The organism is Maricaulis sp. W15 (genome assembly GCF_001924955.1).
GTDB lineage: Bacteria > Pseudomonadota > Alphaproteobacteria > Caulobacterales > Maricaulaceae > Maricaulis > Maricaulis maris.
On record NZ_LQXG01000003.1, the window covers coordinates 1 to 89,492 of the forward strand.

Sequence of the window (89,492 nt, forward strand, 5' to 3'; positions counted from 1 at the left end):
GTCACTTGTGCCCGGAAACGAGCGGAGCCTGTCCGCGTGTCGGGGATGACATCCCGATGCTCCGGCAGGGCGTGCGATCAGGTCCAGGGGCACTAAACGACCGACCCTCAGTACCTGACGCATTGGAATCGGTCGCGAGAGCGTCCGGGAAATCTCCGCGAACGGGATGTCGGCGATGTCACGTTTTCAAATCAAACCGGTTATCGGCATTGGCCGACATCCCGTTCCCTCCCATCCCTCCGGCGCGAAAGCGTGCGGAGCGAGAGCTGCGCCAAGAAAAAACCCCGGAGCGTTCGCCCCGGGGTTTTCATTGGTCTCGGCGGAAAGCCTATTCCGCGTCGAGCGGGTCATCATCGTCCATCAGCTTTTGCATCAGGAAAGTGTAGAGCAGCGCCTCGCTGCGGGCCCGTTCTTCGAGGTTAGCCGCGGCGGCATGACCGCCGGCGGTGTTCTCGTAATAAAGATAGTCATGGCCCAGCTCTTCCAGCAGGTGCGCCATCTTGCGGGCATGGCCCGGATGGACGCGATCATCCTTGGTCGAGGTGTAGAGATAGATTTCCGGGTAATCACCGTTCGCATCGACATTGTGATAGGGCGAAATCGAGCGCAGGAAACCGCCCTCATCCGGGTCTTCCGGATTGCCGTATTCGCCCATCCAGGACGCTCCGGCGAGCAGGGTGTGATAGCGCAGCATGTCGAGGAGCGGCACGGCCGAGACGACGGCATTCCACAGATCCGGACGCTGGGTGTACATGACACCGGTCAACAGGCCGCCATTCGAGCCGCCATAGACACCGAGATGACGCGGGCTGGTGATGCCACGGGCTGACAAGTCCTCGGCCACCGCGATCAGGTCGTCATAGATGCGCTGGCGATCCATCTTCAGGCCGGCCTGGTGCCAGGCCGGGCCGAACTCGCCACCACCGCGGATATTGGCGACCACATAGGCGCCGCCATTTTCCAGCCACAGCTGGCCGCGCGAGCCGGAATAGCTGGGCCGGATGGAGACCTGGAAGCCACCATAGGCATAGAGCAGGGTCGGCGTCGTGCCATCCATCACCGTGTCTTCGTGGCGGACCACGAAATAGGGGATCATCGTGCCGTCGGTCGAGGCGACTTCCAGCTGTTCAACGACCAGGCCCTCGGCATCGAACTGGGCCGGGATCGACTTGATCTCCTCAACCGTCAACTCGGCCGCATCGACCCTGTAATAGCTGTCCGGCGTCAGAAAGCCTTCGGCATTCATGAAGGCAATGTCGTGATGCGAATTGGTGCCGCCCAGGCTGATCGTCATGTTGGCTGGCACAGGCACCGTCTCGGAGGTCCAATTACCGTCAGCATAGTGGAAGGCTTCGAGGCCACCGACGACGTTTTCGTCAATCGCAACCAGGAAGGCCGAAGCCGTTGACCCCATGCCGCCCAGCGATTGGCGCGGACCGGGCACGAAGACCGTCTTCACCGCCGGCAACTCACCGCTGGCCGCAAAGTCAGCCATGGTGAAAGACAGGAGCGCGCCTTGCGGGAAGGTCTCGCCGCCCTCGACCGGTGTCCATTCTTCCTCGATCGTGAAGACCAGCTCGCCCTGGAACAGGTCCTGGATCGAGGATTTGGTCGGCAGCGGTAGCTGCATCGGCGCCGCGTCGGCCGGCAGGTACCACCAGGTCGTATCGTAGAAAGTGTCGGCTTCCGAGGCCATCATATAGACGGTGCCGTCATGGTCCTCGGCGCGGAAGGCAAACAGGCCGACATCATCCTGGTCACCGCGAACCACTTCGGTGGCATCGGCGAGATCGGTGCCGCGCTCCCAGCGATAGGCCACAGAAGGATAGCCCGAACTGGTCGTGTCTTCCGGCGAGGTGGCCAAACCGACCATCAACGTGTCCGCGTCGATCCAGCTGACACCGCCCTTGGCTTCCGGGGTTTCAAACCCGTCTTCGACAAAGGCACGATCCGGGATCGAGAATTCGCGGCGTACGGCAGCATCGGAACCGCCATCCGACAGCGTGATCATGCAGCGCTCATAGGCCGGCGCCAGGCAGTTCGAGCCGCGCCAGACCCAGTTCATGTCCTCGGCTTCGGACAGGGCATCAAGATCAAGCACGACATCCCATTCCGGTGCGTCGGTCAGATAGCTGTCGAGCGTCGTGCGGCGCCACAGGCCGTGCGTGTGCTCGGAATCCTGCCAGAAATTCCAGACATAGCCGCCGGAATAGGAGCCATAGGGGATGCGGTCATTCGACTGGGCGATCGCCAGCGCCTGATCATAAAGCCCCTGATAGCGCTCATCGCCCTGCAATCGGGCAAAGGTGCGATCATTCTGGCCTTCGACCCATTCCAGCGCCTGTTCGCCCTCAACCTCTTCAAGCCAGACCCGCGGATCATTGTTCGGGTCGATCTCGACAATCTGGCGCTGCGTCGAGGCGTCGGGTGTTTCGGTGGCCACGGCGTCACTTTCCTGGCTGGCGGGCTGGCTGCAGGCCGCAAGGATGGCGGCGCTGGCGCTGACCGCCCATATGCTGCGAATTGCTCTCATCAGTCTCTTCCCCTCTGATGCTTGCGCGGCAATAAACACCGGAGCGGGTGTGGACGTAAAGAGAGCGGAGCGCTATCGGAGCGGATATGGACACACGTTTGATGAATGGGGCCGGCAACAAGTTCATCCTCGCCGATGTGCGGGGGCGCGCCGGCGTGTTCAACCTGTCGCGCACCACGGTTCGCGAGCTCGCGCACACGCATCATTTCGATCAACTTCTGGTGCTCGAAGACAGCGACAGCGCCGACGCCTTCATGCGCATCTGGAATGCCGATGGCGACGAGGTCGGTGCCTGTGGCAACGGGACCCGAGCCGCCGCTTGGGCGATGATGCAGGAGACCGGCGCCCGGGCCGTCAGCCTGGGCACCGTCGGCGGCCTGCTCCACGCCAGCGATGCCGGACCGTTGACGGTGAGTGTCGACATGGGTCCGCCGCGCCTGGACTGGCAGGACATCCCGCTGGCCCGGCCGATGGACACCGTGAAGCTGGATTATGCCGCCGAAATCGACGGCATCCGCATCGAGGCTCCCGGCGCCGTGTCGATGGGCAATCCGCACGCCGTCTTCTTCATTCGTGACGTCGAGGCCTTCCCGGCTGCCAGGTTGGGCCGGGAAGTCGAACTCGATCCGCTCTTTCCGGAGCGCGTCAATGTCGGCTTCGCCCAGATCCATGATGCCAACCATATCAGGCTGCGGGTTTGGGAACGTGGCGCCGGCATCACGGCCGCCTGCGGCACCGGCGCCTGTGCCGCCCTGGTGGCGGCACACCGGCGTGGTCTCGCAGAACGACGCGCCTCGATCATGACCAATGGCGGCGAGCTCTTCGTGGACTGGCGGGAGGATGACCATGTCATTCTGACCGGCCCCGTCGAGGATGAAGGCCCGATAACGGTGAATTTCTGAGCAAAAGCTGCTGCATGACCGCCATGCCGCGCACGCGGCTGTGACTTTCGCTATTGGTAAAACCTCATAATATCCGCGAACGGGTCCCATTGGGGCCGCGTTTCTGGGGGATACGCATCACATGACATTCAAAGCCAGCGCACTCGCAGCATCACTCGCCTGTCTCTTGACCCTGCCGACGTTCGCCCAGGATGAATCGCCGGCAGCCCCGACGCCCCAGAGCATCGCCCTGGAAATGTTCAGTGAGGCCGGTCGGGCGCTGCGTGCCGGCGACACGGAGAGCGCGCGCCGGCTGATGCAGGCAGCCCTCGACCTTAAACCGGCGCATCCGGCCGTATTGCGCGCGCTGGTGACGATCGCGACCCGTGCCGGGCGTGCCGACGACGGGTTTGAGGCGCTCGACAACATTGTCGCCGCCGGCCTCACATTTGAACCTGCCGCCGAGACCATCACCTTGCTGGAAGCCGCCGACAATGACCGTCTGACCGCGGTCCGGGCGGCCCTGACTGCCAATGCGGCACCGACGGGCAGTGGTGAAATCATTGCCCGCATTGACCGCCCGGACGCGCTGATCGAGGGCGTCGCGGTCGATATCGAGACCGACCGGATATTCGCCTCCTCGGTGGCCCAACGCGAAATCCTGATGCTGGAACCCTTCGCCCGGGACGAGCCGATCGTGTTTGCCGACCGCGAGGACGGATTGTGGTCGGTGTTTGGCCTGTTCGTCGATGACCGCACCCGCATGTTGTGGGCCGCCTCGGGAACAGTCGACCAGACGCCGCTGGACGAAGGAGAGGCGGGGGGAACAGCGCTGTTTGCCTTCGACCTGATGACCGGCGAGCTGTATCGCCGCTACACGATCGACGGCGCTGTGCAAATGGCCGATTTCGTGGTTCGCGACGGCACTGCCTATGTCTCCGACAGCCAGGCACCGCGGGTCTATCGACTCGACAGTGTATCCGGTGACCTCGAAGTCCTGTCCGAAGATCCTCGGTTTGTCAGCCTGCAGGGCGTGGCGCTGGCCCGCGGCGCCCTCTATGTGGCGGACTATTCGATGGGGATCTGGCGGATTGACCTGACGGATGGCAGCGCCACCTTGGTGCGCGCATCGGAGATCAGCCTGATCGGTATTGACGGTCTGCGGCAAACCCGTGACGGGCGCTTGGTGGCGGTTCGCAATGGCGCCCGGCCGCACCAGGTCATGGCGATCGACCTCGATCCGACGGGCGTGGAAGTCGCAAATGTCGAGGTCCTGCTGCGCGGCCACCCGGCAATGAGCGGGGAGACCGAACCGACCCTGGTCGATCTCGCCGATGGTCGTGCGTGGTTGGTCGCCAACGCCGCCTGGCCGCTCTTTCCTGCCGACGGCTCCGAACCCGCTGAGACACGGCCGTCGACCGCGATTGTGGAAATAGACCTGCGCTGACCAGTGGCCGGCTTTGATTCCCTTGCACCGTCAAAACCCGTCTCCAGCGGGGGTTTCGGGCCCATCTACCGGACGGAGGAGGCCATGCGAACGGTCGATCCGGGTTTCCTCGCCCGGCTGGGCCGATCGCGGCTGACAACAGCCGAACAGCTCTACGAAATGCCTGACAATCCGACCCTGCGGCCGAGTTTTCTCTGCCAGACCCGGGATTTGGCGCAGTGAGATCGACGCGTTGATCGATTCCGTCCGGATCGCCCATCGCGGCTTGGTCCACCAGCCGGGTGGCCGCAATAGACCACCGACGCGACCTGGCTAAGTCCCCTCACCCAGCCGGAGGCCGACGCCGCACGCCTGCCGGATGACGACATCGGCCACTTCGGCGCGCTGACGCAGTGCTTGCAGCTGTTCCGAGGTCAGCGGGGGTTCGGACGAGAGCAGTCCTCCGACTTGCGGATCGTCCGTGATCCGCTCGAGCCGCGGCATTGCAGCGCCCACCAATTCAAGCTGACCATGAGAGAAGCGCGAATTGGCTTCCCGAACGATGCAGGCACAGACGGCCTCGGCCTGACCTGAAGCGAGGCACGCATTCTGAATCGCGGTTTCGCTGGTATGATCCGCTACGGCGTCGGCCGCAGGCCACAGGACCAGACTTACCAATGCGGCCAGCAGGGCCGCCTCCGCTTTCATGCGCTTCATCACGCTATCCGGCCCCCAGCCAGCCCCTTTGCGCCTCGATCAGACGTTTGACGCCGGAACAGACAGCCCTATGCTTGTCGCTATGTCGAGTCCGCGCCTTTGAACGGCCAAGGACGAGTCATATTTAATGAGGCGAGGGACCGCCAAGCGTTACAAGGAGCCCCAAAATGAGGTGCGTTCTGATCACTTTGGCCAGCCTGGCTGTGCTGGGCGGCTGCGCAACCCCGACGCCCTATCAGGCGGCGGACGGGTCTCGTCGTGGTTTCACCGAAACCCGCATCGAGACCAATCGTTACCGGATATCCTTCGAGGGCAACTCGCTCACCGACCGCGAGACGGTCGAAACCTACCTGCTCTACCGGGCTTCCGAGCTCACGGTCGAAAACGGGTTTGACTATTTCACCGTCGTTGATCGCGCGACCGATGAGGAGACACGGGTCATGGCGTCCGGAATCGGACGATCTCCTTATTCCGGTTTCAACGTTCACTACGCCTATTTCCACCCGCGCTGGGGTTGGCGCGGCTGGCACGACCCGTTCTGGGATGATGTCAATTATCGCGAAAGCACGCGCTATGAGGCCAGCGCCGAAATCTATCTCGGCCGCGGTACCAAGCCCGACGACCCCAGTGCTTTCGATGCGCGCGACGTGATGTCCAATCTCGGCGACCAGATCGTGCGTCCGGAAGGCGGCTGAACCGCCTTCCATCGGAGCCATATCCGGGACTGCAAAAGGGTTGGCGCGTGGCGCCGGCCCTTTTTTGCAGCGTCTGCCTCACGCCACCTGATGCAAATTCAACACGCTGGACAAACCGTGTGCAGCACGATCGCCCGCGTTCACCCCCTACGCTTGACACGCATTCTCACACTGAATACTCGGACTTTGATTTTCATTTGCAAGTTCGAGTCTCATCATGATCAAAAAAAGCGCCCTGCTGGCCACAACCCTTCTCACGGCCGGCCTCGGCTTCGGCACGGCCCACGCCCAGCAAAACGAGGATGTCGTCGAGGTCAATGGACGCTATCTGTCGCTGGACCAGCTCAACTCGGTGAAAACACCGACGCCGGTCATCGACGTGCCGCAGAGCCTGTCCATCGTCACTGACGTCCAGATCGCCGATCAGGGCTTTGCCAATCTCGGGGACATCCTGCGCTACACGCCTGGCCTGTCGATCAGCCAGGGCGAAGGCCATCGTGACGCGATCAATATCCGCGGCAACCAGTCGACCGCCGACTTCTTCCTCAATGGCGTCCGCGATGACGTCCAGTATTACCGCCCGCTCTACAATCTCGAACAGGTCGAGATCCTGCGTGGCTCGAACGCGCTGTTGTTCGGACGCGGCGGTGGCGGCGGTGTCATCAATCGCGTGACCAAGTCACCAATTGTGGGCGACACTTTCTCCGGCGTCAGCGCCGGCATCGACACATTCGGCGCCTGGCAGCTTACCGGCGACACGAATGTTGCCACTGGCGACCGCTCGGCCCTGCGCCTGAATGCCTTTGTCGAGGACATGGCCAATCACCGCGACGCCTTTGACGGTACACGTTACGGCATCAACCCGACCTTCCGGACGGAGTTGGGAACCGACACGACGGCGACCTTCTTCTATGAGTATCTCAATGACGACCGGGTCGTGGATCGCGGCGTCCCCTCGGTCAATGTCGCCGGGGCGCCGAACCGACCGCTGGAAGGGCATGACGAGACATTCTTTGGTTCGCCTGACGCCAACAATACAACGCTGGAAGCTCATACATTCCGGGTCCGCCTCGATCATGAATTCGGTGACCGGCTGCGCGGCAATGTCACGGTCCAGCACGCCGATTATGACAAGGCCTATCAGAACCTCTACGCCGCCAGCTTCGACGCCGTCGCGACGCCGAACCGGGTCACGCTGGACGGCTATCGCGACATCACCGCCCGCACCAACACTGTCATACAGGCCAATCTGGTCGGCGAGTTCAACACCGGCGCGATCAGCCACACCGTGCTGGCCGGCGGCGAATATGGTGACCAGGCGACCGACAATGCCCGCTTCGACAATCTGTTCGCGGCCAGCAATGACGACCAGATCACGATCGATTTCAGCGACCCGCTCGTGATCCCCGACTTCGCCTTTTCAACACCTGTGCGTGACCGCAGCTCCGAGGTTCGATTCACCTCGCTCTACCTGCAGGACCAGATCGACCTTACCGATACGCTGAAACTCGTTGTCGGGGCCCGTTTCGACCGCTTTGACGTCGAGGTCCTCGACCTGTTTGCCGTCACGGCGACGGATAATGGCCGCCGCGGCCGCGTCGACGAGGAAGTGTCGCCGCGCTTTGGCCTGATCTACAAGCCGGCTGACAACATGTCCTTTTATGCCAGCTATACCGAGACCTTCCTGCCGAGCGCCGGCGACCAGTTCCTGACACTCAGTTCGACGACCGAGGACATTCAGCCGCAAGTCTTCGAGAACCGTGAGATCGGCGCCAAATGGGACATCACCGACACACTCAGCTTCACCGCCGCCCTGTTCCGCCTCGAGCGCGGCCAGTTCACCACGGTCGACCCGGATGATCCGTCCATTGTCACCACGGTGACCGGCAGCACGACGGAAGGTTTTGAGCTTCAGCTGGTGGGCGAGGTCACTGACCGGTGGACCGTCAATGCCGGCTACAGCCATCTGGACGGAACCGTCGACGGTGGCGGTTTTGACGGCAATGCGACCCGCCAGACACCGGCGCACATGCTGTCGGTGTGGAACCGCTACCAGGTCAGCAACCAGCTCGGCTTGGCCATCGGCGCAACCTATCAGGACGCCAATTTCGTGCATGAGGACAATTCGGTCGAGATCCCAGCCTATACCCGGTTCGATGCGGCCGTTTATTACGATCTCGACGACGCCACCCGGATCCAGCTGAATGTCGAAAACCTGTTCGACGAAAACTATTTCCCGGACGCGCACAGCAATACCAATATCTCGACCGGCGAGCCGCTGAACGCCCGCCTGACGGTGCGCCGCGACTTCTGATCCGGGCGATAGCTGCCATGAAAAAGGCCGGAGGTTCGCCTCCGGCCTTTTGTCTGTCTGGCGTTGGGCAAGGCGCCTATTTCGGCGGCATGCGGGCACCGGCATCGAGGCGGACACATTCAGCGTTGATATAGTCGGAATTGACCATAAAGGCGACGAGGTCCGCATACTCTTCCGGCGTGCCGAAACGCTGCGGGAATTGCAGGTGCGAGGCGAGCGAGACTTTCACCTCCGGCGGCATCTGCTGGTAAATCGGGGTCTCGAAAAAGCCCGGCAGGATGGTGTTGACGCGGATGCCTTCCTTGGCGAGATCGCGCGCCATCGGCAGGGTCATGCCGTAGATGCCACCCTTTGAAGCGGCATAGGCAACCTGGCCGATCTGACCGTCCTGGGCCGCAACCGACGCCGTGTTGACGATGACGCCACGGCCGGAACCGCCCAGCGGATCCAGCGACATCATGCCGGCGGCCGATTTGGACGCACACAGGAAGGAGCCGATCAGGTTGACCCCGATCACGGTCTGGAAGCCCTTGGCCGAGTGGGCCGAAACTTCACCGGTCGAGGAGGAACGGCGTGCCGTCTTCTCGGCCCAGCCGATCCCGGCGCAATTGACGAAAACGCGTTCCTGGCCATGCGCTTCCCGGGCCTTGGCCAGGCCGGCGTCGACGCTGGCTTCATCGGAGACATTGACCTGACAGAACACGCCGCCGATCTCCTTGGCGACCATCTCGCCGCGCTCGGCATTCATGTCGAAAATGGCGACCTTGGCGCCGTCTGCGGCGAGACGGCGGGCTGTGCCTTCGCCGAGACCGGATGCGCCGCCGGTGACAATAGCGGCAATGGATGAGTCGAGTTTCATGAGGCACTCCCCTTTATCGATGCCAGCGACATAGCGTGATGCCTGCCAAAAGAAAATCCGGAGCAACGGCTCGCCGGCGGTGGAAAACCGACTTGGGCGGGATGCGCGAGCGGTGCTAGAGCAATCGGCACACACTCAAACGAGACGGGATGGACAGTATGAGCGGACGTTACGCCCTTTTGCTGCACGGTGGCGCCGGCACCCTGGCTGATCGCGATTATGCCAAGGAAATCGATCATATGCGCGGTCTTGCCGAAGCCGCCAAGGCGCGCCTCGCCATCGGCGCCAACGCGCTCGATATCGTGCAGGACATCGTGCGCGAGCTGGAAGCCTCCGGTCTCTATGTCGCCGGCAAGGGCGCCTCGCCGAACAAGGCCGGCCGCTATGAATTGGACGCCGCGATCATGGACGGGCCAACCCAGCGGGCCGGGTCGGTCGCAGCATTGACCGGCTTCACCAGCCCGATCTCGGCGGCCCGGGCGGTGATGGACACGACACCCCACGTCATGCTCGCCGGTCGCGGTGCCGAGCGCTTTTGCAGCGAAGCGGAGCTGGAACGGGTTGAGAGCGTCAACGACTATTACACGCCCGCTGCCGCGCCGGATGATCGTGCCATCGCCACCGGCACGGTCGGCTGTGTCGCCCTCGATATGGAAGGCCGGCTGGCTGCCGCCACCTCAACCGGTGGCACGCTGAACAAAATGGAGGGCCGGGTCGGCGACAGTCCCATCATCGGGTCCGGCTGCTGGGCCGATGGCCATGTCGCGATCTCCTGCACCGGCCAGGGCGAGTTTTTCCTGCGCACCGCGACCGCCAAGGATGTCTCCGCCCGCATGGCCTATGGCGGTCAATCGCTTGCGGACGCTGTCGCCGGCGCGCTGGCCGATGTCGGCGCACTGGGAGGTGAGGGCGGCATCATCGCCGTTGATCGCCACGGCAATCTGGCCGCGCCGTTCAACTCGCCCGGCATGAAGCAGGCCATGGTCCACCCCGATGGACGTGTGACAGCCGGGGTACGCTGATGATCACGATGAAGCGGGGCTATTTCGGCGTCGGCGCCGAAGGCATTTCCAAGCCGATGAATATGGGCGCGATCCTGCGTACAGCGCACGCCTTTGGCGCCAGCTTTGCCTTCACGGTCGATGCCAATCACCAGGTCCGCGACGTCTACCGCGCCGATACTGCCAAATCCGTCGACCATGTCCCCTACTATGAATGGGATGCCACCGACGAAATTGCCTTGCCGTCGAACTGCCAGCTGGTCGGTATCGAACTCACGGACGACGCCGTCGACCTGCCCAGCTTTCGCCACCCGCTGTGCGCCGCCTATGTCTTTGGCCGCGAGCGTGGATCACTGTCGGAAGAGATGCAGGCACGGTGCAGCCATATCGTGAAAATCCCGACCAAATTCTGCGTCAATGTCTCGGTGGCCTGCGCCATCACCCTGTATGATCGTCAGATCAATTTCGGCGGCTTTCCCGAACGGCCACTGATGCCCGGCGGGCCGGATCTTGAAAGCCTGGCCGAGGCGACAAAGAAGGCCGGTATCCACCGCTGATCCGGCGATCAATTGGCGCTGTTAGCGCGGGATTAACTCCGCCATCATACCGCCATAGGGATGCCCTAGACGGCGTCGAATGTGCTTCGCGACGAGGATGATCACAGTGCGTATCCGACATGCCTGCCTGGCGTTTGCTCTGCTGACCGGACTGAACGCCCCCGCTTTCGCCCAGGACGATCCGCAGTTTCGCGGCGAGTACAGCGATTGGCGGGTCTTCACCCGCAATACCGATGCGGGCTTTTCCTGTTACGCGTTGAGCCGCCCGACCGACAGCGCACCGCGCGCCCATGAACACGGCAATGTCTATTTCCTGGTAGCCAGCTGGCAGTCCGGTGCGGTCGAGGAACAACCCTCGCTGCTGGTCGGCTATGACCTGCGCCCGACCAGCCCGCCGCAAGTCCGGGTCGGCTCGGACCGGTTTGACATGTTCGCCGACAACCAGGAGGGTTTTCTCGACGATCTCGACGAGGAAGCCGATCTGATCCGCTCGATGCGCCGCGGCTCGGTCATGCGGGTCACCGCCACGACGCTCGAGGGGGCCGCGACGTCCTACGAATTCTCGCTGTCCGGCGTGACCGCGGCCCTGCAGCGTGTCGAGGCGCTCTGCAACTGATCCCGCGCACCGGTCCGATTCGGCATTGCCGCGCTTTTGTGATAGAGCGCGCGGCTTCGTTTTGTTTGAGATAGTCTGGCGGCCATGAACCACGCCCTGAACATTGATGCCCGCAACGCCAATGCCAGCCGCATTGACGAAACCACGCCGCGCCCCCTGCCCACGCTGGCCGGGATGACGCGCGAGGAATTGCGCGAGGTGGCGATCGCCTGCGGGGTCGACGAGAAGAAGGCGAAGATGCGCGCCGAACAATTGTGGCGCTGGATCTATCACTACGGCGTCACGTCCTTCGACGAGATGACCAATATCTCGAAAGACCTGCGCGCCGTCATTGCCGACAAATATGCCCTGCACCGCCCCAAGCTGATCGACCGCCAGGTCTCGGTCGACGGCACCCGCAAATACCTGATCGAGCTGGCGCCCGGCGTCGAGTGCGAGACGGTGTTCATCCCGGACGTCGCCCGCTCCGGTGCCCTGTGCGTCTCCAGCCAGGTCGGTTGCACGCTGAACTGCACCTTCTGCCATACCGGCACCCAGGCGCTGGTACGCAATCTCACCGCCGCCGAAATCGTCGCCCAGGTGATGATTGCGCGCGACGATCTGGAGGAATGGCCGACCTCGAACGAGAACCGCAAGATCACCAATATCGTCTTCATGGGCATGGGTGAGCCGCTCTACAATCTCGACCATGTCGCGACGTCGATCGACATCATCTCGGACGGTGAGGGCATTGCCATCTCGCGCCGCCGCACCACGGTCTCGACCTCCGGCGTGGTGCCGAAGATCAAGGAGCTGGGCGAGCTGACCGGCACCATGTTGGCGATCTCACTGCATGCCACCAATGACGGCTTGCGTGACGAGCTGGTGCCGCTGAACAAGAAATACCCGCTTGTCGAGCTGATGAATGCCATCCGCGCCTATCCCGGCCTGGGCAATTCCAAGCGCGTGACCTTCGAATATGTGATGCTGAAGGGCGTCAATGACAGCCTGGCCGAGGCCAAGGCGCTGGTGAAACTGCTCAAGGGCATTCCGGCCAAGATCAATCTGATCCCCTTCAATCCGTGGCCGAACAGCCCTTATGAATGCTCGGACTGGGACCAGATCGAAGCCTTTGCCGATGTGGTCAACAAGGCCGGCTACGCCTCCCCCATCCGCACGCCGCGCGGCCGCGACATCTTCGCCGCCTGCGGCCAGCTGCGCTCGGAAAGCCAGAAGGTAAAGGCGAGCGTGCTGCGCAAACAGCGCCTGGCCGCGGGTGAAGGCGCTGCCAACGCCGCGTCGTGACCGCCGCCGTCCTCTATCGCTGGAAGTTGAAGCCCCGCCGCGAGGCCGAGTTCGAAACCGCTTGGGCCGAGGGGACGCGACGCATCCACCAGGCGTGCGGCTCCTATGGCGCGGTTCTGCATCGCGACGAGAACGGGCTGTACTGGTCCTATGCGGCCTGGCCGGACGAAGCGGTTCGCAAGGCCTGTTTCGCCGAGCATGACTGGTTTTCCCAGGACTGCTTCAAGACCATGCAGGCCTGCATCGCCGAACGTTTCGACGAAATCACGCTGACAGTCACCCACGATGAGCTGAAAGCCCGCACGCCGTCTTGCGACGTCCCGGTGCTGACGACCAACCGCCTCCTGCTGCGCCGGATTCATCAGGATGATGCGCTCGCGCTCCTCCCTGCGCTGCAAGACCCCGGCACAATGAAATACTGGTCTCGCGCACCCGTCGAAAACCTCGCCGAAGCGCGAGACTATCTCGCTGGCTCGACACGATCGGCCACCGTTCGATGCTGGGCCATGACGCGGCCGGCGGCACCGGATGACGCCCTCGGCTGGGTCGTCCTGATCGATCGCAAGCCCGGGGTCGCGGAGATCGGCTATATCATCCGTCCGGACGCACAACGCCGCGGCCATGTCAGCGAAGCGGTCGCCCGGGTGCTGGATCATGGCTTCGACGCGCTCGGCCTGCGCCGGATCTACGCCGATACCGATCCGGACAATGCCGGCTCGATCGCCGTGCTCACCAAGCTGGGCTTCACGCTCGAGGGCCGGTTGCGCGACCAGTGGGAGACCCATTTGGGCGTTCGGGACAGCCTGATTTTCGGGCTTCTGAATTCAGAATGGGCAACGACCCGCGCACATTGAATCCGGTAGCGTGTGGAAACGGTAAACACTGATTAACTGTCATACGTTTAGAACAGGCAGCCATTTGCAGGCCTGTATATAGACAATGATAAAATTCATTCCGACTATACTTGTGATTGCAATCGTTGGCGTGACGCCCCTTTTGGCGGTCGCAGAACCGGCGACTGATGATCGCTACGCCGCTGTCTTCCCGCCGGGATGGCAGGCCCGGGATGTTATCATTGCTGGTGCCGCCGCCGGTCAGTCAGCACTGATGATCGGGCGCACCGCCAATATCGGCGTATTCGTCTTGCCGGCCGCAGATGATCGCCAAGCCCTACGTGACGCCGGCGCCTGGCTCATCATCCCGGCCAACACGTTGCACGGCTGCCTGATCAACCAGACCCCGACAGCCCAGTCCATCCGATCCTCAGCAGAGACCCCATCGACATGACCAGCCTCAACCACATCCGCCAGCGCGCCCAAACCGTGACCCTGCTGATCATGGTCGGCCTGTGTATCAGCTTGATTGTGACCGCAGGCATTTTTGCCAGCAACCGTCTTGTCCCGGCAGGACTGGTCGGCTTTGTCCTGCTCGCCATAGCGGTCGCCAGCTGGCGGCTGGACCCGAACAGTGCGGTCTCGCGGGCCACAGTCGGCACGGCGCTCATCGGTTATCCGGCGCTGTTTGTCTATTTGTTAAGTGGTTCACCGTGGCAGATCGACATGCACATGATGTTTTTCGCCGCCCTTTCGATCTCGGCGGTGATGCTTGATTGGCGCGTGATCGTCGCCGCGTCGGCAGCGACGGCCGTCCACCACCTTTCGCTGAACTTCTTTCTGCCCTGGGCGGTGTTTCCGGATGGCGCCGACTTCTTCCGTGTCGTCTTCCACGCCGTAATCGTCATCGGACAATCCGGCGCGCTGGTATGGATGACCTACCATGCGTCACAAGCCCTCAATGGCGCTGATCACAAGGCCGACGAAGCCGCCGCAGCGCAATCAGCCGCTGCCCAAAGCGCCGACGCCCAGGTCGCAACCAAGGACAATGCGGATCGCCAGCGCCTCGCCATCGCAGCCCTGGCCCGGGAATTCGAGGAAGCCTTGCGGGTCGTATCCGGAGGGATTTCCGGCGCGGCCGGTCAGGTCAGCAGCTTGGCCGGCGATCTCAGCGGCGATGCCGAAGCAACGCGCGAGGGGGCGTCTGAGGCGTCCTCCAGAGCCTCGACGACCAACAGCAATGTCCAGTCTGTGGCCGCCGCTGCGCAAGAATTGTCCGCCTCGATCGGCGAGGTCGCGCGCATCCTCCAGAACAGTGATGATGTGTCCGACCGGGCGGCCGCCGAAGCCGAAGGCGCGGGTCGGTCGATCGACGCGCTGGAAACCGCGGCCAAGGAAATCGAAGACATCATGCGCCTGGTCGCCGGCGTTGCCGAGCAGACCAACCTGCTGGCACTGAACGCCACGATCGAGGCAGCGCGCGCCGGTGAGGCCGGCAAGGGTTTCGCGGTGGTGGCGTCCGAGGTGAAGGCACTGGCCGAGCAGACCACGCGAGCGTCCAGCGATATCGGTCAGAAGATCGAAGCGATGCGCGGCGCGTCAGGTGGCGCTGCCGAGGCTCTCGGGCGCATTGCGGAAATCATCTCCGAACTGCGCCAATCCACCGAAAGCGTGCAGGGCGCCTTCTCGGAGCAAAACCAGGCGACCCAGGAAATCGCCTCACTCGCCGAACGCGCGGCGGTCGAGACGATCGAGGTGAATAATTCCATGCACTCGGTCACCGAAGCCGCCGAGCGGACCAATGCCGCCGCCGAGGCCTTCACACGCGCATCCGGCGAACTGGGAGAAGCGGCGAGCCGCCTCGACGAGGAGCTCAACCGCTTCCGGTCCGAGTTGGATGCCGCCTGATTACTCCGGCTTGCGAAAGCGCAGGACGAAGCGGTCGGTCTGACGGCGGATGGATGGGTCGAACGGGCTGATCTCACGACTGTCTTCCGGATTGGCCAACATGTCGCTCGACCCGTCCAGTTCGAAACCGGCGGCGGTGATTTCCTCGACCACCGCTGCCTCCTCGATCCGGTGCAGGCTTTCAACCACCGTCAAACCTGCGCCCTCCACGGCCCGGTGATCGACGACCACGTAGACGCCGCCGGGACGCAAGGCGTCAAAAACCGCGGCATTCATGGCGGTCCGGTCGGTGCCGTCCCATGCCGTGTCATGGTAGAAAAGCACCATGAATACAGCGTCCAACTCACCGTCAACATTGTCGCCGAAGGCCTCGATGGCGGAGCTGGAATGGGTCATGTTGGCCCGCTCACCCGCAAAGGCCGCAAGGCCGGCATCGGTCTCGGCAAACCGTTCGGCAACCCAGGTCGGGTTCATGGTGTAGACATGACCCTCGGCACCAACTGCGGTCGAGAGCACGCGGGAATAATATCCGCTGCCGGCGGCGAGATCAGCAATGCGCCAACCCGGCTCGACACCTGCAAACAAAAGAACTTCAGCGGGATGGCGATTGGCGTCCAGCTGGCGATCCGCCTCCGGGCGGCTCGCATCGGCGACAGCATTCTCGATGCTGGTCGGCATCGGGTCGTCCTGGGCCATGACGGGTCCGGCCACCAGAGCGGCCAGGGCAACAGAAGCAATGAAAAGTCGACGCATGATTTCCCCTCACACAACAAGATGTTTGAGGCTCTCATACAACGCCGCGAGGCAACAGGCTCCTGACACATCGCTCACGAAGCTGTGACGATGCCGGTTGAATCGCGATTCTTTTACGGTTGATAAGGACTTAGGCGATAGACATGGGCACAAGCGGCGACACGCCGCAATGGAGGGGTCCATGCATTTCATTCTGGCTTTTGCCGCTGTCGCATCCGCCCTGGCGGCCTGGCTCTATCGCCGCGAGAGCCGTCGCCTCTAGACGACCTCGCGCCGCATCCAGCCCTTGCGCCCGGTCGCCGTCGCGGCTTAGCTCCCCGGACAAGCGCTATCCCGGAGAGGGCTGTCATGCTGCTGCACCACGCGTCCTGGCCTGAAGTCGAGGCCTATCTCAACACCTGCAAGGGGATCATCATCCCCATCGGATCGACCGAACAACACGGCCCGAACGGGCTGGTCGGGACCGATGCGATCTGCCCGGAAGTGATCGCCGCCGAAGCCGGCGCCGAAGCCGGCCTCCTGGTCGGGCCGACTTTCAATGTCGGCATCGCCCAGCACCATCTCGGTTTTGCCGGCTCGATGACACTGCGCCCCTCGACCATGATTGCGGTCATCAATGACTGGATTGAAAGCCTGACCCGTCACGGTTTCGACCGCATCTATTTCCTCAATGGCCATGGCGGCAATATCACCACGATCAACGCGGCTTTCGCCGAGTATTACGCCAATTTCTCACTCGATGGCGCCGCCTGCCCGGTCCAGTTGATGCAGCGCAATTGGTGGGAACTGCCCGGCGTCATGGACACCTGCCGCAAGCTCTTCCCGGTCGGCGAGGGCATGCATGCCACGGCGTCGGAGGTCTCGGTGACCTATTACGCCCATCCGCACGCCATCAAACATGTTGAGATGAGCCCGAAGATCGCCCCGGTGGGCGGGTTCAGTGACGCGGCGGACTATCGCCGGAAATTCCCGGACGGTCGGATTGGTTCCGACCCGTCGCAGGCCACACCGGAAAAAGGCGCCGAGATCGTCAGTTTTGCCAAGCAGGCGCTGATCGCCGAGTGCGCCAAATTCTTCGACGTTAAGCCGGCCCTGCAACCGGCGTAGAAAATCATGGTTGAGGCTTGGACACCGCCCATCTCGGATGCTGCCGTCAAGGCAGCCACCGGTCGGACCTGGCCGGAATGGCGCGCCGAGCTCGATGGCTGGGCAGGCGAGATGGATCACCAAGCCCTGGCCCGGACACTGCGCGCCAAGCACGGCCTGTCATTCTGGTGGGCGCAAATGGTGTCCGGCACCTGGGAAATACTGACCGGTCGCCGCGATCCGCATGCGCGGGCCGCTGGCGACGGCAAGTATCAAGCCTCCGCCTCCAAGACGATCGCGGCGGGTCCGGCCGCCGTCGAAATGGCGTTCGATCTGCCCGATTTCGCCGAATGGGGCCCTGATGGCGTTTTCAGTCGCACATCCGGCACGCCGGGCAAATCCATCAACGGGCAATGGTCCGAGGGCGGCCGCCTCTCGGTCTGGCTCGCCACCAAAGAGGCCGCGACCGGCCGGAAGACCCAGATCAGCCTCAACCATGAGAATATCGAGACCGCCGAGGCCTGCGAACACTGGAAAACGGAATGGCGGGCCGCGTTAGTGCGTTTGAAGGCGCGGCTCGAGGATTGAGGGTGCGCGCCGCCAGGCCATGTTGGCAAAGCGCGTGCTACATACCGCCTCTAACCCCGACACAAAACATTCATTTCACCGCGCCCTGCGCGCTCGCTATACGGCCCTCGTGTCGCGTCGATACGGAGTGCGCCGAAATGAAAATCTGGATCGCCCTGCCGGCCCTTGCCCTGCTGGCTGCCTGCTCGTCCGAGCAAGGCTCCAACATCAACACCGGCTTCAGCGAGGACAATCTCGCCAGCTCGGACGCCTGTTTTGCGGAAACGCCGTCGACCCTGCTCGAGCCGGGCCAGACCCTGCTGGAAACCGGACCGGCCGGCCTGACACGCGTATCCTGGTCGCTGGGTGGCGAGACCGGCGACGTCATCCTTGCGGTGTCAGATTTGGACCAGACCACCAAGACCGCGATGGATGCGGCCAATGCGGACTTCTACCGCGCCGCCGGCCAGCAACACTCCCACACAACAGATGCGGTGATTTATCACCGCTCGATGGACGGCAGTTTCTGTACCGTGATCAAGGACCAGCCGACCGGTCAAGCGCTGGTCGATGCGATCACCAATCTGCCGGCTGCCACTCAGCCGTCGGAATAGAAAACCGCCAGCCAGACCGTTTCGATGTCCGGGTCGGTTGCAGCCACCCGGTGACGACGATGGGCGGGGATCAGCACGTGGTCGCCCGGCGTCAACTCCAAGCATTGCTCCGGATCCTGCAACTCCAGCCTCGCCGACCCCGCGAGCAGGGCCACCCATTCATGTTCGCTCTGGTCATACCAGAACCCATCCGGCGATGACTGACCGCACGAGACAATCCGCTCAATGCGGACCTCATTGCCGCGCGCCAGAATTTCGGTGATCTCGTCACGGCTCGCATCGGGCAGGGTGTTGAAAAGATTGCCGGTCACAGGGCGCGCACCTCGGCGCCGACGATCTCGACCGGGATCGCTGTGAGGCGGTCGCCGGTAGCAGGACCGCCCGTGCACTCGCCGCTCGCAGCATCAAAGCTGGCGCCATGAACCGGGCAAACCAGCGTTTCGCCCTTGTGCAGGAGGCCGCGCCCGTCGGGAAGGCAAAGTGGCAAGCCGGCATGCGGGCAGAGATTGGTGAAGGCCGTCACGATGTCACCGCGGCGAATCAAAACGACAGCCCGGCCTTCCCAGGCCGATGCACGGGCGCCGGGATCCGGCAGATCATCCAGACGGCCAAGAACGGTACCGGGCGGCGGCTTCGACCGCATCAGCCAGCCTCGACCGGCGGATTGAAGACCCAGCGATAGGGCGCCACCTCGACCCGCTCGAACAGGCCGGCGGACTGGTAGGGATCGGTCGCCAGCCAGGCATCCAGCGCGGTGCGGTCGCTCGCCTCGATGATCAGCAGCGATCCGGCCATCTGCTCGGCATCGTCGAGCCAGGGGCCCGCCGCCTTCACGCTGGTGCCCGCCGCTTTCAGCCAGGCGATATGGGCGTCGCGATTGGCCATGCGGATGTCCAGCGCGCCAGGCCGGTCCCAGGTGTGAACCAGAAAGAGCATCAGGCGGTCTCCAGCGTGAAAGGACGCGCAAGCAGGGTCTCGATGGCGTCATCAACACTGGCCCGGCCGGCCAGGATCTCATTCACCGCTTCGCAGATCGGCATTTCAACGCCATGACGACGCGCCAGTTCGACCACGGCCGGGGCGCTGGCGACGCCCTCGGTCACCGCGCGGCGCGAGGCCATGATGTCGTCCAGCGAGACGCCACGGCCCAGCGCCAGTCCGCAGGACATGTTGCGCGATTGCGGCGAGGAGCAGGTCAGCACCAGATCGCCCAGACCGCACAGTCCGGCCAGGGTCTCGCGCTGGGCACCCAGCGCCATCGCCAGACGGGTCATCTCGGCGAAGCCGCGTGAGATCAGGGCGGCATGGGCCGATTTGCCCAGCCCCTTGCCCTCGGAGATCCCGCAGCCAATGGCGAGCACATTTTTCACCGCGCCACCTATCTCGGCCCCGATCAGATCGGTGGCGAGATAGGGCCGGAAACGATTGGTGCCGAGGGCTTCGATCAGCCGATTGCCGACCGCCTCATCGGCGCAGGCCAGGGTCACCGCGGTCGGCAAGCCCTGGGCGGTGTCGATCGCGAAGCTCGGGCCCGACAGGACCGCCGGCAGCGCCGCCGGAATGGTTTCCTTGAGCACCTGGGTCATCATCGACAGCGAAGACTGCTCGATCCCTTTGGCGCACAGCACGATGGGCAGGCCGGGCCGGGCAAAGGGCAGGAAGCTTTCCAGCACGCGGCGCAGATGCTGGGCCGGGGCGACCGCCAGTATGGCGTCACAGGCATCGAGATCCGAGATCGAGGTCGTCGCCTCGATGGCGTCGGACAATTTCACATCGGGCAGGTAGATCGTGTTCTCGTGCTTGCTGTTCACCACATCGGTAACATCCTGCTCGAAGGACCACAGGGTCACGTCGCGGCCCGCCTTGGCAGCGGTTTGCGCCAGGGCGGTGCCCCAGGCGCCGGCGCCGATCACGCCAATGCTCTGATATTCACTCATGCCTTGGGTCCCTTTCGTCCGGAGCCGATGGCCGGATCGGCCTTGGCCGAAGCCGCGTCCAATGGCCAGCGCGCCCGTGCCGGCGCATCCAGCCCGTCAATCTGGCCACGCGCCAGCTTTTCAATACCGACCAGCGCGATCATCGCCGCGTTGTCGGTACACCATTTCATCGGCGGCGCGATCAGGCGAAAACCGGCATCGCCCGCCTCGACTTCCAGCGCCGCGCGCACAGCCGTGTTGGCCGCTACACCACCCGCCACAACCAGCGACATCGGCCGCGGCGCATCGGGATAGCGCTCGACAAACATCGCCAATGCCCGCCGCGTGCGTCGGGACAGCGCCCGGGCAATGGCCGCCTGCACGCAGGCAGACAGATCGGCCTTGTCCTGATCGGAGGGCGCCTCCAGCCCGTCCCAGATCTGGCGGGCCGCGGTCTTCAGGCCGGCAAAGGAGAAGTCACAGCCCGGCTTGCCCTTGAGCGGTACCGGCAGTTCGAAGCGCGTGGCATCACCGCTCGCGGCGCAGCGCTCCAGCGCCGGCCCACCGGGAAAGCCCAGCCCCATCACCTTGGCGGTCTTGTCGAAAGCCTCGCCAGCGGCGTCGTCCAGGGTCGAACCAAGCCGGTGATAGACGCCGACATCTTCGGCGATCAACAATTGCGTATGCCCGCCGGAGACCAGCAGCAGCAGGTAAGGAAAGGCCAGCGGCTCGGAAATCCGTGGCGAGAGGGCATGACCTTCCAGATGATTGACTGCAATCAGCGGCTTGCCCGCGCCCAACGCCAACCCCTTGGCCGTCATCAGCGCCGCCATCACCCCGCCGATCAGGCCCGGCCCGGACGTCGCGGCGATCCCGTCGAGATCGGCGACCGACAGCCCGGCCTCTGCCAGTGCTTCCATCACAAGACCGTCCATGGCCTCGGCATGGGCCCGTGCCGCAATCTCCGGCACCACCCCGCCGAAGGGCGCATGCGCCTCGGTCTGGCCGAGTACCCGGTCGGCAAGAACCTCGACCTGGCCATCCGGCGCGCGGCGCAGGATAGCCGCCGCCGTCTCGTCGCAACTGGATTCGAGACCGAGCACGGTCAGTGCGCGCGCTTGCGCTTGGGGTGAGGGGGGCGCTAAGTCCATGACTGTCCACTAGCCCCAAGACCGGGATGATTGCAACGTGAAGCCGCCGTCCAGACCGCTCGCCATCGCCACCCGCCGCTCTCCGCTGGCCCTTGTCCAGGCACGCGATGTCCAGGCCAGGCTGGCCGCACAATGCGGGCTGTCCGGTGACGGCGTCGAGGCACATTTCCCGATCCTGGGCCTGGTCTCGACCGGCGACATGATCCAGGATCGGACCCTGATCGAAGCGGGCGGCAAGGGGTTGTTCACCAAGGAAATCGACGAGGCGCAGCTTGACGGCCGCGCCGCCTTCGCCGTGCACTCGATGAAGGATGTCCCGACCGTCTTGCCTGACGGGCTTGTCGTCGGCGCCCTGTTGGAACGCGAAGATCCGCACGACATGCTGATCGCCCGCAATGGCGAAACCCGCCTTGCCGATCTGCCCGCTGGCGTCACAGTCGGGACCGCGAGCCTGCGCCGCCAGGCGCAACTCCTGCACAAGCGGCCTGACCTCACGGTCGTCCCGCTGCGCGGCAATGTCGATACCCGCCTCGGCAAGCTGAGCGCCGGCGAAATCTACGCCACCTTCCTGGCCCGAGCCGGTCTCAATCGCCTCGGGCGCGAGGAGGCCCGACGTGACCCGTTGGACGCCGATGAAATGCTGCCTGCCGCGGCCCAGGGCGCAGTTGGCGTTGCCATTCGCGCTGGCGATGAGGAGGCAGCAAAACACCTCATTGGCTTGCATCACCGCGACACCGAATTGGCCGTCACCGCCGAGCGCGCCTTCCTCGCCGAACTCGATGGCTCTTGCCGAACGCCGATCGCGGCCCATGTGAATAAGGTATCCATGGACTTCATCGGCGAAGTTTTGACTCCTGATGGAAAGCAATGCTGGCGGAAGCAGATTCGATTCGACATGACCACTGCGACACCCGATAGCGCCCGCGAGGCCGGACACAGGCTCGGCCGCGCCGTGCGCGACGCCGCCGGCGATGGCCTTGCCGCAGCCCTGGTGGGCGCATGACCGTCTTGGTCACACGTGGTTGGCCCGGCGCTGAACGCACCGCATCCGGGCTGCGGCGGATGGGGATCGACCCCATCATATCGCCCGTGCTCGACATCAATTTCCGCGCCCGCATCGATGCCAGTCTCGAGGGTGTGCAGGCACTGGTTTTCACCTCGGCCAATGGTGTTCGTGCCTGGGGTCCGCGTCGCAGCGAGCGCGACCTGCCCGTCTTCGCCGTCGCCGATGCCACTGCGCAGGCGGCGCGCGATATCGGTTTCAGGAAAGTCCACTCCGCCGGCGGCGATGTGACCTCACTGGCGCAACTCATCCGCCGCAAACTCAACCCGGAGAAAGGTTCGCTGCTGCATGTCCGCGGCATCCATGTCTCCGGCGACCTGTCCGGCGCACTCAAGCCGGATGGTTACAAGGTGCGCGACGCAATCGGCTATGGCGCCGTCGCCGTCGATGCGCTGGGCGAGGAAGCGATTGCGGCCATCGTGTCCGGCGCGCCGGTCTCGGTCCTCATCCACTCGGCCCGCGGCGCCAAGACCTTCCTCGACCTGTTGCGGAAATTCGGTCTCCATCATTGGCTGGGATCGGTGACAGCGCTGGGAATTTCGGCCAACTCCCTCATCCCTCTGGAAGGGGCCGGGTTTCGCGCCCTGGTCGCGGCCGCATCGCCCAATGAAGACGCGCTCTTGGCGCTGCTTGATGATTCATCGGAACTGGCCTCGGCAGGCCACGCGTCCTAAGCTGGCGCAAGTTCGCACGAATCATGGGCCGTCATGGCTAATCCCGAAGACACACTCGATCCCGAACCCGTTGATGCCGAGTTCGAGCCGGCTGATGACAGCCGCGCTGCCGGTGCCACTGCGCCCAAGCGCGGCGGCGCGCTGGGCCATGTGCTCGTCTTTCTGCTGGCGACAGTCGCCGGCGGCGCCGTCGGCTTCGCCGCCTCGCGCTACGTCCCCGCCGCCGATATGCCGGACGCCGGCGCCGCCGCCGAACGCGCGGCCCTGACCAGCGAGATCACCGGTCTGGACACCCGCCTTGGTGCGCTTGAGGCCGAAGACCCAGCCGCTGCAATTGCCCTTGATATCCGGTCGCTGGAGCAACGCCTGGCGACACTGGAAGCCAATGGCGGGTCTGGATCAGGCGGACAGACCGTCGACCTTTCGGCCATCGAAACGCGGCTCGACAGGCTGGAAGTGAGTGCCAATGATGCGTCATCCGGCACCGCGGCTCAGTTTGACCCAAGCGAGCTGGAAGCACGTCTCGCTGCCCTCGAAACCGCCCTGTCCCTGACCGATGCCCGCGCCCAGCAAGCCCTGGACGCCAGCCAATCGGCGGGCGATGGCGCCGCCCTTGATCCGCAGGTCGTGCAAGCGTTGACTGATCGGATCATGGCGGTGGAAGCCTCGGTCGATGCACTCGCGGCGCCCGCCCGGTCCGATCCGGCGATTGCCGGGCTGCGTCAGGACCTGGTCGCGCTGCAGAGCGAACTCGATACGATCAGGGGGCTTGCCGAAACGGCGAGGGATCGTGCTGACAGCGCGGCCCGGACAGCGTCCAGCCAACCCGTCGATACCGGCCAAGCCTCGCGCCAGCTCGCCGCCCGCGCGCTGGCCCTGACGGCCTTGCGCGAAATTGCCCGCACCGGCGACGGTTTCGAGGCCGAGCGCGCTGCCCTGGCGCGGCTGTGGCGCGGCCAGGCAGACCTCGCAGCCATGGCCGATTATTCGCGCGCCGGCGTGCCAACCCTGTCAGAACTGACGGCCAGCTTTCCCGGCGATGCGATCCGCGAAGCCGCCGGGCCGGGCCGGGTCTTTTTCGGCCTGATCGAAGTGCGACGGACTGATGGCACGGACAGCGATAGCGGCCCCTTGGCGATGACCGCGCTGGCCGAGCGCCGACTGGCCGAGAACGACCTGGTGGGCGCCGTGACCATCGCCGAACGGCTCGACGGCGAAGCGCTTGAAACCGCCCGAGACTGGCTGATCCAGGCCCGGGCCCGGCTTGATCTCGACCGGCGCCTGCAAGCACTGCGCGACGCGCTGGCGGCTGAAGCGGCTGAACAGGGAAGCGACCCGACATGATCCGCCTCATCCTGGCCGTTGTCTTTGCGCTGCTGACCGCCGCCCTCGGCGCTTTCCTGGCACTCAACCCCGGCCATGCCTCCTTTGAATTCCTCGGTGTTCAGACCGAAATGCCGTTCGTCGTCGCTGCCGGCGGCGTGATCCTGTTTGCCTTCCTGATGCTGGTGATCTGGTGGGGCATCTACCTGTTGTGGACTTCGCCGGACAAGGTGAAGGGTTTCATGGGCCGCCGTCGTCGTGAGCAAGGCTATGACGCACTGGAAAAGGCCCTGATCGCGTCGGCTGCCGGGGACGGTGAAGCGGCTGTGCGCCAGGCCGCCCGTGCCGACGCCCTGCTCGACAGGCCGGCCCTGTCCCGCCTGCTCGCTGCCCGGGCCGCTGAGTCGGCTGGCAATCTGGATGGCGCCCAGACCCATTACGAAGCCCTGCTGGAAGATCAGCGAACGCGGGTGGTCGCCCGTCGCGGCCTCGCCCAGCTGTCCAGCGAACGCGGTGATCTTGGCGCCACGATCGACCACGCCGCCGACGCGTTCCAGCAAGCCAAGGGCGCGCGCTGGGCCTTTGATGCACTGTTCGATGCCCAGGTCGCCAAGGCGCGTTGGCAGGACGCCCTGACCACACTGACCGAGGGCGAGCGCCGCAAACATGTCGCACCGGATACCGGCCGTCGTCGCCGCAGCGTGCTGCTGACCGCAGCGGCGCTGGAAGCCGAGATTAATGATGCCGAGACCGCGCGCGAGCTGGCGGTATCAGCCCACCGCGCCGCGCCGGGCTTTGCTCCGGCGGCGGCCCTCGCTGCCCGCCTCCTCGCCGATGGCCGCCGTCACAAGCGCGCCGCCGAAGTTCTGGAATCAGCGTGGGCTGCCGCGCCGCATCCGGCTCTCGCCCGCGCCTTCCAGGACTTGCGGAAATCCGATACCAAGGCCAAACGGATGGAGCGCCTCAAGGCGCTGGCCGAGCTCAATCCGGACCATCGCGAAAGCCGCCTCATCCTGATCCAGACGGCGTTGGAGGAGGGTGATGCACCCGCCGCGCGCACCCTGCTGGACCCGCTGATGGAAAGCGGGCAGCCCTCCTCGCGCCTGTGTGCCCTGTCGGCCCGGCTGGCGCGCCTCGACGGCAAGGACGAGCTGGCCCGTCGCTGGATGACCCGCGCCTCGCATGCCGGCGCCGATGCCGACTGGTCCGATATTGATCCGGAAGGCCGTCTGTTCGCCTATACACCGGACGACTGGAAACGCATGGTCTATGTCTTCGGCGATGAAAACCGCCTGACCCATCCGCGTTATGAGCGTTATGAACGCGCCGCTGGTGCGGTGCCTGAAACCGCACTCCTCGACGCGCCCCGACCGGTCAAATCCGCCACATCGCGCACAGCCAGCTTCGCCGACACTCCGGCGCGCATGCCCGACGATCCGGGCGTGCCGGACGAGGGCGAGGGCAAACCCGGACGCAGCGCGTGAGCGGGCCCGACGTAGCCCTGATAGCGATTGTCGGTGGCTCCGCCTCCGGCAAGACCCGCCTCGCCTACGCCATCGCGGATGCGATCCCGGGCGCCCATGTCATCAAGGAAGATGATTATTATCTCGACGCGACCCTGCTCGATGATTTCGATCCGGCCAGCTTCAATTTCGACGAACCCGCCTCCAAGGAGCACGCACTCCTGATTGAACACCTGAAGGCGCTGAAGGGCGGCACCGCGGTCGACATCCCGCAATATGATTTCGCAACCCATTCGCGCAAGCGCGAAACCCGACGTGTGGAGCCGGCTCCGGCCATCATCATCGAGGGACTACACGCGGTCGCGACACCCGACCTGGCCGAGTTGTTCGACCTGGTCATCTATGTTTCCGCCACCCGCCCGGTGCGTTTCGAGCGCCGCCTCAAACGCGATGTGTCCGAACGCGGCCGGACACCGGACTCGGTCCGTCAGCAGTTCGACACCATCGTCGAACCTATGCACACCCTGCATGTCGAGCCGCAAAAACCCCTGGCCGACATCATCATCATCAATATGGGGCCGCCGGATTTCGACTGCCTTGCCGAACCGGTGCTGGATCGCCTTCGCGACACGGTCGTGAACCGCTGATTTTGCCATGATGAAGGGCTTGCCGACCGCCCTATTCGCGGTTAGTTTCCGCCGCCTCTCGACCGGTGACGGTCGGCAGGCCTGTGGTAAGCCGCTTTAGCTCAGCTGGTAGAGCAACGCATTCGTAATGCGTAGGTCAGGTGTTCGAGTCACCTAAGCGGCACCATTCTTTCTTTGCTTCCGTTGCGCTCGAACCCGTGCCCGGGCCCACCCTTGGTGTTGGGGTTCGTGCTCACATGAAGCGCGCTCAAGGCTGGGATGTTCGAGCCTGATCCATCAGCCTTGACCAGTTTTCTTTGCTTCCACGCCACTCGAACCGCTGCCCGGTCTGATCGATCAGGCGACACGCCTTGTGCCTCGCGTCGAGCGCCTTACATATCGGCGCAAGCAAACAGGGTGCCTTCATGACCGAGACCAGCCAATACGTGCCGCCGAAAGTATGGACCTGGGACAGCGAGAGCGGTGGCCGCTTCGCCAGTATCAACCGACCGATTGCCGGCTCGACCCATGACAAGGACCTGCCGGTCGGCAAGCATCCGCTGCAACTCTATTCGCTGGCCACGCCCAATGGTGTGAAGGTCACCATCCTGCTGGAGGAGCTGCTGGAGCTCGGTCACAGCGAGGCCGAATATGATGCCTGGCTGGTGCGGATTACCGAGGGCGACCAGTTCTCATCCGGCTTTGTCGCGGTCAATCCGAACTCCAAGATCCCGGCCCTGATGGACCACAGCACCGAAACACCGACCCGTGTCTTCGAATCCGGCGCGATCCTGCTCTATCTGGCGGAGAAGTTCGGCGCCTTCCTGCCAACCGATCATGCCAGCCGCACCGAGGCCCTGAACTGGCTCTTCTGGCAGATGGGTTCCGCGCCTTATCTGGGCGGCGGCTTTGGCCATTTCTACGCCTATGCGCCGGAAAAATGGGAGTATCCGATCAATCGTTTCGCCATGGAGGTGAAGCGCCAGATGGATGTGCTTGACCGGACGCTTGCCGAACGCCCCTATCTGGCCGGCGCTGAATACTCGATCGCCGACATGGCGGTCTGGGCCTGGTATGGCGCGCTCGCCCGCGGCGTTCTCTACGAGGCTGGCGAGTTCTTATCAGTCCAGGATTACACGCATGTGCAACGCTGGGCGGCCGAGATTGCCGATCGCCCGGCCGTCAAACGCGGTATCCGGGTCAATCGGGTCTGGGGCGAGGAAGCCAATCAGCTTCCCGAACGCCACAGCGCCGCCGATTTCGACACCAAGCGCTAGGACATCTGGCGCGACGAAAGCCGGGGCGGGTCGGATTCAAGCCGGCCCGCCCGGTTTCTTATTGGCCTAATTGACCCGCGACAGGATCCCGCCGAGCGTCGAAAGACGGTCAGCATCAGCCGAAGACAGGCCGGGCTGAGCCGCTGCCGCCGTCAGGGACGCGCCTGCCGCCGCCAGCGTTTCAGCATCAGCCTCTCCCGCCGACCAAGCTTCGACAGCCTCGCTGACAGCTGCCAGCGCGTCCCCGTCAAGCACATCGGTGCGACCGATCTGGTCGAGCAAGGCCAGGGCGACCACGGGCTGGTCCGGCCAGGTAACGTGCAATTGCGTCTGGGTGTTCGCCTCGTCAAACTGAATGAGCTCCGCTGCGGCGATCTCGTTGGCCGTCAGGAATTCGCTTGGCTGCAGGCGGAAAACATCCATGCCGCGAACCAACTCCGGCGCCCAGATGCGGCCATTATGCCAGTAGGCTGCCCAATACCCACCGACGCGCAGGGCGTCGGGGCCCAGCGGCCCCTGGTCAAAGAAGGCTATCTCGAACGGACTGTCACTGTTGGTGAAGTCGATGATCGACAACCCACCACTATACCAGCCCTGCACCATGATATCGCGCCCCGGTACCGGGATGATATTGCCGTTGTGGGCAACACAGTTCTCGATCGCCGATTGTTCACCCGGGATTTTGAAGAAGCCGCGCCGCTGCAGCTCACCATCGACGATATCGGCAATCAGGTCAGCACCCCATTCGGCCGGATCGTCGGCCTGACAACGGGCGCCCAAACCACCGCCCCACTCATCGGTGAACAGGACTTTGCTGGCATCGTTGGAAAAGGTCGCCGAGTGCCAATAGGCCATGTTCGGATCGGCGAGGTCGGAGATGCGGCGCGGATTCACCGGGTCGGAAATATCCAGAAGGATACCGTTTCCGCCGCAGGCCCCGCCAGCCAGCCCCATCTCCGGATAGACCGTGATGTCGTGGCAAGCCACGGTGGATGCGGCCGTCTGGGCACCCTCTTCCATTTCGCCGCCAGCCCACAGGCCGGCAATCTCGCCGGTCTCGTAATCGGTGAAGATGCGCGGCCGACTGACGATGGCGGCCTGTTCCGGCGCGTCGAGCGGGACCTCGATCACATCGATACTGTAGAGCGCTGTCTCGGGATTTTCGTCAGGCTCGCCACCGCTACAGCCGGCGAGTTCGCTGTCCGGACGGACGCTGCTGGTGCCCTGGACATAGATATAGGCGGTGCGGTCATCGCTCGGGTGCGGCACGAAAGTGTGGGTGTGCGAACCGCGGCAGGTCTGGACAGCGGCCACCTGGCGCGGCGCGGACAGGTCGCTGATATCGAAGATGCGTACACCGAGGAAGCGTTCCGGGCTGGACTCGTCATCAACGCCACCATTGCCGCAATCGAGGCGGCCACGGTTTTGTTCGGTCGAGAAGAAGACCAGATTCCCGTGCACCGAGACATCGCCCTGACCGCCGGGGCAGACCACGGACAGGATATGCTGCGGGTCGTCGGGATTGGCGGCGTCATAGACGTTAAAGCCATGAAACCCGCCGACAATGACCCGGTCGCCGGTGAAGGCGAGGTCGGAATTGGCGAAAGACAGGAGGCCCGGCCCGGTGTCCTCGTCTTCATCCGTGTCTTCATTGGCGTCTTCCTGGGTATCTTCGTCGGCGCCTTCATCGGCGCCGTCAGGGGCCTCGTCCTCGATCGCCGCACCGGCCTCGTCGGCGGGGATGCTGAGGGCGATCATCGCGGTGTCGCGATCAAAGAAACCATCCGGTGGCGGCACCGAGGCCGTCCGTTCGAGATTCCAGATCACCGAACCGGCGTCAAACAGGCCCGGCGCGAGATCGGCGCGCGAGGGCGGCCCGCTCGCAACCTCCTCGGCGGCCGGTGAACAGGCGGCGAGGGCGGCGCCAAGCGCGGCCAGAGAAACCATGGATCTGAAATTCGGTGTCATGATGTCCCCTCGGACGTCGAAAAGCTAAAGCCCGGCGAGCAGGCCACGCATGCGCGCGATCTCGGCGGATTGGTCGGCGATGACCGCAGACAGGAATTCCGACAATTGCGGATCCTCACCATCGCCGGCATCGGCAAGCAGACGATCGACCATGTCGATGGCGCCCTGGTGGTGGTGGATCATGCCGGTGAGATAGAGGCGGTCGAACGCATCACCCCTTGCGGCAGCCAGTTCGGCCATTTGCGCCGGCGACAGCATGCCAGCCATCAACGGCACGTCGGACGGTGCCCCATGCGCCCCTTGATGCCCGCCATGACCCGTTGCCATCGCGTGACCGGCCGGGGCGTGCGACATCGCGGTCGGCAATCCGCGGCGGACCAGCCAGGCGCGCATCATCTCCATTTCAGAAGCCTGTGAGCGGGCAATGCGATCTCCCATAAGGGCGATATCGCGATTGTCGGTCCGTTCGGCGATCAGATCACCCATGTCAACGGCCTGACCGTGATGCACGATCATATGCTGCATGAAGGCGACATCGTCAGCGGTATATCGGCTGCCGGCCAGGCTGATCGATTCGTCCGGCGTGACGGTGCGGGCGGCACTGCCCGGCGCGCCGGGCTGGAAGATCGGCGGGTCGGCCGCGTGCCCGGGGCCAACAAACAGGCAGCTTGCCAGCACGGCAGGAATGATGGCTCGGAACATGATCTCCCCGGCGTTGCCCCCGGCGCGGCAGGCCGGGCTGACAGGTCAACGTAACAGGAATGTAATCATGCTTGTGCGTTCAAGGAAATAGCACGGCCACCCAATGGCCGGCGCCTATCCCTCGCCAGGCGCCATCTGCGACTGCATGTAACGCGCCTCGCCGATCTTCTCGATCAGGCCCAGCTGGGTTTCGAGGAAGTCGATATGCTCTTCTTCGCTGTCGAGAATGTCGGTGAAAATCTTGCGCGAGACATAGTCGCCCGCTTCTTCACAATAGGCGATCGCTTCCTTGTAGTAAGGATGGGCGCGCTGCTCGACCTTGAGGTCGCACTCAAGGCATTCCTTCAGCGTTTCGCCGATATAGATGCGGGCGAGGTCCTGGACGGCGGGCAGGCCTTCGAGGAAAAGAATGCGTTCGATCAGCATGTCCGCATGCTTCATCTCGTCGATCGATTCCTCATACTCGACCTTGGCGATCTTCGCGAAACCCCAATCCTTGAACATGCGCGCATGCAGAAAGTACTGGTTCACGGCTGCCAGTTCGAGCTTGAGCGCTCCGTTCAGCAATTCAATGACCTTGGCATCGCCCTTCATGGCGGTTCTCCCGTGCGCAGCAATACATGCTACTCTACGGAAAGCCGAGCGCAGGCCAAAACGTTAAGTTTGCAAGTGAAAGTGGGTATCGGTCGCGATTATTCAGCGGCCGCGGCAAAACCGTCCGGGCTAAGCCGGTTGGCGGCGATCATGTCGGCGACGTCCGGCAGGCAGCGGCCACATTTCGGCTTGGCGTCACAAGCCCGGAACACGCAAGCCGCGCCCTTGACGGACGGGTCGGCGGCAGCAGCCTTGAGCTCGCGATCGCGCAGCGCGTTGCAGATGCAGACATACATGGACGGACACGGTTTCCTGAAAGCCTTTCGCAATCTTTCCCGTGAATGCGAATGACTGTCAACTGCATAATGTATGCGCCGGGCCGCCCATACCGCCCGGCGCACGAAAACCGGCCTGCCGTCAATTGCCACGCATGATTGACCCCAAGGGCCCCAGCACCGAGCCTTCGCCCTGACCGGACCCGGTCACCGGGACATTGGCCAGGATGCGGCCCGCCAGGCGCGAGAAGGGCATCGACTGGATCCAGACCTTGCCCGGTCCACGCAGGCGGGCAAAGAACACGCCTTCACCGCCAAAGATCATCGACTTGATATTGCCGGCCCGCTCGATCTCGAAATCAACGCCCGGCGTATAGGCGACGACACAGCCAGTATCGACATGAAGCTCCTCGCCGGGCTCAAGCTCGCGCTCGACCAGCGTGCCACCGGCATGCACGAAGACCCAGCCCGTACCCTCCAGGCGCTGCATGATGAAGCCCTCGCCGCCGAACAGGCCGGTCATGATGCGTTTTTGCAGGGCTATCCCCACCGAGACGCCTTTGGCTGCCGCCAGGAAACTGTCCTTCTGGCAGATCAGCTCGCCGCCGAGATCGGGCAGGTGGACCGGGATGATGGTGCCGGGATAGGGCGCTGCGAACGCCACCTTGGCCTTGCCCTGCCCACCATGGGTGAAGACAGTCATGAACAGGCTTTCGCCGGTGAGGAGCCGTTTGCCGGCGCCGGCGAGGGCGCCCCAGACGCCCTGGTTCTTCTGGGAACCGTCACCGAACACCGCTTCCATGCTGATGCTCGGCGCCTTGAACATCATCGCGCCCGCTTCGGACACCACGCTTTCGCCCGGGTCCAGTTCGATCTCGACATACTGGATGTCCTCGCCGCCGATCTCGTAATCGATCACGTCCGCCTGGCTCATTGCGCTCTCCCTGTCGCTGACTGAAGGCGCAAGGTTAGCGGCGGTCGGCACGGGAACAAGCGGTAAAACGCCCCATGCGCGTCCCCTGTCGGGCGCGGTCAGATGGTCTGGATATCGGCGGACTCAGCGGCTTCGCGGATCATGTGCGCGAGATGCAAGGGCATCTCCCCCTTGGGACTGCGAAAGCTGGAATTCTTGTCGACGCGGCCAACACCGCTGGGCAAATGCCCCTCATCGACGATGATCGAGCCGGACAGGATCAACATGGGCGTGTCACCGGCACAGGATTGCGCTGTTTCCAGTGTGTCCGTCGGATGGATCGAGTCCGGCAGGCGCAGATCGAGCAGAATGAGATCATATTGCGACCGGGCGAGGCAGCGCTTGGCGTCCTTGAGCGTGCGGGCCACCTCGAAAGAGATGTCCAGATCACCCGCTTCGCACACGGCATGCTGGACGAGCATCGCATCGGCGAAATCGTCTTCTACATGCAGAACGCGCAGTGCGTGATTGCTCATGGAATCCTCCCTGGCTCATATTCTATGCAGGTTGCGTTATTGAACCGTTTACAAAATCAGGCAAGTCCGATCAATAATCATCCGGCAGCGGAAGTTTCGCCCTAAGCGCCGCCGCTATTACGGTATTTCTCAAAAGCATTGCAATGGTCATCGGGCCAATTCCACCCGGAACGGGCGTAATCCAGCCGGCATGGCCAACGATTTCATCAAACGCGGCATCACCAACCAGACGCGATTTGCCGGCGCCGCGCTCGGGCGCGTCGATACGGTTGATGCCGACATCCAGCACGCAGGCGCCCGGCTTTACCCAGTCGCCACGCACCATTTCCGCTCGTCCGACCGCCGGCACCAGGATATCCGCCGTGCGGCACAGGGCCGGCAGGTCGGCGGTGCGCGAATGCGCAATCGTCACCGTGGCGTTCTTCTCGAGAAACAACAGCGCTGCCGGCTTGCCGACCAGGATGGACCGGCCGATCACAACGACCGACTTGCCGGACAGGTCACCCAGGGCGCGCTCCGCCAGAAAGACACAGCCCGCCGGCGTACACGGGCGCAGGCCGGCCTGGCCCAGGACCAGCCGCCCGGCACTGGTTTCTGTCAGCCCGTCGACATCCTTGTCCGGGTCGATATGGCTGATCACGCGATTGGCGTTGATATGATCCGGCAGCGGCATCTGCACGAGAATACCGTCGACACCCTCATCCTGATTGAGGCGCTCGACGATCGCGATCACATCAGCCTCGCTGACATCCGCCGGTTTGCGAATTTCGATCGAGGTGAGACCGGCCGCCTCGGTGCGCCGGACCTTGTTGCGAACATAGACATCGCTCGCAGGATCATCGCCGATCAACACCACGGCCAGACAGGGGGCCCGCCCCAGCGCGGCGGTCAGCCCGGCTCCGACTTCGCCGGCGCGGGCGTCGATCTCGGCGGCGACCGCCTTGCCGTCAATCAGGTTTGCGCTCATCCGCGAAGGCCTCCAGCTGGACGACGACCCGGTCCCGCTCCGCTCGGTCAGCGGCAATCCGGATCGTCTTCAGACGCGATGTCGCGCCGCGTATCACATCGATGTCACGCTTGGGAATAGCCAATTGCTTGGCCAACAGCGCGATCAGGGCCGTATTGGCGCGGCCCTTCTCCGGCACGGCACGGACCCGCGCCGCAAGATGGATTTGTCCGGCCGCGTCGCACCGCCAGGCCTCGATGCCGTCGCGGGATGCGCCCGGCGTCAGCCGGACGCGCAGGACAACGCTGTCCGGACCGACATCGAACACGCGTCAGAGGGCGACATAAATCTGCGGCAACAGCCAACCGCGGATGAACATCAAAATCAGGAGCAGGACCAGCGGCGAGAAATCCAGCCCTCCGATCGGCGGCAGGACCCGGCGGATCGGCCGCAACACCGGTTCGGTGATGGAATGGGTCATCCGCCAGATCATGTTCACCAGCTGGTTGTTGGTGTTCACGACGTTGAAATTGACGAGCCAGCTCAGGATGATTCCGACGATGATGATGATGTAGAAGAGGAACAGAATGGGATCGACGAAATATTGTATAAGGGCTTGCCCAAGGGACTGGTTCATTGCGCTCTCGCTTGCGTTTCGCGTTTGATCCTGTTTAGCGCGTGCGGTCCGGAAAGGTCCAGACGCGGATGCTTGACAGCGCAGCGACGTAAAAGTACCTCGGCGTCCTTGGTTCGGGGCCGTAGCTCAGTTGGGAGAGCGCGTCGTTCGCAATGACGAGGTCAGGGGTTCGATTCCCCTCGGCTCCACCATTTCCCTGATCTCACGGCAGTCCGCTTTGCGGACGCCTCCGATGGGGCGGCCTGGCCGGCCGGCGCGCCGTCGCGCTTGCGAACCCTGCGGGTTCGAGGCGGGTCCGCCAGCTTCACCATTTCCCTGATCTCACAGCTGTCCGCTTTGCGGACGCCTCCGATGGGGCGGCCTGGCCGGCCGGCGCGCCGTCGCGCTTGCGAACCCTGCGGGTTCGAGGCGGGTTCGTCCAGCTCGACCCCCCTTCGCCCTACGGGCACCCATCCCCGTTCAACTGACCAGTTGCGGCATCGCACCGGCGAGGCGGGCGAGGTCTTCGACGAGCTTGCGGAATTCGTGGAGGCGGGCCGGTTTTTCGACAGCGCCGACGACGCGGCCGAAAGCCCGGGCCGGACCGAGCATGTCGCCAGTCTCGCTCATCACCATCACCGGGATGTCGCGCAGGCCGGGCGTGTCATCGAGGCCGCGCAACAGCCAGATGCCATCGCCATGGCTCATGCACATGTCGAGCAGGATGCACACCGGCAGCTTCGGACTGTCACCGACCTGCCGGCAACGCAACAGGTCGAGGGCGGCTTCGCCCGACCGCGCCACCTCCAGACGGACGGCGCCGGAATAGCGCTCGAACGCGGTCCGGACCAGTTCAACATCTCCCTCGCAGTCTTCGACCAGCAACACGGTTTTCATGGCCAAGCTCTCTACTCGCCGGCGCCGGCCCCCGTCAGCAGGCTGCCCCGAACTCCCCAAACTCCCGTGTCCACGACCGCGTGGGCAAGGTTCCAACGGAAAGGCTGCCATGGATGAGCGTCGCCTGCGTGTGTTCCAGCTCACACCCGCTGGCATTTCGCCTTGCACGTCGGCGTGGCGGATATACACCTAATTTTAGTACTGGATTGGCCGGATGGGGACGGTTTTGGACTGGGGCAAGTCACTGCGCGCCTACCGGGCGCGGCTGGGCATCAATCAACAGCGCCTGGCCGACCAAATCGGGGTGAGCCAACCGCAGGTCTCGCGCATCGAAGCCGGCGCGGCGGCGCCGCGCGACGATGTGGCCAGTGCAATCCGGGCCTTATTAGAGCGCCCCGATAATCGCAGCCTGTTCGACGGCCTGATGACCGCCATCCAGTTTTGCCCGCATGTCGTCTGCCTGGTGCAGGCGGCGGACGACAATATGCGTTATGTCGCCCTGTCACGCGGCTTTCGCGAACATCCGCAATTCCGCACGATCGAGGTTGGCCAAACCGTCCGCAAAGAGGCCAGTCGCAATGGCGAAACGCTGGTGCTCGACATGATGGCGTCGGGCATATTTGACGGTGATGTCACCGCCATCGACGCGGTTTGGGAGGCGGAAATCGATCGTCATCGCTATCAGTGGCAAGGCATAATGACGCCAATCAGATCCGGTGAGGGCGGCTGGTATCTGCACTGCGCAATGAAGGCGCTCGACGCCGGCACCTTTGCCCGCCGCATGGCCGCACGCGACAGGCCGATGATCGTGCACACGCTGAACTGAGCCGCGCAACCGCCCGGCCATGCGCGAACCCTTCCTTTACCGCCGCGTGTTATCCACAAGGCATGAAAGCACCTGCCCTCCTCCTGCCGGGTCTGCTCGGCCTGTTGCTCACAACCGTCGTGCCGGCTTCCGCAGCCCTGGCAGCACCGCCGGCCGAGGAATCAACGGACGAGAACCGGCACCGCTCGATCACCTCGTCAGACACCTACATGCCGCTGCCGCCGCTGACTGCAACGGTTCAGTCCAATCGACGCGCCCAGGGCCTGATGCAGATCGAGGCCGGGCTGGAAATTTCCGACACCCGCCTGCGTCGCCGCGTCGAGATGTACATGCCGCGCCTGCGCAACGCCTATATCTCGGCCCTGTCGATCTATACCGGCATGCATTATCGCTATGGCGATGTGCCGGACGCCGACCGGATTTCGCAAATCCTGCAGGAAGCCACCGACATGACGCTGGGCCAGGAAGGCGCGGAAGTCCTGATCGGCATGATCATCATCCACGCCGACTGATACCGCCACTGGCTGCCTAGCTGGTGATCGCGTCCATGAAACCGGCCAGTTCGACATCAAGGCCGGTCACCCCGCCCGCATCATGCGTGGCCAGGGTGATGTCGACCTTGTTCCAGACATTGAACCATTCGGGATGATGATTCATCGCCTCGGCCTTGACCGCGACGCGGCTCATGAAGCCCCACGCCTGGTTGAAATCGGTGAACTCGAAGACTTTGCGAATGGCGTCTCGGCCATCGACGATTTGCCAGCCGGACAACTGCGCCAACGCCGCCTGCGCCCCGATCCTGTCCATCACCGTCTCCCTGTCTCTGTCTATTCCGCCGGAACCGAACCGGTCGCACCAAGGCTCATCGGCTCGATGCCCAGGGCCTTGAACAGGTCGAAATCCTCATTCCGTTCCGGATTGGGCGTGGTCAGCAATTCCTCGCCGACAAAGATCGAATTGGCCCCCGCCAGGAAACACAAAGCCTGCAATTCCCGGCTCATGCCCTCGCGCCCTGCCGACAGGCGGACCATGGAGCGCGGCATCAGGATGCGGGCCGTCGCGATCGTGCGGACGAAATCAATCCCGTCGAGCGGCTTGCTGTCGCCCAGCGGTGTATCGGGCACGGCGACCAGGTGGTTGATCGGCACGCTTTCCGGATGCGGGTCCATCGAGGCGAGCTCGGTGAGCAGGCCGATGCGGGCCGCCTCATCCTCGCCCATGCCGACAATCCCGCCGGTGCAGACATGGATGCCGGCGCCACGAACACGGGCCAGCGTGTCGAGCCGGTCTTGATAGGTCCGGGTCGAGATCACCCGGCCATAATCTTCCGGCGCCGTGTCCAGATTGTGGTTGTAATAGTCCAACCCGGCATCGCGCAGGCGTTCGGCCTGACCGTCGCCGAGCATGCCGAGCGTGACACAGGTTTCCATGCCGAGCGATTTGACGCCCTCGATCATGGCGCAGACCTTGTCCTCGTCCCGCGCCTTCAACTCGCGCCAGGCGGCGCCCATGCAGAAACGCGTCGCGCCGCCATCCTTGGCCTTTTTCGCCGCACTCATGACATCATCGAGCGGCATCAGCTTGGAGGCGGCCAGGCCGGTGTCAAAATGGGCCGACTGGTTGCAATAGCCGCAGTCCTCGGCACAGCCCCCGGTCTTGATCGACAGGAGCTGGCTGGTTTGCACCTGATTGGCCGGGTGGCACTTCCTGTGCACGGACTGCGCCGCAAAGATGAGATCGTTGAACGGTGCGCGGTAGATTTCGCCGGCGCTTTCGCGGGTCCAGTCCGTGCGGACCTGCGTCAGTTGGTCGATATCGTTGAGAAGGCTCATGGAAGATCAGTCCCGAAAAATGACACCGGAAACTAGGAAGACCGGCGCGCCGCGTCCAGACATGACACTGCGCTGGGCTGCCCGGATACTGTTTGTCGTCGCCATTGTGCTCATCACCGACCTCGCCCTGCAACCGGGAAGCGCGCTGCCACCACGCCTGTTCGGCTCGGACAAGCTGGAACATTTCGGTGCGTTCGCGGCGCTGGCCGTGCTCGCCCGTATTGCCTGGCCAAGCCTGCCGCGATGGTTCGGGCTACTGATTCTGGTTGGATATGGCGGCACGATCGAGTGGCTTCAGGCGCACGGCGATGCCGGTCGAACCGCGTCAATGGCAGACCTGGTGGCTGACATGATCGGCGCGGTCGCCGGCCTTGGTCTTGCCTGGCTGGCGGGCCGCAACCAGGCACACTGATCCGGACATAAAAAGGGCCCCGCCAAGGCAGGGCCCTTTCTCGTGCGCGTCAACCAAGTCAGGCCGACGGCGTCTCATCGCTGGTCTCGGCACCTTTTTCGAGCTTGTCGAAATAGGCCTTGGTCATCTTGAAGACCAAGGGCGAGAGCACCAGCAGTGCAATCAGGTTTGGCGCTGCCATGAGCCCGGTCAGCGTGTCCGTCGTGAGCCAGACCGTGTTCATCAGCTGGGTGACGTTGTCGCCGGCATAGAGCAGGAAGGTAGCGCCGAGGATCATGCCGATCCAGGCCAGGCGGAAGGGAATGATGACCTTTTCGCCGAGCAGGTATTCGGCACAACGCTCACCATAATAGGACCAGCCGAGGATGGTGGTGAAGGCGAACAGTGCCAGCGCCCAGGTCACAAAGTGATCGCCAAAGCCCGGCAATGCGTCGGCGAAGGCCGCCGTCGTGATGCGGGCACCCGTGTCGCAGACTTCCGGGACATTGCCGCCCAGGGCGATCAGACCGGCATCACACTCGGTCGGGATGACCCCGGAGGTGAGAATGGCCAGGCCGGTGATCGAACACACCATGATCGTATCGATGAACGTCCCGAGCATGGCGATGATGCCCTGATCAACCGGATCATTGTTCTGGGCTGCCGCATGCGCGATCGGGGCAGACCCCTGACCGGCCTCGTTGGAGAAGATGCCGCGCGCCACGCCACGCTGCATGGCCAACATCAACAGAGCACCGGAGAAGCCGCCTGCCGCCGCACCGAAACCGAATGCGTGCGAGAAGATGCTGGCGAAGGCCGCCGGGACCGCTTCGATATTCATCACAACCACGACCAGGCCGAGTGCGATATAAGTGATCGCCATCGCCGGCACGACTTTTTCTGCCACGCTGGCGATCCGCTTGATGCCGCCCAGGATGACCATCCCGGCCAGAACCGCGATCACGCCACCGGTGATGTAATAATCAACGCCATAGGTGTCGCCGACCGTGCGCACGACTTCCGCCGTCTGGATCGCATTGCCCGTGCCCAGACCGGCCATGACGCCGAAGAAGGCGAACAGTCCGCCGAGCCAGACCCACTTCTTGCCCATGCCGTTCTTGATATAATACATCGGCCCGCCGACGCGGCGGCCATCGGCGTCAACCTCGCGGAATTTCACCGCCAGCACGCCTTCGGAAAACTTGGTGGCCATGCCGACCAGGGCGGTCATCCACATCCAGAACAGGGCGCCGGGTCCACCGATCGCGATGGCCACCGCAACACCGGCGATATTGCCGGTACCGATGGTCGAAGACAGCGCGGTCATCAGGGCCTGGAACGGCGTGACATCGCCATCGCCCTCAGACTTGCGCCCCTTCAACAACTCGCCAAACGCGAAACCGATCTTGCGGAGGGGCATGAAGCCCAGCCCGATGGTCAGATACAGACCGGTGCCGAGCAGAAGCAGCAGCATTGGCGGCCCCCACACGAAGCCGTTGACCATATCGACATATCCAGAAATGACGTTCATGCCGTTCCCCATGTTTTTGCTGCGCGCACATTAGGAAGTTGTCGCGGGGTGTGGAAAGGGTTTTCTGCGCCTTGATGTCAGCATTGTGAGCGCGAATTAAGTTGAGCGATTGCTGTTTTCAGGAAAGTTTTCCGCCCAGCACGGGGAGCATTTCCATGATCAAGTCCATCACGACCAGCCTCGCATTCAGTCTTGCTCTGACCGCCATATCCATGCCTGTCGCGGCCCAAACGCCGCTGTCGGCCAGCGATCGCGAGCGAGCGATCGGCGAGCTGTCGCAGATCATCGAAGACGAATTCTTCGACGCCGAGCGCGCGACCGCAATCGCTGCAGACCTGCGCGCCGCGGAAGTGGCCGGCGCCTTTGACGCGATCACGGACGGGGAGGGGCTCGCCACAGCCCTGACGACCCGCCTGTCTGCCGAAGACCGTCATTTCGGTGTCAATCATGTCGGCCGTGACGCGGCCGCGGCTGCGATGGCGGGGCCGCGCCGCCGCGAAAGCGACCCGTCCGACGCGCGCCCTGCTGACCCTTGGGCGCCCCTGCGTCGCCAGAATTTCGGCTTCGCCCGAGTCGAGATCCTGGCCGGCAATATCGGCTATATCGACCTGCGCCAGTTTGCGCCGATCGCGCCGGCAGAACAGACCGCCCGCGCGGCCCTGGAATTCGTCGCCGGGACCGACGCCGTGATCTTCGACGTGCGCCAGAATGGCGGCGGCGCGCCGTCAATGGTGCAATATCTGATCAGCCATTTCCTGGAGCCGGGCGGCGACACGCTGATCAACACCTTCGTGTCGCGCGACTATGAATACCCCAACCAGCTGTGGTCCCTGCCATCGCATCCGGCCGGACACCGACCCGACGTGCCGCTCTATGTGCTGACCAGTGCCCGCACCGGCTCGGCCGGCGAGGCCTTTCCCTATCATCTCCAGGCTTTGGAACGGGCAACCCTGATCGGCGAGACCACCTATGGCGCCGGCAATCCGGGCGGCACTTATTTCACCGCGTCCGGCTTTGCCATCTTCGTGTCGACCGGCTCGGCCCGCAATCCGATCACCGGCACCAATTGGGAAAGCACCGGCGTAACCCCGCATATCGCAACCAGCGCCGATGCCGCCCTCGATACCGCCCTGTCACAGGCCTACGCAACGCTTCTGGAAGGCGAGCTGGATGACGGCGCCCGGCTGACACTGGAATGGGCGCTCGAAGGCCTGTCTGCCAGCGCTGACCCGGTCACGCTGACCACATCGGAGCTGGCCCGCTATGCCGGCGAGTACGGCATCCGGGCATTCAGTGTCGAGGACGGCCGACTGGCCTACAGCCGCGACGGCCGCCCCGCGGCCGCGCTCGAACCGCTCGGCAATCACCGTTTCCGGCTCGCGGGTGACGATGATGCCCGCTTTGTCTTTGTGGTCGAGGCATCCGGTGCGGCGTCACGGATGGACCTTCATCTTGCTGACGGACGCGTCTTGCGCAACACCCGCAACGACTAGACCGGCTTGGCGAGCATGGCTGTCTTTCAGCGCTAGAGATAGGTCCCGGCCAGCGTGGTCACGGCACCTCCGGTACCGATCTTGAAGCGGGCAATGCCCGCGCCGGATGTCGTGTTGACACCGCCCAGGTCAAGCTGGCGGACGCCTCTTTGCTGAAGCCTTTCGATGGCCTGCCACAGCAACAGATTATGGGCGCTGCTCTGGCGAAATTCCGGATCAAGCCAGCCCAGATGATAGGTCGCGGCGCAGCCATGGATGAGGAAGAGCATGGCCGCACGCTTTTGCTTGCCCTCGTCAATCCGCAATACGATAAGGCTTTCACGGTCCGATTTGGCGGCAATATAGTCCGGGATCAGCGCGGCCGGAGTCGCCCGGTAACCGCGCTCGGCACGCTGTGCTTCTTCCGTTTCGAGCAACCAGCGGTATTGCGCCAGCTTGGTGCCGTTGACGACAACCTTGGCCCCTGATTTTTCCGCCGACCGCAACCGGTTGCGCCACTTCCCGTCGGCCGCGGCCAGCAGCGTTTCTGCCGGCTGTGTCAGGTCGAGCATGACGGTGGAATATCCCGTCATCACCCGGCTCATCCGGTGGACACCCGCCGCCGCGACCTCGTCCGGCGTAAACATGACAATGCGCGGCCATGGCAGACCCAACCCGGCCTTCAAGGCCTTGTAGGCCTCGGCCTTTCCGGCCGGCGTCACCGCTTCCAGCCAGACCGGTCCGCGGGTGCACAAGGCCATGCCGACCAGACCGCCGACACGGCGCACCGTGAACTGGGCCAGTCCGACCAGCACGCCATCCTCGACCAGCCCGGCCCGGATCACCCGCCCGCCAAGGGCGGCCACGGCGTCGCCATAGCTCCAGTCCTGTTGCAGGGCGGCGGGCTTGGCCATCAGGGCCAGGTCCCAGGTCGGCTGATTGATCGAGAGGTCGATATGCATGACAGGAAGCGTTAGGGAAATCCGGTTAACGAGAGTTAAGCATAGAGCATCGGAGGCCATATGTTTGCCAAGCGTCCTGAAACCGTCATGGGTCACCGCATCGCCGAACCGCGCCCCACCCTGATGGCTGTGTGGCTCGCCTTTCTCTATATCGGTTTGCCGCTACTGGTCGTCACTGGCCTCCTGGATCTGGCGATGCAGGTTTTTTTCGGGATTTGCACCGGGCTTTGGTGTCTGAATTGACGTACGGACGCCAACAAATTGGCGACAGGGACGTCATGGCGTGATTGTGTGAACCAGATTTGTGGAGGGGATCCCAGCATGAGATTGATGATAGTCGCCGTCGCGGCCCTGGCCGTTTCTGCCTGTTTTCCAGGTGACCAGAGCGCCGACACGGGCGAAGAGTCTGCCGCCGTGGCGCAAGCCATCTATGACGCCTTCGCTATCGGCGATGTGCCCGCCTTCACGGCCTTGCTCGATCCGGAAATTGTCTGGAACGAGGCCGAGAATTTCCCCTATGACGGCGGCAATCCCTATATCGGGCCGGACGCCGTCCTGGGTGGTGTGATCGGACCGATCGCCAACGGTTGGGACGGCTTCGCGGCCACGCCGGAAAACATGATCGCACAAGGCAATCGGGTCGCCGTGATGGGGCGCTATACGGGCACCTTCAGCGCCACGGGAACGGCCATGGACGCCCAGTTCGTCCACGTCTGGACGATCGAGAATGGTCGCGCGGTCGCCTTCCAGCAATACGCCGACACCTGGCAGGCTCGCCAGGTCATGGGCCTGGACTGATTGGTCGCCTGACTGCTGGCTGACCAAGACAGGTCGGGCTTGCTGTATCGAGGCTTCCGCACAGCGGATTACCGAAAGGTCCGGAAGATCGCGCATCTGGTGGGGGACCAGCCACGTCCCCCACTGCCCTGAGCGCATTCCATGTGACCATCGACCCCGGCACCTAAGATGGCGTCAGGCTCAGGTCGAGCGGAGCGGGAACCAGGGAAAGAATGGCGCATCTCAGAAGCGCCAATTCGAACCCAACGGGTTCGCAAGCGCGACCGCGCGTCGGCCGGTCAGGCCGCCCCTTCGGAGACGTCCGCGCAGCGGACTGTCGCGAGATAAGAAAAATGGCGCACCTTGAGGGATCAGGTTCAAACCCCACAGCCCTGAGCGCGTTCCATGTGAGCATCGACCCCGGCACCGAAATTGGTATCAGGCTCGGGTCGAGCGGAGCGGGAACAAAAAAAGAAATGTTGGGCGTCACAAGTCGTTGGACGTTGCGCATGTACATTCAATATCTTAGCCGAGGCGTGCGTCCAATTTGGCTAGACCAAACGTCAAAACAGTTTGGACAAAATGTCTCATTCAGCAGAACAAGTTGGATCTTCCTTTCGTCAGGCAAAAAAGCGCCGCCCCTATGGGGGGCGGCGCTTAGACGATTTGGCTGTATCAATTAGAGGTAGCGGTGAAGTTCGTGCGCACGACCCACAATTCGGTCGACGAGATGAGCGGTTTCAGACTCCGGCGAAGCACCGAATCCAACACCATCAACGAGTACGAAGCCGCCACCAGGTTCCCGCCGCGCTTCGGCTCCAGGCCAGATCTTCTCAGGCTCAACAGCAGCATCGAGGATCTTCCGCAAACGGCCGCCCTCATTGACAGACCTAAACAATGCCACAAGATCATAGCGATCAAGTGTCGGCTTGCGGGTAACTTTGAATGACCAATTCCGCGATGTCGCCTCCACTACAATCGCAGGATCAGTAATCACGCGAGCTGTTCCAGGCACCGATGCCGATGCGAACTTCTCGGTAAGTTCATCGCGCAGTACCTCGAGGGCTTGGAAGCCGGTGCGACTCTCTAGCCTAATGCCCACAAGACTGTGAACCTGTTCCCGAGAGACGAAGCAAACTACACGTTTCCCATACTCGTTGATCGGCTCCACGCCCTTTTTTCTGAGCAACTTGAGCGCGCTCCGCGCAGAGCATCTCAACAACGGTGCATAATCAGCCGCCCTGGCGTAGGCGCCCTCGAATGCATCGAGAGACGCTTCGCAAATCCGTGATCGGCCAGATTCATCCTCGACAATCTTCAGGTAAGAAAGCTCAACCAGCTGGGCCAAACCGTCAGTTTCCGTTCCGAGACGTGCCTTTGCTTTCGCGAACGTGATTGCGTTCTTGATCTGGGCACCGGGCCGAAGGCGTGTCTTTTGGAAATAGGCGACCCTCGCACCATGGAAGAACGGCGCATCTTGATCATAATCGATCAGGCCAATGGTTTTATTCCGAATGAGCTGTGAATAGGCTGCGGGGAGCGAGATGCCGACTTTAGCGGCAAACGACACGAGAGGCATTCCCTTGGGGTCGAAGCCCTCGCGCCGCCCCTGGTGCGCCCGGGCGATAAAGGCTTTGATCGCGTCTTCCTGGAAATAGCGCTGCCCATCACACCGGAAGTCCATTTTGAGGGTCCCCCTGCTGACCAGCTCGTCGACCTCATCAATTGTGCAGCCCAGCTGCGCCGCGACGTGCTCCAAAGATAAAGCGGTAGCAATATAGCGCCTGACAGCATCGATGTTGTCACTACTGAGGCGATAAGCCCGTGTGTGAGCGCATCGCTGAGTCGGAACCGCCGCCGCCTCCAATATCTTGCGCAGATATTTGCTTTCGAGCTTCAAGTCAGTAGCGACTGATTCCAAGGTCCAGGCCCCGTCCGCGCCGTCATGTTGAGACAGCCTGCCGGAGGGAGTAGCAAGACCACTACGAACCCGAACTTCGCCAAAGCAATCGCTGACCAGCGTACGCAAGCCTTCCGTTGGAATGGTGCGAGTGAGCTGCGGGGCGTAGTGGCAGCGCGAGTGATAGCGAGTCTGATCGGAATCCGGCTGCAGCCACTTTGCCTCCGCGAGAAATTTCACGATTGCGTCTCGGCCCGCAAGCAGTGACGGAAAACTGAACTGCGCCAAATTTCGGAGCTCACATGGTGTGTGCGAAGGCGATTCTATCCCTCGGTGGAGCTTGGTCAGGACGACCGCAGCCTGGAGAACGGAATGCAAGGACTGTCCAGCAAAGTGAGAAGGCTCTGCCGTCTCCACCCCCGTTACCTTGTTGACGACGTGACGATCCAACGCGGTGGCGGGGTAGGGTATGGCGTGGTCTTGGCCAATCATTACACCCCGCTGGGTCCAGCCGGCCTCCGGGTACCGCCAATCAATCGGGTCGCCGTCGAGTCCCTCGATCAGCCTCACGTCATGGATGGGGCATGCGGCCACCGGCACGATGTCGAACCAAATCCGGATATAGCGCTCTTCCTCCAGGCAGAGCGGGCAGACCCTGCGTCGACCCTTCGAGAACGTCCGACTGGGGAGCAGATGACCGCAGATTTCATAGCCTTGAGTCGTGCGCCTGGGCGTGTTCCAGGCGAGTTCGTCGCTACCGTAGATGGGGAGTTGGTTCACAACCTCCAACTGCTCGTCGAAATCCCAGTCTAGTCCGTTCAGACCTAGCGATAGCAGAAAGGCCTCGGTACTGAACGCGTAGTTGGCGGTCGCTGCCCGCTGCAAAAATCCGTAAACGGGCTCGTGCGGATAGACCTCACCCGGCCAGTTCGACATGGGAAGCCTAGCGATATCCACTACGTCTTGATGGGCACTGACCATCTTATTTCCTTCCATTGCCGCGGTCATGAGAGCGACGGGTCGTTGCGGAATGGATTGAAAACCTCATTGGGGCGCTTGCGATCGTCGTATGCCTCCGCGAAATGGCAGAGTTCCAGCCTATCCGAACCGGCTGCGAGCGCGATTTCGCCCGCGGCGATCATGTAGACCTTGAGGATGCCGATACATCCTTTTGTCGCTTTGAAGAGTCGGCTCGAAAAATCCATTGAGGCAAAATCAGAGAGCTCGAACGGCATTTCCTCGTCGAACTTGTGACAAAGGACCCGAAAATGCTGGCAATCTACGGGGTCCGTCCAGTCGTAGGGACGCAGCCGCTTGTAAGGCAGACCGCCGCGCCCGATGAGCTGAGAATCCTCTGCGATGATCGAATAAGTCTCCGGCAGTCCGATGCAAAGGATGTTGAACTGATTGAGGTTGAGCATCTTGCGCAGCAGTTTGCGCGAAAAACTAAGCACCTTCCTGTTCTTCTCAGGGAAGAGCTCCTGAGCCTCATCAAAGATGACAAACTGAACTTCCGACCGTTGGAGTTCCCGCAGGATCGCCAGGATTAAGTTGGAGTTAGTCATCCGCAGCGAGACCTGCATGCCAAGTCCGCTGGCGATGCTATCCAGCACTGCGCGAGCTCCGCCCTCGATGGGAGAATCGACCAGCAAAACGCTGCGCTTAATCCCATTTGCTCCGATCTCCGGCTTGTATTCCGCCAGAACTTCAGATGCGCCGTAAGTCTTACCGGTCCGGCTTTCGCCGATCAGCGCACAGATATTGCCCCGACCCGGCACTCCACCTTCGACGGGTTTGAAGAATCGCCTAATGGCCTTCGTTGCTTGCTGATGGTTGGCATGGTCAACGAAGATGTTTGTCATCTGCCTCTGACGATCCGCCGGCAGCTGTTCCTTGAAGTCACGCATCACTTCTACTCCCTGAATTGACTTGCGCGGCGAGCATGAGGATCTCGTCCATGTCGTCGCTCCCGGCAGCCGAGTTGATTTCGATCTTGGAAATTTGGGTTTCGCCCGTAGAAGGCGATTTCAAACCGGTGGTCGGATCCGAGGTCACAAGCACAGGCTCTTCGTGGACTGCGGTCAGGGGTATGAGATCTGCTTCGCCTCCACACTGATCCTCGAATACGAGCTCGCTTACGCCCGGATGGGCACGGTTGCCGTAGAGATAGCGGGTGAGCTTGCGTTCGAGTTGCTTGCGGCGGCCCGACCGGAGGGCACCCATCCCTGCATTTATCAGGGCCGCCCTAGCCTTCCAGAGCGCTTCCGGGTCGCTGCGGTGTTCCTCCCGCATCAGCTCGTGCTCGCGGCAAAGCCGGTGCTGGAAAACAGAGAGCCCCTTGGTGTACTTCCGCCACTTGTCGACGACCGGAAGCTCGATGACCTCTTTGGCGTGATGGTTGTAGAGGTACACCTTAGAGACATCGTAGGGATCGCGGCGGACGTGGTACTTGGCTGAACAAGCCTTGGACGACTGACCTCTGTGATCGGGATGGGCGAGAATGCGATCCAGGTCAGGCGACCAGTACCTGATATGATCCCATTCAACGCCGTACTTCTGGACCGTACGCTCGGCGGTCTGCCCAGCGAGCGCGATGAAGAGCTCCTCGCTGGGAAGGCTCGGGCTGTCGAGAAGGTCCAGCTTGTCTCGCCACGCGTCGATCGGTGCCCTTGGAACCCCCGGCGCCCTGCCGAGCCCCCGGTTCGGCCGCCGATTGTAGTCCGTGACGATCCATTTGGTCGCGAGATCACGAAACTCTGACAGCGTCAAAACAGGCGCCTCCGGCTCCTCGTAATCGCGGTGCTGAACCGCGTTAGAGTGGGTCGTGCCGGGGAAGCGGTGGCTAAAGCGCGCCACTTCGCGCATGAAGCGTTCGACAAGGCCCTTGTGCCAGGGTTCACGCGGGGGAAGGCGAATGAGATTGAAGCCCAGGTCCGCAGCAGCGGCCAAGAGGTGACCGTTGGCAAACTCTCTTCCGTTGTCGATGTAGAGATTCTCAATCCGGCCCATACAAGGCCAGTCTTCGTCATTGAGGCCATCGATATGGTCAATGCGCTTCTGAAAGATTGCATTGCGCAGACCGTCTAGAACGGAAGCGTAGCCCGGTACGTCGAACGAGATCGAAAACCCGACAACCATGCGGGTGGCGCGGTCCAGAAACGCGATAAGGTAAGGACGTCCGAGAATGACGCGGTTGTCGTCGACGAGAATGAGATCCACAGGCGTAAAATCGACCTCAACCTCGCCGTAAGGGCGATCAGGCAACCCACGCGTCTGGTAGCTCTGGCAATTCTTACGCGCATAGTATGTGCCGATACGTCCCGCCTGTTTCACGAAAGGCGACACCTTCCTGCGAATCTCGCGCTCAAGCGTCGACAGGCTCGGCGGCGTCAGAAGTCCTTTCTCGTCGAGGTGTTTGAGCGGAGCGGACTCGCAATATTTCTTGCCTTCCGCCGAGCGGTTGACGTCAGAGATGTAGCTCAGTGCCTCGAGGTGAGCATCTTTTATCGAACCGCCTTGAAGGTACCGGTCGACAGCGCGATCGAGCGCGACCTTTTTCGCTTCGGGGAGCCTTGAGCCCCTTTTTCCCTTCAGGTCATGACGCGGTGAGTAAGCGGCGAGGCCGATTTCTTGGAAATGGGCGTCGTGCAAGCGCTTCCAGTTGAGCACCGAGTTAGGCGAGGGCGAGGTTTCATCACCGCGTTCAAGGGCTTTCTCGGCGATCCGATCCTTGAGCCACTTCTGGCTTGTTCGAAATCCGGTCGGATGCTGCATCACGTATTTCACGTAGTCATGTTTGAGCGCCGCGGCGGCTCGAGCGTGTGGGTCCTCCAGGTGCGGTGCCATCGGAGAAAGAGGTGGGCACATAGATGATCGGGATCGGTATTTAAGTTTCCCAGAGCCATAGAGGTCGACCAACCGCAGATCGGTTTCGATCAGCAATTCTTGTGTCTCGAGGTGAATAAGTATCCACTTGTCGCGTTGGCGCTTTTGGACAAAGTGCTCCTCACCGTTAATCCAAACACTATCGCCGACAACAAGTCTCAGCCGGGGATAGAGATTGCCATGTGGAACCTCGACTGATTTGAGGTGAGAACTGGTCATTCAGCGGCCTCATTGAACCGCACTTCAGTGTTGCGCCCATACTTTGCACCTGAAGCGAGTACGACCTCGCCGGCAAGGCCCAAGCGCATTACCGAGCCAAAGGCCTCGGCCATCTGACAACGCGCTTCGATTGATGCTTCTTCGCAGAGTTGGCCGATGCTTGAGACGCCGCCGTGTGCTTCAAGCGTACGTCGCACCGTGTATTCATTCGACGGATCCTGCGGTGCATACCGGTGGCGGTACATCGTCCGCGCGTTTGACAGCCTGGGCTCTGCGTAAAGGTCGCGCTCCGTCCAGACGAGCAATTCGACGCCGTGATCAAAACGATATGCTTGGCGAATAGCGGCTACTCGCGACACCCATTGGTCCGCTTCAGCGAAGTAGCTTGCCTTCGTGTCAATAGCAAAAAGGCGCTCATCTTTAGTCAAAGCGATGAAATCAGGTGTGTATTCATGTCTAACCCGCCCGCCATCATTGCTCTCCATCCAATAGAGGAGCGGATTCGGCTGGCAGACATAGTATTGAATGCGAGGATCTACCGAAAGAAGGAGGTGGCCTAAGCTTTCGAGGTGGCTTTCAAACGGCGCGTACGAATTCAGGCATTTGGGAGTTTTGGCGAAAATCCCGTCGCGTGCGACCCAAACCTTTCCGGGCTTCCAAGTCCTGGTGGGCTCCGCGCCTTGATAGAGTCCGAGCTGGCGAAATTTTGAAGCGCGGCTTCCCCGCGGCGCGAATGTGGCTTTATCGGTCATGATCACAATTTGCAATGACGAGTTAAAATAGTCAATGTCAATTTTAGGACGTTGACAAATTTTTTTGATCTATGGTTAATGCTCGCGGCTGGGCAAGGACAAGAGCTGCAATGAAGTTCGAAATTGAAGAGACATTACACGGACCTAAGCGAGTTGCGGAAATGACGAGCTTGGCAATGGACGGTCAACGGAACTGGCGACACCGAGGGCACCTAGGTCCGAGCGATGGCACGCGTGGAAAAATGAGGACAAGGTCCGTCGCGGCTCTCGCGGTCCGCGCTTGGGCTTCGTCACTTGGCTTTCCGCCGCGCGAAAGTGAGCAGCTGGGCCAAGCAACAGCGGCGAGCGTATTATACGCTGCTATTATCAACTCGCCTTCGACACTGAAAGTAGAGGGGACACGCTCAGCAGTGGCCGATTTTTTCGCGCAATATTCCGAGCACGACCATATCGCACGGGGCGTGAGCGGTCTCGGCGACACTCAGCAAGTTATCTCAATTACTTGGGCGGACAACGGCCCGCCGGAGCTCAATAAGAATGTGCCGGGAGCAAACGAGCTCGATGAAGTGATCGCGATGCGACAGTTAAATTTGATCGCACTCGGCGACTGGGTCGCTGATCAAGCTGATCATCCACTCTTTCTGATCAAAGCTCTCGACGCCTGATCTAATCCTATTGAGAGAGTCATCTACTAGTGCGTTTTGGAGGGCAGGCACCTCGCCTGACGGGAAGACCACTTGGCGTTCTAAAAACTCCAACGAAATGGCTCAGAAACCTTCGATAGACGCTCAACCCTGCAAATCAATAAGCCTTCTAGGGCGGCCACCAGCTCGATGCGCCACGAGCCTCGCGCACAGCTGGTAGATCGCGCCCGCCAAATTTTACCCAGATTGAACAGGTGTCGGCTTAGGTGGGGCCGACTACGTAAAGCCCGCCCCACTTCAGCCGGTGCCCGAGAGAGCTGAAACCCTGCTATGCTTAGGCTAGGCTATCCAAAGGATTCCCATGCCTCGCGAGCTGGCTTCACTTCAAAAGCCGACCTCGGTCGCTCCGCGGTATAGCTCGTATGCTTCACGCGTAGCGAACCAGTTGGGAGATCACGGATCAAGTCAGTGTGACCGTAGGTAGGACGAAACCACTCGGAAAGCTCGAATGGGCGCAGGATCAAGGGAAACCATGGCGTCGCTCGACCAATGTCCGCCGGCGACTGAACGATACAAGGCCAGAACACCGGATCAGCATCATAGCTCCTGGCGCGGTACACCTCACCAGCGAGAAATAAGATAGATCCCTCTGCACTAGTGACATCCAGGTGACCGTCAAAATTAAAACTACGACAATCGCCCTCAATCGCCGCGATGGCTAGGACTGCCCGCTCCGTCGATTGCATGTACGGCTCGGACTGAGTGATGCGAACACTCTCGGCATCGTCTGGAAAGCGCTCGCAGCGGACCATGCGGCGGGAGATACTGCCAGGTTGCCCGAAGAAGCACGGGAAATGCTGATCCAGGGCCTGCCGCTTTCCACCGACCCATTCCGGAATGCGTCTGGGCGAGCCCGCGTGGCCAACCCACTCACTGAGCGACGCAATAGCCGTTTCTTCCGACGGCAGGCGGAGACAAAAGAGCCGCAACGGCGACCTCCATATTTTCTGAATAAGAGTTGTGATGACCATACCACAGAATTCCAATAATGCAAGAAAAACAATAAGTTCCAATTGGCAACGGCGCGGTGACAACAGGAAAGTTGAGCGAACCGCCGCCCCATAGTTGTCGCCTGACAAGAAGACGCCGGCTGAAGCGCGGGCGCCGATTTGGCAACGCGATCTCCCTACTGTCGGGTCAATTCATGTAGACATGGATGTCATTGCCCGGGACACCTTGCGTTTCACACGTTCAACCAACAGCGCATCTTCCCCGGCGCTACGGGAAGAACCCGAGCATCCCGCAAATTCCAAACCAACTAGATGCGGACTATTTCAAAATGCACCTTAAACCCGCAGCTGCCAAATTGCCCATGTGATGCGGCGCGCTTCCTCATAGGCCGGTGACATCTTGTTTTGCTGGGCTTACGCTCGGGGTAAAGTCGGCGCTGGCCGACGTGCTGGCGGCTTGCTTGCGTGAGGGGTGACGCCAGTTTGCGCGTAATGCTGAAGTCCCTTCATCAACCCAGAAATGAGACCCCATGATCACACTTATTGCCGCGTCTGCCCTGATCTTCACGACAGTCGACCACCATGATCAGCCTGGCCACGATGGAAACCATCACGCGCAAACCGAGGCCAGCTCGACGGTCGCGGCGGAGGTGCGGACAGCCGACGCTGATGGGCGCACTGCTGTCGTCAGTCACGAAGCGCTTACCGAGCTGGGCATGTCGGCCATGACGATGCGCTTCTCCGTAGCTGAGACCGTGGATTTCGATCTTTTCCAGCCAGGCGCACACCTGATGATTACCGTCGTGAATACTGCGGACGGGTTCCAGATCGCTGACGCTGAATTGTCACACCACTGATCATGCCGGCCTCAGGGGGGTGACCGCATCCCCTTGAATACCCGCTCCAACCAGCGGCCCAATCCAGCCTTGCCCGCCAAGCTGGGCTTCTCGATCCAGGACCAGGACGCGGCGGAGATCAAAAGCGTAACGGGAATTGAATAAATGGCGACCTGAAGCGGGTCTGCCGCTGGATACCAGTACAGCACCACCTGCATGACCGGATAATGCCAGATATAAATACCATAGGACCAGTCGGGCAGGCGGGCGCCGGTCGGCCAGCGCCCCAGTCCTGCAAAGGCGACCGCAAACAATATGGAAGCCAGTGTGAGGTTGAGAAATACCTCTGCCAAGGGATGACTGCCCAACGCAATCCAGACCGGCAATACAATTAGGGTCGGCCAAGGAAGAACCGGAATCTTTTCACGCCAAACATGAACCAGCATGCCCAGAGTGAACGCCGACGCCAGACGCAGGCCGCTCTCGATCATGGCCGGCGCATCGGGCCAGAAGGACCGGACGACCAAATAAGCGGCGGTCACTCCGACAAAAAGGAAAAGTTTAGCGCCCCGCCCCCAAGGCAGCGGAGAGAAGAAAATCAGCGCAGCACCGGCATAGGCCAGCACCTCATAGCGCAAGGTCCAGAGAGTCGCCGAGAACTCGCCCGCCCAAGGATTATCCGAAAAGATGCCTGCGGGACCCTGGCTCGTATCAAGGAAGCCGAGCACTTGGACGGGAAAGCTCCACGTCTGCAATGAACCGAAATAGGATGGGGCGCTCAGGTCTGTCACAACGGGACCAATGGCCAGGACGGCCAGAAACGAAAGAGCCAGCAACGCTGGCCAGATCCGCAACATGCGCGCCGCGGTGAACTGGAATGGATTGGATCGCCGCTCGAGACTGTCGGCGATCAGAAAACCGCTCAGGACGAAAAAAGCGTTTACCGCCGCATAACTGAGCGACCAGCCATTGATGACCAATGGGGGCGGCAGCATGGGCCCCTGCGTAACGATAATAGCATGTTCAGCAAGCACGGCAGCCGCCAACACCAGACGGATCGGCGTGAGCCGATTGTCGCGACCCGCGAAAGCCGTCCCGATCGTGATCAATCCTGCGATGTCAGTCCCTCCATCGGCCCTTGCCAGAATACGCGGAGGACGCGCGCATCCCTCAAGCCGACGATCTGCTTATCGGCGCTTTGCCAATTCCATTCGGACCAAGCGCTGCAAGCGCAAGACGAGCAAAAGCAAGCCGGCGAGCACCGTAACCAATGCAAACACCGACGCTGTGATCAGCAGGGGATTGTTGAAGTTTTCCCGCTCCTCATAGTCCATGATGTGGAGCATCCAGAAGAAGTCGAAGACGCGCCAGGTATCATTCCTGCGCGCAGTCACCATCCCTGTCTCCGGAGACACATAGATGCGCGTGCCCTCGCCATCCGCGAAATCGATCCGCCAGGCCGACCCGGAGCGACGGTATTCCCAACTCGGTTCATCGAAGAATCGAACGGCAGCGATTTCCGGTCGATCAGCATGATCGGCGCTGGCTATCTCAATCGCCATTTCACGGGAAATCGGTGTGAGGCGTTCCCCTGTCTCGGCGTCCACGAGTACGCTCGCCCCGCTCAGTTCGGTGACACGGTAAACGACACGGCCCTGCCATACGCGCAGATCGATAGCTTCAAGCGCCCCTCCGATCGCGAGGTCAGAGAGTGCGGCCTGCACTGGCAGGACCCCTGACACATCGAGCGCCGGTGCCGGGAGGTCCGCGATGTTGTGTTCCCCGCGAACCCGGTCCAGCGGCAAGGCGCTCATCACGACGCCGCCGGCAATCCACAGTACGATCTGAATCCCGACCACCAGGGCGAGCCATTTGTGAATGCGAAGGGTCCAGCGAAGCAGCACGGTCATGGGGGCCTCCGGGGCGGTCTGCGAGCAATCCGAACGTCCCGTACGCAGCCCATCAGGTTATCCCTCAGGCGGAAAACTGTCCCGCAGCCGCTTGCGCGCACGGTAGACACGCACTTCCGCAGCCTTTTCAGACAAGCCCATGACCGATCCGATTTCAGCGTGGCTCATCCCGTCGATTACCGAAAGCAGGAGCGGGGTCCGCAAGCCCTCGGGCATGGCTCGGATGGCAGCATTCACGCGCGCCAGCTCATCCCGGTCAGCAACGATCCGTTCAGGTGTGGTCGGATCGACTGGCGCGGGCACCGATGGTTCTTCCAGGCCTATCCAGTTGCGCACCGCGCGGCGGCGATGATGGTCCTTCGCCTTGTTCCGGGCGATCACAAACATCCAGGTTACGAAGGCGCGGGTCTCGTCGAAGCGGTGAAGGTTTCGGTGGATGGCGATAAAAGTGTTCTGCGCAACATCGTCTGCATCGGACCGGCTGCCGAGCTGCCGTTCGAGGAAATTCACCAGCCGGGGCGCGTGGCGTTGCATCAGGCGATTGAAGGCCATTCGATCTCCCGCCCGCGCCCGGCCAGCCAATTGTTCGTCGCTGGGCGTCAGACCGGGGGCGTCAGCGTTCGGCATCAAGGGCCGCCGCCAGGCGCGCATCGAATATTTCGCGCTGCTCGACGTCCATCACGGCGCGCATGGCGAGGATGTGATTGAGCGTGGACAGCTGCAATTCGCCCATCACATCATGAAGGGCCTCTGCAGCTTCGACGACTTCCGGTGACATTTCCCGACTTTCCATCAAGGACGTGCCGATCGCGTGCCGGGCTTCCGCCAGCCGTTGGTCGAAGGCAGATTTTTCGCGAGCAAAATCCGCTTCCAAGGCCTCGATTTCCGCTTCCTGATCGCGGGTCAAATGGAGCTGGTCGTGAATCACGGCGTGAAGGCTGACCGTCACGGTATCGGGACGATTGCCAAGCTGCGCGCCCAGCCACACGCCTGCCAGACCGCCCAGAAGCCCCAAGATTGCCGCTGTAACGCCTGCGCGCCAGATCACAGCTCAGTCCCCTCGCCCATTAGGGTTGTCAAAGGCAATTCGGCACGGGCGCCAAATACAGCGAGCAAGTCGGGTTCGCCAGACGGAGCCAGGTCAACCCCGACGACGCTACCAACCAGTAGCGCCAGAACGGCAGGTGCGGCACGGATCGCCAGGCCAGTTGACAGCCCCGAAATGTCCGGCACACGACGAGCCGGCGCTTCAAGACCGTCCCAAACATTCTTCTGGAAGCGCTCGAGGTCCAGACTTGTATGATCGGCAGCGATCCGTTCCAGGACATCATTCATGTGTTCATCGGACATCAAAGCCCTCCGTCAGGATGTGTGTAGATGGGCAAGCTTCCACCCATCTCCGGTGCGGACCAGAATAGCGGTGCCGTGGGCATCCCGTTCACGGGCCTCGCCCCGGACTTCATACTCCATCCGGATGTCGAAGGTCGCAAATGCCATTTCCTGATCAACTTGGACAGAATACCCTGACCAGTCGTACACATGGAATGTCACGTGCTCGGCGGCAAATTCGGGCACGAGATGGTGGTCGCGATATACGGCCCAACCGATATCACTGCCACTTCCCTCGAAAATGGTGAAGTCTTCTCCGTCCGCCATCACCCAGCGTTCGGCCGCCACGACATCCTCGTCCGACAGGGCACCGGAATAGTTTTCCAGAACCTGTTCGATCTCGTCCACCTCGTTCGCGAGGGCGGCTGTCGAAAGGCTCGTAGCCAAAACCATCGTCAAAGCCAAAGTACGATGCATCATCAATCTCCTTTGCGGGTCTCGAATTCGTGTCAGCCACCGAACAGGTGGCGCAAGCCGCCATGGGCGAGCGCCCCGCCAAGAAAGCCGTTGAGCATGAGGGCTGCGGCAAGTGCGAACAGCGTCAGCGAGAAGAGAAGCGCCGGCGTCTGACTGCTAGTCTTGCGCGCCCATTCCCCCAGCAGTGCAAGCCCGGCCAAGCCGACCAAAAGGCCGGTGCCGATGACCCGGTGCGCTAACATCACCCCCGTCTCGCCGGCTGCCATTGGCCCCGAATGAGCCCAACCCAGCAGGGCAGCGAGCGCTCCTGCCGCCGCGCCTGTCCAAACGAGAAAGCGGACCGTTTCCGCTCCAGCGGGCAAACGCCCAGCCAATGTGAGTGCCTGTGCGAGGGCAGCGGCGAGGATCAGGCCAATCGGGAAATGTACGGCAACCGAGTGGAAAGCACCGAGTCGCGACATGGCCCGCTCGAAAGGCGTCGAAGCGCCCCGTTCACCCCAATGGGCGTGCCCGGCCGCCGTCGTGGACAACACGTCAGCGTGATCAAGCTCATCGATATGAAGAGCTTCTTCGCCATCATGCACATGACCAGACCCATCCATCTGCATCGCAGCCGGTTCGGACGCGGGTCGCACGCTTGGCTCAGCATCTCGTGACGTGGTCGCTGGCTCAACTTGTCCGGCAGCGGGCGGATCGTGTTCCGCAGGCGGATGGCTCCACCCCCCTGCGGAAAAGCTGACCGCTGCAACGATGGCACACACCGCCATCATGCCTATTCGAAATCCGGACACGCGTATCTCCACCTTGGTTTGATGGAGATACGCACGTCCACGAGTTTTCCCTCAGCCCAAGCGGACCGACCTCAAGCGCAGGGAGTTCGTGATGACCGAGACGGAAGACAGGCTCATCGCCGCAGCCGCTATCATCGGTGACAACATGATGCCGAAGACCGGGTAGAGAATGCCAGCCGCCACCGGGACGCCAGCAGCATTGTAGACCAGGGCAAAAAACAGGTTCTCGCGGATATTGCGCATAGTCGCGAGGGCAAGCTTGCGGGCCCTGACAATGCCGGTCAGATCGCCTTTCACAAGGGTCAGGCCGGCGCTCTCAATCGCCACATCAGCGCCAGTCCCCATGGCAATGCCAACATCGGCCTGCGCAAGAGCGGGCGCGTCATTGACGCCATCGCCGGCCATGGCGACCCTGCACCCGTCCGCCTGGAGCTCTTCCACGATCCGGGCCTTGTCGCGCGGCAGTACATCAGCCCGCACATCGTTCAGCCCGAGCCTGGCCGCAACCGATCTGGCCGTGCGCTCATTGTCGCCGGTTGCCATCACCAGCCGGAATCCCAGCTTTTGAAGATCTTCAAGCGCCTGGGCCGCGCTCGGTTTGATCGGATCAACCACGCAGACCATGCCGGCCAATTGGCCTTCAATCGCAACAAACATCACGGTCTCACCTTCGTCCCGGCGAGCATTGGCGTCGGCGGTTGCGGTCTCGCTGACCGAAATGCCCGCGGCATCCATGAGCGCAGCATTGCCAAGAGCAATAGCCTTTCCGGAGACCCGGCCTGTCACGCCCTTGCCCGTGATGGCCTCGAACTGGTCGGCGACTTCCATCGTCGTCCCGCGACTCTTGGCGCCTTGTACTATGGCCTCCGCGAGTGGATGCTCGGACCCGCGCTCGAGGCTTGCGGCCATTTGCAGGACGTCATCCTCCAGATAACCCGCGAACGCGATCACGGCCGCGAGTTCGGGGCGCCCCATGGTCAGCGTACCGGTCTTGTCGACAATCAGGGTATCGACCTTGGCGAATCGTTCCAATGCCTCAGCATTCTTGATCAGAACTCCGGCCTGGGCGCCTCGCCCCGTTGCGGTCATCACGGACATCGGCGTGGCCAAGCCCAGGGCGCAGGGACAGGCAATGATCAAGACGGAAACGGCCGCGATAAGACCATAGGCCGAAGCCGGTTCAGGCCCCCAGACCGACCAGGAAATGAACGCGATCGCCGCGACGACGATCACGGCCGGCACAAAACGACCCGACGCCAAGTCAGCGAACTTTTGGATGGGCGCTCGGCTGCGCTGGGCATTGGCAACCATTTCCACGATCTGGCTCAACACCGTGTCTTTGCCGACCCGGCGAGCCGCAATCACAAGACTCCCATTGCCGTTGACCGTCGCCCCGGTGACCGCCTCGCCCTTGACCTTCTCGACCGGGACGGGCTCACCGGAAATCATCGATTCATCGACCGAGGACCGGCCGTCGACCACAACACCATCGGCCGGAATTTTTTCGCCCGGACGGACACGCAAGTGGTCGCCCTCACGGATATGCTCGAGAGGCACTTCCTCGTCGTCCCCATCCACATTGACCCGCAATGCCGTCTTGGGCGCCAGATCCAGAAGGGCCCGGATCGCCGAACCGGTCTGTTCCCGGGCCCGCAACTCCATCAACTGCCCGAGCAGCACCAGAACGATAATCACCGCCGCCGCTTCAAAATAGACGCCCACATGACCGTTCGCGTGGCGGAAGGCGTCCGGAAATAGTCCAGGCGCCAACACCGCCACCACACTGAAAAGATAGGCCGCACCGGTTCCCATCGCGATCAGGGTGAACATGTTGAGATGACGGTTAATGACTGACTTCACGCCACGCTCGAAAAAAGGCCAACCCGACCACAGGACGACAGGTGTTGCCAGAACCAGCTCAGCCCAAGCCGCGCGGGTCTCACCCAAGGCTTCGCGCAGGAAGCCGAGACCAAGCATCGGCCCCATCGCCAGAACCAGGACCGGAAGGGTCAGGGCGGCACCGAACCAGAAGCGACGTGTGAAGTCGATTAACTCAGGATTGGGTCCCTCTTGACCGGTTGGCACCCCCATCGGCTCGAGCGCCATGCCGCAGATCGGGCAATCACCCGGCTCGTCGCGAATGATCTCGGGATCCATTGGACAGGTGTATGTCGTACCTGCCGGCATGTCTTCATACGCGTCACGATGGGCTCCGCTTAAAAAATGCTCGGGATCCTCAGCGAAACGATCATGACAGCGCTGCGAGCAGAAATGGTATGCGTCTCCCGCATGCTCGTAGCTGGGCTTGCCGGCACCCAGCCGCACCTCCATGCCGCAGACCGGATCGGTCGCGACGGGCTGGTGATGCATATGTTCGTCGGCCTTATCTGATGTGCAATGCTGACAACTCATCGGGCAGTCCTCCTTTGGATTTCCCGGTTGTGAGGCTTCCAGTGGCTGGAAGGTCAAGCGGCACGTTTCTGATTAATCGCCGGCCAGCCCGTTCATGATCGGGCAGTCTGGCCGGTCATCGCCATGACACGCCAGAACGAGACGTTGCAGCTCTGACTTGATCATCGTCATCTCGGCCAATTTCCGATCAACCTGTGCAACATGATCCATCGCCAAAGCCTTCACATCGGCACTCGCCCTCGATCGGTCTTCGTACAGCGACAGCAGAGCGCGACAGTCGTCGAGCGAAAAGCCCAGACTTCGCGCCCGACCGACAAAAGCGAGCTTGTGAACATCTGTTTCTGAGTAGACGCGGTATCCATTGTCCGCCCGCGCCGGCGCGACCAGGCCCACCTCCTCGTAATACCGCAAGGTTTTCGAGGGCAGGCCGGTCGCACGGGAGACGTCTTTCACATTCACTGCACGCCTCCTGCCACTGCGGCGGATTGTGTCGGCCCGGCCAGCCCCACACGTTTCCAGATCAGGAACGCCGCTGGAATAACCAGAAGGGTCAGGATGGTGGCGCTGGTCATACCGCCGACCATGGGTGCCGCGATCCGTCGCATCACTTCAGACCCGGTTCCATCACCGAACATGATCGGCAATAGGCCGGCAATCGTAGCAATGACAGTCATCATGATCGGGCGCACCCGCAACAGGGCCCCCTCGATCACCGCCTCGTCAATATCCGATCTGTTCAGCGGCCGGCCGGCTTCATCTGCAAGAGACTGATGGCGGGTGAGCGCTTGCTCCAGATAGACGATCATCAACACCCCTATCTCGACAGCAACGCCTGCCAGGGCGATGAAACCCACACCGACAGCGACGGAGAGATTATACCCGAGCATGTCGAGCAGCCAGACCCCGCCGACCAAAGCCAGCGGCAGCGTCCCCATGATCATCAGGACCGGGGTCAGCCTCCGGAAATTCAGGAAGAGCAGCAGCAAGATGATGACCAGGGTCACCGGAACGACCACCGCCAGCTTTGCCTGTGCCCGCTCCATGTATTCGAACTGACCGGACCAACTGATCGAATATCCCGGCGGCAATTCCATATACTCGGCCAAAGCCTGCTGGGCTTCCTCAACATAGCTCCCGATATCGACCCCATTGATATCGACATAAACCCAGCCATTGGTACGGGCATTTTCGCTGCGGATCACACCAGGGCCATCGGCGATCGAGATATCAGCAACCCGCCCCAGCGGAATCTCGGCACCGGTCGGCGTGACCACCGGCAGATCCCGGATCGAGTCCACAGAATTACGATAGTCACGCGGGTAGCGAAGATTGATGGGATAACGCTCCCGGCCCTCGACACTCTCGCCAACAGTCATGCCACCGATCGCAGTCCGAACAACATCATGGACGTCGGCGACATTCAGCCCGAAACGGGCGGCTTCCAGCCGATTGACGTCGATATCAACAAACCGGCCTCCGGTAACCCGTTCGGCATAAACCGATGCGGTTCCGTCCAGTGTCCGGATAATGGCTTCCACCTCCTCGCCAATCTCGGCAATCACATCCAGGTCCGGGCCGGCAATCTTGATACCGACAGGCGTCTTGATTCCTGTCGCCAGCATGTCGATTCGACCGCGGATCGGCATGATCCAGGCATTGGTGAGGCTGGGCACATCCACAGCGGCATCCAGTTCGGCTCGAATGTCGTCAATTGTGATGCCCGGCCTCCACTCTTCGCGCGGTCGCAGCTGGATGGTGGTCTCGATCATGGTCAACGGAGCCGGGTCTGTGGCGGTCTCGGCTCGCCCCGCCTTTCCGTGCACTGTCAGGACCTCCGGCACGGTCATGATCAGGCGGTTGGTCTGCTGCAGCAATTCGGTGACTTTGCCCGCCGAAACGCCGGGGAAAGCACTCGGCATGTAGAGGATGTCACCTTCATCAAGATCCGGCATGAACTCGCTTCCCATGCGGGACAACGGCACGGCGGCACTGGCGAGCACCAGGCCGGCTGCGAGCAGCACGGCAACAGGACGGCGGATCGCAAGGCCAATGAAAGGCCGATAGCCCGCGATCAAAAGGCGATTGACCGGATTCTTGTGCTCCGGCGTGATCCGGCCCCGCACAAGATAACCCATCAGAACCGGCACCAGGGTAATGGCCAGGCCGGCAGCCGCCGCCATGGCGTAGGTCTTGGTAAAGGCGAGCGGATGAAAGAGCCGCCCCTCCTGGGCTTCCAGTGCGAAGATCGGAACGAAGCTGAAGGTCACAATCAGGAGCGAAAAGAAGAGCGCCGGCCCCACTTCGACCGAGGCCTTGGTGACGATCTCCCAACGATTTTCGCGCGTGATCGGTTCACGCTCAGCATGCTTATGCATGTTCTCGATCATGACGATCGCGGCATCCACCATGGCGCCAATGGCGATCGCTATGCCGCCCAACGACATGATATTGGCATTAATGCCTTGGGCATTCATCACGATGATCGCGGTGAGAATACCCAGCGGCAAACTCAGGAAGATCACGAGTGACGAGCGGAAATGGAAAAGGAAAAGCGCACAAATCAGCCCCACGACAAGGAATTCTTCGATCAACTTTTCCCGCAGGGAGGACACTGCCCGTTCAATCAGGCCCGCCCGGTTGTAGGTGGTGACGATCTCCACGCCCTCGGGCAGCGAAGCACCGAGTTCATTCAGACGCTCTTCGACGCGCTGGATGGTCGCGCGGGCATTCTCGCCATATCGCATGACGACAACGCCGCCGACCGCCTCGCCCTCGCCATTGAGCTCGCCGATGCCCCGCCGTAATTCCGGTCCAATTGTGATGTCGGCAATGTCCGACATCAGTATTGGTGTGCCGGTTTCAGTAACCGCAACCGGGATCGCTTCCAGGTCCTCGACACCCTCGATATAGCCGGATGCCCGGACCATGTACTCGGCTTCCGCCATCTCGATGACTCGGCCGCCACTTTCCTGGTTGCCCCGTTCGATCGCGGTTCGGACCGCAGAGAGTGGTATACCCAGGGCACGCAGCCGGTCGGGATCGGCGACAACCTGGTATTGCCGCACCATGCCGCCAATCGTTGCCACCTCGGACACACCCTCGATTGTCTGGAGTTCGTATTTGAGGAACCAGTCCTGCAGTGAGCGGAGGTCGGCCAGATCGTGCTGCCCGGTCCGGTCGACCAGGGCATATTGATAGATCCAGCCAACGCCGGTTGCATCCGGCCCCAATGCCGGACGGGCCGCGTCTGGCAAGGTTGGAGCCACCTGGGACAGGTATTCCAGAACCCGAGAACGAGCCCAGTAGAGATCGGTCCCATCCTCGAAAATGACATAGACATAACTGTCGTTGAAAAAGGAGTAGCCGCGAACTGTCACGGCGCCCGGCACCGCCAGCATGGCCGTTGTCAGTGGATAGGTGACTTGATCCTCGACAACCTGCGGAGCCTGCCCGGGGTAAGTTGTCTTGATGATGACCTGAACATCCGACAAGTCGGGGATGGCGTCCATTGGCATGCGGGAGAGCGAATACACACCACTCCCTGCCAACATGGTTGCCAGAATGAGGACGATCAGCCGATTGCCTATCGACCAACGGATAAGAGAGCCGATCATTCCTCGCCCCCAGCATCAACTGGCCGCACGACCGCAATGCCCGAAATCTGCCATTGGCCTGGCCGCGTTTCATCAATCGAAAAGCTGACATGGTCCCCTTCAGAGACCCCATCAAGCGTAACACCGTCGCCCAACTCGTAGACCATGCTCATGGCCGGCATATCGATCGCCTCGATGCGCTCATGATCGATCTCAACCATGTTGATATCGGACATCAGGGTAACGACACGGCCTTGCCCTTCGACCACGGGATCCGGCTGCGCCGCGTCCGATCTAGCTATCGAGGCGAGGCGCCACTGCCCTTCATCGTTCTGACGCAAGGTGAAGCTTACCTCATCACCCTCCGACAGGCCGTCGAGCGAAACGGCGTCCAACGTGAAAAAAGACATGCTCATCACCGGCCATCCGAGTTCCGGGATCGGATCATGTGTCAGGTCGATCATGCCGTGCGACGCCATCACACCGTCGACAACCCCTGCGCCTTGTACGATTTCCGGGGGGGCGGCGGGCGCGTCAGCCCCCGCCATGCGCAAGGCGACACCCTGAAGACTAGCTTCGGAATCGATCAGGAACTGGCTGGACACCACCACGCGCTCACCTTCCGACAGGCCAGTGAGAACCTCGACGCGTCCATCGGCCTCAGCACCCGTGCGCACTTGCGCCAGACGGTACCGGCCGTCACCCAGTGCCAGAACCACCCGCTCCGATTGACCGGTACGGATGACCGCCTCGAACGGAACTGACAGCACATTGTCGCGCGGCGACGCCTCGATGCGAACATTCACATAGGCTTCGGGGCGCAAGGCACCATCGCTGTTTGCAAAGCGCATGCGCACCGGAATGGAACGACTTCGCGGGTCCACAGTCGGGTAGAGATACTCTACCTGACCGTGCCACATCCGGCCTGGCTGGGCGCGCGACTGCAGCCGGACGCTTTGCCCTGGCTCGATCGCTGCAGCCTCATCTTCAAACAAATCCGCGACAACCCAGACCTCTCGCAGGTCCGCAATCGTCATCACCACCATGCTCGGATGAGCATGCGCGCCTTCGCGAACATTCATCTCCAGCACAACGCCTGTTCGTGGCGCGTAAACGTCAACCAATCTTTGTGGCGTGCCGCGTTGCGCGATTGAGTCAATCTGGGCCTGATTGACCCCAAGGGCTCGCAGACGCGAGCCCGCCGCCGCCACCAGGCCTGGGCGGGACACATTGACGGCTTGCAGGAATTCACTTTGAGCCGTGACAATTTCCGGCGAGTACATACGGAAAAGCAGGTCGCCCGCTTCCACCACATCACCTACAGCGGCGATGCGCAGATCCTCGATCCAGCCTTGCGCCCGCACATCAACCACAGAGGCTAGGTCATCAATGGGCCGCACATAGCCAACCGTGGCCAGGTCTTCCGCAAACCGACCCCGTGTCACATTTGCCGTCCGGACTCCGATGTTGTTCTCGACAGCCGAGGAGATGGTAATGGTGGAATCGTCCGTGGGCTCACTACCGGCATATACCGGGATCAAGTCCATACCCATGGGCGACCTGCCCGGCTCGTCCTGGCGAAAATTTGGGTCCATCGGAGCGACCCAGTAGAGAATTTCCCGCTCGTCGGATGTTGCGGCAATATCGCTTCCGCCCACAAGGCTCATGCCGAGCGCGCCAAGAGCGATCCCCGCCAACAAAGTGCCGGTACCCAGAAGGATTGTACGCGGGGTCATTGGACGTCTCCCGTCAGGAACAGGATCCGGCTATGCGCCTGCAACGCATCAACGCGGGTCCGGATCAAGGTCAGCTCGATATCCAGCAAGGCGAGCTCGGAGCGCACGAGTTCGGCAAAGTCTGCCTGCTCGTTTTCGTAGGCTGCAAGGACGGCTGCCGTTGTTTCACGCGCGCGCTCCAGCACACCCGTTTCATAAATCATGGCCGTTTCGTTGAGGCGCTGGAAGCGTATCCAGTCTTCATCCAGTTGTCGGCGCAGATCGAGCAGCAACGCTCGACGGTCCAGCTCTTCGGCGGAACGCATCTGACGGGCTCCAGCCACGCTTTCATCCTGCCGACGCTGACTGAAAATGGGCATTTGCACGCTCACACCGATGCTGGCGACGTCCGACCGGCTGCCTCGCACGCCATATCCGGCATCCACACTCCAGACCGGATTGTAGGCCTCCAGTGCCAGATCGATCTCCCGCTCGCTTGCCTCGATCCGGGCGTTTCGTGACATCACGGACGGATGTCTGGCCAAGGCATCCAAAGCCTCGTCGCCCCCGGGCAATGCCGGCAGGACAGGTAATCGCGGCAGCATGTCTCGTCCTGCTGCGGCAGCGCCGACATAACGCGCCAACTGCGCCCGGGCTGTTCCAATTTGCCGATCGATCTCAATTTGCCTGGCATCCAGCAATGCGGTTTCCAGGTCCACGCGGATGACGTCATGGGAATTGCCTCGCCCGCTGGCAAACAGGGCCGTAGCCACCTCGCTGAGCTGTCGGATCTCTTCGCGCCGGGCCCGCGTCAATTCACCTGCCTGTTCCCAGTAATAGGCTTCCAGCCAGGCCAGACGGACTGATCGTGTGATCAATCGCTGTTCCAACCCGCCAAGGGCCAGAACGCCCTGGGCCTGCGCCCGCTGCCGCTCTCGCTGCAGGTGACGGCTCGCGTTGCTGGGTATGACCTGCCGCACGCCGACCTGCATCTGGGTCATCGCTTCACTGTTGGGGTCTAGATTGCTGAGGGGGAGGTTGGCGAGGCCAACCCGCAACGTCGGATCCGGCAGAGCCATGGCCGCCTCGCCGGCACGCTCGAGCGCTACGGCACGCGATCTCAAACTCCCAATGGCCGGGTCTTCGGTTTGGCCGGCGATCAACACGGCCTCCGCCAAGCTGAGCGGAGAGGGTTCAGAAGCAGGTTGCGCAATCGCAGTTGAAAGCTGAAGCGCAGCCGCAAATGCGGCAATGGCGGGCATGGACATGAATGTCTCCGATGCGGGCAGAACGAAGGTGAAATGAGCCCATTAACAAGGCTCAGCTTCGTCACGCGCGCGGAGGACGATCCAGATGGTCCAGAATGGTGGAAACCGGCCGGAGCACGACCCTGCGGGTAGTTCGTTCGATATGGCCCGCTGCCGGGCGCGTCGTCGCACTATCTGGGATCAGGGTCGAAAAGGAACAAGCAAGGCCGCACGGATTACCGGAGCACGCATCCATGCCATTACAGGGCTGGCCACGCTCTGCGGCGCCGACATCTTCAATGCCGCTGCCTTGCGGGCAGCAATCATGGTCCAACATTTGGGTCATGTCGCTTGGGGCCGCGGCATCCGGGCCGACGTCGGAGGCATAGCCTGTCCCGCCCAGCGCGAGTGCGCCCAGCAAAACCAGGATCAGGCTGAACCGTCGCCAAACCAAAATCGTGTGCCTCCTCCGAGCGCCGATCATGACACCTTATACGATACGAACGGGTATTTCCCTCACACGGAATGTCACAGGCGTGTCCCCTTTATGATCCGGGAGGCTCACGTTCCGCTCTGCTCGGCAGCTGCCGTCCGGACCCAATGAGACAGATAGATGCGTTCGAACGCGAAAACGGCAGCGATCGAAATCACAGCGATCAGAACAATCAACGGGTCCTGCTGCAGTTTGAGGCCGGTAAACGCCATCAGAACCACAGCATCCAGCCCCAGAGCGGTCAGTAGAATGACACTGGACGCGCCAATTTCCACACGGCGGAATTTCCACACACCGAAATGAACGGCCATGTCCATGACCAGATAGAAGAAGGCGCCGAGTGACGCGATCCGGCCCAGATCAAAGAACACCGCCAGCACGGACGCGATAACGACCGTGTATACCAAGGTGTGGCGCTGGATCGGCCCAGGCATTCCGAAATGCCTGTGTGGAATCATTTTCATATCGGTCAACATGGCCAGCATGCGAGAGACGGCAAATACACTGGCGAGCACGGCCGAAGCAGTCGCCACCGCCGCGAGCAATACCGTAAGATAAAACCCGAAACGCCCGAGCGCCGGCTCGGCGGCTTCTGCCAGCGCGAAATCCCGTGCCGCCACAATCCTATCCAGTGGCAAGCTGGACCCGACACCGAATGCCACGAGTAGGTAGAGCAGGACACACACCAGGATCGACGCCATGATAGCGCGTCCGACATTACGATGCGGTTCGGTGATTTCCGCGCCGCTATTCGTGATGGTGGTGAACCCCTTGAAGGCGAGAATGGCTAGCGCTACTGACGCGACGAATCCGAGCAGTCCGCTCGCGCCCTCATCACCAGCTGCGCTAGCGGCAAACCCGATTCCACTGGACCAGAGCGCCGCGATCCCAAACGCGGCAATCCCGCCGATCTTGAGCAGGGCCATGAACATCGAGAACAGTCCGATGGACCGATTGCCCGAAATGTTGATCAGAAAGGCAAATCCGATGACGCTGACCGCCAGGACGGGCACCAGCGGACCTCCCGACACATCGAAACCTCGCAGGACGTAAGTCGCAAAAGTCCGCGCCACCAAGCTTTCCGCGATCACCATGCTCAACGCCATAAGGAGAGCCGCGCCGGCTGCAATCGCTCCCGACCCGTAGCACTTCTCCAAGATCATGGCGACGCCGCCAGAGGACGGCCACGCATTGGACATTTTGATATAGCTATAGGCACTGAATCCCGTGATCACAGCGCCGATGATGAACGCCAGCGGGAAAAGGCGGCCAGCCAGCTCTGCCACCTGACCAGTCAGCGCAAAAATGCCGGCGCCGATCATCACGCCTGTTCCCATCGCAACAGCACCGGGAAGCGAGATGGAGCCAGCGTTGTAATGCGTTTGTTTGTGCTCAGTCATGACACCCTCGCGGCAACAGCTTCAACCAAGCGGCCACGATCTCTCCTGTGGGTCAAGCTGATGGCAATAAGCCAACACCTGCCAGAGAAACAACGCTTAGATCGGAGCTTCCCCGACGCTTGGGATTTGGCTGTGATAATGGACCAAGATGAGCCCGGCTTTCCGAGACCGATCCACGATCCGGTCATACAGTCGCGCAGCTATATGCCTGTTGCGGTTCTTCCGACTCGGGAATAACGGTCGGGGGCGGCACTTGAATAGTTGCCACTTCTCGGCAGCCTGAGGCGTCTGCGAACTAACCTCAAAAGGAACCGGCGCGACAGTCTTGCTCCGGGCCAGGTTGAACAGGGCGACGCCTCTTTTTTGATCGGCGTTCTGGCGACATGTCCGGACTGAACATACCCCAGACGGCTCGAACGACGGCTTCGGAAGACAGATCGCGTCCTGATGACCGCCTATTGAAAAGGCTGGACATTCCGCCCGAGCGAAGCGGGAACCCACCGCACCGCGACACAGGTCGCGGCCCCCAATTCGAGTTCATGAATGATGCCCATGAGAAGCGCGAGTCGAAATCTCTTCGCTCCAAAAACCATCCACTTCCTATGTGTCACCGTGCGGTGCATGACTTTCTATATCGAACGTTGTTGATTTCCATGTACCAAATTTTGTGCGGCGCCACGGTCGAGTTAGCGTGGTGTTTCCGGAGGTGATTTGGTCAGCCCCCCCATTCTTGACCGTTCTCGAACAACAGGTCACTAATGCCCGCTCGTTTTCCGCTTGGGGGCCTATGCGGCACGCTCTGATAGTCCTGCTGATTGCCATGCTCGCCTGGCTCGGACCTGTGTCCGGGGCCGCTGCGCATACGCATGAAGTCGGCGCGGATCATCACCATGCAGAAATCTCATCCGATCATCATCATGATGATTTTCACGCGCATCGGGCCACGGATCGGGAGATCGATCTGGCCAAGATGAGCAAACCAGCGGGTATGGATTCAAGCGAAACCGGGGATGTGGTGTTTCATGCTCATATCCACATGGACGGCGCTCCGCTGTCTGCGGGCATGAGCCTGCAGGCGGTCCACAAGACTGGTCCTGTACGCTCCCTGAGCAATTTCGCGCCTGAGCCCGACCCCGGACTGGGCGGGCTGCGCCGTCCTCCCAAACCGAACCTGTAACGACTGAAACCGGCAGCCGGCCGCGTCGGCTGCGCGTTGCTTCTCGTTTACAGGACGATATTCCATGCGAACCTCTACATGTTTGCTCGCGCTGGTCGCGATGCAAATGCTCGTGGCACCCGCCAATGCGGTGGCCCAGAGCGCCCGGCCTTCCACGCTAAGCCTGGACGAGGCGTTGGCACGTGCCCTCGCCGAAGCCCCCGAACTCACCGCCGCCGATGCCCGCATCGATGCCAGCGCCCAACGTATTGACGGTGCAGCCCGGCGGCCCAATCCGACCCTCGACTTCACCTCTGAAGGCGTGCTTGGAACCGGCGACCGTAATCTCTTCAACGAGGCCGAAGCCGCCGTTGGCGTCATGCAGCCTTGGGAACGCGGTGGTGACCGAGAAGCCCGCACCACATTGGCCCACCGCGAGCGTGACCTGCGGGTCGTGCAAGCCGAGATTGCCCGGCGCGATCTGATGCAACAGGTCGAACTCGCGTATCTCGACGTCCAGGCCGAACGCATGCGCCATGCGATTGCCGAGGACCGGATTGCCTCGCTTGAGGCGCTGGCAGCCATTGTCGACCGTCGGGTGCAGGCGGCGCGTGATCCGCGCATGGCCCGTGACCGGATCGAGGCGCGTCTGGCTGAAGCCCGGATCGAAGCCGGACTGGCGCAGCGGCGGGTCGCAACCAGCGCAACCATCCTGGCCTCCTATTGGGGAGGTCTGCCGAACTTCTCGGTGGACACGCAGAGCTTTGAGGCGCCAGCCGACCTGAGTGCGCGTCCCGCGGAGCCGGACGCACCCGAGATTGCGCTCCTGCGTGCACAAAGAGCCCGCAGTGATGCCGAGATCGGTCTGGAGACCGCCCGTGCCGTGCCGGATGCCAATGTCGGCCTGGAACTGCGCCACTTCCAGTCCAGCAATGACGTCGCGCTGGGGGTGCGTTTTTCCATCCCGCTGCAGGTGTGGAATGCCAATCAGGCCAATATTGCCTCGGCCCGGTCCGAAGCGGCTGCGATTGATGCCGACCTCGCCGCCCGCGAACGCGTCGTGCAACGCCAGGTCCAGGCCCTAATCCTGCGCCGCCAGGCTGCGGCCGGGGAATTGTCGGCCCTGGCGGAAACGGTGATCCCGCCGCTGCAGACCGCCCTGGAGCAGGCCCAAACGGGTTTTGCCCGCGGCAGTTTTTCCTTCCTGGAAATCTATGATGTCCAGCAGGCCCTGATCGATGCGCGCCTGCGCTCGGCCGATGCCCTGTTCGCCATCCACCAGTCAGACATCCAATTGCGTCGCCTTACCGGCGGCAGCGCCATCATGCGGCAAGGCATGGGAGACCCAGAATGACCCGAAACATCTTCGCTGCCACCCTGTGCGGCTCCACGGCTCTCCTTTTGATCGGCTGCTCCCCCAGCGCGCCCGACGCCTCTGGCGGGGTCGGCCATGGTGAAGTCGCGACCGAGGACTATGAACGCGGCCCGCATCGCGGCCGCATGTTGCGCCAGGGCGAATTCGCTCTGGAACTCACCATTTTTGAGGACGGGGTCGATCCCGAATTCCGCCTCTATCCCTATCTCAACGGCGAGCCGGTCGATCCGTCCCGTGTCACGGCGAGCATCGAACTGGCGCGTCTGGGTGGTCAGGTCGACCGCTTCGCCTTTGCCCCCCAGGACGATTTTCTGCGCGGTGACGGCATTGTGACCGAGCCTCACTCCTTCGATGTGGCGGTCACGGCCTCCATGCCTGGCATGAACGGCCGCTGGCAGTATGAGTCCCATGAGGGCCGCACCACGATTTCTGCAGAGCAGGCCGAGGCGGGTGGCATTGCCGTATCCGTCACCGGTCCGGCCACGCTGGACGAGACGGTCGAGGTCTATGGCGAGATCGAATTGATGCCCGAGGGGCGGGCCGAGTTGCGCGGCTGGCTGCCGGGCCGTGTCGTGGCCCTCAATGCCAGCATCGGGGATCGTGTCGAAGCCGGGCAGACCCTGGCCCGCATCACGGCAACTGACAGTCTGCAGACCTATTCCGTCACCTCGCCGATCAGCGGTGTCGTTGTCGAGCGTGGCGCCACACTGAACGGGCCAACCGGGAGCGAGCCGCTCTTCGTCGTTGCCGACCCGAGCCAGCTGCATGCTGAACTCTTCATCTATCCCGGTGATCTCGGTTCGATCGCGACAGGTCAGCCTGTGCGTGTCACCAGCTTTGATGGCGGCCGCAGCGTGGAGAGCGAGATTGAATTCCTCTCCCCGATGGTCGACCCGGCCAGCCAGCGGGCCATCGCCCATGTGGAAATTCCCAATGAGGATGGCCAATGGCGCCCGGGTGAGCGCATCCGGGCCCGGATCGAAGTTGGCCAATTCGACGTGCCCCTGGCCGTTCGCACCGATGCCCTGCAGCGCTTCCGTGACTTCACAGTCGTCTATGCCCGCGTCGATGAGACCTACGAGGTCCGCATGCTGGAGCTGGGTCGTCAGACACCGGAATGGACGGAGGTCCTGGGCGGCATCGACACGGGTGTCACCTATGTCAGCGAGAACGCCTTCCTGATCACCGCCGACGTCATGAAGTCCGGCGCGAGCCACGATCACTAGGAGCGGATCATGCTGAAATCGATCATCTACCAGTCGATCCGATATCGTTGGCCGGTTCTTTTCCTCGTCCTGGCCCTTGGGGCACTCGGGGTATGGAACTTCCAGCGTCTCTCGATCGACGCCACGCCGGACATCACCAATGTCCAGGTCCAAATCAATTCAGAAGCAGAGGGTTTCTCGCCCCTCGAAGCAGAACAAAGGGTCACCTTCCCCATCGAAACCGCCATCTCCGGTATTCCGGGGTTGGACTATACCCGATCTGTCTCCCGCTATGGCCTGTCGCAGGTCACGGTGGTTTTCCAGGACGGGACCGACATCTATTTCGCGCGACAACTGGTGAATGAACGGCTGCAGGCCGTCCGTGACCAGCTGCCTGAAGGGGTCACCCCGGAAATGGGGCCCATCGCAACCGGGCTCGGCGAGATCTTCATGTACACGCTGGAGATCGAACCCGGCGCGACGCGTGATGATGGATCGGACTGGACCGCTGAAGACCTGCGCACCCTGCAGGACTGGGTCATTCGTCCGCAACTGCTGCGCACGCCCGGCGTGGTCGAGGTGAACACAATCGGCGGCTTTGTCCGCCAGTATCACGTCACCCCACATCCCGAACGGCTGGCCGCCTACGGGCTCACGCTGGATGATGTGGTCGAGGCCCTGTCCCGCAACAATGCCAATACCGGTGCAGGGTATGTGGAGCACAATGGCGAACAGCTTCTGATCCGGTCCGCCGGACAAGCCGGTTCCATCGCTGACCTGGAAGCGGCCGTCATCACCAATCGCAATGGCCAACCCATCCTGATCCGGGATGTCGCCGATGTGATCCTCGGTGAGGAATTGCGCACCGGAGCCGCCACAGAGAATGGCCGGGAGGTTGTTCTGGGCACGGTCTTCATGCTGATGGGCGAGAACAGCCGCCAGGTCGCGCATGATGTGGCCATCCGCCTGGAGGAAGCCGCTGAGGCCCTGCCTGCAGGTATCCGTGCGGACGCCATCTACAACCGGACCGAACTGGTCGACCGGACCATTGAGACCGTCGAGAAAAACCTCGTCGAGGGGGCCTTGCTCGTCATCGTCGTGCTCTTCCTACTGCTGGGTAATGTCCGCGCGGCCATCCTCACAGCCCTGGTCATTCCGCTTTCCATGCTGATGACCATCACGGGCATGGTGGAGAACCGGGTCTCAGGCAATCTGATGAGCCTGGGGGCGCTGGACTTTGGTCTGATCGTCGACGGGGCGGTGATCATCATCGAGAACTGCCTGCGGCGGCTCGGGCTACGTCAGCATGAGTATGGCCGTTTGCTGACCCGTGAGGAGCGCTTCAAGGAGACCGCAGAGGCTGCGGCCGAGGTGATCCGTCCCTCGCTCTTTGGTGTGCTGATCATCACCCTCGTCTATGTCCCCATCTTTGCCCTGACCGGCGTTGAAGGGAAAATGTTCCACCCGATGGCCTTCACCGTGGTCTTCGCCCTGACCTCGGCGATGATCCTCTCCCTGACTTTCGTTCCGGCTGCGGTCGCGATGATTGTTACCGGCAAGGTGCAGGAAAAGCCGAACATCCTGATGCGCGGTGCCGCCAAGCTCTATGCCCCGGTTCTGGGTCTGGCGCTGAAGCTGCGCTGGCTGGTCGTGGCCGGCGCTGTGGCCCTTGTCGGGATGGCGGGGCTGGCCGCCTCCCGCATGGGCTCGGAATTCATTCCGCAACTGGAAGAGGGTGACATCGCCCTGCACGCCTTGCGCATTCCCGGCACCAGCCTGACCCAGGCTTTGGAGAGGCAGACCAATCTGGAAGAGCAGCTGAGGGGCTTTCCCCAGATCGAGCGGATCGTGTCCAAGATCGGCACCGCCGACGTGGCCACAGACCCGATGCCCCCCAGCGTGGCGGATACCTTCATCCTCCTGCATCCGCGTGAGGACTGGCCCGATCCGCGTCTGCCCCGTGAAGAGCTGGTTGCCCAGCTCAATGAAGCCGTCCAGCAAGTGCCGGGCAATCGCTATGAGTTCACCCAGCCCATCGAGATGCGGTTCAATGAACTCCTCTCCGGTGTGCGGGCAGATGTGGCGGTCAAGGTGTTCGGCGACGATCTCGACGAGCTGCTGGCCATCGGCCAACGCATCGAGGGCCTGATGGGACAGGTTGCCGGGGCTCAGGATATTTCCCTGGAACAGGCCACCGGTCTTCCCATGATGCAGATCGAGCCGCGTCGTGAGGCGCTGGCTCGGTATGGCCTGTCCGTCGACGACGTGCAGTCGGTGATCCGCACCTCCCTGGCCGGGACACGGGCCGGACAAATCTTCGAGGGGGACAGGCGGTTCGATGTGATCGTCCGCCTGCCGGAGCATTTGCGGACCAATATTGCGCTTCTGGAGCGTCTCAATATTCCGCTTCCGGCAAGAGCAGACGGCCGCATCGAGACCATTCCCCTGCGCGAGCTTGCCGACATCTCGCTGATCATTGGTCCCAACCAGATCAGCCGCGAGAATGGCAAGCGCCGGATCGTTGTCACCGCCAATGTGCGCGGCCGTGATCTGGGCTCCTTCGTAAGCGAGGTGCAGGAATTGGTACGCAATGAAGCCGAAATACCGCCCGGTTACTGGGTGGAGTATGGCGGCACATTTGAACAGCTGATCTCGGCCGCCAACCGACTGAGCCTGGTTGTTCCGGTGGCCCTGGCGATGATCTTCCTGCTGCTCCTGGCGCTGTTCCGTTCCGTGGCGGATGCTGCGGTGGTCTTTTCGGGCGTGCCGTTGGCGCTGACCGGAGGTGTCGCAGCGCTCCTGATCCGGGACCTGCCACTGTCGATCTCGGCGGGCGTGGGCTTCATTGCCCTGTCCGGGGTGGCAGTGCTGAATGGCGTGGTTCTGGTGACCTTCATCCGTTCGTTGATGGTTGAGGGCAAGCCGCTGGAAGTCGCGATCCGGGAAGGGGCGCTGACACGCCTGCGCCCGGTCCTCATGACAGCGCTGGTGGCCAGTCTCGGCTTCGTGCCGATGGCCTTCAATGTCGGCGCCGGCGCCGAGGTTCAGCGTCCGCTGGCCACCGTGGTCATCGGCGGCATCACCTCGTCCACCTTGCTGACCCTGCTGGTGCTTCCAGCCCTCTTGCGCATCGTCCGGGGTCTCCTGGACGGCAAGACGGGCAACGTCACTCAGCCGGCAAGCGAGGATCTCACCTGACCCCGTATGAGCCGGCCCGGATTCCAAGTCGGGTCGGCTCATGCGTTTCAGACGTCAATTCGGAGTATAACATGTTCTCACCGACGCCCGTTTCGGGCTCAACCCGGTCGCTCTGGGCGATCCTCGCGGCTCTTGCCGTGTGTCTCTTGGCTGGCGGCGATGCGCTGGCTCACGGGGTCACGGAAGGCGACAAGGGCTATATCCAGGAGATCACGGGTATCAACCTGATCCCCTTCCTCTATCTCGGCGCCAAACACATGGTGACGGGGTATGACCATCTCCTCTTCCTGTTTGGCGTGGTCTTCTTCCTCTATCGGCTCAAACATGTCGGCATCTATGTCAGCCTGTTTGCCATCGGCCACTCCACCACCATGCTCGCCGGTGTCTTCTTCGACATCGGACTGAACGCCTATCTGATCGATGCCATCATCGGCCTGTCCGTCGTTTACAAGGCATTGGACAATCTGGGCGCATTCCAGCGCTGGTTCGGCGTGCAGCCCTCCACCAAGGCAGCCACGCTGATCTTCGGCCTGTTCCACGGCTTCGGCCTGTCGACCAAGCTGATCGACTACGACATCGCGCCGGACGGGCTTCTGCCCAATCTCCTGGCCTTCAATGTCGGGGTCGAGATCGGCCAGCTTCTGGCTCTGGCGGCGATCCTGATCGCGATGGGCTTCTGGCGGCGCACGGCGAGCTTCGCCCGTCACGCCTTTCTCGCCAACACGCTTCTCATGTGCGCCGGCTTCATCCTGATGGGCTATCAGCTCGCCGGCTATTTCGTCGCGTAGACACAGACTTTCGGAGACAACCCATGTTCAATTCACAACTCCCCTCCCGCGACGACCTTCCGTCAAACGAGAGCCTTCTGAAATCCGCCCTCGTCGCGCTGGTGGCAGCGATTGTCATCTTGGTGACCATTGTCCTGCCCGCCGAGTACGGCATTGACCCGACCCGGATCGGCCGCGTTCTGGGCCTGACCCAGATGGGCGAGATCAAGATGCAGCTGGCCGAGGAAGCTGCTGCAGATCGTGAAACCACGACCGCCCAGGCCGAAGCACCGGTATCGCAGGAAGCAGCCGTCTCTTCTGCTGCTGCCATCCCGCAGGACCCGCCTGTTGAAATGGCGGTGCCGGAAGAGGTCGCACCGGTGACCGAGGCTCCGGCCGAACCCGCAGCCCCGGAATGGCGCGACACGATCTCGATCACGCTGCAGCCGGGTGAAGCGACTGAGGTCAAGCTGAGCATGCTGGCTGGCGGGGTCGCCGTCTATGAATGGACGACGGACCGGGCCGGGCTGAACTCGGACCTGCACGGAGACAATCCCCTGGATGCCTTCATCAGCTATCGCCAGGGTCGCAATGAGCCGGGTGATAGCGGTGAGTTTGCCGCCGAATTTGACGGCGCCCATGGCTGGTTCTGGCGCAATCGGGCCGATGTTGCCGTGACGGTGACGCTGCGCACGCGCGGCGAGTACAGCGCCTTCGACCGGTTGTTCTGATGATGGACGACCCGGTCGGCAGGCCGGGCTTTTCATTCGACGACGGGAGGGCGGCATGATCCGCATCGACGAGGCCTTTCAGGGCCGTGACAATCGCTTCACACCGATCCGGATCGCGCTGGCAAGCCTCGTCATCGTGGAACATGTATCAGCTTGCCATGATTGGCATTCCGATCACGGCGGTGATCGCTACCCCCTCATGGCACTTAGTGGAAAAGTCGGCCTTGGCACTGCATAGGCGGGTCTTGCGAAAATAGTTGGGCTGAAGGTCGTACAATCAAGCGTTTCAACACCACTCTACAGGGAGCCCTCAACGCTGTAGCTGATCATAAAATTTCGACCTTCTCAGTGTCTAAATCGAAATTATCTCGCAAGGCACCTAGCCGAACGCGGCATGGGTCTCTGGCCTTCCAAGGTGTTGGTTGTGTGGTAAGGCACGGCCTCTATCTCGTCACAAGCTGGCTGGGCCCGAGATTGGGATTGTAGTGAGCGCATAGACGCAGCGAGCTGGTGGATAGCACACATGGCCGGATGGGTATGATCGTATGCCCCACAGCACCAGAATCATGTGCTCCAAGAATTCGTGACGTTTCTGGTCAGCTGTATGCACACGCAACGCCGACTCTTCCGCCGAAGAGACCGTACCGTCACGCAACACAGAATTCACGTTGTTTCTCTGAGCATCGGAGGCTTGGTTTGTCCAAACTTCTTGGACTTTGTCCAACGACTTGTGACGTCCAACAAGAAATGGCGCACCCAAGAGGATTCGAACCTCTGACCTCTGCCTTCGGAGGGCAGCGCTCTATCCAGCTGAGCTATGGGTGCGTCGAACGCGAACCCATAGCCGATGCGGTTGCGGTGCGCAACGCGGCTTTACGCCTGCTGTTCAGCGGAACGGGATGGCAGCAGGCCGCCGCGCCTCAACCCTGGTCCGGGGTCTCGCGCTGGGCAACAATCGCGTAGGCGACCCGGCCCAGCCCGGCGATGAGGGCGGCAATCACCGCCGCCATCGACAGCGTGTTGGCCAGGTCGAGCGGTGCGACGAGCCAGGCGCCGGCATGAATGAGGCCGCCGACCACCAGGGCCAGGCCGAAGAAGCGCCGTGCGGCCATCAGGCCCGGCTTGCCCTCGCCGGCCGGATCGGCGTCGGCCGGTCGTTTGCCGGTCGCATTGCCGAACAGGACCAAGACCAGCCCGATCATGACCTGGACCACCCGATCCGGCATGTCCGGCCCGACCCAGTTGAAATCGGCCAGAAGCGACAGTCCGAATGCGGTGGCCAGGAGAATGGCGGCGAGGGCCAGCGACCCTTTCACGGAGCGGGTGATCATGGCGTTTCCTTTTCTTCCTTCGAGCGTTTGGCGGGCGGGCGTTGGCCCAGGCCAAACGCGCCGGCAAAGCCGAGCAGCGCCTCTTCGAGCACCGAGACATTGAGATGATAGATGACCGATTTGCCGGCCTTCTCGATCGACACGAGACCGGCACCACGCAAGACGTTGAAATGCGCCGACATGGTCGGTTTCGAGACCGGGAAGGCGTCGGCCAGATCACCGGCAGACCGGGGTCCCGCCTTCAGCATTTGCAGGACTTCCCGGCGCGTCGGGTCGGACAGGGCTTTGAAAACATCACTCATGAAATGACAATTAGCTAATTGTCTAATCGTTGTCAATCGCGAACATGAAAAGCGCCCCGGAGCGGATCCGGAGCGCTGTCCCTTCGGACTGTTCCTGTGAGTGGCGCTTGCGTGGGGAACGCCCGTCTCAGGCGAGGCCGACCTCGTCGCCGCCATCGTCCATATCGCCGGAATTGCGGCGACCGCCGAGATCATCGCCATCGGTATCATCGCGGCGACGGCGACCGCTCTGGTGCTGGGAGAGCCCCGTCAGGCCGACACCCCAGTCACGATCAAACCCGTCGACACCGCGATTGCGGAAGCGGACCTTGCGGCCCGGGCGCATCAACCAGGCATAAAGCCAGATGGCGGCGATGGCACTTGCGAGGATGAGGATGAGGGCAAAGCCGGCTCCGGTCTCGCCCTGCGGCTGCAGGAAGACGCCGAAAAACCAGGCCAGGGCAACAAACAACGGCGCGCTCACCGAAATGGCGAAGACTTGGCGAATGACGTGAATGCGCATGATGGCCTCCCTGGTTTCCCGGTTTTGGTGTCCTGTCGGTCGGCCCTCCTTTGGCCAGGGACAGAATGCGCTGGAATCATGCCCAAAAAGGGGCAGGCAAGGCGGGACAGGGCGCGCCCCCATCCCCGCAGACACGGATCGGCACATCAGGCATCCTGGCGGTTATAGGTCAGCGCCAGGAAGACATCTTCCAGATCGGCTTCCTCGGTGCGCAAATCCTCGATCCGGCCGCCGGCGGCGCGGAATTTCTCGATCATCTCGGCCACGGATTGCTGGCCATAACGATAGGTGATGGCCAGCGCGCCATCGCTGCGGATCTCGGCGTCATACTCTGCCAGTTCCGCCGGTACGGCGCTCAGCGCCTCGGCCGGTTCGATCACCAGGGTCTTGGAATCCATCCGCTTGAGCAGCGTTTCCTTGGGCTCGCAGGCGATGACCTGGCCGTGATCAATGATGGCGATCTGGTCACACAATTCCTGGGCTTCTTCCAGATAGTGCGTGGTCAGGACGATCGTGGTGCCGCGGGCATGCAGTTCGCGCACATAGTCCCAGAGCTGGCGTCGCAGCTCGATATCAACGCCGGCCGTCGGCTCGTCGAGCACCAGGATGGGCGGGGTGTGGACCATCGCCTTGGCGACCAGCAGGCGCCGTTTCATGCCGCCGGAAAGCTGGCGGACATAGGCATTGCGCTTGTCGGTGAGGCCGACCGCCTCGAGCAATTCATCGGTCTTCCGCTCGGCCTTGGGCACACCGTAGAAGCCGGCCATCAACTCCAGCGTCTCATACGGTGTGAAGAAGACGTCCATGTTGATTTCCTGCGGCACCACCCCGATGGCGGCGCGCGCGGCGCGGCTGTCCTGATCGATATCAATGCCCCAGGTCTTCGCCGTTCCGCCAGACTTCTTCACGAGGCCGGCAAAGATATTGATGAAGGTCGACTTGCCGGCGCCATTGGGGCCCAGCAGCCCGAAGATAGAGCCGCGCGGCACTTTCAGGTCGATCCCCTTGAGCGCCTCTTTCGGCTCGGCCAGCTTGGACCCGCGATAGGTCTTCTTCAGACCGGTGGCTTCGAGCGCGAAATCAGGAAGGGGGGAGCTGTCGGACATGTCGCCTCGGAATTGACGGATGAGGGCCAAAGGCCATAACTAGGCCCCACACTTAGGGATCGTCATTCATCCTGTCCATGAGGGCTTGTCCATGGCCGACGCCGCCAATTCTGTTCCGCCGTCCGAAATCATCGTCACCGACCAGCATCGCATGGCCTGCGACGGCGGTGGTGGCGCTCTGGGACATCCGCGCGTCTATCTGGAAATGGGCCAGGATGATTTCGTGGAATGCCCCTATTGTGATCGCCGCTTCGTGAAAGCCGGCTCGTCCGAAGACCCCAAGGCCTGACGCCCGACGCCAGATCAACGGGTCTGCAACAGGGGCTGGGGAGGCGCTTTGTGGCTGACACTGACACGCCGGCCGCCAATCGCGGCAAATCCACCTCGCAAGTGATCGGCCTGTTTGCCGGGATCGGCTTGGCCATCCTGCTGCAAGTCCTGCCGCTGCCGGACGGGCTGAGCCGGGAAGCCTGGCTGCTGGCCTCGCTGGCCGTTCTGATGGCGGTGTGGTGGGCCACCGAAGCCATCCCGATTGCCGCCACAGCGCTGATCCCGATGGCGATCTTCCCACTGCTGGGCATCGTCTCGACCGGCGCCGCCACCGCCCCCTATGCCAGCCCGATCGTGATGCTGCTGCTGGGCGGCTTCATCGTCGCCCTGTCGATCGAGCGCTGGAGCCTGCACACGCGGATCGCGCTCAATATTGTCAATGGCTTCGGCGGACGCCCCGCGGCGCTCATTCTTGGTTTCATGCTGGCCTCGGCGCTGTTGTCGATGTGGATCTCCAATACGGCGACGACGCTGATGATGATCCCGATCGCCCTGCGGGTGGCCCAGGAAGTCGAGCGCGAAGGTGTCAGCTCGAAATTCTTCGCCCCGGCCCTGGCACTCGGGGTCGGCTACGCAGCCTCGATCGGCGGCATGGCGACCCCGGTCGGCACGCCGACCAATCTGATTGGCATCGGCTATCTGCAGAACGAATTCGATATCGCGATCGACTTTGCGACCTGGATGGGCATGGGCCTGCCCATTGTCGCCCTCCTCATCCCGGTCGCCTGGTTCATCCTCACCCGCCTCGCCTTCGACCTGAAAGGCGGCGGTGACAGTGAAGCGGCCAAGGAACTCGTGCGCACCGAACTGGCCAAGTTGGGCAAGATGACCCGTCCGGAATGGCGTGTGGCCCTGCTGTTCGGCACGGTCGCCATCCTGTGGATGGGCCGGGTGCTGCCCGGAGAACTGATCGGCCAGTCCGGCACTGAATGGGGCTGGAATCCACTGCTCGCCTGGATCAGCACGCAACTCGGCCTGACCGTCACCCTGTCACTCGGCAATACCCAGATCGCGGTGATGGGTGCGCTGGCGACCTTCCTGGTGCCGGCCGGTGACCGCGGCGTGCGCAAGGGCGAAATGCTGATGGACTGGGACGGTCTCGCCCGCCTGCCCTGGAATGTCGTCATCCTGTTCGGCGGTGGCCTCTCATTAGCAGCGGCCCTGTCATCCACCGGCCTGGCCGACTGGCTGGGCGGGCAGATGGGCTTCCTCGCCGACATGCCACTGCCGGTCCTGCTGCTGATTTTCGTCGCCCTGGTCGTCTTCCTGACCGAGCTGACCTCGAATGTCGCCACCACGACGGCCTTCCTGCCGGTGCTCGGCGTGATCGCGGTCGAAGCGGGTGTGCCGCCGGAAAACCTCGTCGTCCCGGTCGCAATCGCCGCCTCGACGGCCTTCATGCTGCCCGTTGCAACTGCCCCGAATGCCATCGTCTACGCCTCCGGCGCCGTGACCCAGCTGCAGATGATGAAGGCCGGCGTGCGGATCAATCTGGCCGCCATCGCGATCATTGCCGGCATTTTCGTGCTCTTCGGCTGACACGCACTTTCATCGCCACGGCGAGAACACCTGGCGGTTCGGGCAGAGAGGGGAACGGGATGTCGGCGAATGCCGATAACCGGTTTGATTTGAAAACGTGACATCGCCGACATCCCGTTCGCGGAGTTTTCCCGGACGCTCTCGCCCCCGATTCCAATGCGCCAGGTAGATGGGGTCGGTCGTTTAGTGCCCCGCGACCTGGTCGCACGCCCTGCCAGCGCCAATGGGTGTCACGCCACTGCCCGGACAGGCTCCGCTCGCTTCCGGGCACAAGTGACTGAGCTCGTGCCTCCCGTCCCGAAAACCGGGGGGAGTATCTCATGGGGTAAAGGGGGGCGGATAAGTTTGTCCGGCCTTATGTATCAAACGCACCAAGTGTCATGAGGATTTCGCGGCGCTGATCCGGCACAATGCCGGGCATGAAAGCCTTGCTCAAAAAGCGCGATGAACTGCGCAATACAATCACTCAGGCCCGCGCCGATCTGAGAACCATTGAAGCCGCCATCCGGCTCATTGATCCCGATACTGGACCTGTCCGGCTATTCGAGCGCGGCAAGCTCAAGCAAATGGTCTGCGAGGCCATGCGAGAGGGGCATGAAGGCAATCACGCCATTGCCCTTGAAGTCATCACCCGAATGGGGTGGGAAGCCACTGACGAGCGCGTCAAGGACGTACCCGGCGCGTGAAGGACGTGACGAAGCGGTTCCGGTGACCGCACGGCGCCTGCAGAGACCTCGCGGCTATGCCGCTACTGGTTCCCTTGCGGTCGCAGACAACAGCTCAGATAAGCGGCCCTCGTCGCGCTTTGAATCATGTTGCAGTGCCAGATTTAGCGCTCGCGTGATACGGGCATCGACTACGTCTTGCATTTTCAGCAGGTTGTTACGGTAAAGCCATCCGGAGACATCGACCCAGTCCCATAAGGGACTTTTAGTCGTAATCCGAGCTTTTGGTGCCGGGAAACCGGTTCCCCTGTCGCCGCTGGCATAGTTGGAAACTGCGGCGCGGGTCAACTTTGCTCGCGCCGCGATTTCGGTTTGACTAACTAAGAAGTCTGGCTCGAGCCGCTCAACTATCGCGCCTGCCTTGGATACGTCTTGATAGGCAGAAATGACCGCATGGACAAAGTCTTCGTCCTCACGAATGAAGCATACTGCTACAGCTCCGCGATGCAGCATCAGAGTCGCATCGTCGCATCCCGCCTCAAAAAAGCGTTCCTCAAATTCGCCCGCCGCCGGATCGACTCCAGACACGATAAGCGTAAATTCGTGTTCACTCATCATCGTTCTCCTCTCCGCAGGCACACTTAGCTACGCACCGCTTAATGGTTTTGGCGTGGTTGCCCGGGTTTTTCGGGGTGCTCCAAACCGATATTTGGCATCCATTTCGGTCCGCTTGCGCGCAGAAAATTCTAGCCCAAGAATGGCCATTACTAACTTTGACGCGCCAACCTTTAGATTCAGCATATTGTACGGCGTCCTCTACATCCTTGTTCGGGTGCCGTGGTCTATCTGACATTTCATACCTCGGACGCTATGTTTTGTGTGAACAAATGTCAACGGGAAAGTGATTCTCTTGGGTAATGTATTATTACCGCGCAAGCTTTCCGTATCAAACCTTGAGTTTAGTTGGCCGCCGCCCGCTGCCAGTAGCCAGCCCATGCCCGGCTAACCGGCGACGTCATAGCGCTACGCAGCACACGACCCGCCTGAGTGCCATTGGCCTCGCTGCGGTGATCTTCTTTCCAAGCCGCCTCGCCTGCGTACTGGTGCAGGTATTGCGGGCTGACCTTGTGGTGCTGGCCACGGATCATGCGGCGAAGGCGGGAGAAATAGCTTTCAACGTTGTTGGTGTGGGCACCGTCGAGGCTGTAGGCCTCGGAGTGATTGATCCGACCCATCGGGAAGATGCGATACAGGTCATCCCAATGTGCGGCTTCGTCAGCGAAGATGGTCGAGCCAACGGACACCTTGCGGGCTGCAATCTCGACGCCTTGGCCTTCGCGCATGGTCACGAAAGGCAGGGTACGGCCTCCACGCTGGCGCAGAGCCACCACAACGCGGCGAGTGCCGGTCTGGTGCTTGGCCTTGCGACGGTCAATGCGGTGCTCTTTCAGGTTCGACGGGCGAATGTGACCGCCGATATAGCAGCCATCAATCTCGACCTCGCCTGACAGCTCGATATCACGCAACTCGGCAGACAGGGCTTCACGCAGCTTGTGCATCATCACGAAGGCCGTCTTGTACTGCACGTCTAGGTCACGGCTCATTTGCAGGGCGCTCATGCCCTTCACGCCATTCACAAACAGGCAGATCGCGGCAAGCAGGTCGCAGAACTCCATCTTGCGGCTGGCGAAGATCGTGCCGGACGTGACCGAAAACTGATGATGACAGGCCTTGCACTTGAACTTGCGGCGGGTCGCGATGTCATAGGTCTCGACACAGCCGCAACGCGGGCAGACAGCCTCGCCGTTCGTTTCCGTCCAGCGCATCATGCGGAACGTCTCGTAAGCCGCTTCCTCGCCAGCCTTGTAGATGTCCTTGAGGGACAGGGTGCGGGCTTGTGCGGAGAGGAGAAAATGCTGTGTCATGTCAAAATCATCATATCTGGTGAACTTGTCACCAAATATAGCGATACCAATCATCCTTGGCAATGAGAAAATCACCGTTTATGGTGATTATCGCATCAACAGGAGTGATTCATGGCCGATTCTGTTTGGACCGCGCGGGCAAAAGCGATCCTGAAAAGTGAAATGACCCGCAAGGGCGTCTCTGTGCGTGACTTGGCGGAAAAGGTAGGCGAGAACGAACGCAGTCTCGCCAACAAGTTGAGTCGCGGCGCGTTCACCGCCGCGTTTATGCTACAATGTCTAGACGCTATTGGATCGCGCTCGCTGCAATTGGACTAAGCGTCCTATGCGCTTCCGTAGAGGCCCAGGAACAGCAACCAGAAGCCACCAATCAGGCCGCTGAAGAACGCGACGATGGTACCGGATTTCCGGTACCACTTCCTGTGCAAATCCTTGAGGAAGAGGCCGAGCGCGATGCCCGCCAGCGCCAAGAGCGCGAAGCCTTGCAACTGCAAGCGGATGACCTCGCTGCCCAGCGAGCTATGAATGAAGCATCGCAACGGATGGCGAGCGCCGCCACTGCCCAAACATGGATTGTCGGTTTCGGCACTGTTCTGTTGCTGGCTACGGTCGTCCTCACGGCGTGGGCTAGCCATGCCGCTCATGAGGCCGTTCGCGTTACTCGCGACATCGGCCAGAAACAGGTGCGCTCCTACGTCACCGTGACGAAAGCTCGGATAAAGCTGCCGTCTGCGGATGAGATTCAGGCCATTCGCAAAGCCGGGAAAAACGTCTGTCCGACCATAGAAATTCAATTCAAGAACTTCGGCGCATCCCCAGCAAAGAACTGTTGGTACAGCGCCCGAATTAAGTATCTCTGCGTGTTTGTCACCGGCCCCGGCAAGGGGCAGTTTGCCGAACGGTCGAGCCGCAGGCACGACGTATCTCAGGGCCGTAAGACCAACTGGCACCATCGCTTCACCATTCCCCCTAGTGAAAGCGAGACACAGTCTTCGACTTACGGGTACCCACTGGCAGACGTCGAGCTTCAGGCTTTGTCCCTGACGGACGATCAAGCGCCCTTCTATATCCACGTTTGCGTGGACGTTATTCACACCGATGTTTTCGACGTTGATTGGACGGATCAACGAGTCTTCATGGGCGAAATCGAACGCCGAAAGCTCGGCGAATGGCAAGAAATGGAGCCCACCTCTGGTGATGTCGAATTGTGGGGCGAGGGCGATAAATAACGCCCCGATCAGCGCGCTAATCATCGCTCACCCCTTGGTGCGTTTGATACATAAGGCCGAGTTTGTCGCCTATCCCCGCCCCACACACCGTCATCCCGGCGCACGCCGGGACCCGGAATGCGACGCAAGCTGTTGCCAGGCCAGGCGAAATCGTGTGCGCGCGACTGGATCCTGACTTTCGTCAGGATGACGGTATGTGGGGTGCACAGCGGGGATAAACTCTGAATCCAGACACAAAACTTTGTCATCCCGGACATATGCCCGGCCTCGAGCCGGGCGGCGATCCGGGACCCATTCGCGCGATAGCTGGCCGCACCGGGCGTATAGGTCCCGGGTCTGCGGCCTGCCTTCGCAGGCCATCCGCCCGGGATGACTCGGCAAAACAAACCACCACCCCATTGAACCCAACCATCCCCGCGATACACCTTGTCTCCATGACCGAGCTTGCCACCGACCTCTCTCGCCTGATCGTCCAGCTGTTTGCCCTCTGGCTGATCGCCGTCGCCGCGCTTTGCCTTGTCCGACCTCGCTTGGCCCTCAAGGGATTGGGCGCGATGGGATCGACGCCGCTGATCCATTTTGGCGAACATGCCCTGCGCGCCCTGGTCGGCCTGGCCCTGATCGGCGTGTCCGACGCTACGCCCTGGCCGCAGTATTTCCTGTGGGCCGGCGTGTTCATTGTCGCCAGTTCCGCCCTCATCGCCCTCGCACCCCGGCGCTGGCATCACGCCTATGCGATGTTCTGGGCCCGACGCCTGCCACCGTGGTCATTGCAAGTGATGGCGCCGTTCACGGCGGCAGTAGGTGGGGCGTTGATGTGGGTGTTTAGTTAGGCACTCGCGGCCCATTTCGTGCCAAAATGCGCCCAGGTGCACACCCGCCCTTAAACCGCTTGCCGAGAGAAAGCCGTATCCGGTTCTTCAGCTCAAGGGGCATGCCCGCGGAGCGGCGCCTGCGGCGCCCTTGACCTGAAGAACCGGATACGGCCCGCTGGCTGACAAGCGATTTATAGATCAGGCCGCGCTGCGGCGCGCCTCATCTCCAACAAGCGGCACCCCCACCGCACTCCCCCCATGACCCCGCGCCGTCCCCGCGCTAGTCTCCGGATCAACTGATTTGCGCACCTGCGCATCCGCCCGGAGACACCCCCCATGGCCACGACCAAACCCGTCGACGAGACCAGCCACGTCTATCTGATCGACGGGTCGGGCTATATATTCCGGGCCTATCATGCGCTGCCGCCGCTGACCCGGACCGACGGGACGCCGACCGGGGCGGTGCAGGGCTTTTGCAACATGTTGTGGAAGCTTCTGGAGGATTTGAAGGGTGATGATCAGCCCTCGCACCTGGCGGTAATCTTCGACCATTCCGGCAAGACCTTCCGCAATGAGCTCTACGACCTCTACAAGGCCAACCGGCCGCCAGCGCCGGAAGACCTGATCCCGCAATTTTCCATCATCCGCGACGCCACCCGCGCTTTTGGCACGCCCTGTATCGAGCTGGAAAATTACGAAGCCGACGACATCATCGCCACCTATGCCCGCCAGGCCGAGGCGCTGGGCGCCGATGTCACCATCGTCTCCTCGGACAAGGATCTGATGCAGCTGGTGACCGACAAGGTCTCGATGTTCGACGCCATGAAGAACAAGCGCATCCAGGCGCCGGAAGTGATGGAGAAGTTCGGCGTCGGGCCGGACAAGGTGATCGATATCCAGTCCCTGGCCGGCGACAGCGTCGACAATGTGCCCGGCGTGCCCGGTATCGGGGTGAAAACCGCGGCGCTGTTGATCAATGAATATGGCGATCTCGACACGCTTCTCGAGCGGGCCGGCGAGATCAAGCAGAAGGGCCGGCGCGAGAAACTGCTCGCCCATGCCGAGGATGCCCGTATCTCCCGCGATCTGGTGACCCTGAAGCTCGACGCACCCATGCCGGAAAAGCTGGACGAATTCGGTCTCGCCGAGCCGGACCCGGAGATCCTCGTCCCCTTCCTGCGCGAGATGGAATTCCGCTCCTTCACCCGCAAGGTGGAAGAGGCGCTGGGCGGCCCGCCGGCCGACGAGACCGGCGATGCCACGGCACCGATCAATCGTGACGCCTATGAGTGTGTCACCACGATGGAGGCGCTCGAGCGCTGGATCGCCAAGAGCTTCGAGGCCGGGCAGATCGCGGTCGATACCGAGACTGATGCCCTGTCTTCGACGGCGTCAGGACTGGTCGGCATCTCCCTGGCCACCGCACCGGGGCAGGCCTGCTATATCCCGCTCGCCCATGTCGACCCGCAGGGCACCGGCGACATGTTCGATACCGGCGCCGCGCCGGAGCAGATCCCGATGGATCAGGCGCTCAAGGCGCTGAAGCCGCTGCTTGAAGATCCGGGCGTGCTCAAGATCGGCCAGAATCTGAAATATGATCTCGGCGTATTGTCGCGTTATGGCATTGATGTCGCGCCCTATGACGACACCATGCTGATCTCCTATGTCATGGAGGCCGGCCTGCACGGGCATGGGATGGACGCGCTGGCCGAGCTTCACCTGGGTCACACCTGCATCCCCTTCAAGGAGATCTGCGGCACCGGCAAGAACCAGATCACCTTCGACAAGGTGCCGCTGGACAAGGCCACCCTTTATGCCGCCGAAGATGCCGATATCACGCTGCGGCTTTGGGAAATCCTGAAGCCCGCAATGGTCGCCAAGAAGATGGCCACGGTTTACGAAACGCTGGAACGGCCGATGGCCGATGTGCTGTCCAAGATGGAGCGGGTCGGTATCAAGGTTGATCCGGACCAGTTGAACCGGCTCTCCTCCGACTTCGCCCAGAAAATGGCCGCTGCCGAGGCCGAAGCGCATGAAGCGGCAGGTCGCGAGTTCAACGTTGCGTCACCGAAACAAATCGGGGAAATCCTGTTTGGAGAGATGGGCTTACCCGGTGGCAAGAAGACCAAGACCGGGGCCTGGTCGACCGATGCGGCCGTGCTCGACCAGCTCGCCGCCGAGGGTCATGCCCTGCCGGTCGCGCTGTTGGAATACCGCCAATATGCCAAGCTGAAATCGACCTATTCCGACAGTCTCTTCGCCCATATCAATCGCGACACGAAACGGGTCCACACCTCTTTCTCGCTGGCGGCAACCACGACCGGGCGCCTGTCCTCGACCGAGCCCAATCTGCAAAACATCCCGATCCGCACCGAGGCCGGCCGGCAGATCCGGGAAGTCTTCATCGCCGAGCCGGGCCATGTCCTGGTTGCCGCCGACTATTCCCAGGTCGAGCTGCGCCTTCTCGCCCATATCGCCGATGTCGAAAGCCTCAAACAGGCCTTCCGCGACGGCACCGATATTCACGCCATGACCGCCTCGGAAGTCTTCGGCGTTCCGATTGAGGGCATGGACCCGATGGTCCGGCGCAAGGCCAAGGCGATCAATTTCGGCGTGATTTACGGCATTTCCGCCTTCGGCCTGGCCAATCAGATCGGCGTCAAACGCGATGAGGCCAAGGCCTTCATCGATGCCTATTTCGAGAAATTCCCCGGCATCCGCGCCTATATGGATGAGATGAAGGCCAAGGCCGCCGAGACCGGCTATGTCGAGACCATTTTCGGTCGCCGCTGCCATTTCCCCGGCATTCGCGACAAGAACCCCAATATGCGCATGTTCGCCGAACGCCAGGCCATCAACGCCCCCATCCAGGGCTCAGCCGCCGACGTCATCCGCCGCGCCATGATCCGCATGGACGACGCCCTGCGCGCCGCCAATCTGGACGCCAGAATGCTGCTGCAGGTGCATGATGAATTGGTGTTTGAAGTGCCGGAGACCCAGGCCGATGACCTGATTGCGCTGGCCTCAAAGGTGATGGGCGAGGCGTGTGCGCCGGCGCTGCAGCTGAGCGTGCCGCTTGTGGTGGACGCGAAGGCGGGGATGACCTGGGGTGAGGCGCACTAAATTGGTCTGGGACGCAGTCTTGTGACCACCAGTCCATACCTCATTTGTCATCCCGGCCGGATAGCCCGCGAAAGCGGGCTGCAGAGCCGGCAACTGTTTTGATCAGGCCTGGAATGGGCGTTGGTCTCGGATGATAGCGTTGAGGGTTATGAGGAGTTTTCGGGCGACGGCGATGAGGGCGAGTTTTTTGGGTTTTCCGGCGTCG

At 62.0% G+C, this 89,492-nt stretch carries 90 protein-coding genes, 3 tRNA genes and 1 pseudogene; 44 read left to right on the forward strand and 50 right to left on the reverse strand.

The window, feature by feature from the left end; all coding sequences use genetic code 11:
• Positions 1 to 328 precede the first annotated feature (328 nt).
• Positions 329 to 2,533, reverse strand: a complete 2,205-nt coding sequence (locus AWH62_RS03560) for a prolyl oligopeptidase family protein (RefSeq protein WP_075189117.1) — start codon at positions 2,531 to 2,533, stop codon at positions 329 to 331.
• Positions 2,534 to 2,619: 86 nt separating this feature from the next.
• Between AWH62_RS03560 and dapF the strand changes: the two genes are divergently transcribed.
• The 3 genes from dapF to AWH62_RS17100 all read left to right on the forward strand — a co-directional run bounded on the left by dapF (position 2,620) and on the right by AWH62_RS17100 (position 5,083).
• Complete coding sequence (gene dapF / locus AWH62_RS03565; protein ID WP_075189118.1) at positions 2,620 to 3,435, forward strand: diaminopimelate epimerase; 816 nt, start codon at positions 2,620 to 2,622, stop codon at positions 3,433 to 3,435.
• Between the two features lie 121 nt (positions 3,436 to 3,556).
• Positions 3,557 to 4,861 (forward strand): hypothetical protein, encoded by a 1,305-nt coding sequence (locus AWH62_RS03570; protein WP_075189119.1) that lies wholly within the window; start codon positions 3,557 to 3,559, stop codon positions 4,859 to 4,861.
• A gap of 84 nt (positions 4,862 to 4,945) precedes the next feature.
• The gene (locus tag AWH62_RS17100; RefSeq protein WP_233128251.1) at positions 4,946 to 5,083 is read left to right on the forward strand and encodes a hypothetical protein; all 138 of its coding nucleotides are present in this window, start codon (positions 4,946 to 4,948) and stop codon (positions 5,081 to 5,083) included.
• A gap of 90 nt (positions 5,084 to 5,173) precedes the next feature.
• Here AWH62_RS17100 and AWH62_RS03580 read toward each other — a convergent pair whose 3' ends face one another.
• Complete coding sequence (locus AWH62_RS03580; protein ID WP_143742901.1) at positions 5,174 to 5,557, reverse strand: hypothetical protein; 384 nt, start codon at positions 5,555 to 5,557, stop codon at positions 5,174 to 5,176.
• A gap of 167 nt (positions 5,558 to 5,724) precedes the next feature.
• Here AWH62_RS03580 and AWH62_RS03585 point away from each other — a divergent pair, with 167 nt between their 5' ends.
• Positions 5,725 to 6,252, forward strand: a complete 528-nt coding sequence (locus AWH62_RS03585; RefSeq protein WP_075189122.1) for a hypothetical protein — start codon at positions 5,725 to 5,727, stop codon at positions 6,250 to 6,252.
• 217 nt (positions 6,253 to 6,469) lie between these two features.
• Positions 6,470 to 8,566, forward strand: a complete 2,097-nt coding sequence (locus AWH62_RS03590; protein WP_075189123.1) for a TonB-dependent siderophore receptor — start codon at positions 6,470 to 6,472, stop codon at positions 8,564 to 8,566.
• Between the two features lie 76 nt (positions 8,567 to 8,642).
• On the opposite strand, the gene AWH62_RS03595 is transcribed toward AWH62_RS03590, so the two are convergent.
• A complete protein-coding gene (locus AWH62_RS03595; protein WP_075189124.1) occupies positions 8,643 to 9,425 on the reverse strand; it encodes an SDR family NAD(P)-dependent oxidoreductase in 783 nt (260 codons plus the stop codon).
• Between the two features lie 158 nt (positions 9,426 to 9,583).
• Here AWH62_RS03595 and AWH62_RS03600 point away from each other — a divergent pair, with 158 nt between their 5' ends.
• The 7 genes from AWH62_RS03600 to AWH62_RS03630 all read left to right on the forward strand — a co-directional run bounded on the left by AWH62_RS03600 (position 9,584) and on the right by AWH62_RS03630 (position 15,624).
• Positions 9,584 to 10,447 carry an isoaspartyl peptidase/L-asparaginase family protein gene (locus AWH62_RS03600; protein WP_075189203.1) on the forward strand — a complete coding sequence of 288 codons (864 nt, stop codon included), beginning with the start codon at positions 9,584 to 9,586 and terminating at the stop codon, positions 10,445 to 10,447.
• Positions 10,447 to 10,983, forward strand: a complete 537-nt coding sequence (locus tag AWH62_RS03605) for an RNA methyltransferase (protein WP_075189125.1) — start codon at positions 10,447 to 10,449, stop codon at positions 10,981 to 10,983. The genes AWH62_RS03600 and AWH62_RS03605 overlap by 1 nt, the downstream gene beginning before the upstream one ends.
• 97 nt (positions 10,984 to 11,080) lie before the next feature.
• On the forward strand, positions 11,081 to 11,599 hold the full coding sequence (locus AWH62_RS03610; protein WP_075189126.1) for an invasion associated locus B family protein: 519 nt from the start codon (positions 11,081 to 11,083) through the stop codon (positions 11,597 to 11,599).
• A gap of 84 nt (positions 11,600 to 11,683) precedes the next feature.
• Positions 11,684 to 12,883, forward strand: coding sequence for a 23S rRNA (adenine(2503)-C(2))-methyltransferase RlmN (rlmN, locus tag AWH62_RS03615; RefSeq protein WP_075189127.1), 1,200 nt, complete (start codon positions 11,684 to 11,686; stop codon positions 12,881 to 12,883).
• Positions 12,880 to 13,737 (forward strand): GNAT family N-acetyltransferase, encoded by an 858-nt coding sequence (locus tag AWH62_RS03620; protein ID WP_198928860.1) that lies wholly within the window; start codon positions 12,880 to 12,882, stop codon positions 13,735 to 13,737. Before rlmN ends, AWH62_RS03620 begins: the two co-directional genes overlap by 4 nt.
• 130 nt (positions 13,738 to 13,867) lie before the next feature.
• Positions 13,868 to 14,170 (forward strand): hypothetical protein, encoded by a 303-nt coding sequence (locus AWH62_RS03625; protein ID WP_143742903.1) that lies wholly within the window; start codon positions 13,868 to 13,870, stop codon positions 14,168 to 14,170.
• Entirely contained in the window at positions 14,167 to 15,624 is a 1,458-nt protein-coding gene (locus AWH62_RS03630; protein ID WP_075189129.1) for a methyl-accepting chemotaxis protein, read from the forward strand. The genes AWH62_RS03625 and AWH62_RS03630 overlap by 4 nt, the downstream gene beginning before the upstream one ends.
• Here AWH62_RS03630 and AWH62_RS03635 read toward each other — a convergent pair whose 3' ends face one another.
• Positions 15,625 to 16,377 carry a class I SAM-dependent methyltransferase gene (locus AWH62_RS03635; RefSeq protein ID WP_075189130.1) on the reverse strand — a complete coding sequence of 251 codons (753 nt, stop codon included), beginning with the start codon at positions 16,375 to 16,377 and terminating at the stop codon, positions 15,625 to 15,627. It abuts the gene before it with no gap.
• Positions 16,378 to 16,725: 348 nt separating this feature from the next.
• Here AWH62_RS03635 and AWH62_RS03640 point away from each other — a divergent pair, with 348 nt between their 5' ends.
• The 3 genes from AWH62_RS03640 to AWH62_RS03650 all read left to right on the forward strand — a co-directional run bounded on the left by AWH62_RS03640 (position 16,726) and on the right by AWH62_RS03650 (position 18,644).
• Positions 16,726 to 17,484 (forward strand): creatininase family protein, encoded by a 759-nt coding sequence (locus AWH62_RS03640; protein ID WP_075189131.1) that lies wholly within the window; start codon positions 16,726 to 16,728, stop codon positions 17,482 to 17,484.
• A 6-nt stretch (positions 17,485 to 17,490) separates the two neighbouring features.
• On the forward strand, positions 17,491 to 18,051 hold the full coding sequence (locus tag AWH62_RS03645) for a hypothetical protein (protein ID WP_075189132.1): 561 nt from the start codon (positions 17,491 to 17,493) through the stop codon (positions 18,049 to 18,051).
• A 137-nt stretch (positions 18,052 to 18,188) separates the two neighbouring features.
• Positions 18,189 to 18,644: a hypothetical protein gene (locus AWH62_RS03650; protein ID WP_075189133.1), complete on the forward strand. Its 456-nt coding sequence runs from the start codon at positions 18,189 to 18,191 to the stop codon at positions 18,642 to 18,644.
• On the opposite strand, the gene AWH62_RS03655 is transcribed toward AWH62_RS03650, so the two are convergent.
• The 5 genes from AWH62_RS03655 to tsaD are packed head-to-tail and all read right to left on the reverse strand — an operon-like array spanning position 18,629 to position 21,711.
• On the reverse strand, positions 18,629 to 18,955 hold the full coding sequence (locus AWH62_RS03655) for a cupin domain-containing protein (RefSeq protein ID WP_075189134.1): 327 nt from the start codon (positions 18,953 to 18,955) through the stop codon (positions 18,629 to 18,631). The genes AWH62_RS03650 and AWH62_RS03655 overlap by 16 nt on opposite strands.
• On the reverse strand, positions 18,952 to 19,287 hold the full coding sequence (locus AWH62_RS03660; protein WP_075189135.1) for a Rieske (2Fe-2S) protein: 336 nt from the start codon (positions 19,285 to 19,287) through the stop codon (positions 18,952 to 18,954). The genes AWH62_RS03655 and AWH62_RS03660 overlap by 4 nt, the downstream gene beginning before the upstream one ends.
• Entirely contained in the window at positions 19,287 to 19,580 is a 294-nt protein-coding gene (locus AWH62_RS03665; protein WP_075189136.1) for a YciI family protein, read from the reverse strand. The genes AWH62_RS03660 and AWH62_RS03665 overlap by 1 nt, the downstream gene beginning before the upstream one ends.
• Complete coding sequence (locus AWH62_RS03670; protein WP_075189137.1) at positions 19,580 to 20,581, reverse strand: NAD(P)H-dependent glycerol-3-phosphate dehydrogenase; 1,002 nt, start codon at positions 20,579 to 20,581, stop codon at positions 19,580 to 19,582. The genes AWH62_RS03665 and AWH62_RS03670 overlap by 1 nt, the downstream gene beginning before the upstream one ends.
• On the reverse strand, positions 20,578 to 21,711 hold the full coding sequence (tsaD, locus tag AWH62_RS03675) for a tRNA (adenosine(37)-N6)-threonylcarbamoyltransferase complex transferase subunit TsaD (RefSeq protein WP_075189138.1): 1,134 nt from the start codon (positions 21,709 to 21,711) through the stop codon (positions 20,578 to 20,580). Before tsaD ends, AWH62_RS03670 begins: the two co-directional genes overlap by 4 nt.
• Positions 21,712 to 21,748: 37 nt before the next feature.
• Between tsaD and hemC the strand changes: the two genes are divergently transcribed.
• The 7 genes from hemC (at position 21,749) to yghU (ending at position 28,137) form a co-directional block, all read left to right on the forward strand.
• Complete coding sequence (gene hemC / locus AWH62_RS03680; RefSeq protein WP_075189139.1) at positions 21,749 to 22,714, forward strand: hydroxymethylbilane synthase; 966 nt, start codon at positions 21,749 to 21,751, stop codon at positions 22,712 to 22,714.
• Positions 22,711 to 23,448: a uroporphyrinogen-III synthase gene (locus AWH62_RS03685; RefSeq protein WP_075189140.1), complete on the forward strand. Its 738-nt coding sequence runs from the start codon at positions 22,711 to 22,713 to the stop codon at positions 23,446 to 23,448. The genes hemC and AWH62_RS03685 overlap by 4 nt, the downstream gene beginning before the upstream one ends.
• Positions 23,449 to 23,481: 33 nt before the next feature.
• Positions 23,482 to 24,792 carry a hypothetical protein gene (locus AWH62_RS03690; protein ID WP_075189141.1) on the forward strand — a complete coding sequence of 437 codons (1,311 nt, stop codon included), beginning with the start codon at positions 23,482 to 23,484 and terminating at the stop codon, positions 24,790 to 24,792.
• On the forward strand, positions 24,789 to 26,255 hold the full coding sequence (locus AWH62_RS03695) for a heme biosynthesis protein HemY (RefSeq protein ID WP_075189142.1): 1,467 nt from the start codon (positions 24,789 to 24,791) through the stop codon (positions 26,253 to 26,255). Before AWH62_RS03690 ends, AWH62_RS03695 begins: the two co-directional genes overlap by 4 nt.
• Complete coding sequence (gene udk, locus AWH62_RS03700) at positions 26,252 to 26,881, forward strand: uridine kinase (protein WP_075189143.1); 630 nt, start codon at positions 26,252 to 26,254, stop codon at positions 26,879 to 26,881. Before AWH62_RS03695 ends, udk begins: the two co-directional genes overlap by 4 nt.
• 90 nt (positions 26,882 to 26,971) lie before the next feature.
• A tRNA-Thr gene (locus AWH62_RS03705) sits at positions 26,972 to 27,047 on the forward strand.
• A gap of 238 nt (positions 27,048 to 27,285) precedes the next feature.
• Positions 27,286 to 28,137 carry a glutathione-dependent disulfide-bond oxidoreductase gene (yghU, locus tag AWH62_RS03710; RefSeq protein ID WP_075189144.1) on the forward strand — a complete coding sequence of 284 codons (852 nt, stop codon included), beginning with the start codon at positions 27,286 to 27,288 and terminating at the stop codon, positions 28,135 to 28,137.
• A 66-nt stretch (positions 28,138 to 28,203) separates the two neighbouring features.
• Here the strand turns inward: yghU and AWH62_RS03715 are convergent, their stop codons facing one another.
• The 9 genes from AWH62_RS03715 to AWH62_RS03755 form a co-directional block, all read right to left on the reverse strand.
• The gene (locus tag AWH62_RS03715) at positions 28,204 to 30,105 is read right to left on the reverse strand and encodes an LVIVD repeat-containing protein (protein ID WP_075189145.1); all 1,902 of its coding nucleotides are present in this window, start codon (positions 30,103 to 30,105) and stop codon (positions 28,204 to 28,206) included.
• A 24-nt stretch (positions 30,106 to 30,129) separates the two neighbouring features.
• Entirely contained in the window at positions 30,130 to 30,807 is a 678-nt protein-coding gene (locus tag AWH62_RS03720) for a DUF305 domain-containing protein (RefSeq protein WP_075189146.1), read from the reverse strand.
• A gap of 114 nt (positions 30,808 to 30,921) precedes the next feature.
• Positions 30,922 to 31,401, reverse strand: coding sequence for a bacterioferritin (bfr, locus tag AWH62_RS03725; protein WP_075189147.1), 480 nt, complete (start codon positions 31,399 to 31,401; stop codon positions 30,922 to 30,924).
• Positions 31,402 to 31,499: 98 nt separating this feature from the next.
• Entirely contained in the window at positions 31,500 to 31,697 is a 198-nt protein-coding gene (locus tag AWH62_RS03730) for a bacterioferritin-associated ferredoxin (protein ID WP_075189148.1), read from the reverse strand.
• Positions 31,698 to 31,818: 121 nt separating this feature from the next.
• Positions 31,819 to 32,610, reverse strand: coding sequence for a TIGR00266 family protein (locus tag AWH62_RS03735; RefSeq protein WP_075189149.1), 792 nt, complete (start codon positions 32,608 to 32,610; stop codon positions 31,819 to 31,821).
• Positions 32,611 to 32,708: 98 nt separating this feature from the next.
• Positions 32,709 to 33,125 (reverse strand): response regulator, encoded by a 417-nt coding sequence (locus AWH62_RS03740; protein ID WP_075189150.1) that lies wholly within the window; start codon positions 33,123 to 33,125, stop codon positions 32,709 to 32,711.
• A gap of 70 nt (positions 33,126 to 33,195) precedes the next feature.
• Positions 33,196 to 34,092, reverse strand: coding sequence for a bifunctional methylenetetrahydrofolate dehydrogenase/methenyltetrahydrofolate cyclohydrolase FolD (folD, locus tag AWH62_RS03745; RefSeq protein WP_075189151.1), 897 nt, complete (start codon positions 34,090 to 34,092; stop codon positions 33,196 to 33,198).
• Complete coding sequence (locus AWH62_RS03750; protein ID WP_075189152.1) at positions 34,073 to 34,399, reverse strand: DUF167 family protein; 327 nt, start codon at positions 34,397 to 34,399, stop codon at positions 34,073 to 34,075. Before AWH62_RS03750 ends, folD begins: the two co-directional genes overlap by 20 nt.
• 3 nt (positions 34,400 to 34,402) lie before the next feature.
• A complete protein-coding gene (locus tag AWH62_RS03755) occupies positions 34,403 to 34,708 on the reverse strand; it encodes a YggT family protein (RefSeq protein ID WP_075189153.1) in 306 nt (101 codons plus the stop codon).
• 115 nt (positions 34,709 to 34,823) lie between these two features.
• Here AWH62_RS03755 and AWH62_RS03760 point away from each other — a divergent pair.
• Positions 34,824 to 34,899, forward strand: a tRNA-Ala gene (locus AWH62_RS03760).
• Positions 34,900 to 35,167: 268 nt separating this feature from the next.
• Here AWH62_RS03760 and AWH62_RS03765 read toward each other — a convergent pair.
• Positions 35,168 to 35,584, reverse strand: coding sequence for a response regulator (locus AWH62_RS03765; protein ID WP_075189154.1), 417 nt, complete (start codon positions 35,582 to 35,584; stop codon positions 35,168 to 35,170).
• Between the two features lie 214 nt (positions 35,585 to 35,798).
• Between AWH62_RS03765 and AWH62_RS03770 the strand changes: the two genes are divergently transcribed.
• Both AWH62_RS03770 and AWH62_RS03775 read left to right on the forward strand, forming a co-directional pair.
• A complete protein-coding gene (locus AWH62_RS03770) occupies positions 35,799 to 36,410 on the forward strand; it encodes a helix-turn-helix transcriptional regulator (protein ID WP_075189155.1) in 612 nt (203 codons plus the stop codon).
• A gap of 62 nt (positions 36,411 to 36,472) precedes the next feature.
• Positions 36,473 to 36,922, forward strand: coding sequence for a flagellar basal body-associated FliL family protein (locus AWH62_RS03775; RefSeq protein WP_075189156.1), 450 nt, complete (start codon positions 36,473 to 36,475; stop codon positions 36,920 to 36,922).
• Positions 36,923 to 36,938: 16 nt separating this feature from the next.
• Here the strand turns inward: AWH62_RS03775 and AWH62_RS03780 are convergent, their stop codons facing one another.
• Positions 36,939 to 37,217 (reverse strand): 4a-hydroxytetrahydrobiopterin dehydratase, encoded by a 279-nt coding sequence (locus AWH62_RS03780; protein ID WP_075189157.1) that lies wholly within the window; start codon positions 37,215 to 37,217, stop codon positions 36,939 to 36,941.
• 20 nt (positions 37,218 to 37,237) lie between these two features.
• Positions 37,238 to 38,242, reverse strand: coding sequence for a biotin synthase BioB (gene bioB, locus AWH62_RS03785; RefSeq protein ID WP_075189158.1), 1,005 nt, complete (start codon positions 38,240 to 38,242; stop codon positions 37,238 to 37,240).
• Here bioB and AWH62_RS03790 point away from each other — a divergent pair.
• Positions 38,241 to 38,654 carry a VanZ family protein gene (locus AWH62_RS03790; RefSeq protein ID WP_083634981.1) on the forward strand — a complete coding sequence of 138 codons (414 nt, stop codon included), beginning with the start codon at positions 38,241 to 38,243 and terminating at the stop codon, positions 38,652 to 38,654. The genes bioB and AWH62_RS03790 overlap by 2 nt on opposite strands.
• A gap of 58 nt (positions 38,655 to 38,712) precedes the next feature.
• Here AWH62_RS03790 and AWH62_RS03795 read toward each other — a convergent pair whose 3' ends face one another.
• Positions 38,713 to 40,164, reverse strand: coding sequence for a sodium:alanine symporter family protein (locus AWH62_RS03795; protein WP_075189159.1), 1,452 nt, complete (start codon positions 40,162 to 40,164; stop codon positions 38,713 to 38,715).
• Positions 40,165 to 40,319: 155 nt separating this feature from the next.
• On the opposite strand from AWH62_RS03795, the gene AWH62_RS03800 reads away from it, so the two are divergent.
• Positions 40,320 to 41,657, forward strand: a complete 1,338-nt coding sequence (locus AWH62_RS03800) for a S41 family peptidase (RefSeq protein ID WP_075189160.1) — start codon at positions 40,320 to 40,322, stop codon at positions 41,655 to 41,657.
• Positions 41,658 to 41,689: 32 nt separating this feature from the next.
• Here AWH62_RS03800 and AWH62_RS03805 read toward each other — a convergent pair whose 3' ends face one another.
• On the reverse strand, positions 41,690 to 42,598 hold the full coding sequence (locus tag AWH62_RS03805) for a GNAT family N-acetyltransferase (RefSeq protein WP_075189161.1): 909 nt from the start codon (positions 42,596 to 42,598) through the stop codon (positions 41,690 to 41,692).
• Positions 42,599 to 42,658: 60 nt separating this feature from the next.
• Between AWH62_RS03805 and AWH62_RS03810 the strand changes: the two genes are divergently transcribed.
• Positions 42,659 to 42,841 carry a hypothetical protein gene (locus AWH62_RS03810; protein ID WP_075189162.1) on the forward strand — a complete coding sequence of 61 codons (183 nt, stop codon included), beginning with the start codon at positions 42,659 to 42,661 and terminating at the stop codon, positions 42,839 to 42,841.
• 78 nt (positions 42,842 to 42,919) lie between these two features.
• Positions 42,920 to 43,396 carry a nuclear transport factor 2 family protein gene (locus tag AWH62_RS03815; RefSeq protein WP_083634982.1) on the forward strand — a complete coding sequence of 159 codons (477 nt, stop codon included), beginning with the start codon at positions 42,920 to 42,922 and terminating at the stop codon, positions 43,394 to 43,396.
• Positions 43,397 to 44,054: 658 nt separating this feature from the next.
• Here AWH62_RS03815 and AWH62_RS03820 read toward each other — a convergent pair.
• Genes AWH62_RS03820 through AWH62_RS03835 form a run of 4 tightly spaced genes read right to left on the reverse strand, consistent with a single transcriptional unit; the run spans position 44,055 to position 50,131 of the window.
• On the reverse strand, positions 44,055 to 46,256 hold the full coding sequence (locus AWH62_RS03820; protein ID WP_158025550.1) for a TniQ family protein: 2,202 nt from the start codon (positions 46,254 to 46,256) through the stop codon (positions 44,055 to 44,057).
• Between the two features lie 23 nt (positions 46,257 to 46,279).
• Positions 46,280 to 47,182, reverse strand: coding sequence for an ATP-binding protein (locus tag AWH62_RS03825; protein ID WP_075189164.1), 903 nt, complete (start codon positions 47,180 to 47,182; stop codon positions 46,280 to 46,282).
• Positions 47,175 to 49,379, reverse strand: a complete 2,205-nt coding sequence (locus tag AWH62_RS03830) for a Mu transposase C-terminal domain-containing protein (protein ID WP_083634983.1) — start codon at positions 49,377 to 49,379, stop codon at positions 47,175 to 47,177. Before AWH62_RS03830 ends, AWH62_RS03825 begins: the two co-directional genes overlap by 8 nt.
• Positions 49,376 to 50,131, reverse strand: coding sequence for a hypothetical protein (locus tag AWH62_RS03835; protein ID WP_075189166.1), 756 nt, complete (start codon positions 50,129 to 50,131; stop codon positions 49,376 to 49,378). The genes AWH62_RS03830 and AWH62_RS03835 overlap by 4 nt, the downstream gene beginning before the upstream one ends.
• Positions 50,132 to 50,541: 410 nt before the next feature.
• On the opposite strand from AWH62_RS03835, the gene AWH62_RS03840 reads away from it, so the two are divergent.
• Positions 50,542 to 50,796: a hypothetical protein gene (locus AWH62_RS03840; RefSeq protein ID WP_075189167.1), complete on the forward strand. Its 255-nt coding sequence runs from the start codon at positions 50,542 to 50,544 to the stop codon at positions 50,794 to 50,796.
• A gap of 323 nt (positions 50,797 to 51,119) precedes the next feature.
• Here the strand turns inward: AWH62_RS03840 and AWH62_RS03845 are convergent, their stop codons facing one another.
• On the reverse strand, positions 51,120 to 51,914 hold the full coding sequence (locus AWH62_RS03845) for a hypothetical protein (protein WP_143742904.1): 795 nt from the start codon (positions 51,912 to 51,914) through the stop codon (positions 51,120 to 51,122).
• A 401-nt stretch (positions 51,915 to 52,315) separates the two neighbouring features.
• On the opposite strand from AWH62_RS03845, the gene AWH62_RS03850 reads away from it, so the two are divergent.
• Positions 52,316 to 52,642: a copper-binding protein gene (locus AWH62_RS03850; protein ID WP_075189169.1), complete on the forward strand. Its 327-nt coding sequence runs from the start codon at positions 52,316 to 52,318 to the stop codon at positions 52,640 to 52,642.
• An 11-nt stretch (positions 52,643 to 52,653) separates the two neighbouring features.
• Here AWH62_RS03850 and AWH62_RS03855 read toward each other — a convergent pair whose 3' ends face one another.
• From AWH62_RS03855 to AWH62_RS03915, 13 genes are all read right to left on the reverse strand, one after another.
• Positions 52,654 to 53,730 (reverse strand): acyltransferase, encoded by a 1,077-nt coding sequence (locus AWH62_RS03855; RefSeq protein WP_075189170.1) that lies wholly within the window; start codon positions 53,728 to 53,730, stop codon positions 52,654 to 52,656.
• A 78-nt stretch (positions 53,731 to 53,808) separates the two neighbouring features.
• Entirely contained in the window at positions 53,809 to 54,531 is a 723-nt protein-coding gene (locus AWH62_RS03860; protein ID WP_075189171.1) for a PepSY domain-containing protein, read from the reverse strand.
• Positions 54,532 to 54,588: 57 nt separating this feature from the next.
• Entirely contained in the window at positions 54,589 to 55,083 is a 495-nt protein-coding gene (locus tag AWH62_RS03865) for an RNA polymerase sigma factor (protein ID WP_158025551.1), read from the reverse strand.
• Positions 55,084 to 55,144: 61 nt separating this feature from the next.
• Positions 55,145 to 55,579 (reverse strand): periplasmic heavy metal sensor, encoded by a 435-nt coding sequence (locus AWH62_RS03870; protein WP_075189172.1) that lies wholly within the window; start codon positions 55,577 to 55,579, stop codon positions 55,145 to 55,147.
• A complete protein-coding gene (locus AWH62_RS03875; RefSeq protein WP_075189173.1) occupies positions 55,576 to 55,881 on the reverse strand; it encodes a hypothetical protein in 306 nt (101 codons plus the stop codon). The genes AWH62_RS03870 and AWH62_RS03875 overlap by 4 nt, the downstream gene beginning before the upstream one ends.
• A gap of 12 nt (positions 55,882 to 55,893) precedes the next feature.
• A complete protein-coding gene (locus AWH62_RS03880; protein WP_158025552.1) occupies positions 55,894 to 56,337 on the reverse strand; it encodes a nuclear transport factor 2 family protein in 444 nt (147 codons plus the stop codon).
• Positions 56,338 to 56,369: 32 nt separating this feature from the next.
• Positions 56,370 to 56,972 carry a DUF2231 domain-containing protein gene (locus AWH62_RS03885; protein ID WP_143742905.1) on the reverse strand — a complete coding sequence of 201 codons (603 nt, stop codon included), beginning with the start codon at positions 56,970 to 56,972 and terminating at the stop codon, positions 56,370 to 56,372.
• A gap of 207 nt (positions 56,973 to 57,179) precedes the next feature.
• Positions 57,180 to 59,498, reverse strand: a complete 2,319-nt coding sequence (locus AWH62_RS03890) for a heavy metal translocating P-type ATPase (RefSeq protein ID WP_075189176.1) — start codon at positions 59,496 to 59,498, stop codon at positions 57,180 to 57,182.
• 114 nt (positions 59,499 to 59,612) lie between these two features.
• Positions 59,613 to 59,999 (reverse strand): Cu(I)-responsive transcriptional regulator, encoded by a 387-nt coding sequence (gene cueR, locus AWH62_RS03895; protein WP_075189177.1) that lies wholly within the window; start codon positions 59,997 to 59,999, stop codon positions 59,613 to 59,615.
• Positions 59,996 to 63,154 (reverse strand): efflux RND transporter permease subunit, encoded by a 3,159-nt coding sequence (locus AWH62_RS03900; RefSeq protein ID WP_075189178.1) that lies wholly within the window; start codon positions 63,152 to 63,154, stop codon positions 59,996 to 59,998. Before AWH62_RS03900 ends, cueR begins: the two co-directional genes overlap by 4 nt.
• Entirely contained in the window at positions 63,151 to 64,830 is a 1,680-nt protein-coding gene (locus AWH62_RS03905; protein ID WP_158025553.1) for an efflux RND transporter periplasmic adaptor subunit, read from the reverse strand. The genes AWH62_RS03900 and AWH62_RS03905 overlap by 4 nt, the downstream gene beginning before the upstream one ends.
• A gap of 35 nt (positions 64,831 to 64,865) precedes the next feature.
• Positions 64,866 to 66,116, reverse strand: a complete 1,251-nt coding sequence (locus AWH62_RS03910; protein WP_075189180.1) for a TolC family protein — start codon at positions 66,114 to 66,116, stop codon at positions 64,866 to 64,868.
• Between the two features lie 540 nt (positions 66,117 to 66,656).
• The gene (locus tag AWH62_RS03915; protein ID WP_075189181.1) at positions 66,657 to 67,988 is read right to left on the reverse strand and encodes an APC family permease; all 1,332 of its coding nucleotides are present in this window, start codon (positions 67,986 to 67,988) and stop codon (positions 66,657 to 66,659) included.
• Positions 67,989 to 68,718: 730 nt separating this feature from the next.
• Between AWH62_RS03915 and AWH62_RS03920 the strand changes: the two genes are divergently transcribed.
• The 7 genes from AWH62_RS03920 (at position 68,719) to AWH62_RS03950 (ending at position 76,658) form a co-directional block, all read left to right on the forward strand.
• Positions 68,719 to 69,165: a hypothetical protein gene (locus tag AWH62_RS03920; protein WP_143742906.1), complete on the forward strand. Its 447-nt coding sequence runs from the start codon at positions 68,719 to 68,721 to the stop codon at positions 69,163 to 69,165.
• A gap of 64 nt (positions 69,166 to 69,229) precedes the next feature.
• Positions 69,230 to 70,498 (forward strand): TolC family protein, encoded by a 1,269-nt coding sequence (locus AWH62_RS03925; protein WP_083634988.1) that lies wholly within the window; start codon positions 69,230 to 69,232, stop codon positions 70,496 to 70,498.
• Complete coding sequence (locus tag AWH62_RS03930) at positions 70,495 to 71,745, forward strand: efflux RND transporter periplasmic adaptor subunit (RefSeq protein WP_075189184.1); 1,251 nt, start codon at positions 70,495 to 70,497, stop codon at positions 71,743 to 71,745. The genes AWH62_RS03925 and AWH62_RS03930 overlap by 4 nt, the downstream gene beginning before the upstream one ends.
• A 9-nt stretch (positions 71,746 to 71,754) precedes the next feature.
• On the forward strand, positions 71,755 to 74,922 hold the full coding sequence (locus tag AWH62_RS03935; RefSeq protein ID WP_075189185.1) for an efflux RND transporter permease subunit: 3,168 nt from the start codon (positions 71,755 to 71,757) through the stop codon (positions 74,920 to 74,922).
• Between the two features lie 71 nt (positions 74,923 to 74,993).
• Positions 74,994 to 75,710, forward strand: coding sequence for a HupE/UreJ family protein (locus AWH62_RS03940; protein ID WP_075189186.1), 717 nt, complete (start codon positions 74,994 to 74,996; stop codon positions 75,708 to 75,710).
• A gap of 23 nt (positions 75,711 to 75,733) precedes the next feature.
• Positions 75,734 to 76,420, forward strand: coding sequence for a hypothetical protein (locus AWH62_RS03945; RefSeq protein ID WP_075189187.1), 687 nt, complete (start codon positions 75,734 to 75,736; stop codon positions 76,418 to 76,420).
• Between the two features lie 55 nt (positions 76,421 to 76,475).
• A complete protein-coding gene (locus AWH62_RS03950) occupies positions 76,476 to 76,658 on the forward strand; it encodes a hypothetical protein (protein ID WP_075189188.1) in 183 nt (60 codons plus the stop codon).
• A 510-nt stretch (positions 76,659 to 77,168) separates the two neighbouring features.
• Here the strand turns inward: AWH62_RS03950 and AWH62_RS03955 are convergent.
• The 5 genes from AWH62_RS03955 to AWH62_RS03975 form a co-directional block, all read right to left on the reverse strand.
• Positions 77,169 to 77,245, reverse strand: a tRNA-Arg gene (locus AWH62_RS03955).
• 95 nt (positions 77,246 to 77,340) lie between these two features.
• Positions 77,341 to 77,751 carry a hypothetical protein gene (locus tag AWH62_RS03960; protein ID WP_075189189.1) on the reverse strand — a complete coding sequence of 137 codons (411 nt, stop codon included), beginning with the start codon at positions 77,749 to 77,751 and terminating at the stop codon, positions 77,341 to 77,343.
• The gene (locus tag AWH62_RS03965) at positions 77,748 to 78,053 is read right to left on the reverse strand and encodes an autorepressor SdpR family transcription factor (protein ID WP_075189190.1); all 306 of its coding nucleotides are present in this window, start codon (positions 78,051 to 78,053) and stop codon (positions 77,748 to 77,750) included. Before AWH62_RS03965 ends, AWH62_RS03960 begins: the two co-directional genes overlap by 4 nt.
• A 127-nt stretch (positions 78,054 to 78,180) precedes the next feature.
• On the reverse strand, positions 78,181 to 78,555 hold the full coding sequence (locus AWH62_RS03970; RefSeq protein ID WP_075189191.1) for a hypothetical protein: 375 nt from the start codon (positions 78,553 to 78,555) through the stop codon (positions 78,181 to 78,183).
• Between the two features lie 146 nt (positions 78,556 to 78,701).
• Positions 78,702 to 79,661 carry an ABC transporter ATP-binding protein gene (locus AWH62_RS03975; RefSeq protein WP_075189192.1) on the reverse strand — a complete coding sequence of 320 codons (960 nt, stop codon included), beginning with the start codon at positions 79,659 to 79,661 and terminating at the stop codon, positions 78,702 to 78,704.
• A gap of 91 nt (positions 79,662 to 79,752) precedes the next feature.
• On the opposite strand from AWH62_RS03975, the gene AWH62_RS03980 reads away from it, so the two are divergent.
• The 3 genes from AWH62_RS03980 (at position 79,753) to AWH62_RS03990 (ending at position 82,216) form a co-directional block, all read left to right on the forward strand.
• Positions 79,753 to 79,950 carry a zinc-finger domain-containing protein gene (locus tag AWH62_RS03980; RefSeq protein WP_075189193.1) on the forward strand — a complete coding sequence of 66 codons (198 nt, stop codon included), beginning with the start codon at positions 79,753 to 79,755 and terminating at the stop codon, positions 79,948 to 79,950.
• 50 nt (positions 79,951 to 80,000) lie between these two features.
• Positions 80,001 to 81,530 (forward strand): SLC13 family permease, encoded by a 1,530-nt coding sequence (locus AWH62_RS03985; RefSeq protein ID WP_075189194.1) that lies wholly within the window; start codon positions 80,001 to 80,003, stop codon positions 81,528 to 81,530.
• A gap of 410 nt (positions 81,531 to 81,940) precedes the next feature.
• Positions 81,941 to 82,216 carry a hypothetical protein gene (locus AWH62_RS03990; RefSeq protein WP_158025554.1) on the forward strand — a complete coding sequence of 92 codons (276 nt, stop codon included), beginning with the start codon at positions 81,941 to 81,943 and terminating at the stop codon, positions 82,214 to 82,216.
• 54 nt (positions 82,217 to 82,270) lie between these two features.
• Here AWH62_RS03990 and AWH62_RS03995 read toward each other — a convergent pair whose 3' ends face one another.
• Together AWH62_RS03995 and AWH62_RS04005 are read right to left on the reverse strand one after the other, a co-directional pair.
• The gene (locus tag AWH62_RS03995; RefSeq protein WP_075189196.1) at positions 82,271 to 82,810 is read right to left on the reverse strand and encodes a hypothetical protein; all 540 of its coding nucleotides are present in this window, start codon (positions 82,808 to 82,810) and stop codon (positions 82,271 to 82,273) included.
• Between the two features lie 344 nt (positions 82,811 to 83,154).
• The gene (locus AWH62_RS04005; RefSeq protein ID WP_075189208.1) at positions 83,155 to 84,120 is read right to left on the reverse strand and encodes an IS1595 family transposase; all 966 of its coding nucleotides are present in this window, start codon (positions 84,118 to 84,120) and stop codon (positions 83,155 to 83,157) included.
• A gap of 111 nt (positions 84,121 to 84,231) precedes the next feature.
• Here AWH62_RS04005 and AWH62_RS04010 point away from each other — a divergent pair, with 111 nt between their 5' ends.
• Entirely contained in the window at positions 84,232 to 84,438 is a 207-nt protein-coding gene (locus AWH62_RS04010; RefSeq protein ID WP_075189198.1) for a DUF6471 domain-containing protein, read from the forward strand.
• A 5-nt stretch (positions 84,439 to 84,443) separates the two neighbouring features.
• On the opposite strand, the gene AWH62_RS16730 is transcribed toward AWH62_RS04010, so the two are convergent.
• Positions 84,444 to 85,373 (reverse strand): hypothetical protein, encoded by a 930-nt coding sequence (locus AWH62_RS16730; protein ID WP_143742907.1) that lies wholly within the window; start codon positions 85,371 to 85,373, stop codon positions 84,444 to 84,446.
• 410 nt (positions 85,374 to 85,783) lie between these two features.
• On the opposite strand from AWH62_RS16730, the gene AWH62_RS04025 reads away from it, so the two are divergent.
• Complete coding sequence (locus AWH62_RS04025; RefSeq protein ID WP_075189201.1) at positions 85,784 to 86,182, forward strand: hypothetical protein; 399 nt, start codon at positions 85,784 to 85,786, stop codon at positions 86,180 to 86,182.
• Positions 86,183 to 86,500: 318 nt separating this feature from the next.
• Positions 86,501 to 89,287 carry a DNA polymerase I gene (polA, locus tag AWH62_RS04030; RefSeq protein WP_075189202.1) on the forward strand — a complete coding sequence of 929 codons (2,787 nt, stop codon included), beginning with the start codon at positions 86,501 to 86,503 and terminating at the stop codon, positions 89,285 to 89,287.
• A 102-nt stretch (positions 89,288 to 89,389) separates the two neighbouring features.
• On the opposite strand, the pseudogene AWH62_RS17105 reads toward polA, so the two are convergent.
• A pseudogene (locus AWH62_RS17105) lies at positions 89,390 to 89,492 on the reverse strand (IS110 family transposase); the annotation flags it as partial.

Bases quoted from the DNA above. Each gene is read 5' to 3' on its own strand.
- AWH62_RS03790 (WP_083634981.1), top strand. From the start codon at position 38,241: ATGGAAGATCAGTCCCGAAAAATGACACCGGAAACTAGGAAGACCGGC.
- AWH62_RS03665 (WP_075189136.1), bottom strand. From the start codon at position 19,580: ATGCTCTTTCTGGTTCACACCTGGGACCGGCCTGGCGCGCTGGACATC.
- AWH62_RS04005 (WP_075189208.1), bottom strand. From the start codon at position 84,120: ATGACACAGCATTTTCTCCTCTCCGCACAAGCCCGCACCCTGTCCCTC.
- AWH62_RS03595 (WP_075189124.1), bottom strand. From the start codon at position 9,425: ATGAAACTCGACTCATCCATTGCCGCTATTGTCACCGGCGGCGCATCC.
- AWH62_RS03940 (WP_075189186.1), top strand. From the start codon at position 74,994: ATGTTCTCACCGACGCCCGTTTCGGGCTCAACCCGGTCGCTCTGGGCG.
- AWH62_RS03715 (WP_075189145.1), bottom strand. From the start codon at position 30,105: ATGACACCGAATTTCAGATCCATGGTTTCTCTGGCCGCGCTTGGCGCC.
- AWH62_RS03755 (WP_075189153.1), bottom strand. From the start codon at position 34,708: ATGAACCAGTCCCTTGGGCAAGCCCTTATACAATATTTCGTCGATCCC.
- AWH62_RS03880 (WP_158025552.1), bottom strand. From the start codon at position 56,337: ATGCATCGTACTTTGGCTTTGACGATGGTTTTGGCTACGAGCCTTTCG.
- AWH62_RS03630 (WP_075189129.1), top strand. From the start codon at position 14,167: ATGACCAGCCTCAACCACATCCGCCAGCGCGCCCAAACCGTGACCCTG.
- AWH62_RS03875 (WP_075189173.1), bottom strand. From the start codon at position 55,881: ATGTCCGATGAACACATGAATGATGTCCTGGAACGGATCGCTGCCGAT.
- AWH62_RS03865 (WP_158025551.1), bottom strand. From the start codon at position 55,083: ATGGCCTTCAATCGCCTGATGCAACGCCACGCGCCCCGGCTGGTGAAT.
- AWH62_RS03775 (WP_075189156.1), top strand. From the start codon at position 36,473: ATGAAAGCACCTGCCCTCCTCCTGCCGGGTCTGCTCGGCCTGTTGCTC.
- AWH62_RS03915 (WP_075189181.1), bottom strand. From the start codon at position 67,988: ATGACTGAGCACAAACAAACGCATTACAACGCTGGCTCCATCTCGCTT.
- AWH62_RS03945 (WP_075189187.1), top strand. From the start codon at position 75,734: ATGTTCAATTCACAACTCCCCTCCCGCGACGACCTTCCGTCAAACGAG.
- AWH62_RS03610 (WP_075189126.1), top strand. From the start codon at position 11,081: ATGATCACAGTGCGTATCCGACATGCCTGCCTGGCGTTTGCTCTGCTG.
- AWH62_RS17100 (WP_233128251.1), top strand. From the start codon at position 4,946: ATGCGAACGGTCGATCCGGGTTTCCTCGCCCGGCTGGGCCGATCGCGG.
- bioB (WP_075189158.1), bottom strand. From the start codon at position 38,242: ATGAGCCTTCTCAACGATATCGACCAACTGACGCAGGTCCGCACGGAC.
- AWH62_RS03910 (WP_075189180.1), bottom strand. From the start codon at position 66,116: ATGTCCATGCCCGCCATTGCCGCATTTGCGGCTGCGCTTCAGCTTTCA.
- AWH62_RS03965 (WP_075189190.1), bottom strand. From the start codon at position 78,053: ATGAGTGATGTTTTCAAAGCCCTGTCCGACCCGACGCGCCGGGAAGTC.
- AWH62_RS03930 (WP_075189184.1), top strand. From the start codon at position 70,495: ATGACCCGAAACATCTTCGCTGCCACCCTGTGCGGCTCCACGGCTCTC.
- AWH62_RS03690 (WP_075189141.1), top strand. From the start codon at position 23,482: ATGGCTAATCCCGAAGACACACTCGATCCCGAACCCGTTGATGCCGAG.
- AWH62_RS03740 (WP_075189150.1), bottom strand. From the start codon at position 33,125: ATGAGCAATCACGCACTGCGCGTTCTGCATGTAGAAGACGATTTCGCC.
- AWH62_RS03830 (WP_083634983.1), bottom strand. From the start codon at position 49,379: ATGACCAGTTCTCACCTCAAATCAGTCGAGGTTCCACATGGCAATCTC.
- AWH62_RS03765 (WP_075189154.1), bottom strand. From the start codon at position 35,584: ATGAAAACCGTGTTGCTGGTCGAAGACTGCGAGGGAGATGTTGAACTG.
- yghU (WP_075189144.1), top strand. From the start codon at position 27,286: ATGACCGAGACCAGCCAATACGTGCCGCCGAAAGTATGGACCTGGGAC.
- dapF (WP_075189118.1), top strand. From the start codon at position 2,620: ATGGACACACGTTTGATGAATGGGGCCGGCAACAAGTTCATCCTCGCC.
- AWH62_RS03695 (WP_075189142.1), top strand. From the start codon at position 24,789: ATGATCCGCCTCATCCTGGCCGTTGTCTTTGCGCTGCTGACCGCCGCC.
- AWH62_RS03670 (WP_075189137.1), bottom strand. From the start codon at position 20,581: ATGAGTGAATATCAGAGCATTGGCGTGATCGGCGCCGGCGCCTGGGGC.
- AWH62_RS03890 (WP_075189176.1), bottom strand. From the start codon at position 59,498: ATGCATCACCAGCCCGTCGCGACCGATCCGGTCTGCGGCATGGAGGTG.
- AWH62_RS03925 (WP_083634988.1), top strand. From the start codon at position 69,230: ATGCGAACCTCTACATGTTTGCTCGCGCTGGTCGCGATGCAAATGCTC.
- AWH62_RS03605 (WP_075189125.1), top strand. From the start codon at position 10,447: ATGATCACGATGAAGCGGGGCTATTTCGGCGTCGGCGCCGAAGGCATT.
- AWH62_RS03795 (WP_075189159.1), bottom strand. From the start codon at position 40,164: ATGAACGTCATTTCTGGATATGTCGATATGGTCAACGGCTTCGTGTGG.
- AWH62_RS03560 (WP_075189117.1), bottom strand. From the start codon at position 2,533: ATGAGAGCAATTCGCAGCATATGGGCGGTCAGCGCCAGCGCCGCCATC.
- AWH62_RS03860 (WP_075189171.1), bottom strand. From the start codon at position 54,531: ATGACCGTGCTGCTTCGCTGGACCCTTCGCATTCACAAATGGCTCGCC.
- tsaD (WP_075189138.1), bottom strand. From the start codon at position 21,711: ATGGACTTAGCGCCCCCCTCACCCCAAGCGCAAGCGCGCGCACTGACC.
- AWH62_RS03810 (WP_075189162.1), top strand. From the start codon at position 42,659: ATGTTTGCCAAGCGTCCTGAAACCGTCATGGGTCACCGCATCGCCGAA.
- folD (WP_075189151.1), bottom strand. From the start codon at position 34,092: ATGAGCGCAAACCTGATTGACGGCAAGGCGGTCGCCGCCGAGATCGAC.
- AWH62_RS03950 (WP_075189188.1), top strand. From the start codon at position 76,476: ATGATCCGCATCGACGAGGCCTTTCAGGGCCGTGACAATCGCTTCACA.
- AWH62_RS04010 (WP_075189198.1), top strand. From the start codon at position 84,232: ATGGCCGATTCTGTTTGGACCGCGCGGGCAAAAGCGATCCTGAAAAGT.
- AWH62_RS03935 (WP_075189185.1), top strand. From the start codon at position 71,755: ATGCTGAAATCGATCATCTACCAGTCGATCCGATATCGTTGGCCGGTT.
- AWH62_RS03815 (WP_083634982.1), top strand. From the start codon at position 42,920: ATGAGATTGATGATAGTCGCCGTCGCGGCCCTGGCCGTTTCTGCCTGT.
- AWH62_RS03975 (WP_075189192.1), bottom strand. From the start codon at position 79,661: ATGTCCGACAGCTCCCCCCTTCCTGATTTCGCGCTCGAAGCCACCGGT.
- AWH62_RS03600 (WP_075189203.1), top strand. From the start codon at position 9,584: ATGAGCGGACGTTACGCCCTTTTGCTGCACGGTGGCGCCGGCACCCTG.
- AWH62_RS03645 (WP_075189132.1), top strand. From the start codon at position 17,491: ATGGTTGAGGCTTGGACACCGCCCATCTCGGATGCTGCCGTCAAGGCA.
- AWH62_RS03990 (WP_158025554.1), top strand. From the start codon at position 81,941: ATGCCGGGCATGAAAGCCTTGCTCAAAAAGCGCGATGAACTGCGCAAT.
- AWH62_RS03730 (WP_075189148.1), bottom strand. From the start codon at position 31,697: ATGTATGTCTGCATCTGCAACGCGCTGCGCGATCGCGAGCTCAAGGCT.
- AWH62_RS03820 (WP_158025550.1), bottom strand. From the start codon at position 46,256: ATGGTCAGTGCCCATCAAGACGTAGTGGATATCGCTAGGCTTCCCATG.
- AWH62_RS03635 (WP_075189130.1), bottom strand. From the start codon at position 16,377: ATGCGTCGACTTTTCATTGCTTCTGTTGCCCTGGCCGCTCTGGTGGCC.
- AWH62_RS03570 (WP_075189119.1), top strand. From the start codon at position 3,557: ATGACATTCAAAGCCAGCGCACTCGCAGCATCACTCGCCTGTCTCTTG.
- AWH62_RS03780 (WP_075189157.1), bottom strand. From the start codon at position 37,217: ATGGACAGGATCGGGGCGCAGGCGGCGTTGGCGCAGTTGTCCGGCTGG.
- AWH62_RS03835 (WP_075189166.1), bottom strand. From the start codon at position 50,131: ATGACCGATAAAGCCACATTCGCGCCGCGGGGAAGCCGCGCTTCAAAA.
- AWH62_RS04025 (WP_075189201.1), top strand. From the start codon at position 85,784: ATGACCGAGCTTGCCACCGACCTCTCTCGCCTGATCGTCCAGCTGTTT.
- rlmN (WP_075189127.1), top strand. From the start codon at position 11,684: ATGAACCACGCCCTGAACATTGATGCCCGCAACGCCAATGCCAGCCGC.
- AWH62_RS03995 (WP_075189196.1), bottom strand. From the start codon at position 82,810: ATGAGTGAACACGAATTTACGCTTATCGTGTCTGGAGTCGATCCGGCG.
- bfr (WP_075189147.1), bottom strand. From the start codon at position 31,401: ATGAAGGGCGATGCCAAGGTCATTGAATTGCTGAACGGAGCGCTCAAG.
- AWH62_RS03640 (WP_075189131.1), top strand. From the start codon at position 16,726: ATGCTGCTGCACCACGCGTCCTGGCCTGAAGTCGAGGCCTATCTCAAC.
- AWH62_RS03805 (WP_075189161.1), bottom strand. From the start codon at position 42,598: ATGCATATCGACCTCTCGATCAATCAGCCGACCTGGGACCTGGCCCTG.
- AWH62_RS03960 (WP_075189189.1), bottom strand. From the start codon at position 77,751: ATGATCACCCGCTCCGTGAAAGGGTCGCTGGCCCTCGCCGCCATTCTC.
- AWH62_RS03980 (WP_075189193.1), top strand. From the start codon at position 79,753: ATGGCCGACGCCGCCAATTCTGTTCCGCCGTCCGAAATCATCGTCACC.
- AWH62_RS03900 (WP_075189178.1), bottom strand. From the start codon at position 63,154: ATGATCGGCTCTCTTATCCGTTGGTCGATAGGCAATCGGCTGATCGTC.
- AWH62_RS03580 (WP_143742901.1), bottom strand. From the start codon at position 5,557: ATGAAGCGCATGAAAGCGGAGGCGGCCCTGCTGGCCGCATTGGTAAGT.
- AWH62_RS03590 (WP_075189123.1), top strand. From the start codon at position 6,470: ATGATCAAAAAAAGCGCCCTGCTGGCCACAACCCTTCTCACGGCCGGC.
- AWH62_RS03650 (WP_075189133.1), top strand. From the start codon at position 18,189: ATGAAAATCTGGATCGCCCTGCCGGCCCTTGCCCTGCTGGCTGCCTGC.
- AWH62_RS03850 (WP_075189169.1), top strand. From the start codon at position 52,316: ATGATCACACTTATTGCCGCGTCTGCCCTGATCTTCACGACAGTCGAC.
- AWH62_RS03800 (WP_075189160.1), top strand. From the start codon at position 40,320: ATGATCAAGTCCATCACGACCAGCCTCGCATTCAGTCTTGCTCTGACC.
- AWH62_RS03770 (WP_075189155.1), top strand. From the start codon at position 35,799: ATGGGGACGGTTTTGGACTGGGGCAAGTCACTGCGCGCCTACCGGGCG.
- polA (WP_075189202.1), top strand. From the start codon at position 86,501: ATGGCCACGACCAAACCCGTCGACGAGACCAGCCACGTCTATCTGATC.
- AWH62_RS03720 (WP_075189146.1), bottom strand. From the start codon at position 30,807: ATGTTCCGAGCCATCATTCCTGCCGTGCTGGCAAGCTGCCTGTTTGTT.
- AWH62_RS03685 (WP_075189140.1), top strand. From the start codon at position 22,711: ATGACCGTCTTGGTCACACGTGGTTGGCCCGGCGCTGAACGCACCGCA.
- AWH62_RS03825 (WP_075189164.1), bottom strand. From the start codon at position 47,182: ATGCGTGACTTCAAGGAACAGCTGCCGGCGGATCGTCAGAGGCAGATG.
- AWH62_RS16730 (WP_143742907.1), bottom strand. From the start codon at position 85,373: ATGATTAGCGCGCTGATCGGGGCGTTATTTATCGCCCTCGCCCCACAA.
- AWH62_RS03735 (WP_075189149.1), bottom strand. From the start codon at position 32,610: ATGAGCCAGGCGGACGTGATCGATTACGAGATCGGCGGCGAGGACATC.
- AWH62_RS03660 (WP_075189135.1), bottom strand. From the start codon at position 19,287: ATGCGGTCGAAGCCGCCGCCCGGTACCGTTCTTGGCCGTCTGGATGAT.
- AWH62_RS03585 (WP_075189122.1), top strand. From the start codon at position 5,725: ATGAGGTGCGTTCTGATCACTTTGGCCAGCCTGGCTGTGCTGGGCGGC.
- AWH62_RS03970 (WP_075189191.1), bottom strand. From the start codon at position 78,555: ATGCGCATTCACGTCATTCGCCAAGTCTTCGCCATTTCGGTGAGCGCG.